This window comes from Pseudomonas sp. LFS074, assembly GCF_047978165.1.
Classification (GTDB): domain Bacteria; phylum Pseudomonadota; class Gammaproteobacteria; order Pseudomonadales; family Pseudomonadaceae; genus Aquipseudomonas; species Aquipseudomonas putida_P.
Genome location: NZ_JBFPFV010000002.1, coordinates 1,144,867 through 1,253,381, shown reverse-complemented (window position 1 = coordinate 1,253,381; position 108,515 = coordinate 1,144,867). Strand labels below are relative to the sequence as shown.

Sequence of the window (108,515 nt, the reverse complement as noted above, 5' to 3'; positions counted from 1 at the left end):
GGACGATATACCGCTTGAGGTGCAGGTCGACATCGATCGCATCGTCGCGCTGTGGTCCGAATGCCGCGTGGTGGCCAAGGACAGCGGCCCGTTCCTGTTCGGCAAGCCGAGCCTGGCCGACGCCTTCTTCGCCCCGGTGGCCGTGCGCCTGCGCACCTACCGCGTAGAGGTGCCGGCAGAGGCGGCAGCCTACATCGAAACCATTTATCAGTGGCCAGCCTTCCAGGCATGGCAGCAGGCCGGCCTGGCGGAGCGTGAAGGGTGAAACGGATACATGTTGTAGCTGCGGTCATTCGTGGTACTGACGGCCGCATTCTGATTGCACGCAGGGCCGATACCCAGCACCAGGGCGGCCTGTGGGAGTTTCCCGGCGGCAAAGTGGAGGAGGGGGAAGGCGTGGAAGCGGCATTGGCCCGTGAGCTGCGCGAGGAGCTGGGCATCGAGGTGACCCGCTCGCGTGCGCTGATCAAGGTCAGCCATGACTACCCGGACAAACAGGTGCTGCTGGACGTGCGCGAGGTCGAAGCGTTCACGGGCGAACCTCATGGCGCGGAAGGGCAGCCGCTGGAATGGGTTGCGCCGCGCGATTTGCCGCAGTACGAATTCCCTGAGGCCAACAAGCCGATCGTTGCAGCCGCACGCCTGCCGGACCAGTACCTGATTACCCCGGATGGCCTGGAAGTGCCGCAGATGCTCAAAGGCATCCAGAGGGCGGTGGCCAACGGTACGCGCTTGATTCAGTTGCGGGCGCCGGACATGTACGACCCCAAGTACCGCGATGTAGCGGTGGATGCCGTCGGGCTGTGCGCAGGCAAGGCTCAGTTGATGCTCAAGGGGCCGCTGGAATGGCTGGGCGATTTCCCGTCGGCGGGTTGGCACCTGACGGCTGCGCAGTTGCGCAAGTACGCCGCCAAAGGCAGGCCGTTCCCCAAGGAGCGCTGGCTGGCGGCGTCCTGCCACAGCGTCGAGGAACTGGCGCTGGCTGAGCAGATGGGCGTGGACTTTGTCACCTTGTCGCCGGTGCAGGCGACCCAGACTCACCCAGAGGCGGTGCCGCTGGGGTGGGATGAGGCGCAGCGATTGATTGCCGGGTTCAGCAAGCCGGTTTACCTGTTGGGCGGGGTAGGGCCGGGCGAGCGCGAGCAGGCCTGGAATGCCGGGGCACAGGGTGTGGCAGGGATCCGCGCGTTCTGGCCTGAAATCTGAGTCAATTGGGCCCCAGTGGGAGCGGGTTCATCGAGGCGTCGAACCGCCGCGAACACCGGCGCAGCCGGTGCCATACACCGCGTTGGATGCTTCGCGGGTAAATCCGCTCCCACAGGGAATCGCGTAAATTTCAGCCTTTCGGTTTCTCAGCAGGCTGCCACAACACCTCAGCCACGCCCTGGCGTCTGCCAATGATCCGCGCTGCCACGAACAGCAGATCGGAAAGCCGATTGATGTACGCCAACCCAACGCCTTGCAGCGGCTCTATGGCATTCAACTGCTGACACCGCCGCTCTGCACTGCGCGCCAGGCTGCGGCACACATGGGCTTGTGCCACCAGCGCCGAACCACTGGGCAAGATGAAGTTCTTCAACGGCCCCAGCTCTTCGTTCCACACATCGATGGCCGCCTCCAGGCGCTCCACCTCTGCCAGGGTCAACGCCTGGTAACTGGGCATCGCCAGCTCACCACCCAGGTCGAACAAGCGGTGCTGACATGGCACCAGCACAGCACTCAGCTCGTCCAGCCCTTGCTCGTCCAGCCCCGCCAGCAGCAGGCCCAACTGGCTGTTCAGGCTGTCCACCTCGCCAATTGCCTCGATCCGCGGGTGGTCCTTGGGTACCCGGCGTCCGTCGCCCAGGCCGGTTTCGCCCTTGTCGCCGGTGCGAGTGTAGATCTTCGACAGGCGGTAGCCCATGTCACTTCTCCGTGTTGGCCGGCGTCGCCGGCTGGCCGAGGGGCAAGCGCAGGGTAAAGCAAGTGCCCTGGCCGGGCGTGGACTGCACTTCCATCTGCCCCTTATGGTTATTGGTGATGATGAAGTACGAGACCGACAGGCCAAGCCCGGTGCCCTGGCCGATTTCCTTGGTGGTGAAGAACGGCTCGAAGGTGCGCTTGCGCACCGCCTCGGGCATGCCGACGCCGTTGTCCTCGACCTGGATCTCCGCCCATGGCGGGTTCAGCCGGGTACGCAGGGTGATGCGCCCGGGCTCACTCGGCTGCGGGCGCTGGTGGATGGCCTGGGCGGCGTTCTTCAGCAAGTTGAGCAGCACTTGTTCCAGCTCGTTGGCCGTGCAGGGTACTGGCCCCAGGTTGGGGTCGAACTGGCGCACGATTGCCTGGCCCTTGAAGTCGAAACCGATGGCCAGGTCGAAGTCATTGCCAGCAATTTCCAGTGCCTGGTCGATCAGTGCCGGCAGCTCGCACGGCACCAGCTGGCGGTTGCTGCGTCGGCTGAAGCTGAGCATGTGGGTTACGATTTTCGCCGCCCGGGCGCCGGCTTGCGCGATGCCGTCGAGCAGTTGCGGCACCTCGCGGCTGTCCAGGTAGCGGTTGACCGTGGCCAGGTCGATGCCCAGCTCTTGGGCCTGTTCCTGGTTGCGCGGCAGGTCGGTCGACAGGCGTCGGCGTATGTTTTGCACGTTGTGCAGGATGGCGCCCAGCGGGTTGTTGATTTCGTGGGCCATGCCGGCAGCCAGGCCACCGACCGAAAGCATTTTCTCCGATTGCACCATCATTTCTTCCAGTGACAGGCGCTGGGTGATGTCGTCGATACGGATGACCACACCGCGCCCGCCGCCGCCGGTCAGCGGGTAGAAGGTCAGGGCGTAATGGCGCAGGTCGTCGTCTTTGGGCCAGGTAACCCGCTCGATCTTCGCCACCCGGTGTTTTTCCACGGTTTCCTTCAGCTGTGGCAGGAACGGCTTGAGCGGTTCAAAGGCAATGAACACTGGCTGGTTCAGTGCTTCGTCCAGCGGCGTGCCGGAAAGCACCGTGGCTTCGTGGTTCCACTGGGTCACGTAAAGCTGTTCGTCGAGGGCGATCAGTGCCGAGGGCATCGAGTCGATGATGCTATTGAGGTAGTTCTGGAAGCCGGTGAGCTTTTTCTCGATCTTGCTGCGCACCTGCACTTCCAGTTCCAGCTTGCGGTTGGTGTGGCGGGTCTCCTCGGCCAGGCCCTGAGCCTGGTCGTAGGCATCCTGGAATTCGTCGCGGGCGCGCTTGAGCTGATGCTCGCGGGCCTCGATGCGCGACAGCATGGTATTGAAAGCCTCGGCCAGGCTGCCGATTTCATCGTCGTTGCCGCGCCGGGCGCGCAAGGCGTAGCTCTCTTCGCGGGTGACCTGGCGGCTGAGTTCTTCCAGCTGGTTGATCGGCTGGGTGATCAGGCGTTTGATCTGCCGGGCGATGACGATCCACAGCAGGATACTGAACACCAGAATGCCCAGGCTGGCGCTGAGGGTGCCGGTGTAGAAGGCCGTGGGCAGTTCGCTGCTGGCCACCAGCAGCAGGTGCGCCGGTGGGTTGGCATCGCGCGGAATGCGGATCAGCTGAGTGCTTCGAAATTCCATCAGGCGCCAGCCGTCGATGTTGCGAAAACGCTTGGGCAGGGCCAGCGGCTCGCCATGCTGCAGTTGTGCAAGCAGGCGACCATCACCCCCGTAGACAGCGGCAGCGCGCAGCGGTGTGTAGCTGTCCAGCTCCTTGAGCAGGGCGCTGGCGGTGTCGGGGGTATCGCCGGCGCGGGCCGCAAGCTGCGGGTTGGCTACCAGCCGGCCTATGGTCTGCAGAGCCTGCGGTGCCATGCTTTCCTGGGTGATCCAGTAGGCGGCGCTGATGAAGGTAAGGTTGGCCACCAGCAGGATGGTTACCAGCAATACCAGCAGGGCCGCCAGCAGCTTCTGCCCGACCGGCAGGTTTTCCAGGCGTTGGCGCAAGGTCATGGGCTAGGCAATGTCCGTATCCGGTTGGAGGGCCGCGTCAGTCGCAGGGCAAGCCACGCGTGCGCAGGTTTTCGACCAGGCGCTGCAGCAGGTGTTCCAGCTGCGGCAGCTGCAGGCCATGCCGGCCTGCGGCCCGGCAGGCATGGCCGAGCAGGTAGTGCAGCTCGGTGCGCCGGCCCGCGCGCACGTCCTGGTACATCGAAGAGTAGTTGGCTGCGGTGGCGAGGATAACCCGCTGCACTTCTTCGTCCAGCTCATCGGCTGCTTTCGGCTGACCACAGCGGCGTAGCAACTGGGCCAGCTCGACGCACAGAGCCTGCACTTCAGCCAAGTGCCCCAGCAGCCCGCCGTTCTGGCAGTCGTGCAGCACAGTCAGCGGGTTGATGGCGCAATTGAGCGCCAGCTTGCGCCACAAGCGGGTGAGAATGTCCACCGTCCACTCAGCGGGAATGCCTGCTTCGTGCAGGTCATCGAACCAGGCAGGGATCGTGGGGTTGCGTGGGTCGCCCAGCCAGTTGAAGCCATGGCCGGCAAAACGCACCTGCCAGTCCCCTTCGCGAAAGGCCCCCTCGGTGCTGGAGACGAAGATGCAGCGCGCGCGTGGCACCAGGTCGGCGACCTCATCCTGGCTGCCAAGGCCATTTTGCAACAGCAGTACCTCGGCGCCCTCGGCAAGCCGCGGTGCTACACCGGCGATCGCCAGCGCCGCATCATAGGCCTTGCAGGCTACCAGCAGGCGGTGGATCGGGCCTTGCGCCTGCGCGGTTTCGGCAGGGATGGCGTAGTGCTGGGGTTGCTCCTGTTCGACCAGGGTCAGGCCGCCGGCCTGCTGATAAGCCTGCAGCCGTTGCCCGTCGCGCAGGATCAGGCGCACTGCCTTGCCCGCGCGTGCCAGGCGGCAGGCCCACAGGCTGCCCAGGCTGCCGGCGCCGAGAATATGCCAGGTGCTGCTCATATGCGTTTCGCAACCCGTTATAATGAGCCCGCATTTTAACCGTCAAACCCAGCGCGCTCCATCTTCAGCCTGAGCGCGCTTTTATTTTGGGAGAACAACCATGCCTTCGTTCGACGTGGTATCGGAACTGGACAAGCACGAAGTGCAGAACGCCGTTGATAACGCCATCAAGGAGCTTGATCGCCGTTACGACCTGAAGGGCAAGGGCTCCTTCGAGTTCAAGGACAAAGATCAGACCGTGATGCTTACCGCCGAGGAAGAGTTCCAGCTCGAAGCGATGCTGGAAATCCTGCGCTTGGCACTGGTCAAACGCAAGATCGACGTGAAATGCCTGGAAACCAAGGACCCGTACCCTTCCGGCAAGGAAAAGAAACAGGAAGCCAAGTTCCGCGAGGGCATCGACAAGGACCTGGCGAAAAAGATCGTTGCCACCATCAAGGATGGCAAGCTGAAAGTACAGGCCGCCATCCAGGGCGAGCAGGTGCGCGTAACCGGCAAGAAGCGCGACGACCTGCAGGAAGCCATTGCCCTGCTGCGCACCAAGGAATTTGACATGCCGCTGCAGTTCAACAACTTCCGCGACTGATGCAGGCGCCGCCCGGAACCCCGATGGCGTAATGATGTCCATGGGGGCCGGGGCTGCGTAAACACGCGCGGCCTGTTTTACCGTGTACTTGCCGCTCGGCATCAGGAGATGAGTATGGATTTGAACGCTGAAGTCGATCAGCTGGTCCGCCAATCGCAAACCTGGATCCCTTTGATCATGGAATACGGCAGCCGTGTGCTGCTGGCACTGCTCACCCTCGCGGTCGGCTGGTGGATCATCAACAAGGTCAGCGCCCGCCTCGGCAAGCTGGTTGGCCTGCGCAACGCCGACCTGGCGCTGCAGGGTTTTATCAGTACCCTGGCGAACATCGTGCTGAAGGTGCTGCTGATGGTCAGCGTGGCCTCGATGATCGGCATCGAGACCACCTCGTTCGTTGCCGCCATCGGTGCCGCAGGCCTGGCCATCGGCTTGGCCTTGCAAGGTAGCCTGGCGAACTTCGCCGGCGGTGTGTTGATTTTGATGTTCCGCCCGTTCCGTATCGGTGATTGGATTGAGGCGCAGGGTGTTTCCGGCACCGTCGACAGCATCCAGATCTTCCACACCGTGCTGCGCACCGGTGACAACAAGACCGTCATCATGCCCAACGGTAGCCTGTCCAACGGCATCATCACCAACACCAACCGCCAGCCGACGCGCAAGGTGGTGTTCGATGTAGGTGTGGACTACGAGGCCGACCTGCAGAAGGCTCGCAATGTGCTGCTGGCGCTGGCAGAGGACCCGCGTGTGCTGCCTGACCCTGCACCGCAGGCGGTAGTGGCGACGTTGGGCGACAGCTCGATTACCGTGTCGCTGCGGTTGTGGACCAAGACGTCCGATTACTGGGACGTGATGTTCATGCTCAACGAGCATGCGCGTGACCGGTTAAAGGCCGAAGGGATCGACATTCCGTTCCCGCAGCGGGTGATTCGTGTGGTGCAGGAGACTGCAGCGCAGTAATTACGCATGAGACCGGGGCCGCAATGCGGCCCTTTTTTTACACTTGTTCACAGCAATATCACCCCATTTCTGGCATATAGCCTGACCCTTCCTGTCACACCCGATACGCCATCATGAAACCACTGCTGTACATCACCCCCTTGCGTGCCTTGCTGTTCGGCCTGACCCTGGCTCTGTTCGAGCTGCTGACCTACCTGGCCAGCGACGCGGTCATGCCGGCCATGCCGGTGGTGGTCGGCGACCTGAACGCCAGCCCCGAATACATTCCCCATGCTCTCAACCTGTACCTGCTGGGGGGCGTGGTACTGCAATGGCTGATCGGCCCGCTGGCCGACCGATATGGCCGGCGCCCGTTGCTGCTGGTCGGTTGCGCGTTCTTCGGTTTGTCCTGCCTGGCCACCTTCTGGGTCCATGATATTGGCCTGTTCAACCTGCTGCGCCTGTTGCAGGGCATAGGCCTGGGCTTTGTGGTCACGGTCAGCTACCCGGCGCTGAACGAGGCCTTCAGCGAGGCTGATGCCGTGCGCATGATGGCCTTGCTGGCCAACATTGCCCTGCTGTCGCCGCTGCTCGGGCCGCTGGTGGGCACCTTGTTGCTGCAGTGGCTGGACTGGCGCTGGCTGTTCGTGGCGTTCGCCATTGGCGCGGTGTTGGTCTGGCTGCTGCTGTATCGCCTGATGCCGGAAACCCTGGGTGTGGAACGCCGAGATGGCTCGCGCCTGGCATTCACACCAATCCACCTGCTGCCACTGCTGGCGGGTTACGGCCAGTTGCTGGCCAACCGTCGCTTCGTTGCCGGCAGCGCTGCCCTTGGGCTGGTCGGCTTGCCACTGATTGGCTGGATCGGCCTGTCGCCGGTGCTGCTGATTCACGATGAGGGTTTAAGCACCCTGGAATACGCGTTGTGGCAGTTGCCGGTATTTGGCGGGCTGATTCTCGGCAACCTGATCATCAACCGTATCGCCGACCGCTACCCGTTGCCGGCTTTGGTGCGTGGCGCGCTTTGGCCGTACCTGGCCGGCCTGAGCCTGATGGTGCTGGTGACCTGGTACTGGCCGAGCGTGACCAGTGTGGTGGCGGGCATGTCGCTGTACGCACTGGGGTTGGGCGTGGCCAACGCGGTGCTGTACCGCATGACGTTGTTCTCCAGCGAGCAAAGCAAGGGCCTGGTTTCGGCCATGCTGGGGATGATCACCATTGCCTTGTTGGGGCTGGGCGGGGCGTTGCTGGCGATGATTGGCGCCGGTGCCAGCTTGCTGCACTTTGCCTTGGCGGCGGGTGTGGCGGGGGCGTTGGCGTTGTGGCCGTTGTGGTTTGTCGTAGGCGGGCGCCCTGGGGAAGGGGCTGTAGCTCAGTAACTTCATTGCCTGTACTGGCCTGCGCGAGTTCACCCGCGAATAGGCCAGTACAGGGGCCATCGATCTATCAGGGCCGCTCGGCCGCCGAGTTTTCCTCTGCCACCGGGGTGCCTCGCCCAGCCTCCTGGCGCCACTGCAGGGCGATCAGAATCAATGTAGGCACGCCCAGCAAGGCAGTAATCAGGAAGAAGTCGTGGTAACCGAACTTCTCCACCATCACCCCCGAATAGCCGCCGATCAGGCGTGGCAACAGCAGCATGATCGAGCTGAGCAGCGCATATTGGGTCGCCGAGAACTTGAGGTTGGTCAGGCTCGACAGGTAGGCGACAAAGGCCGAAGTGGCCATGCCAGAGCTGAAGTTGTCCAGCGAGATGGTCACCACCAGCATTTCCAGGTTCGGGCCCATGTCTGCCAGCATCAGGAACAGGATGTTGGTGCCGGCCGAGGCTACGCCGCCGATGAACAGGATCGGCATGATCCCGAAGCGCACGATCAACAGGCCGCCGACCCCGGCGCCGACCAGGGTCATGATCAGGCCGAAGATCTTGCTGACGCTGGCGATCTGGTCCTTGGTGAAGCCCATGTCGATGTAGAACACGTTGGCCATTACGCCCATCACCGTGTCCGACATGCGATAGGTGGCAATCAGGCCAAGCAGCAGCAGGGCTTGCCAGCGGTAGCGGGCGATGAAGTCGTTGACCGGGGTCAGCACTGGGGCCAGGCCGCGACGGCCGAGGCTCGACAGGCACGCCCAGGTCAGCAGCACGTAAAGGATCAGGCGCAGGAAAGCGCGGTCTTCCAGTAACAGATCGAGCGGCGTGGCGTCACCGGAAATCACGCTGGACCAGCCGGTGTTGAACATCTGGGTGAAGCTGGCCGGTACCGACACCAGGAGGATGATCAACACGAACACCGAGGCCATCTGGTGCACCAGCCCATAGCGTGCTGCCGACAGCTGAGTGCGCATGGGCACTGGCGGTTCGCGCATGACCAGGGTGGTGAACAGGGCGGGCAGCATCATGACCCCGAACATCACGTAGGTGCCGGCCCATGCCTTGTGCAGATAGCTGAAACCGGTGGAGCCGAACCATTCGGCAAAGAACAGCGCGCCGGCCGTGGCCAGCAGGGCAGCTACCCGGTACCCGGCCATGTAGCTGGCAGCGAGCGCAGCCTGACGCTGGTCGTCAGCGATCTCCAAGCGGTAGGCGTCCACAGCGATGTCCTGGGTCGCCGAGGCAAAGGCCACCAGCACGGCCATGGCAATCAGCCATGACAGATGTTGTTGCGGGTCGCACAGGCTCATGCCGACCAAGCCGATCACCACCAGCGCCTGCGATAACAGCAGCCACGAGCGGCGGCGACCCAGGCCACCGAGCAGCGGCAGGCGCCATTGGTCGAGCAGCGGCGACCACACCCACTTGAAGGCGTAGGCCAGGCCGATCAGGCTGGCATAACCAATGGTTTCACGGGCCACGCCGGCTTCGCGCAACCACACCGACAGGGTCGAGAACACCAGCATGTAGGGCAGGCCGGCGGCGAAACCGAGTAGCAAAAGTACCAAGGTTGACGGGCTGGCATAGGCAGCAAGCGCAGCGCGCCAGGTTTTACGGGGCATGGGCCAACATCTGCCTCAAGTTTGCGAAAACAAAGCGCGCACTCTAACCGCTGTGCTCCATTGGGCGCCAGCCATGGCGCGTCATATCCACACGATTGTTGGTTACATTCACACCTTCCGCGCGTAGTCGCGCCCGTTGTTCATCCCCCGATGGGGTGCCCAGTGCCAGGCTCAACCGGCCCCCTGCACCGAGCACCCGGTGCCAGGGCAGGCGTGTGTCCTCGGGCAACTGCCCAAGGGTACGGCCGACCCAACGCGCTGCTCGGCCAAGCCCTGCCAGTTCGGCCAGTTGGCCATAGCTCACCACTTTGCCGGCCGGCACCTGCCCAAGTACTGAATATAGCGCCGTTCGTCGGCCCTCGGCGGAATCAAGCGCGTGCGCATATCCATCAGACATCACGCCCCCCTTGGGCTGTAGATGAAACCGGACCGGTGGTCCGGCAAATGAGAGTTGAACTCAACGGCATGTGCTCGGTCTGTCCTTGCTCTGGCCGGCGGTATCTGGATAATGCCCGGCTTTTTTCGTCGAATCGAACCCGTAGTCCGCTTATGAATACTAGATCGTTGTTGTGCCTGCTAGCTGCCTCCTTGTGCGCCTCCCCGGTGTTCGCCGACACCGTGTGGATGAAAAACGGTGACCGGCTCAGTGGCAAGATCAAAGTTTTCGACGGCGGCAAGCTGCTGCTGGAAACCCCCTATGGCGGGTCGATCGCCCTGGACTGGAAAGAAGTCCAAACCCTGGAAAGCGACCAGGAGATGCTGGTCAAGCAGGACGCCTACAGCGGTGAGAAGGCCAAGTCGCTGAAGGCCGCCGAGCCAGGCAAGGTGACTCTGGCCAATGGCGAGGCGCCGAAAACGGTGGAACTGGCCAGCATCGAGCAGATCATGAAGCCCAAGCCCCTGGTCGAGGACTTCGTATGGAAAGGCAACGTCGACGTAGCGCTGGACTACAAGCGCGCCGAGAACGACACCGACGATTACGACGTAGGCTTCAAGACCACCGCCCGCCATGGCCGCTGGCGGCACAATGCCGAAGGCGAATACAACCGCGAGACCAAGGACGACGTCACCACCACCGACAACTGGAGCGCCGAGTACGCCCTGGACCGCTTCATGACCGAGAAGTGGTTCTGGCAGGGGCGTGCGGAATACAAGCGCGACCGTATCGAAGACCTGGCCCGTCAGCGTACCGTCGGCACCGGCCCGGGTTACCAGTTCTGGGATGACGAACTGGGCGCGTTCTCGCTGGGCTCGCTGATCAACCGCACCGACTTCGAGTACCAGGACGGCTCCAAGGACAACTTCTATTCCGCGGCGGTGAAGTGGGACTACACCCGCTACCTGATCGGCAAGAACGTGCAATTGTTCACCAACGGCGAGTTCGCCAAACCGTTGGGTGGCGTGGCCGACTACTCGCTGGATGCCGAGATTGGCCTGCGCTACAAGGTCACCGAGTGGGCCTCGCTGAACCTCAAGGCGGAGAAGGACATCATCACCGGCACGCGTGAGAGTGACCTGGACAAGACGCGCTATACCGCGGGCTTCGGCGTTACCTGGTAATTTTTTGGGGCCGCTTTGCGGCCCATCGCGACACAGGGCCGCTCCTACAGGGGATGGTGTACGGCCTGCAGGCGGTCGGAAGGACCCCATTGGCACTGGACCTGATAATGCTTATCTTGTCCTCCATCCAGTCCGCCAGGAGCCGCCCTCAAGTGAGTACCAACGCCATCCGCCCCGCCCGGGAACTGCTGCTCAAGGAATACCGTGGCGTGCTCTCGACTCATTCCAAGTCGATGCCCGGCTACCCCTTCGGTTCCGTCGTGCCGTACTGCCTGGACGCCCAGGGCAACCCGCTGATCCTCATCAGCCGCATTGCCCAGCACACCCACAACCTGCAGAAAGACCCGAAATGCTCGCTGCTGGTGGGTGAGCGCGAGGCGGAGGATGTGCAGGCCGTGGGGCGCCTGACCGTGATGGCCGAGGCACACAAGCTGGTCGACGAAGCCGCTATCGAGGCGGCTGCCGAGCGCTACTACCGCTATTTCCCGGAAGCGGCCAACTACCACAAGGCCCACGACTTCGATTTCTGGGTGTTGCAGCCAGTGCGCCACCGCTACATCGGCGGCTTCGGCGCCATCCACTGGCTTGACCAGGTAACCCTGGGCAATCCGTTCGCCGGCAAGGCCGAGGCAAGCATGGTCGAGCACATGAACAGCGATCATGCCAACGCCATCGCCCATTACGTCGAACTGACCGACCTGCCGCAGCATGCGCCGGCGCAGATGGTTGGCGTAGACAGCGAAGGCATGCACCTGCGCATCGGTCAGGCCGTGTATTGGCTGCCATTCCCGAATACTTGCAACACGCCGACACAAGTCCGCGAAGCCTTGGTTTTACTGGCGCGCGCCGACCAGTGGCCGGTTCAGGCGCAAGTCGAGGGTTGAAATCTGGAGCGCAGGCATCCATGTGAGGTCTTATTGGAAGGTTATCTTCCGTCGAGGAACCCTTGATGCGTGCTTTTCTACTGCTGTTTCTGATTTTTCCTGTGCTGGAGCTGTTCGTCTTCGTGAAGGTCAGCGCGGCAATCGGTTTCTTCCCGGCGTTGCTGCTGATCATCGCCGGCTCCGCCCTGGGTGTGCTGGTGATGCGGGTGGCCGGCCTGGCCACCGCACTGCGCGCCCGTGAAAGCCTGCAACGTGGCGAATTGCCCGCCGAGGACATGTTCCAGGGCATGATGCTGGCCGTGGGTGGTGGCCTGCTGCTGCTGCCGGGCTTCATCAGCGATGTGCTGGGCGTGCTGTGCCTGCTGCCGTTCACCCGCCGCCTGGCGGCGCGCAAGATGCGTGAGCGTGCCGAGGCCCAGGCCATGCGTCAGCGTGCGTTCCAGGATGACCCGTTCCAAGCGCAGCCACGAGAGGGTGGCCATCGCCCGAACGTGATCGAAGGCGAGTACGAGCGCCGCGACAAGTAAAACGCCCGGGGCCGCGCAAGCGGCCCCGGTTTTTTTGGTCTGACGAAAAATTTTGTATCTCAAGCCTTGTAATTGATTATGGCGGCCTCATGTATGTGGTCACCGCAAGGTTTCTGGCGGCAACGCCAGACATTACACAGGTGGTTCGCCCATTGCGGGCCACCTCCCGGCAACGCCGGACAGCATCAACCCGCCGGTGTCGATACCGGCCGATGAAAACCACAATTTGGGAGAGATCGACAATGAAGCTTCGTCCTCTGCATGACCGCGTCGTTATCCGTCGCAGCGAAGAAGAATCGAAAACCGCTGGCGGTATCGTCCTGCCGGGTTCGGCCGCTGAAAAACCAAACCGCGGCGAAGTTGTTGCCGTCGGCACCGGTCGCATCCTGGAAAACGGCGAAGTTCGCGCGCTGGCCGTGAAAGTGGGTGACAAAGTGGTTTTCGGCCCTTACTCGGGCAGCAACACCGTGAAAGTCGATGGCGAAGACCTGTTGGTCATGGCCGAGAACGAAATCCTCGCCGTCATCGAAGGCTGATTTCCCCGACTTCCCGTTACTCCAAAGAATTCCAAGGATTAAACGATCATGGCTGCTAAAGACGTAAAATTCGGCGATTCCGCTCGTAAGAAAATGCTGGTTGGTGTCAACGTTCTGGCTGACGCGGTAAAAGCGACCCTGGGCCCGAAAGGCCGTAACGTGGTACTGGCCAAGAGCTTCGGCGCGCCAACCATCACCAAGGACGGCGTTTCCGTCGCCAAAGAAATCGAGCTGAAAGACGCGTTCGAAAACATGGGCGCCCAGCTGGTCAAGGAAGTGGCTTCCAAGGCCAACGACGCTGCCGGTGACGGCACCACCACCGCTACCGTTCTGGCTCAGGCCATCGTCAACGAAGGCCTGAAAGCCGTCGCTGCCGGCATGAACCCGATGGACCTCAAGCGCGGTATCGACAAGGCCACCGCTGCAGTCGTTGCCGAGCTGAAGAACCTGTCCAAGCCATGCGCCGACTCCAAGGCCATCGCCCAGGTAGGCACCATCTCCGCCAACTCTGACGACTCCATCGGCAACATCATTGCCGAAGCCATGGAAAAAGTCGGTAAAGAAGGCGTGATCACCGTTGAAGAAGGCTCGGGCCTGGAAAACGAACTGTCCGTCGTAGAAGGCATGCAGTTCGACCGTGGCTACCTGTCGCCATACTTCGTCAACAAGCCAGACACCATGGTTGCCGAGCTGGAAGGCCCGCTGCTGCTGCTGGTCGACAAGAAAATCTCCAACATCCGTGAGCTGCTGCCAGTTCTGGAAGCCGTTGCCAAGGCCGGCCGCCCACTGCTGATCGTTGCCGAAGACGTCGAAGGCGAAGCGCTGGCTACCCTGGTAGTCAACAACATGCGCGGCATCGTCAAGGTTGCAGCGGTCAAGGCGCCAGGCTTCGGCGACCGCCGCAAGGCCATGCTGCAGGACATCGCCGTCCTGACTGGCGGCCAGGTCATCTCCGAAGAAATCGGTCTGTCCCTGGAAACCGCTACCCTGGAGCACCTGGGTAACGCCAAGCGCGTCATCCTGTCCAAGGAAAACACCACCATCATCGACGGCGCTGGCGCCGACACCGAGATCGAAGCACGCGTCAAGCAGATTCGCGCCCAGATCGAAGAAACTTCTTCGGACTACGACCGTGAGAAGCTGCAAGAGCGTCTGGCCAAGCTGGCTGGCGGTGTTGCCGTGATCAAGGTCGGTGCCGGCACCGAAGTTGAAATGAAAGAGAAGAAAGCCCGCGTTGAAGACGCCCTGCACGCTACCCGTGCAGCCGTTGAAGAAGGCGTGGTGCCTGGCGGTGGTGTTGCTCTGGTTCGTGCCCTGGCCGCGATCGTTGACCTGAAAGGCGAAAACGAAGACCAGAACGTCGGTATCGCCCTGCTGCGCCGTGCTGTTGAAGCCCCGCTGCGCCAGATCACTGCCAACGCCGGCGACGAGCCAAGCGTTGTCGCTGACAAGGTCAAGCAAGGTTCGGGTAACTTCGGTTACAACGCTGCTACCGGTGAATACGGCGACATGATCGAGATGGGTATCCTGGACCCAGCCAAGGTCACCCGTTCGGCCCTGCAAGCTGCTGCTTCGATTGGCGGTCTGATGATCACCACCGAAGCCATGATTGCTGACGCTCCGAGCGAAGCCCCAGCTGGCGGCGGCATGCCAGACATGGGCGGCATGGGTGGCATGGGCGGCATGATGTAAGCCAGCCTTACCCCCTGCACCATCAAAAAGCCCCGGTTCGTGAGAACCGGGGCTTTTTGCTTGGTGTGGGTTATGTGGCGCCTGCGAGATCGAGCGCCGCGCGGGCGGCGCTCGGTTTACGCACCGCATCAAACTCAAGACATGCTCCTCTGTCAGGCGACGCTACGCTCGACGACAGGCTCCTCAGCCACCCCATGCCGATACAGCACAAGGTAATAAGACCCCAACCCTATCAACCAGCAGAACACTGCCGTCCACACGTTGTGCGACAAGAAGTGCGCCCCTTGCATCATTCTGCCCACCGACAGCACCGACCCTGCTATCAAGGCCACCACGAATGCCACCTGTGCCAGACGCGGCTTGCGATCACGCAACATGAAGAACAGGCCGAACAGGCAGAACCCGGTGGCTGCATGCCCACCCGGCCAGCACAGCCCGGCTTTGTCGGTAGCCGGCCGTGGCTCCAGCAGCTTGCTGTAGGTTTCCGTGCCGCCAAACTGTGTGAGGCTCCACGGGCACTGCACCTGGGTGACCTTCTTCAGCGGTGTGACAAACGCCGTGGACAAGCCCAGTGCCAGCACCAGGCAGCCCAATTCGCGGCGCCAGCCGAACAAGCGCTTCCAGAAAAAGCTCGCAGCAAAGGTGAACAGCGATAGCACCCCCAGCAAAATCACCACTTGCTTGACCCGGTCATGCAGGATGTTTTCCAGAAGGTAGCTGTGGCGGCCAATGAACTGCCCGGCAACGGGATCGAAGAACAGGTTGGCCACATCCATGTCGACCGAAGTCAGCTCCAGCAGAATCAAGGCCAGCGCGGTCGCCAGGGGTATCCCCAGGTACAGCCAGTAGTTGATCGGGCGAGGGCGGGTGCGTTGCTGCATGACGGCTCCAGGGCGCGAAAAAGATCGGGCATTGTCGGCTGGCCGCTATCCTGTGTCCGTGAAGGATCAGTGAAAAAACCGTCAAGTGCGGTGAATTTTCCCAGGGGCTGGCACCGTGCAGGCATAGGCCTTAAGCTGCGCCTGCCGCGCACCACAGCGAGAAGCGCCGCACAGGAGAAACCGATGCGCATTCTTTTGGTTGAAGACAACCGCGATATCCTGGCCAACCTGGCCGATTACCTGGGCATGAAGGGTTACACCGTCGACTGTGCCCAGGATGGCCTGTCCGGCCTGCACCTGGCCGCCACCGAACACTACGATTTGATCGTGCTCGACATCATGCTGCCCGGCATCGATGGCTACACCCTGTGCAAGCGCCTGCGCGAAGACGCCCGCCGCGACACGCCGGTGATCATGCTCACCGCCCGTGACCAGCTCGACGACCGCTTGCAAGGCTTCCGCTCAGGTGCCGATGACTACCTGCTCAAGCCGTTTGCCCTGTCGGAGTTGGCGGCGCGCATCGAAGCGGTGCTGCGCCGTGCCCAGGGCGGCGGGCGCCGTACCCTGCAGGTGGCGGACCTCAGCTACGACCTCGACACCCTCGAAGTTACCCGCCAGGGCCGCCTGCTCAAGCTCAACCCGGTCGGCCTCAAGCTGCTGGCGGTGCTGATGCAAAAAAGCCCGCACGTCCTGCGCCGCGAGGTGCTGGAAGAAGCCCTGTGGGGCGACGACTGCCCCGACAGCGACAGCCTGCGCAGCCATGTGCACCAGCTGCGCCAGGTGATCGACAAACCGTTTGAAAAACCGTTGTTGCATACCGTCCATGGCGTCGGCTATCGCCTCGCCGAGGGCCGCGATGGAGTTTAAGCAAAGCCTTGCCCAGCGCATCATCATTGCTTTTGCCTTGATGAGTGCGCTGGTGGCCGGGGCCTTCGCCTTTGGCATCGTCGCCACCGTGCACCTGGTTGAAGAGCGGCTGATTTCCTCGGTACTGGGCGGTGACCTGCAGCGCCTGTTGCGTATGGACAGCGTCAGTGACTGGAGCCACCGGCCGCGTCCCGACCAGCTGTTCTACTTCAGCGGCGGGCGCGACGATTTCGAGCTGCCCAAGGACTTGCGCCACCTCGATCGCGGCTTCCACGAGGTGTTCCGCGACCAACTGTCGTATCACGCCATGGTCGAGATCGTCGATGGCCGCCGCTATGTACTGCTGCAGGATCAGAGCGATTTCGAAGAGCGCGAGCGTGTGCTGTTCGCGGTGGTGGTGGTGGGCTTCGTGCTCAGCCTGGTGCTGGCCGTGATCCTCGGCTGGCTGGTGGCACGTCGGGTAATGGCACCGGTCATCCGTCTGGCGCGCCAGGTGCGTCACCGCGACCAGTTGCTGGGCCTGGCCCCGCCACTGGCACCGGATTACGCGGCGGACGAAGTGGGCCAGCTGGCAGTCGCGTTCGATGACACCCTGGGCCGCCTGCGCGACGCGTTGACCCGCGAACGGCTGTTCACCAGTGACGTCAGCCACGAGCTGCGCACACCGTTGATGGTGCTGGCGACCTCCTGCGAGTTGCTGATGGAAAACCCTAACCTCGATGCTCGCGCGCGCAGCCAGGTGGAACGTGTGGCGCGGGCCACCGAGGAAATGCGCGAATTGGTCAAGACTTTCCTTATGCTGGCCCGGGCGCAGCGCGACGAGGGTGCGGTGGCATCGCAGGCGACCCTGCGCGAAGTGGCCGATGAGCTGATCGGCGTATGGCGCGACACCATCGAACAGAAGGGCCTCACCCTGTACTTCGATGGCCGTGTCAGCGCCAGCCCGGTGCTGTACAACGCCACCTTCCTGCAGTCGGTGATGGGCAACCTGCTGCGTAATGCGGCGCACTACACCGATGGCGGCTACATACGCCTGAGCCTGGAAGCCAACGGCTTCAGTGTAGAGGACAGCGGCGTGGGTATTCCTGAAGAGCAGCGCGAGGCCATGTTCAAACCGTTCGTGCGTGGTGATGAACGGCGTGGCGAGGGCCTGGGCCTGGGCCTGTCGTTGGTGCAGCGAATTTGTGACGACCAGGGCTGGCATGTCACCCTGACATCCACTTTGCCGCATGGTTGCCGCTTTCGGGTAGACCTGAGCAACACAGCCGGCCAAGGCGACCCGGATGCCTTGGCTGAGTAATCTGTTGTAACAGGTCAAATGGGGCTCAACGTTTTTTTCACATTGGCATGACCTGATTCCAACGCTTGCCTACCTAATGTGCTCGCAATGGAGTCAGGAGATACCCAATGCGTAGCCCCATCAAGCTTGAATTTTCCGAGAAGTACGACAAAGACCATGCGCGTGAGTACTTTCTCAAGCACCAGGACGGCCTGGCGCGACGCCTTTCCCACAAGCGAGATGAGCAGCTGGCGCGTCGCGCCCTGGCATTGGCTGGCGAGCCTGGCCTGGTACTGGACCTGCCGTGCGGTGCCGGCCGCTTCTGGCCACTGCTGGCTGAAAAGCCCAACCGGGTGATCATCGGGGCCGACAACTCCGAGGCGATGATCGAGACGGCCTGTGCGGCGCAACCGCCAGAGGTGGTGGCACGGGTACGGCCTTTGCAGACTTCGGCATTTGCTATCGACCTGCCGGACAACTCGGTGGACAGCATTTTTTGTATGCGTCTGTTCCACCACATTGGCGAATCGGCGCACAGAAAGACCATACTTTCGGAATTTCAGCGGGTTAGCCGTGATAGTGTGATCCTGTCCCTGTGGGTGGATGGCAACTTCAAGGCCTGGCGCCGGAAAAAACTCGAGCAGCGCCGCAGCGCCAAGGCCGAACAGGACAATTACCAGAACCGTTTCGTGTTACCGGCCGAAACGGTCGAAGAAGAATTCACGGCCGCCGGCTTCAGAATCCAGGAACGCCTCGACTTCCTGCCGTTCTATGCCATGTGGCGGGTCTACGTATTGCGTAAGGGGTAGTGTTTGATGGCTGTAGCCCAGAGAGGGGAGTCGCGCTTCGATTTTTATTGGCGCCAGCAAGGCGAGTGGGTCGAGGAGCCTAACCAGCGGCGCGGCGGTGAGAGTGGCGTGCAACGCCTCAACGATGCCAATGGCAAGCTGCTGTATGCCAAACGGCAGGTCGGGCATATCTACCGCAGCCTGCTGCACCCTTTCGGCCGGCCTACGGTATTGCGTGAACTGGATGCGTTGAACAGCTTCGAGCAACTGGGCGTGCGTGTACCGCGCATTGTTTTCTGTGGCGCCGAGCGCGATGCCGACCACCAGTGGCGTGCGCTGCTGGTCAGTGAAGCGCTGGACGGCTTTGTCGAGCTCGACACCTGGCATGCCGAAGGTGCCCGCGAGCGGTACCCACAGGTGGTGCATGAGCGCATGCTCAAGGACCTGGCGGACAACCTGGCACGCATGCACCTGGGGCACTGGCAGCACGGCTGCCTGTATGGCAAGCACGTGTTCATCAAGGTAATTGGCGAGGGTGAGCAGGCCCGCGTCGAGGTGGCGCTGTTGGACCTGGAAAAGTGCCGACGGCGCATCAGCTGCCAGCGTGCAGCAGGTAACGACCTGCGCCAGCTGCGCCGCCATTCGTCGATCAATGACGCGGAATGGCAGACGCTGCTCTACTTTTACAAGATGGCGTTTGGCAGCGCTGTCAAAGGGTTAGAGTAATGAAACTAGAAATAGCTCGAGCTTTGTTCCTGGTAGCTGGCCTGGCGGTGACCACCGTGGCGGTGGCAGCCTGGGAAGAGCCGAGGCCGAACGTGTTCAGCAAGGCCGAAATGGCCGACCAGTGCGCATTGCCGCGGGAAGCGAAACCGCAGCAACAGGCACAGGTCGCGCCAGATCAGGACCTGTTGCTGTTCCTGTTCGGCCTGCGTCAGGGGTTGCGGCCATTTGGTTGAGCCCTGCGTTAGCTAGAAATGCCAGAGGCCCCGCCAATGCGGGGCCTCTGGCATTTTTGTATGTGCCTTTCCGGCAGGTGTCAGCAGTGCTGAAAGCTGTTGTCCCTGAGGCAAGCAAGCAGCAAGAAACCGCTAATGGCACTGCTCAAGAATAGAATGCCTAAGGTCATTGGAAGCAGATGTTCGGCTGAAGCAACTAAAGTGCCAGCGAATCCACCTCCAGCAAATAGCAAAGTAGTGTTGAGCGACGCTGCTGCCCCTGCCTGCTGCGGATAACGTGCCAAGGCCTGCGTAGTCGTGACGGGTCGTACCATCGTTGTGCCTGCCGTACATAAGATCATCGGTAACATGAGGCCTATTACCGTTAGGCCTGCTGCCCACTGCCAGATCAGCAGAGTGGCCCCTGCGGTAGCTATAAGCAGGAATCCCGTGAGAATTTGAGCCTGCGCGGTGATGCGATTGTTCAAGAATGTCGCGACTGCACCACCGACGACATATGCCAGCCCGTAGGCGATTAATACAACGGAGAACTGATACGGCGTGAGGCCCAGTTGTTCCATGAGCACCAAGGGTGCAACAACGATGAAGGCAAAATGGCAGGCGAACGCTAAAGTCGCCTGTAGGGAATAGGCAACATATAAGGTGTCACGCAACATGGGGACATAGCTTTGAATGCCTGAGTTATTCTGGCGTAAACCAGGTGTTTCTTGAAGTAGTTCCCATGCAAGTAAGATGACAATGCTGGCTATTGCAATAAATACCGTAAAACTACCTGCCCAGCCGAGTAGCTGTTGAAGAGCCGCACCCGCGACGGGTGAGATTGATATGAACAAACCACTAGCACTCGTCAACAAGATGCGCATGGTGTTACGCTGCTTGCCAGTATATAGGTCTTGCACGAGAGCTTGACCCAGAACCAAGCTTCCACAGCCGACGGCTTGTAACAACCGAAAAGCCATAAAAATTTCATAGTTACTTGAAAGTAGGCAGCCAACAGCCCCGGCAATGGAAACCCCTAAGCCACCAAGCAACAACCGTTTGCGTCCGACTTGATCTGACAGGGGGCCAATCACCAATTGCGCCACTGCAACGCCAAACGCGAAGAAACTAACGGAGTAGGCGATTTGCGTAGCCTCTACTCGAAAGGCTTCTGCAAGTGCAGGGAACGAAGGAAGGATGACATCCAGAGGAAAAACACCTAGAAGGCATAAAAGAACCAAAAGCACTGGGCGAAGAATGGTGTGTGTTGAAGTTTTGGTCTGGCTCATGCTATCAGTCCAGCGGACCTGAACTGTAATGCATAGCGTTCCTCCTTCAATAAGTCGGTACGCATTATTGCTCGAAGCGTCATTTTGGATGTAATAGGCATCCGGATCGTCCAATTTTCATTTATGTTGTCAATAATCACTTTTCCGAAGGATGGATGCTTTTTGAAAATCGATCCTAAAAAATTCTCGTCGGGTTGGCAGAAAGCTTTGAGCGTTTTCAGTAGAGTTGCTACCAAGTAATCCCTCTGTGGGATACATAACTGCTGCCAGAGTCGTGCAAAACAGTCTGAGAAGAAAATGGCATGACGCCCTTCATCATGAAGGTGGTCTATCAGCATATGCGCTACAGGGGCGACGAGAGAGGCACGAGTCAAGCTGTATAGTTCGTAAGTTATCAGTGTTTCAGAAACGAAGGCGATGCAGAATCGGGTAATGCTGCTGAGCGCTGGAGGGCTATTTTTTAATACTTGATCAAGTCGCTTGAGGCGCGCAGAATTTATTCGCTCTAGGCAAAAGTGGTTTGCCACCTGATCTGCAATTTCTCTGGAGAAGAGCGCGTGATAGGCCTCGTCAGCATAAAGTTTTAAAGCGTTTAGATAAATTGTTTCATCGAAATATTCTTTTAATTTACCAGTAACTATGCTTTGAACAGCCTTATTGATGTGACACATCTCAAGCTGGGTTGTATAGTCCATGAAATGGACGAGGTGGTAAGCGTGTAGTATTAGTTTATCTTTTTTCGAAAGCAGCGTTGTCAAGTCATGGGCCAGCGCTGGGCTCAGGGCGCTAGGAAACCAAAGGTCGAGTTCGGACTGCGTAAAATCTTCTACAGAAAAATGATAGGCATAAGGGCGCGAGCGTACAGCGCTCGTGGTGTGCCAGCTTTTGAATACTGTACAGCTACGGTTGGTGGTTTTTTTCATGTCTGTATCCCGCGCCAGCGTCTTACGACATCAGAGCCCTTAAGCAACTGGGTGTCGCATTCCCGTTGCCATAGCCACATGCAACGAAAAAAAGGACTTGTTCACTTGGGTTTTCAAACATGAGTAGGGGTTCGATGTCCGTTTCATTCAATGCGCCAGTGAGCCAGGTGCTCATTCCGCGATCGGTTGCTGCAAGTTGGAATGTTTGTGCAGCATGCCCAACCTCTATCAAAGCCATTCTATAAGCGCGGGAGTGCTCGTATTTCCACCACAGTTTGTCGAATCTGGAACTCAAGAATAATCCAGCGGGTATGTCATTGGCGAAGTGCTGGCCTGATAATAAGTCACCTAGAGCACAAGGCAGCGCGCTTCGCCAGTGCAGTTGATGTCGCCGTGGATCGTAGTAATAAATCCCCGCTTCTAGGCTATCTACGTTATTTACATATACATAGCCTTCTGTAGCGTTTAGCCCGCCTACTGAGGGGGTGGCCCGGCGTCTTGAATATTCATTTCCTTCTTCTTCTACTTCGACGTTATTAACGGATCTGTTTTCAATAAAGCCTAGGGTATGGTGCAAAATTTCGGCAAGATCAACTAGGGAGATCGATATTCGCTGAAAATCTCTAACGGTTGCTCGGTTTTTGAATGTCTTGTCAACTGCAAAGGTACTTCTCGGTGTAGGCAGTGAAATGCCGATTTCGCTGATGCGTTTATTGTTAGGGTGTATAGGCTTGTTTCGTACGGAGTTGCAGTGTTCAAGGTACTGCAGTGCCCACTCCTCCTCGCTTGAAGGAAGTTTTTCTATAGGGATGTCTTTAGTGCCGTAATGGAATATTCTTGAGAGTACATCCCAGCCCCAGTCAGCATGGTCGTCAGCATCGTCCATGAAAACTCTGCAGCGTTTCAGGTCGTCGGTTAGGTTATCATTTAAGTCTTTGTGGTTTTTCTCGTAAATGAGATGGATTAACCGGTCTGCATGGGCTCTTGATAACTCGTACTGTTTGTGATTTTTGAAATCCCAACAAATCAGGGAGTTATTCATGACGATAAAGAAGCAATTTTTACTTATCATGGTCACTCCTTTAACTGAAGGGCAGGCCGGCACTGCTCTTCAGTGTTTATGGATTAAGGTTTATTTGGTTTTTTTGACAAGGTGCGCCATGTTCGCCAGTTTGGTGCATTCCATTTTAATGGTTTTCATATTGTTTTCTCCATTTTGGTGTCGCGTCATTGCGACGTTCTTGATAATAGCGGTAAGTTCAAGAGGTACAAGTCAAAGGGGGTGATGAAATTTCTGATAAAGTTGTAGGAATTTTTACCAGAGCCATTTTCAAGGGCGGTTTTATTTCTCTGCAAGACGTCTAGAGTGCGGGTGCCATAGCATCTCTACTCTGACTTTTACCATGCGAATTAGATGCAGAAATTGCTCTGCTTTTCCACCGACAAGCAACAACATCAGGCTCGAGTCTGGATAATGTGAGAGATTGGGAGCGGTGATTTTGAGACTGTGTTGCGGAGCAACGCTTTTCTATTGGGGATTTTGTATCTGGCCTTTCGGCCTCCTCGCGAGCGAGCCCGCGAAGAGGCCGGATCAGGCGATGGCAGGTTCCTGGGCTTTGGTCTTGTGCGCCAGCAGGGTGTAGATGCAAGGCAGCACGAACAGGGTAAACAGCGTGCCAATCGACATCCCGGTGGCAATCACCGTACCGATGTCAAAACGGCTGACCGCCCCGGCGCCAGTCGCCAGAATCAGCGGCACCATGCCGAACACCATCGCCGCCGTGGTCATCAGCACCGGCCGCAGGCGAATCGCCGCCGCTTCCTCGATGGCCTCGCGCACGCTCAAACCGCGCTCCTCACGCAACTGATTGGCGAACTCGACAATGAGAATGCCGTGCTTGCTGATCAGGCCGATCAAGGTCACCAGGCCGACCTGGGTGTAGATGTTCATGCTCGATATGCCCAGGAACAGCGGCAACAGCGCGCCACAGATCGACAAGGGCACGGTTACCAGAATCACCAACGGGTCGCGGAAGCTTTCGAACTGCGCCGCCAGCACCAGGAAGATGATCGCCAGTGCCAGGCCAAAGGTAACCCACAGCGCGCTGCCTTCCTGAACATACTGGCGGGCCACGCCGGCATAGTCGAAGGCGAAGCCTTCCGGTGCCTCTTCGCGGGCGATGTCCTGCACGGTCTTCAGCGCTTCGCCCAGGCTGACCATGGGCACGCCCTGGATGATGGCCGAGTTCAGTTGCTGGAACTGATTGAGCTGGCGTGGGCGGGCGCGGTCGGTGAGGGTGATCAGGGTCGACAGCGGCAGCAATTGGTTCTGGTCGTTCTTCACGTAGTAGTTGTTCAGCCAGCCCGGGTTGTCGCGGTACGGCCGTTCTACCTGGGCGATCACCTTGTAGCTGCGGCCCTCAAGCGTGAAGCGGTTGATTTCCGCTTCGCCCAGCAAGGTCGCAAGGGTGCCGCCGAGGGTGTCCATCGACACCCCCATCTGCGCCGCCTTGGCCCGGTCGATATCCACCACCACCTCGGGCTTGTCGAAGGCTAGGTCGACGTCGAGGAAGGCGAACTTGCCCGATTCCTGCGCGCGCGCCTTGATGCGCTGGGCCACTTCCAGCAGTGCTGGGTAGTCGCCAGCGGTATTGATCACGAACTGGAACGGCAGGCCCTCGCCAGTGCCCGGCAACGACGGCAGGTTGAAGCCGAAGATCTGCAGGCCGCCGATTTCTTCGAGTTTGGCCTGCACCAGCGGCAGCAACTCCATCTGCGTGCGCTCGCGCTCGTTCCAGGGCTTGAGCAAAAAGCCACCAATGCCGGTCTGCACGCCGTTGAAACCGTTGATCTGGAACGATGAGTAGTATTCGGGGAAAGCCTTGAACAGCGGCGTGAACTGGTCGGTGTAGGCGTTGAGGTAATCGAGGTTGGCCGGTTGCGGCGAGCTGCTCATCATGAAGATCACCCCCTGGTCCTCGTTGGGCGCCAGTTCGTTCTGGGTGAACTTGAGCAGCACCGGGATCAGGCACAGGATGATCACGGCAAACACCAGCACTACCGGCCGGCTGTCGAGGGTGGCGTGCAGCAGCTTCTGGTAGCGCACCTTCAGGCGTTCGAACAGTTGGTCGAGGCGGTGGGCCAGGCCGCTGGGGTTCTGCTCCTGGCGCAGCAGCAGGGCGCACATCATCGGTGACAGGGTGAGGGCAACGATACCGGAAATGATCACCGCCCCAGCCAGGGTCAGGGCGAACTCCTTGAACAGGGCCCCTGTGAGCCCGGTGAGGAAGCCGATCGGTGCGTATACGGCGGCCAAGGTGATGGTCATCGACACCACGGGCATGGCGATCTCGCGGGCACCTTCCAGGGCTGCGTCGAACGGTGACTTCCCTTCCTCCATGTGCCGGTGGATGTTTTCCACCACGACAATGGCATCGTCCACCACCAGACCGATGGCCAGGACCATCGCCAGCAGGGTCAGCAGGTTAAGCGAATAGCCCATCATCTGCATGAAGAACAGCACGCCGATCATCGACAACGGTATGGTCACCACCGGGATCAGTACCGAACGCAGGGCACCGAGGAACAGGAACACCACCACGATGACGATCAGCACCGCTTCGCCGAGGGTTTTGATCACTTCGTCGATGGAGGCCTGGATGAACAGTGTGGCGTCGTAGGCGATCGACACTTTCAGGGCCGAGGGCAGCTGGCTTTGCAGTTCGGGCATGATGCGCCGCACTTCCTTGATCACCTCCAGCGGGTTGGCGGCGGGGGTGGCCTTGATGCCGATGTACACCGACGGGGTGCCATCGAACGAGCTGACCGTGTCGTAGTTTTCCGCGCCCATTTCGACCCGCGCCACATCGCCCAGCAGCACGCGGCTGTCACCGCTGGTCTTGACCGGCAGGGCGGCGAACGCCTCGGCCGACTTCAACTCGGTACTGGCGTTGATACTGGTGACCACGTATTCGCCCTTTACCTCGCCGGCGGCGGAGAGGAAGTTGTAGCGGCGTACGGCGTTGGTCACGTCGGTGGCCGACAGGCCGAAACCGGCCAGTTTGACCGGGTCCAGCCACAGCCGCATGGCGAACACCTGGTTGCCGAGGATTTCCGCCTCGGCCATGCCCGGCAAAGTGGCCAGCTTGGGTTGGATCACCCGCGACAGGTAGTCGGTGATCTGCGGGTTGCTCATTTCCTTGCTGTAGAAGCTGACGTACATCAGCGCCGAGGCATCGGCGGCTTCCTTGCTCAGTACCGGGTCTTCGGAGTCCTGGGGCAGCTTGTTGCGCACTTCGTTGGCCTTGGCCAGCAACTCGGTGAACAGCCTGTCGCTGTCGGCGCCGATCCGCGCGTAGATGGAAATGATCGAGAAGTTCTGCCGGCTCACCGAGGTCATGTAGTCGATGCCTTCGGCGCTGGCCAGGCTTTGTTGCAGCGGCTGGGTGATGTAGCCCTGGATGGTTTCGGCGTTGGCCCCAGGGTAGGCGGTAGTTACCGTGATCAGGGCGTTTTCCATCTGCGGGTACTGGCGGATCTGCAGCTTGTTCCAGGCCTGGAAGCCCAGCAGCAGGATCAGCAGGCTGACCACACTGGCCAGCACCGGGCGGCGGATGAACGGGTCGGTGAACGCCATGCCAGCCTCCTGTCAGTCCTTGGCCGCTGTGCCCGGTGCGGGCTTTAGAGCGTTATCCTGGCCGATGCGTATCGCAGCACCGGGGGTGAGTTTCAGCTGCCCGGCAGTGACCACTTGCTCCCCTGCCTGCAGGCCTTTGCTGACCACCACCACGCCGTCTCGGCGCTCGCCGGTCTGAACGGTGCGCTGTTCGGCCACCCGTTGGGGTTGGCCTTTGTCGTCGTTTTCCGGCTTGCCGTCCTTGTCTTTTTTCGGCGAGGCGACATACACCGAGTTGCCATACAGGGTGTAGGTAATGGCGCTTTCCGGCACCACCACTTGCGGCTGTGGGTTGGGCAGCAGGATCAACAGGCTGGCGAACATGCCCGGCAGCAGTTTGCCGTCGGGGTTGGCCATGGTGGCGCGTACCAGCAGGTTGCGCGTGGCTTCCTCGACCTTGGGGTTGATGGCGCTCAGGCTGGCGGGGAAAGTCTGGCCCGGGTAAGCGGCCACTTGCACCAGCACCTGCTGGCCCAGGCTCAGGCGTGGCAGGGCCTGTTCCGGTACGTTGAAGTCGACGTACAGGCTGGAGGTGTCCTGCAGGGTGGCGATCACTGTGCCGGCGGCCAGGTATTGGCCGATGTCCACCTGGCGGATGCCGATGGTGCCGCTGAACGGGGCGTTGATGCTTTTCTTGATCTTCTGCGCCTTGAGCTGCTCGACCACCGCCTGGTTACGCCGGTATTGGGAGGTAAGGCGATCGAACTCGCCACGGGAGATGGCCGCGTCGCCGACCAGCTGGCTACCACGGCCGAAATCGACCTTGGCCAGGCCCAGGTCGGCCTGGGCGGTGCCGAGCAGGGCGGTTTCCTGGTCGTCATTGAGTTGCAGCAACAGTTGCCCGGCCTTGACCTGCTGGCCCGAGTCGAAATGCAAGGCTTTGACGATGCCTTCCACCTCCAGGCTCAGGTCAACGCCTTGCAGGGCCTTGAGGCTGCCGACGGCGGGCAGGCGCTCTTGCCACTGGCGCTGTTCGGCCACAGCGGCCGCTACGGTGATGGGCGGCTTGGGGGCAGTGAACATCTGGATCTGCTGGTAGATCGAAAAGGCTTTGTAGCCCCCCAGGGCCAGCACGATCAGCAGAACCACGGCCAACATGATGAGCATGCGGCGGCGCAGCATAGGTCCGGTTCCTTGGATGCAGTTGTTATTCGTTTGGACACGAAAACGGGCGATCCTGCCCACGTGGCTGGGAGAATTATTGACTGTTTTTGGGAGGAAGGGGAGTGAAATGCCTGTGCCGGCCTCTTCGCGGGCACGCCCGCTCCCACAGGAACCGCGCAGTCAGTGGGTTGCGCGGTCCCTGTGGGAGCGGGCGTGCCCGCGAAGAGGCCGGTGAGGGCAGCAGAAAAATCAGACGAGATGCAAGTGGTTGTCCCAGAAACCGGACGGCAGGTTCATCGGCTGCCCGACCAGCTCGGCCTTGGTGCAGTCGTAGAACCGGCAACGGCCCTGCCCGGACGTGACGACAAAACCATCTTTCACCGTACCCACCCCTGCGCAATCGGGCATCGGCGCATCCAGCCGCACCGCACCGCTGTCCAGGTCCCAGACGAACAGGCGGTTGGCCCGTGGTGCAGTCAGCGCCACCAGCCGTAGTTCGCTGTGGATGGCAACGCTGGCGGTGTACTGGGCCATGGCCTGCAACTGCCGCTCTGGCACCGGGAAGGCCTTGAACGGCTCGCCTGGGCGCTTGATCGCCAGCAGCTCGGCCGTTTCATCGGCATCGCCCATGAACTGCTGGCAAGCGGCGATGGTGCCGTCGCTGCCCACCGCCAGGTGGCGCACGCTGTTCATCTGCTGGGCCAGGGTTTCCTTGCTCAACAGGGTGCCGTCGCGCTGCATCAGTACCAGGCTTGGCTCCATGGCATTGAGGTTCATCTCCACCCGGCTTTCGGCTTCGGTGCGAATGCCGCCATTGGCCACGATCAGCGTCTCGCCGTCGGGCAGCCAGGCCACCTCGTGCGGGCCGATGCCGTGGGTTGGGATTTCGCCGGTGTGCACCAGCCGCTCGCCCTCGAAACGGTATACCCCAAGCACGCCGCGCCCAGGGTCGGTGGTGTCGTTCTCGGTGGCATACAGCCATTCGCCGCCTTTGTGCACCACGGCGTGGCCATAGAAGTGCCGGTTTGGCTGTGAGGCGAGCGTTTGTAGCAAGCGCCCGTCGCGCAAATCGATCAGGTAGCTTTCGGTACCGGGGCGGCGGGCGACGAACAGGGCGATCGGCTGCTCGGGGTGGTGGATGATGGCATGGCAACGCTGGGCGACCTGGGTGCTGAACACCTGGGTGCCGTCCAGGCGGAAACCGACGGCATAGTGCTTGCCGTCGCCGTCGTCACGCGCCGAGAGCAGCAAGGGTTCGCTGCCTTTGTTGCGGAACAGGCTCCAGCCGCCCAGGGTGAGGGCGCTGAGCAATACGCTACCGAGTTTGAGTGCCTGGCGTCGCAGCATGATCAGTCACCGTCGTTGGCATTGAAGCCCAGCTGGATGTTCAGCGCCTTGGCCAGGTCGCCTTCGTGCAGGCGGTGGACGGCGTTGAGGCTGTCGTAGATCTGGTTGAGGGTTTGCTGGCCAGCGTCGTCGGCCAGCAACTCACCGAGGGTTTTCTGGTTGTCGGCCAGCAGTTTGAGCGAGGTAGCGTAGGCGGCGTCGATCTTGTCCGCCAGCGCTTTCTGATCGCTGGGCAGCAAGCCGCGCAGGCCCTGGTTGTCGACACCGACCCAGACGGTTTCGGCAGCCTTGAGGGTGGCTTCCAGGCTCTTCAGCGAGGAATGGCTGCGCCAGGCTTCGGCCTGCAGCGGCTGCGGGATGCCCTTGCTTTGGCGGCCCATCGGCGCGCCCAGCTTCTTCTTCAGGGTATCCAGGGCGGTGACCTGGGAGCGCAACAGGTCGGCGATGGCCTCGTGGGAGTCAGCGTAGCGCTGGTTGGGGAACTTGGTCATCTGCGAGAGCATGCCGTCGGTGCTGTTCCAGCTCTTGAGGATCTCCTCGGCCAGGACCTTCTGGTGTTCACCGATGGCCACCAACAGTGGGCAGTAACGGGCTTTCTGCTCGGCAGTGGCGATGTCTGGCTTGCTGTCGAACAGGATGTACTCGTAGGCCGACAGGCCACGTACTACCACGCTGGCTTTGCCCAGAGCGGCGGCATCGACGGGCTTGTCGCCGTTGACCAGTTGCTCGACCTGGCGGCCGACCAGGTTCTTCTTGTCGGGCCAGAACTGGACCTGCCAGGCGCGGTTGCCTTCGGCCAGCGGGCCGACCAGCAGCGGTTGCAGCTCGGCCCAGGCTTTTTGCGCGTTGAGGAAGTCGGCGCGGGCTTTATCCAGGGACTCCTTGCCTTCGCAGTAGGCCAGGGCGCTGGCAGCCAGCGTGCGATCGGCTTCGACCCAGCGGCTGTAGGTTGGCAGGATCACCTGCTTGGCGATGGCGGCGGAGGTCACGGCTTGCGGGTCCTGCGGCGAGCAGGCACCAAGGGCGAGTGCGGCGAGGCTGGTGAACAACAGTTTGGGTCGGAACATGCCCGGCTCCTTTGCGCGTTTTAAAGTGAATTCAGGAACGCCAGCAACGCGGCGCGCTGCTCTGCGTTGAATGTGAGCACGAAGTTGCGTGCCGCCTCGGCTTCGCCACCGTGCCAGAGCACGGCTTCTAGCAGGTTGCGGGCGCGCCCGTCGTGCAGGAACTGGCTGTGGCCACTGACCGTTTCACTCAGGCCGATGCCCCACAGGGGCGGGGTACGCCAGTCCTGGCCGTTGGCGGCGAATTCGGTACGCTCGTCGGCCAGGCCAGGGCCCATGTCATGCAGCAGCAGGTCGCTGTAAGGGCGGATGACCTGGTTGGCCAATTCTGGCTCGGTCGCATCGGCGGCAGTGGTGAACTGCGGTGTGTGGCACCCTTGGCAGCCGGCCTGGTAGAACAGGTTCTTGCCCGCCAGCACCTGCGGCGAGCCAACGTCGCGGCGGGCCGGCACCGCCAGGTTGCGGGTGTAGAAGGTGACCAGGCGCAGGATGTTGTCGCTGACTTCTTTCTCGCCATCGGCGCCGTCGCCGTTGGGCGCAGCCAGGCAGTCGGTTTGTGCCGGGGTGCAATCGTCATTGGGCTGCAGGGTGCTGGTAAGGCCCATGTCGCCGGCAAAAGCGTGCACGTTCTGCTGGTTGACGTTGGGCTGCCCGGCTTTCCAGCCGAAGCGGCCGATCACGGTCTTGCCCAGGGCGTCGTCCCACACACGGTTGGCACGCCCGCGGATGCCGTCGCGGTTGCGGTCGTCCGGGTCTTCGTTGGCCAGCAGGTCGGCTTCGGGGATGGCCTCGAGCAGGCCCAGGCCGATCATCGGCGGGGCCACCCGCGCCGAAAAGCGTGTGTCGGGGTGCATGACGCCGTAGCCGAGCTGGGTGATCTGCAGGGCAGGCTTGCGCAGCTCGACCTGATGACCGTCCTTGAACGCTACCGTTTCCTGGGTGTAGCTCACCCGTACCTTGCCTTCTGGCGCCACGCCCGGGATGGCCATGTCCTGCAACTGGGTGCCGTACACCGGCTCCGGCACCACGCCGAGGCGTTCGATCACTTTGGCCAGGTAAGGCTGGTCGGGGATCGACAAGCGCACCAGCATGCCCACCGCGTTGCTGTTGCCAGGCTCCGGCGGGTGACCGCGGCCATCGCGCACATGGCAGTTCTGGCAGGCGTTGGTGTTGAACAGCGGGCCCAACCCGTCGCGGGCAGTGGTGGTGGACGGGGCGATCACCCAGGGGTTGCGGAAGAAACTGTTGCCTACGGCAAAGTCCACGCGCCGCTCGGGCGAGAGGTTGGCCGAAGGCAGGGAATAGGCGTTGCGGTCAGTGCGCTGCACAGTCGCCTTGCCGGCCGACAACGCTTCGCCAGGCTCGGCTTGGGTGAAACGCGGGGCGTCGTCACAGGCGGCGAGGGCAAAGGCCAGCAGCAAGGGGGAGAGTCGGGACAGCGACAAGGACATGCAAAATCCTGGGCGTGGACGAAAAACCGGCGTGCAAGCTTAGCAGGCCAGCGGCTCTTGAATAAGAGCAATTTGCAATTACCTGGGTGAAAGGGATGTGAAATGCCAGCATTTTCATGTGCCTGTTCGCGGTCCGGTTGGCCGCGAACAGGCCATCAGCAAAAAAGGCGACCCGAAGGCCGCCTCTTTCAGTACCGCTACAGCAGGATCAGAATTCGTGATCCGCAGTGTCCGGGTTCAGGTTGGCGATGCCCAGCTTGCCTGCAGCCTGCTCGATCGAACCGGTCTGCTTGACCAGGGCGGCGATGGCGTCACGCACGATCTGGTTGCCGGCCGCGTTGTCGGCAGCGATCAGCTGGTCGTAGTGCTCGCCTTTGAGGGCGTGGTCGACGATTACCTGAATCTTGGCTTCGGTGGCCTCCAGGTCGGCCTTGAGGGCTGCATCGGTAGCCGGGTCGACCTTGGCGACCAACGACGACAGGCTTGGGCCGCTTACCTTGGTGCCGTCCGGGCGGGTGTACTCGCCCAGGTAGACGTTGCGGATGCCCTTGGCGTCGTAGAAGTGCGAGTAGTGGGTGTTGTCGCTGAAGCAGTCCTGCTCGTCTTCCGGCGAGTTGGCTTCCAGCGAAACCTTCATGCGCTCGCCAGCCAGTTCGCCCAGCGACAGGCTGCCCATGCCGAACAGCATCTTGCGCAGGCCGTCGTTGACAGGCTCGGCTTCCAGCTTGGCGCGGTAGTTGTCGGCGACGTTCGGTGCCCAGTTGCCGACCATCTCTTCGAGGTCGCTGACCAGCAGGTCGGTAACCGCTTTCAGGTAGGCACGACGGCGGTCGTTGTGGCCACCGGTAGCGCCCTGGCCTTCCAGGTAGTCGGATGCCGGGCGGTTGCCAGCGCCTGGGCCGGTGCCGTTCAGGTCCTGGCCCCAGAGCAGGAACTCGATGGCGTGGTAGCCGGTGGCGACGTTGGCCTCGGAGCCTGCCAGCTCGTTCAGGCTGGCCAGTTTCTCGGGGGTAATGTCCTTGACGTCGACCTTCTCTTCGCCCACCTGAATCTCGGTGTTGGCGATGATGTTGGCGCCAGCGGCCGGGTTGCCCAGGGCGTGCTCGTAGCTCTTGTCGACGTAGTCGATCAGGCCTTCGTCCAGGGGCCAGGCGTTCACCTGGCCTTCCCAGTCGTCGATGATGGTGTTGCCGAAGCGGAAGGCTTCACTTTGCAGGTACGGTACCCGCGCGGCGAACCAGGCTTCCTTGGCGGCCTTCAGGGTTTCGTCGTTGGGCTTGGCCAGGAACGCGTCGATGGCGGTCTGCAGCGTCTTGGCGGTGCTCAGCGAGTCGCTGTACACGGCGTAGACCATTTCGGTGTAATGCTTGACCACGGCTTTGCCGGCGGCTTCGTCGACGGCCCCTGGCGCAGCAGCGGTGGTGCTGGCGGCAGCAGGTGCCTGGGCTTGCGGCGCGGCGGCTTTTTCGTCCTTGCCTTCGCCGCAACCGGCGAGGGCGATGGCAATGGCCAGCAGACTGGCGGAGGCCAGAGGCATTCGAATCATTATTGGTTTTCCTGCGTCGTGTGGTTGGACCAAGGGGTGGACCGTGCGCCGTGGCACGCGAAACCGCAACATCATGCGAAAGATTTGCATTTGCTGTAAAGGGGCGGGCACGCAATTCATGTAAATCCCGGTCACAGCCTGTAACCGGGCAGGTGGGCTCAGAACATCGAAACCTGGTTGCGTTGCGCCTGCTTGAGGAAGTGGGTCAGCTCGCGGGCCGACAGCGGCTTGCTGTAGTGGTAACCCTGGCCCTCGTGGCAACCCTGGGCAACGATGTAGGTTTCTTGCTCGGCGGTTTCCACGCCTTCGGCGATTACCTGCATGCCCAGGCTCTTGCCCAGCTGGATGATGGCGCGAACGATGGTGGCGTCGTCATCGTCGTCGAGCAGGTCCTGGACGAAGCTCTTGTCGATCTTGATCTTGTCCAGCGGCAGCGACTTCAGGTAACTGAGCGATGAGTAGCCGGTGCCGAAGTCATCGATGGCAATCAGCGCCCCGGAGCGGCGCAGGCTCAGCAGGTGCTGGGCGGCGGTGCTGATGTCTTCCATCAGGCCGGTTTCGGTGACCTCCAGCTCCAGGCTGCGCGGCGGCAGGCGATAGGCCTGCAGCAGGTTGTTGACCACCCGTGGCAGCTCGCTGTGGTGCAACTGCACGGTGGACAGGTTGACTGCCATGCGCAGGTCGCTGAAGCCCTGGTCGTGCCATTCGCGTAATTGCCGGCAAGCCTGGTCCAGCACCCACTCGCCGATGCTGATGATGCTGCCGTTCTGCTCGGCCAGGGGGATGAACTGGTCGGGTGGCACCATGCCCAGCTCCGGGTGCTGCCAACGCAACAGCGCCTCTACGCCGACCACGCGGTGGTCGCGGTAGCTGATCTGTGGCTGATACACCAGGTACAGCTGGTTGCGCGGCAAGGCTTCACGCAGGTCCTTTTCCAGCTCGCGGCGGCGGCGCATCTCGCTGTCGACGCTGGCGATGTAGAACTGGTAGCGGTTGCGCGAACGGGCCTTGGCCAGGGTCATGGTCTGTTCGGCTTTCTGCAGCAGTTTCTCGGTGCTGTCGCCGTCTTCGGGGAACAGGGTGATGCCGATGGTGGCGCGCAGGCGGATCTGCTCGTGGTCGAGGTCGAACGGCACTTCCAGGTCGTCGAGGATGCTTTGCGCCAGTTCGGCCGCTTCGTAGGGTTGCTCGATATTGGCCTGCACCAGGGCGAACTGGTCGCCGCCCAACCGCGCCAGCGCGCCCAGGCGGCCGCTGTGGGCCCGCAGGCGGTCGGCCAGGGCCAGCAGCAGCTGGTCACCGACCTGGTAGCTGAATTGCTCGTTGATGCCCTTGAAATCGTCCAGACCCACGCACAGTACCGCCACGCGATGCTGCAGGCGGCCGCCGTCGACAAGAATCTTGTCCAGTTGCTGCTGCAATTGCTGGCGGTTGGGCAGGCCGGTGAGGAAGTCGTACTGGGCCATGCGCTGCAGGCTGTTTTCCGCCTCGTGGCGCAGGTGGGTGTTGCGCTCGATCGAGGCCAGCAACTGGTTGGCGGTGTTCACCCACAGGCCCAGCTCGTTCTTCTCGTGGCCTTTGAGCAGCGGTAGCTGGTGCTGGCTGGGGCGGTCGGGGTTGATCTGGGTGAGGTGCTCGATGATCTTCGACAGCGGTTTGGTCAGCAGCCAGTGGTACACCAGATACAGCACCAGGCCCATGGCCAGGGCCCGCAGCACGCCGGAAATGAAGATGATCACCGCGTTGATCAGGAAGTCTTCACCGTAGGACGAGGTGTCCAGGGTAATGCTGAGGTCGCCGTAGTATTCGCTGTATGGGCCGCGGCCAACCAGTTGCGTGGTATAGGTGCGTTCCTGGCCGAGGATCAGGTCGGTGAGCCAGCGCATGGACATGTCCTGCAATGGACGTGACTTTTCTGCCAGCATGGTTTCGTTGGGGTGGCCAATGGAGGCCATGCGCACCGATTCGTCCTGGAACAGGCCTTCCATCACCTGCATGCCCATTTCGCGGTCGAGGCTGTACACCGCCTGGGTCGAAGGGTCACGGAACATGTCGAGGATGCGCTGGGCATCATTGTTCACGGCCTGGCGGGTCTTGTAGGTGTCGTAGACGATTTGCGCACAGCTGAGCACGACGCCGACCGCCAGCGCCGACAGCAGCACGACCCTGAGCAACTTGACCGACAAGCTGTTCCGCAATTCCAGCTTCAATGGGGTTTCCTTAATCCATGCGCATGGCATCATTTTGCCATCAACGATGACGATACACTATCGGCCGATCATGAGCAGTGTATCGGTTGCCTGACCCCGCAACTTGAGTGCGCTGTATCAATCTTCCAGAGGTTTGATGTTAGCGCGCTATGCGGGCTGAGCAAGCAAAACCGTGCGTGCCTCTGTGGCTGCGGGTTTACCCGTGAAGGGGGCCGGCACAGGCATAAAAAAACCCGGCACAAGGCCGGGTCTTTTCATTCAGGGCTGAAGACTCAGGCCTTGAAGGTCTTGCCTTCGAACTGCTCGGCAACGAAGGCCCAGTTGACCAGGTTCCAGAACGCCTCGACGTACTTCGGACGCAGGTTGCGGTAGTCGATGTAGTAGGCGTGTTCCCAGACGTCGCAGGTCAGCAGCGGGGTATCGCCGCTGGTCAGCGGGCAGCCGGCGCCGATGGTGCTGGCCAGGGCCAGGGAACCGTCAGCTTTCTTCACCAGCCAGCCCCAGCCGGAACCGAAGGTGCCAACCGAAGTCTTGGTGAATTCTTCCTTGAACTTGTCGAAGGAACCGAAAGCGGCGTTGATGGCGTCTGCCAGGGCACCGGTCGGCTGGCCACCGGCGTTAGGGGCCAGGCAGTTCCAGTAGAAGGTGTGGTTCCAGACCTGAGCGGCGTTGTTGAAGATGCCGCCCGAAGAGGTCTTGACGATCTCTTCCAGGGTCTTGCCTTCGAATTCGGTGCCTGGGACCAGGTTGTTCAGGTTCACGACATAGGTGTTGTGGTGCTTGTCGTGGTGAAACTCCAGGGTTTCCTTGGAGATGTGCGGCTGCAGGGCATCGTGGGCGTACGGCAGCGGCGGCAATTCAAAAGCCATGGTGGATCTCCTGATTCAGGTCTAGTTCGCGGTTTGCGCAGGGCCGATCACGGGCGGCCCTATGAGCGTCGGCGAGTTTGTACTCTTTGCGACGCAAGGGGTCGATCATAGCACCAGCCCCGGCGCATAACCACGCAACAAACATAGGGAATAGAGGTTCCAGAGCGGTTGGCGGTCGCCGACCAGTGGTGGTCGTTTTCAGGCCAGCAGGTGTGTGCCGGGCCTTGCAGGCCTGCGATCAGTTGAAGATCAACTGCGCTGCCACCGCGAACATCATCACCGCCACCATCAGGTCGAGCATGCGCCAGGTCGCCGGCCTTGCCAGCCATGGGGCCAGCCAGGCCGCGCCGATCGCCAGGGTCGAAAACCACAGCAGCGAGGCGCTGGCGGCGCCGGCCACGTAGGCGCCGGGGGCGGTCTGCTGGGCGCCCAGCGAGCCGATCAGCAACACCGTGTCGAGGTACACGTGCGGGTTTAGCAGGGTCACCGCCAGGGCGCTGAGCAGCACGGCACGGCGTGAGCGGGCGCCCTGGCCTTGCTGGTGCTGCAGGCTCTGCTTGGAGCAGGCGCTGCGCAGGGCCTTGGCGCCGTACCAGATCAGAAACACCGCGCCGCCCCAGCGTGCGACCGCCAGCAAGGTCGGGTTGTGCGCCAGCACGGTGGCCAGGCCGAACACCCCGGCTGCCACCAGGAGGGCATCACAGACGATGCACAGTGCCGCCACCGGCAGGTGATGCTCACGGCGCAGGCTTTGGGCAAGTACGAAGGCGTTCTGCGCGCCGATGGCCATGATCAGGCCGAAGGCCACCAGCATGCCGTTGAGGTAGCTTTGCCACATGGCTGGGCTCTCCAAAAAGGTCGTAAAAGATGCTGGTTATTGTGAGGATCGGCACTGTATAAGAAAAACAAATAAAGCTGATCCGTCATTAGGAAAATCGATGTTCGACTACAAGCTCCTGGCCGCCCTCGCGGCGGTGATCGAACAAGGTGGTTTCGAGCGTGCGGCGCAAATACTGGGCTTGTCGCAATCGGCCATCTCCCAGCGCATCAAGCTGCTCGAAGCGCGGGTTGGGCAGCCGGTGCTGGTGCGTGCCACGCCACCCAGCCCGACCGAAGTCGGCCGCCAGTTGCTCAACCACGTGCAGCAGGTGCGCCTGCTTGAACGTGACTTGCAGCGCCAGGTGCCGGCGCTGGATGAAGAGGGCATGCCGGAGCGCCTGCGCATCGCCCTCAACGCCGATAGCCTGGCCACCTGGTGGGCCGGTGCGGTGGGCAATTTCTGTGCGCAACAGAACGTGCTGACCGACCTGGTGGTAGAAGACCAGGAGGTGGGCCTGAAACGCATGCGTGCTGGCGAAGTGGCGGCCTGCCTGTGTGGCAGTGAACGCCCGGTAGCCGGCGCACGCAGCCTGCTACTGGGGGCCATGCGTTACCGGGCGTTGGCCAGCCCCGGGTTCATGGCGCGGCATTTCCCCCACGGCTTCGTCGCCAGCCGCCTGGCCCGCACCCCGGCGATCGTGTACGGCCCGGATGATTTCCTGCAGCATCGCTACCTGGCATCGCTGGGCATCGAGGACGGCTTCCTGCACCACCTGTGCCCGTCATCCGAAGGCTTCCTGCGCATGACCGAAGCCGGGTTGGGGTGGGGCCTGGTGCCAGAACTGCAGGCCCAGGAGCAGCTGGCCAACGGGCAATTGGTGGAAATCTGCCGCGATACCCCTATCGATGTGCCGCTGTACTGGCATCATTGGCGCAATGGCGGGCAATTGCTCGCGCAACTGACCGACCACCTGCGGCACACCGCACGGCATTGGCTGGTGCCCTTGTAGCCACGGCTGGCGTCAGTTGCATCTGAAATCTGGCAAGACGGAGTGTTACATGCGAATTCTGGTCACCGGCGCGAGTGGCTTCATTGGTGGGCGCTTTGCGCGCTTCGCCCTGGAGCAGGGCCTGGACGTGCGCGTCAGCGGCCGCCGTGCCGAAGGGGTGGAGCACCTGGTCAAGCGCGGCGCCCAGTTCATCCCCGGTGACCTGGGCGATGCCGAGTTGGCCCGGCGTTTGTGCCAGGGCGTCGAGGCGGTGGTGCACTGTGCAGGCGCGGTGGGCAACTGGGGGCGTTATCAGGACTTCTACCAGGGTAACGTGGTGGTTACCGAGAATGTGGTCGAGGGCTGCCTGAAAGAGCATGTACGGCGCCTGGTTCATCTGTCCTCGCCGTCGATCTATTTCAATGGCCGTTCACGCCTGGACATCCGTGAAGACCAGGTGCCGCGCCGCTTCCACGACCACTATGGGCAAACCAAACACCTGGCCGAGCAGAAAGTGTTCGGTGCCCAGGAGTTCGGCCTCGAAGTATTGGCGCTGCGCCCGCGCTTCGTCACCGGCGCCGGTGATGCCAGCATTTTCCCGCGGCTGATGCAGATGCAGCGCAAAGGCCGTGTGGCGATCATCGGCAATGGCCTGAACAAGGTCGATTTCACCAGTGTGCACAACCTCAACGAGGCGCTGCTCAGTGCGCTGTTCGCTGATGAACGGGCGCTGGGCCAGGCTTACAACATCAGCAACGGGCAGCCGCTGCCGCTGTGGGACGTGGTCAACTACGTGATGCGCCAGATGCAGTTGCCACAGGTTACCCGCTACCGTTCCTACGGCCTGGCCTACAGCTTCGCCGCGCTGAACGAGGCGGCTTGCATGCTGTGGCCAGGGCGCCCGCAACCGACCTTGTCGCGCCTGGGCATGCAGGTGATGAGCCGTGATTTCACCCTGGATATCAGCCGCGCCCGGCAGTACCTGGACTACCAGCCCAAGGTCAGCCTGTGGACGGCGCTGGATGAATTCTGTGGCTGGTGGAAGCACTTGCCGCCGGGGCATTGAAGCCGCCCGGCGGACAATGGTCATCAACGCGCCGCGCTGGCGGTTTATACTCGTGCCTCTTTGCGACTACCGCGGTTGAATGTATCCATGCGTAACCATGCTCACGATGACTACGATGACGTGCCTACCTTGCGGGCGGGCACGGTTGATGATGACGAACTGATGCCGGCGCACGTGGTGCGCAGCCGCCAGAAGGCCGCCCGTGGGGCCAGCACGGCGCCGTTGTGGGCGTTGTTGTGCGCCTCGTTTATCGCGTTGGCGGGCTTGGGCTGGTGGAGCTTTCAGCAGATCTCGCTGATGGAGCAGCAACTGGTGGCGACCCAGGAGAGCTTTGCCCGCATCAGTGAAGAAGCGGCCGGGCGCCTGCAGGCGATCAGTGGCAAGGTGGAGGCCAGCGAATCCGGTGTGACTACCAGCAGCGAGGCGCTGAAGCTGCAGTTGCGTCAGCTGCAGCAGGGCGTGGCCGGGCAGACCGGTGATCTGGGCAAGCGCCTGGAGCAGGTGCTGGCCGATACCCGTGCACAGCAGAAAGCGGTGACTGAGCTGCAAGGCCAGTTGCAGGCGCAGTTGAAGTTGGTGAATGGTGAGCTGGCGGCGCTGCGTTCGGGGCAGGTTGATGGTGGCAAGCTGGATACCCAGTTCAAGGGTTTGAACGAGCAGGTTGCCGCGCTGAAGGCTGCGCAGGTGGATGGCGGCAAGCTGGACGTGCAACTCAAGAGCCTGGGTAGCGATGTGGCTGCCTTGAAGAAACAAGGCAACCCGAGTGCTGCTATCCAGAGCCTGGAGCAGGACATGTTGGTGCTCAAGAGCCAGATCGATAATCGTCCGGCTGCTTCGTCGGCAGGCGGTGCTTCGGTGCAGGAGTTCGATGCGTTCCGGGCGCAGATGACCCGCAACCTGAATACCTTGCAGAGCCAGATCCAGAACCTGCAGCAGCAGATCAACTCCCGTCCGTAACATGGCAGGGGAGGGCCTTGCCCTCCTTTCGCGGCACAAGGCCGCAAAGCGGCCCCGGCGAAATCAGTTACAACCGCGGATAATCGATATACCCCACCGGCCCCTTGCTATAGAAAGTGTCCGGCCGGGCGTCATTCAACGGCGCATCCGCCGCCAGCCGCGCCGGCAGGTCGGGGTTGGCGATGAACGGCACGCCGAACGCCACCGCATCGGCCTTGCCACTGGCCAGGGCCGCATTGGCACTGGCTTTGTCAAACCGCTCGTTGACGATGTACGGGCCGCCGAACGCTTCTTTGATCAGTTGGCCAATGCTGTCGTCGGCTTCCCGTTCCCGCGAGCAGATGAAGGCGATGCCGCGCTTGCCCAGCTCGCGCGCCACATAAGTGAAGGTTTCGGCGCGGTCGGCGTCGCCCATGTCGTGGGCGTCGGCACGCGGCGCCAGGTGCACGCCCACGCGGTTCGCGCCCCACACTTCAATGGCCGCATCGGTCACTTCCAGCAGCAGGCGCGCGCGGTTTTCCAGTGAGCCGCCGTAACGGTCGGTGCGCTGGTTGGTGCTGCTTTGCAGGAACTGGTCGAGCAGGTAACCGTTGGCACCGTGGATCTCCACACCATCGAAGCCGGCCGCCTTGGCATTTTCCGCGCCGCTGCGGTAGGCCTCGACGATGTCAGTGATTTCTTCGGTTTCCAGCGCACGCGGGGTGGGGTAGTCACTCAGTGGGCGTACCAGGCTGACATGGCCCTTGGCCTGGATCGCGCTGGGAGCCACCGGCAGTTCGCCATTCAGGTAGCTGGGGTGGGAGATGCGGCCCACGTGCCACAGCTGCAGGAAGATACGCCCGCCTGCGCCGTGTACGGCCTTGGTCACATTGTTCCAGCCACGAACTTGTTCATCGTTCCAGATACCGGGGGTATCCGGGTAGCCGACCCCCATGGCGCTGACCGAGGTCGCCTCGCTGAGAATCAGCCCGGCACTGGCACGCTGTACGTAGTACTCGGCCATCAGCGCATTGGGCACGCGCCCTTCATCGGCGCGGCAGCGGGTGAGCGGGGCCATGATGATGCGGTTGGGCAGTTGCAGGTCGCCCAGGGTGATCGGATCGAAAAGCGTGGTCATAGCGGTTACCTGCCTTGTCAAAGTGCTTGGCGCAGTTGTTCGAGGAACGCCTGGATGGTGTCTTCGTCGCGTTTGAAGAAGTGCCATTGGCCAATCTTCTGGCTGCTGATGAGCCCGGCGCGCTGCAAGGTGGCCAGGTGGGCAGAGACGGTCGACTGCGACAGGCCGCAGCGTTGGTCGATCTGCCCGGCGCACACACCGTTTTCGGTGCTGTGGTACTGGTCGGGAAACTGGGTTGCCGGGTCTTTCAGCCAGCTGAGGATTTCTCGCCTGACCGGATGGGCCAGCGCTTTTATGATTTCGTCGAGATCGAGTGGCATGGTTGAGGCTCGTTGTAGCGGCATATCGCGATACGGCGAAATGTAAATCGCTGAATTCCGATATACAAATACGAAGGTGTTCTGAGCTGAGCACGAATCGGTATATCGCGTTATAACGATATACGCGCTGGCGGTGCTAGACTGCGTGCATGAATTACCTCGCACACTTGCACCTGGGCGGCCCGGCGCCGCAACAACTGCTTGGCAGCCTGTATGGCGACTTTGTCAAAGGCTCGCTGGAAGGGCGCTTTCCGCCTGCGCTGGAGGCGGCCATTCGGCTGCATCGGCATATCGACAGCTACACCGATCGGCACCCGTTGGTATTGGCGGCGCTGGCGCGTTTTCCGCGTGAGCGGCGGCGCTTTGCCGGCATTGTCCTGGATGTGTTCTTCGACCATTGCCTGGCGCGACATTGGCGTGATTATGCCGAGCAGCCACTGGCACAGTTCACTGGGGCGTTTTACCGGGTGCTGCTGGCAGAGCCACAACTGCCGGGGCGGCTGGCGCGGATTGCACCGTTCATGGCGGCGGATGACTGGCTGGGGGCCTATGGTGATTTCGCCACATTGGAGCAGGTGTTCAATGGCATTGCTCGGCGCCTGTCACGCCCTGAAGGGATGTCCGGGGTGATGGGCGAGCTGGAGCGGCTGTATGAGCCATTGCTGGCGGACTTCAGGGCGTTTTATCCGCAGTTGCAGGCCTTTGCGGCGGCGGGGCGGTTGTCTGACAGTTAGTTCTGTTTCGGCCTCTTCGCGGGCACGCCCGCGAAGAGGCCGGTAGCGATAGTGCGAAAAATCAGGCAGCCCGTGCCTGCCGCCGTGGCGCCAGCTCAACTTCTTCAACCCCGAACAACGCCAAATGGATCGCCTGCTGTGCCTGCAACGCCAGCACCGCACGTTCCTTGCCCACACTACCAATCGGCTGCAGCAGGTGAATGCACACCTCGGCCCGCGGTTGTGCAAACAAGCGCATCAGGTGCGATACCAGGTCGTCATCACCGATGAACGGCGCAATCGGATCGATCTGGCCATCGCGCAAATACTGGATAGCCACCGGCTGCACCGCCACACCTCGGTCGATGGCTCCGGCCAGCAGGCGGCCATGGAAGGTGCGCAAGGTGCGACCGTTGGTCGTGGTGCCTTCGGGGAAGATCAGCAGCGGTCGAGCCAGGCCCAACTGCCCGGCGATCTGTTCGCGCAGGCGCTGGCTGTCGCCACCGCCCCGACGAATGAAAAGCGTGCCGGCTTTTTCCGCCAGCCAGCCGGCCACCGGCCAGTGGCGCACTTCGGCCTTGGACAGAAACGACAGCGGCATCAGCATGCCCAGCAGAGGGATGTCGGCCCAGGACACATGGTTGCTGACCCACAGCATCGGCCGCTGCGGCAGCTCGCCGATGACTTTTACGTCGAAGGGCAGGGCAGCGACCAAGCGCTTCATGAACAGGCAGGTCCAGCGTTGACGGCGCTCGATCGGCGTCTTGAAGCCCAGTCGCTCGCTCAAGGCAATCATGCTGGCCATCAGCATGCCCAGCGCCAGTACCAGCAGCAGTCGAGTCAGGCGGGCCAACACCCGCAACTTCGGCATCAGACCGCCGCCTTGAAGTGGCGAGCGTAGCGTGGGCACAGTTCGTCGCGCTTGAGCAGGATGAACACGTCAGCCACCTGGAAGTCCTCGTCCCAGCATGGCTCGCCGCAAATCTTCGCGCCCAGGCGCATGTAGGCTTTGAGCAGCGGTGGCATTTCGGCAATGACGTTAGTGGGCAGGGCCAGCTTCGGCAGCGGGTTTTTCGGCTCGGCACGCAGGTGCTCGGTGCACAGGTAACGGTCACGCAGGCGCTGCATCACCGCATGGGCCTGCACGCCGCCGTCCTGCATGGGGATGCTGGCGCAGCCCATCAGGTAGCTGTAGCGACCCTCGTTGAGCACCTCGGCCAGTTCGCCCCAGAGCACGGCGATGGTGCCGCCGTTGCGGTAGTCGGGGGCCACGCAGGTACGGCCCAGTTCAAGGATCGGGCCTTGCAGTTGCAACAGGCCGTGCAGGCTGAATTCTTCTTCGCTGTAGAAACGGCCCAGGCTGCTGGCGGCCTGGTGGTCGAGCAGGCGGGTGGTGGCAACCAGTTCGCCGGTGCTCAGGTCGCGCACACCAATGTGGCGGCAGTGCACGTCGTAGTCGTCCATGTCCAGGCCCTGCTCGGCACCTTTGAGCTTGGCCTTGAATTCTGCGCTGAACACTTTGTAGCGCAGGGCCTGGGCTTCTTGCAGCGCCGCGGCGCCAACCAGGCGTTCGGCTTGCAGACGGCGTTCAGTGCTGTTGTCGCTAGCGTGAGCGATCCGAGTCATTGCGAGTCTCCATAAGCCAGCCATGAAGGGTTGCGGCCGGTCGGCTTTGTTGTGCAAAGTCAGCCTAGGTAGACGTGGTGTCACCCCTGTGAATCTTTGGTGATGCTTGCGTGACACCCCCTGAGCCTTCCCCGAAAGCCCCCAGCAAGGAGCTGTGCCATGGCCTGGTTGCAACGACTCAACGACCCGCTTCGCCACGCGCTGGCAGGCACCCTGGGCGAAACCTACGCCGGGCTGCTCGAGCGCCTCGGACCGGTTGCCCCGTTCGAACTCGCGGCACTGGGCGGGCGCGCGATGGCCACCCCTGGCCTGGCCTTTCTGGTGGGTTACCAGGCCGCTCTGCGGGTGCTTTGGCCCAGTGCGCCGCCCAGCCTTGGCGCCTTGTGTGCCACCGAGCGGCGCAGTGTGCGGCCAGCGGACATGCACACGCGGCTGGACGGCTTGCGGCTGACGGGCAGCAAGGACTTCGTTACCGCAGGCCTGGAGGCGGAGTGGTTGCTGGTGGCGGCGCGTAGCGAAGCGGCTGGCGCGGCGCCGCAACTGAACCTGGCGGTGGTTTATCCCGGTGAGCCGGGGGTGAAGCTGGAGCCACTGCCGACCCTGCCGCTGATGCCGGAAGTGGGCCATGGCCGATTGCTGCTGGAGCAGGCCGCGTGCGAGTTGCTGGCCGGTGACGGCTGGGATGCCTACGTGAAGCCGTTTCGCTCGCTGGAAGACTTGTATGTGCTCACGGCACTGACGGCCTGGTTGTATGGCGTGGGGCAGGAGAGCGCCTGGCCACAGGACTTGCGCCTGCAACTGCTGGGGTTGCTGGCAGGGTGTGCCGAGGGCAGCCGGCAGTGTGCTGACAGCACGGGTTGCCATTTGCTGCTGGGTGGGTTGTTCGCGCAGTTTCAGGCGTTGCGAGGGGCGATCGACGCGGCCTTGGCAGCAGGGCCGGTGCATTGGGCGCAAATCTGGCAGCGTGACCAAGGGGTGATGGCGTTGGCTGCGGCGGCGCGGGAGAAACGGTTGAACAAAGCTTGGGCGGCTGCCGGATTGTCATGAATGGCTGATAGCTTTGGGTGAACTTCTGAATCCTGGGGCCGCGTTGCTGCCCCAACATAAGTGAGCCTGTATGGGGATGCTGAAAGGTCTGCTGCTGCTTTTGTGCATGGCCATGGCGCCCGCCTGGGCTGAAGAGTGGCCTGACCCGGAGTGGCAAAGCGACCCTGCCGCATTCGATTGGCAAGCCGTCGACGCCTACGCCTTCCCCGAACGCGCCCCCTCCGAGCGTAGTGGCATCCGCACCGACGCCTTGCTGATCATCCGCGACGGCCGTATCGTCCACGAGCGCTACACCGCGCCCACCACTGCCGCCACCGCGCACCTGACCTGGTCGGTGAGCAAAAGCGTACTGGCCACGCTACTGGGGGTGGCCCAGGGCGAAGGCCGCTTTCAGCTGCAAGACGCGGTCAGCCGCTTCTATCCACCCATGCGCGCGCATCCGGGCGTGCGTATGGCCGACCTGCTGCACTGGGCCAGTGGCCTTGCCTGGCAGGAAGACTACGAGTACGCCCCGCTGAAATCCTCAGTGGTGGCCATGTTGTATACCCGTGGTCGTGCGGACATGGCGGCCTACACGGCCGCGCGGGGTACGTCGGCCAGCCCTGGGCAGCGATTTCTCTATTCCAGTGGCGACAGCAACCTGCTGGCCGCCGCGCTGCGCGGCATGCTCGATGCGGGCCAGTACCCGGATTACCCCTGGCAGGCACTGTTCACTCCGCTGGGTATCGACAGTGCGGTGTGGGAGCGTGACCGGGCAGGCACTTACGTGGGCTCTTCCTATCTGTACCTCAGTACCCGCGACCTGGCGCGTATCGGCCTGCTGATGCAGCGCGACGGCCGCTGGCAGGGCCGGCAACTGCTGCCCAAGGCCTGGATAGCCTTCAACCGCACACCGTTTGCCCAAGCCGAAGTGCTGAGCGGCGAGGCCAACCCTGGTGGGCACTGGTGGCTCAACCAGCCGCTGACCGACGCCCAACGGCCTTGGCCGAGTGCCCCCGCAGCTACCTTCGCCGCCCTTGGCCACTGGGGCCAGGCGCTGTACGTGCTACCGGAGCAAAAATTGGTGATCGTGCGTTACGCCGATGACCGCGACGGCAGCTATCAGCACGACGAACTGCTGAAGCGGGTGCTGGCGGCATTGGCCGGGGCGGGAGCATGAAGCGGTTAGCGCTGCTGGTGCTGGCGGGGCTGTTGTACTGGGCTTGGCAAGAGCGCCAGGCGCTGGCGGATTTCCCCGACATTCTCTCGGCCTACTCGGCCAAGGAATATTGTTCGTGCCGCTTTGTCATGGGCTTCGATCAGGCGTATTGCCGCGGTTACGTGAAGCAATGGCTGCCGCTGACCCTGCTGGAAGAAAACAGCTGGCAGCGCCAAGTGACCGCAGAGGGTCTGGGGCGGCGCAACCAGGCCGCTTGGCAAGGCGCGCGCGAGGGCTGCCGCTTGCTGCCATGAAGGCAGGCGGGTAAGGTTGGCGGCTTGGTTTCACGAGATCTGTCATGTTCAAGCTGCCCCGTCTGTTACCCGCCTTGCTGCTGGCTTTGTGCCTGCCCGCCCATGCCAATTGGCACCTTGATGGCGAGTCTTCACGCCTGTCGTTCATTACCGGCAAGAACGGCGACACCGCCGAAGTGCATCGCTTTCTGGTGTTGCACGGTACGGTCGACCGCAAGGGTGTGGCGGGGTTGAGCATCGAGATGGACTCGGTGAGCAGCGGCATCCCGCTGCGTGACGAGCAGATGCGCGACAACCTGTTCGAGGTCGAGCGATTCGCCGAGGCCACAGTGAAGGCGCAGATCGACCTGCGGCCGATCAATGACCTGGCCGACGGTGCGCAGATCGAGTTGCGCCTGCCGCTAACGGTTACCCTGCATGGCCAGTCGCACAGCTACAACGCCCTGCTACTGGCCACCCGCCTGGATGCGCGGCGCTTCCAGGTTGTAACCCTCGAGCCGCTGCTGCTGCGTGCCGAGGATTTCGGCTTGCTGCCTGGGCTGGAAAGCCTGCGCAAGTTTGCCAAGTTGAAGTCCATCAACCCATCGGTGCCGGTGAGTGCGGTGCTGATTTTCACCGCTCGCTGACATGGCGGGGCCAGTCTTCCCCTGGCGGGATGGCAACCAGTTCGAATTGCTGATCGACGGCCCCGCGTTCTTTCCACGCATGCTCAATGCGATCGAGCACGCGGAGTTTCAGGTGGACCTGGAACTGTACCTGGTCGAGGCCGGCGCCTGTGCCGAGGCGGTGGTCGAAGCGCTGGAGCAGGCCGCCCGGCGCGGCGTGCGGGTGCGTTGCCTGTTTGACGACTACGGCTCATTGGCTTTCAACAGCGCGCTGCGCCAACGCCTGTCGGACGCCGGCGTGTACCTGCGCTGGTACAACCGCCTGCGCTGGAAGCGTGGCCTGCGCAACCTGTATCGCGACCACCGCAAACTGCTGCTGGTGGACGAGCGTTGGGCAGTGGTGGGGGGCACGGGCGTTACCGACGAATTCTGGACGCCGGGCGAAGCGACCAGCGAATGGCACGAAGTGATGGTGCAGATGCAGGGGCCAGTGGTGAACGACTGGCAGTTGCTGTTCGATCGCCAGTGGCACGCCAACAACCGCCGCACCGCCTGGCGCCCTGCCGAGGGCTTTGGCCTGCCGCGCCTGCCCAAGGTGCCCGCACAAGGGCAAGGCATGGGCCGGGTCGCTTATGCCGACGCCCGCCAGCACCAGGACATCCTGCATGCGCTGGTGAGGGCGCTGAACAGCGGCAAGCAACGGGTGTGGCTGGCCACACCGTACTTCCTGCCGACCTGGAGCGTGCGCCGCTCGTTGCGCCGGGCCGCCAGCAAGGGGCTGGACGTGCGCCTGCTGCTGACCGGCCCCCGCACCGACCATCCCTCGGTGCGCTACGCCGGGCATCGCTACTACCCACGCCTGCTGCGCGCCGGGGTGCGGATTTTCGAGTACCAGCCGTGCTTCCTGCACCTGAAAATGGCGGTGGTGGACGACTGGGTCAGCGTCGGTTCGTGCAACTTCGACCACTGGAACCTGCGCTTCAACCTTGAAGCCAACATCGAGGCGCTGGACCCATCGTTGACGGCGGCGGTGGTGGCCAGCTTCGAGCGCGATTTTGCCCAATGCGAGGAAGTCGACCTTGCCCATTGGCATGCGCGCCCTTTGTGGCGCAGGGTGAAACAACGGATCTGGGGCTGGCTCGATCGGTTGGTGGTCAACTTCCTCGACCGTCGGGACTGACAGCGGCTATCGTGCAGTGACTATTCACAGTTAACCGAAGGAGTGGGCGTGATGACGGCGAAGAAAATTCTCATGCTGGTGGGCGACTACGTTGAAGATTATGAAGCGATGGTGCCGTTTCAGGCCCTGAGCATGGTCGGCCACACAGTGCATGCGGTGTGCCCGGAAAAGCTGGCCGGGCAGACTGTGCGCACCGCGATTCATGACTTCGAGGGTGAGCAGACCTACAGCGAAAAGCCTGGGCACAACTTTGCCCTGAATTATGACTTCGTGCGGGTGCGGCCCGAAAGTTACGACGCATTGCTGATCCCGGGTGGCCGTGCGCCAGAGTACCTGCGCCTGGATGAAAAGGTGCTGGAGCTGGTGCGGGCGTTCGACCAGGCCGGCAAGCCGATTGCGGCGGTGTGCCATGGCGCTCAGCTGCTGGCGGCGGCCGGGGTGCTCGAGGGGCGTGAGTGCAGTGCGTACCCGGCATGTGCGCCGGAAGTGCGATTGGCGGGCGGTACGTTCATCGATATCGCAGTGGACCAGGCGCATGTGGACGGCAACCTGGTCACTGCCCCCGCATGGCCAGCGCATCCGGCGTGGCTGGCGGCCTTCCTCAAAGTGCTGGGTACCCGTATCGCCTGATCGGGCCCCTTCGCAGGCACGCCTGCTCCCGCAGGTTTACCACCGCCCCCGGGAGCAGGCGTGTCAGGCTTAGGCAACCTGCTCAACCCAGTCATTGAGGTTGTAGTAGTTGGTCACCCGGGCAATCTTGCCGCAGTGGATGTAGAAGAAAGCCCCCGCCGGCAGTACATAGGTCTGCCCGTTGGCAGTTGGCAGCCCTTGGTCATCGGCCAAGTATTCGCCATGCACGGTGAACTCCGCTGCCGCGCGGCTGCCATCGGCGTTTTGCATCACCACGATGTCGGCCAGACGTTCGCGGTAGCAGCGGTTCATCTTGTCCATGAACGCAGCAAACCTGGCCTTGCCCATCTGCCGCTCGCCCTGGTTGATGTCGTGGATCACGTCCTCGCTGAGCAGCGCCAGAAAGCCCGGCATGTCGCCGGCGTTGAAGGCGGCGTAGTAAGCATTTACCAGTTCGGTAGCGGTCATGGAACAATACCTGTCGTGTAGGGAAAAGGCGGGTCGTTGCCTCGGATGATAGGGTTTCCCCTCAAGCCCGGCTTAGCCGAGCGCGTCATCCACATCGACAAAACGACCGCCAAGCATGGAAATACGCCTGTTGCACGGCGCCGCTATCGCGCCTTACATCGATGACCTCGCTCGCCTGCGCCTTACCGTGTTCCGCGAGTTTCCCTACCTTTACGACGGCACCCCGGAGTATGAGGCTGACTACCTGTCCAACTACGCCCGCTCCGGGCGCAGCCTGGTAGTGCTGGCGCTGGACGACGGCAAGGTGGTCGGTGCCTCTACCGGCCTGCCGCTGGTGGATGTCGCGGCCGAATTCCAGCAGCCGTTCCTGGCCCAAGGCCGCGACCCCGCCAGTGTGTATTACTTTGGCGAATCGCTGGTGCTGCCCGAATACCGTGGCCAGGGCCTGGGGGTGCGCTTCTTCATCGAACGCGAGTCCTACGCGCACAAACTGGCCGAGTTCGATTACTGCGCGTTCTGCGCGGTGGAGCGGCCAGGCGTGCACCCGCGACGGCCAGCGGACTACAAACCCTTGCACGGCTTCTGGCGCAATCGCGGCTTTCTGCATGACCCGTCGCTACGCACCCGCTATGCCTGGCGCGACTTGGACGAACCGGAAAGCTCCGACAAGTTGATGTCGTTCTGGCTCAAGGCGCTGCCGATATGATTCGTATGGCGGCCTGCCAATACGCCATCGAACTGCATGAGACCTGGGACGCCTACGCCGATCACCTGCAACGCCTGTGTGCCGAGGCGGTAGAGGCGGGCGCTCGCTTGCTGTTGTTACCGGAGTACGCCGGGCTGGTGCTGAGTGGCCAGCTGAGTGCCGAGCAGCGAGGGGACCTGAAGGCTTCGATTGCCGGTATTCAGCCGCTGATCGAACCCTGGAAAGCACTGTGCGAGGGTCTTGCCCGGCGCTGGGGGATCTACCTGCAACCGGGTAGCGTGCCGGTGCTGGACAGCGATGGGCGCTACCGCAACCGTGCCTGGCTGTTCGGCCCCCAGGGTGTGCTGGGCTACCAGGACAAACTGATGATGACCCGGTTCGAGCGCGAACAGTGGGACATCGCTGCAGGCCAGGGGCTGCAGGTGTTCGACACCGAATTGGGTCGGCTGGGGATTCTGCTCTGTTATGACAATGAGTTCCCCATGCTGGCCCGGCGTTTGGCCGAGGCTGGTGCCGACCTGATCCTGGCGCCGAGCTGTACCGATACCGAGGCCGGTTACCACCGGGTACGCATTGGCGCCCAGGCGCGGGCGCTGGAGAACCAGATCGCCGTGTTGCAGAGCCCTACGGTTGGGTTGGCACCCTGGTCACCGGCGTTGGACGAGAATATTGGCCGGGCAGGGTTGTTCGTGCCGCCGGATCACGGGATGCCGGGGGATGGGGTGGTGGCGTTGAGTGAGGCGCTGAGCCCAGATTGCAGCCAGTGGCTGGTGTGTGAGGTGGACCTGGAGGAAGTGCGGCGGGTGAGGCGGGAAGGGCAGGTGTTTACCTGGCGGGACTGGCCGGAGCAGTTTGAAAGAGCCCTGTGATGACAGCAGTGGCCTCTTCGCGGGCAAGCCCGTTCCCACACGTACAGCGCAAGCCAGAAGGCTACGCGTTACCTGTGGGAGCGGGCGCCGCAGTTACATCTGGTTACTTCACTTCGACTGCCAGGCTTTGGGCAATCTTGCTCTGCCACAGGGCAGGGCCAGTGATGTGTACCGACTCACCGTTGCTATCGACGGCGACGGTAACCGGCATGTCCTTGACCTCGAACTCGTAGATCGCTTCCATGCCCAGCTCGGCGAAGGCCAGTACCTTCGACTTGCGGATGGCCTGGGCTACCAGGTAGGCAGCACCGCCAACGGCCATCAGGTACACGGCCTTGTTGTCCTTGATCGCCTCGATGGCGGTCGGGCCACGCTCGGACTTGCCGATCATGCCCAGCAGGCCGGTCTGCTCGAGGATCTGGCGGGTGAACTTGTCCATGCGAGTGGCGGTGGTCGGGCCGGCTGGGCCTACCACTTCGTCACCGACCGGGTCGACCGGGCCTACGTAGTAGATGAAGCGGCCTTTCAGGTCGACTGGCAGTTCTTCGCCACGGTTGAGCATTTCAACCATGCGCTTGTGCGCGGCATCGCGGCCGGTCAGCATCTTGCCGTTGAGCAGGATGGTTTCGCCCGGCTTCCAGCTGGCGACTTCTTCCGGGGTGATGTCGTCGAGGTTGACGCGACGGGCGCTCGGGCCAGCTTCCCAGACGATTTCCGGGTAGGCATCCAGCGACGGCGCTTCCAGTTCTGCCGGGCCGGAGCCATCGAGCACGAAGTGGGCGTGGCGGGTGGCGGCGCAGTTGGGGATCATGCACACCGGCAGGGAGGCGGCGTGGGTCGGGTAGTCCATGATCTTGACGTCGAGCACGGTGGTCAGGCCACCCAGGCCCTGGGCGCCGATGCCCAGCTGGTTGACCTTCTCGAACAGCTCCAGACGGATTTCTTCCAGGCGGTTTTGCGGGCCGCGGGCTTTCAGCTCATGGATGTCGATGGACTCCATCAACACTTCCTTGGCCATTACTGCGGCTTTCTCGGCGGTACCGCCGATGCCGATGCCGAGCATGCCAGGCGGGCACCAGCCAGCGCCCATGGTCGGCACGGTCTTCAGCACCCAGTCGACGATCGAGTCGGACGGGTTGAGCATGGCCATCTTCGACTTGTTCTCCGAGCCGCCGCCCTTGGCTGCGACATCGACCTCGACCTTGTCGCCGGGGACGATGGAGTAGTGGATCACTGCCGGGGTGTTGTCCTTGGTGTTCTTGCGGGCACCGGCCGGGTCGGCCAGGATCGAGGCGCGCAGGACGTTTTCAGGCAGGTTGTAGGCGCGACGCACACCTTCGTTGATCATGTCGTCGACGCTCAGGGTGGCGCCGTCCCAGCGTACGTCCATGCCCACGCGCACGAACACGGTGACGATACCGGTGTCCTGGCAGATCGGGCGGTGGCCGGTGGCGCACATGCGCGAGTTGATCAGGATCTGGGCGATGGAATCGCGTGCAGCAGGCGACTCTTCACGCAGATAGGCCTCGTGCATGGCCTGGATGAAATCGACGGGGTGGTAGTACGAGATGAATTGCAGGGCGTCGGCGACGCTCTGAATCAGGTCGTCTTGCTTGATCACGGTCATGCAGCGCGCTCCTCTTAAAGACGGGAACATTCAAAAAGACGCTCGACATTGCCGACCAGCATGTCGAAGCGCCTTGCAAGGCGCCGGCAGGTCAGGCCGACGGAAAAAGGCGCGGCAGTATAGCGCGCATCCGTGGCGGACACACCTGCGGCCGGTCTGGACCATGGTCGGCAGCGGTCAGGCATCCTTTTTGCTGGCGTGCTCTGCTTGGCTTACAGTGAGCCTGGGATAGCAGGAGAAGTACCGAACATGCCCGAAATTTGCGTGGGCGAGCACCGTTGGGCGGTGCCGACTGGCAGCAACCTGCTCGATGCCCTGAACGAGGCCGGGTTGAATGTGCCCTACAGCTGCCGCGCCGGCAGTTGCCATGCCTGCCTGGTGCACTGCCTGGCGGGGCAACCGTTGGATGCCTTGCCCGAGGCGCTGGCGCTTGACAAGCATGCCCAGGGCTGGCGCCTGGCCTGTCAGTGCCGTGTGGTCGAGGACCTGCGCCTGGTGCTGTTCGACCCTCGGCACGACGGTGTGCCGGCCAAGGTCAGTGCGCTGGACTGGTTCGGCGATGTGCTGCGTTTGCGCCTGCAGCCACAGCGTGCGTTGCGCTATCAGGCGGGTCAGCATGTGGTGCTGTGGCTGGACGAGGTTGCACGGCCTTATTCCCTGGCCAGCCTGCCAGGTGAAGATGATCAACTTGAGTTTCATATCGACTGCCAGCGCCCTGGTGCCTTTTGTGACAAGGCGCGCGGTCTACGGGTTGGCGATGAAATGCGTCTGGGTGAATTGAGAGGGGGGGCTTTGCATTACGACCCGGACTGGCAGGAGCGGCCGCTGTGGTTGTTGGCAGCGGGCACCGGGTTGGCGCCATTCTGGGGCATCTTGCGCGAGGCGCTACGCCAGGGGCATCGGGGGGAAATTCGGCTGTTGCATGTGGCACGGGATCGGGCGGGGCACTATTTGGCGGAGCCATTGCAGCAGTTGCCAGGGGTGAAAGTCGAGTTGGTGCTGGCGGAACAGATGGATGATGCGCTGGCCGGGTTGCGGCTGGCGTCACGGCAGACGGTGGCGCTGGTGTGCGGGGCGCCGGGGAGTGTGGAGCGTTTTGCCCGGCGGCTGTTCATTGCCGGGGTGCCACGGGGGCAGGTGTTTGCTGATGTGTTTGTCGAGCATGCCTGAATAGCAGGGGGCCGCAAAGCGGCCCCCTTTGTAGCAGCAGATCAACCGACCAGCGGGTCACCGACATGCAGGATCTTCATGCCGTTGGTGCCACCGATGGTGTGGTAGCTGTCACCCTTGGTCAGGATCACCCAGTCACCTTGCTGCACCAGGCCACGCTTGAGCAGCTCGTCCACGGCTGCCTGGCTCACCTTGTCGGCCGGCAGCGAAGCCGGGTCGAAGGCAATCGGGTACACGCCACGGAACATGTTGGCGCGCGCCTGGGTAGCGCGGTGCGGCGACAGGGCGAAGATCGGCACGTGCGAACGCAGGCGCGACATGATCAGCGGGGTGTAGCCGCTTTCGGTCAGGGCGATGATCGCCTTCACGCCCGGGAAGTGGTTGGCGGTGTACATGGCCGCCAGGGCGATGCTTTCGTCGCAGCGCTCGAAGGTGGTGTGCAGGCGGTGGCTGGACTTCTGGCTGGTCGGGTGCTTTTCGGCACCCAGGCAGATGCGGGCCATGGCCTGGACGGCTTCGATCGGGTAGGAACCAGCGGCGCTTTCGGCCGACAGCATCACCGCGTCGGTGTTGTCCAGCACGGCGTTGGCCACGTCGGACACTTCGGCACGGGTCGGCATCGGGTTCTGGATCATCGACTCCATCATCTGGGTCGCCACGATCACCGCCTTGTTGTTGCGGCGGGCGTGCTGGATGATCTTCTTCTGGATGGCGATCAGCTCGGCGTCGCCGATTTCCACGCCCAGGTCGCCACGGGCAACCATCACTGCGTCGGAGGCGGCGATCAGCTTGTCGAGGGTCTCGTCGTCGGCAACCGCTTCGGCGCGTTCGATCTTGGCCACCAGCCAGGCGCTGCCGCCGGACTCGTCACGCAGCTTGCGCGCGTATTCCATGTCGCTGGCGTCACGTGGGAAGGATACGGCCAGGTAGTCCAGGTCCATTTCCGCGGCCAGCTTGATGTCGGCCTTGTCTTTTTCGGTCAGGGCCGGTGCGGTCAGGCCGCCACCTTTACGGTTGATGCCTTTGTGGTCCGACAGCGGGCCACCGATGATCACCACGCAGTGCAGGGCGTCTGCAGTGGCGGTTTCGACGCGCATGACCACGCGACCATCGTCGAGCAGCAGCTCGTCACCAACGCCGCAGTCCTTGACCAGGTCGGGGTAGTCGATACCGACGATGTCCTGGTTGCCTTCGGTCAGCGGGTGGGCGGTGGAGAAGGTGAACTTGTCACCGATCTTCAATTCGATGCGCTTGTTGGCGAACTTGGCGATGCGGATCTTCGGACCCTGCAGGTCGCCCAGCAATGCAACATGGCGGCCGTTCTTGGCGGCGATGTCACGGATCAGGCGCGCGCGGGCCTTGTGCTCGTCCGGCGTGCCGTGGGAGAAGTTCAGGCGTGCCACGTCCAGGCCGGCAAGGATCAGCTGTTCGATCACTTCCGGCGAGTTGCTGGCGGGGCCAAGGGTGGCGACGATTTTGGTACGGCGGATGCTCATGCACAAACTCCTATAGTGAAGCGCAGCGAAAGGCTACTCCTGAATCTCGCTGTAGTCATTGTTCCGTTGCACTACCTGCGACCAAGGCAGGGTGGCATTTGAACGGGCAGGGTATCCTTGCAAAAGGGTGTGAAGATTTGCAGGCAAACGCCGATACACTGGCATCAAAGGAGATCCCCATGCGAGCCCTGATCGTTTTAGCCCTGGCCGTCAGCGCCGTCGGCTGCACCCGCTGGTCGATGGACCACCACCTGAACAATGCCTACCGCGCCTACGACCGGGGCGATTGTGCACGCGTCATGCTCGAGTTGTCGCAGGTTGACCGCACCAGCCGTGCACGGCCGTTCATCCACCCCGAGGTGTCGTTGCTGCGCGGCCAGTGCCTGGAGCGCCAGGCGTTGTACGTGGATGCTGCGCAGACTTACCAGTACTTGATCCAGCAGTACCCGGGCAACGAGTACGCCTATCGTGCCCAGGCGCGCCTGCAGACGCTGGAAAAACTCGGCCATGTGCGCGGCGTTGAAGCGGCCGTGGCCAGCCCGGTGACGACCGCACCTTGGCGCTAACACCAAGGTGTGGTTTATTTCACGAGATTTGCTGCGCGCGCTGCGCTAATCTGTAACTCAGCTGTTACAACAACCGCCAGTACCTTGTATTCCTGGCATCAGGTACGGAATACACTCGCGATCATGTTCAACAAGCGCCACATCGAACGTCATCAACTGCCTTGCGTCCTCAAGGTGTTCAACCGTTTTACCGGTCAGGAACTCGGTCAGCTGGGCAATGCCTCCGAAGATGGCTTGATGGTCATCAGCCAGCTACCCGTGCTGGTCGGGCCTGATTACGAGCTGCAACTGCGCATGCCACTGGCTGGCGGCGGGCACCAGTTCGTCAACCTCACCGCCAGTTGCCTGTGGTGCCGCGAGGACCAGACGCCGGGGCACTACGATTCGGGCTTCATGCTGCTGCAGTCTCCACGCGAGTACGATGATTTCGTGCGCTCGCTGCGCGAGTATTTCAGTTTCCGCCCCGCCAACGCTCGCGTCTGAACCTTGGCTTTCTAGAATCGCGCTAGAATCGGGTCGACCTCGATACAGGACGACCCCGTGAGCTCCAGCATTTTCTGGCACGACTACGAAACCACTGGCATCAACCCGCGCTGCGATCGGCCGCTGCAGGTGGCTGGTGTGCGCACTGACTTCGACCTCAACGAAATCGACGAGCCGATCAGCCTTTATTGCCGGCCCTCGGACGATATCCTGCCGCACCCGGCGGCCTGCCTGGTAACCGGCATCACCCCGCAGTTGCTGGCTGAGCAGGGCCTGTGCGAAGCCGAGTTCATGACCCAGGTGCACGCACAACTGGCGCAGCCGGGCACCTGTGGCGCGGGCTACAACACGCTGCGCTTCGACGATGAAGTGACCCGCTACAGTTTGTACCGCAATTTTTTCGACCCCTATGCCCGTGAGTGGCAGGGCGGTAACAGCCGCTGGGACCTGATCGACATCGTGCGCACCGCCTATGCCCTGCGCCCGGATGGCATCCAATGGCCGCAGCAGGACGGGCGCACCAGCCTGCGCCTGGAACTGCTGAGCAAGGCCAATGGCATTGACCACGGGCATGCCCACGAAGCGCTTTCCGACGTGCGGGCAACCATTGCCCTGGCCCGCCTGATTCGGCAGAAACAGCCCAAGTTGTATGACTGGCTGTTCCAGTTGCGCAGCAAGCATAAAGTGATGGAGCAAATTCGTTTGTTGCAGCCCCTGGTGCATATATCCGGGCGTTTTTCTGCGGCGCGTAATTACCTGGGTGTCGTATTGCCACTGGCCTGGCACCCGCGTAATCGCAATGCGCTGATTGTCTGCGACCTGCACCATGAAACCCTACCGTTACTACGGGAAAGTGCTGAAGTTCTGCGTCAGCGCTTGTACACCCGTCATGATGAATTGGCCGAAGGTGAATTACCGGTACCGCTCAAATTGGTGCAGATCAATCGCTGCCCGGTACTGGCGCCGCTGTCGGTATTGCGCCCGGCCGATCAACAACGGTTGGGTCTGGACTTGACGTTGTTACAATCGCGCGGTGAACAGTTGGCCAATCAACAGGCGCAATGGCAAGACAAGCTGGAACACATCTATGGCAAGGATGAGTTCGCCCCGAGTGAAGACCCGGAACAGCAGTTGTATGAGGGATTTATCGGTGACCGCGACCGGCGTTTATGCGAGCAAGTTCGTGCGCTGGAACCGGCGCAGTTGAGCCGTGGCCACTGGATGTTCGATGACCCGCGTTTGCCGGAGCTGTTGTTCCGTTATCGGGCTCGTAACTTCCCTGAAACCTTGACCAGCGAAGAGCGGCAACGGTGGTACGGCTTCTGCCAGCAACGCCTGAGCGACCCGCAGTGGGGCGCACCCAATACCCTGGGCGACTTTGAACAGGCGCGCCAGCAAGCCTGGCAGGGGGCCGACGAGGCGGGCCGGCGAGTGCTCGAGGCCTGGCAAGTGCATGCCCGTCAATTGCAGGCACAATTTGCAATTGGCTGATGGTAGGTAAACAAAAACGCCGGCAATGTGCCGGCGTTTTTGTTGTGTGAAGCAAACGGTGTATGCGGACTATCAGTCCAGCAGGGTTGCCCAGCTTTCAACCACATCGCCGCCCCAAGTGGCTTTCCACTCTTTCAGGGTTTTGTGGTTGCCGCCTTTGGTTTCGATCACTTCACCGTTGTGCGGGTTTTTGTATTGCTTGACCTTACGTGCACGCTTGGTGGCGGTAGTCTTGACCGCGCCACGCGGTGCTTTGCTCAGTTTCGACTCTGGGTCGAGCAGGGCAATCACGTCGCGCAGCGACTTGGAGTACTCGCCCATCAGTGTGCGCAGTTTGCCTTCGAACTCCAGTTCTTTCTTCAGCTTGTCATCCTGCGACAGGTTGGCCAGGCGGGCCTGAAGTTCCTTGATGGCTTCTTCGGTAGCGCGGTACTCGTTGATCAGGGACATGGAGTGTTCCTTAATGCGTGTTCAGAAATGTGTGGGGCAATAATAGACAGGCGATACTCGCAAGTAAACATAAGATTGGACCATTAACTGTTAATTAAGCTGTGACAACATTTCTCAACGTGAACAAAATTTTACATAAAGCCCATGTCTGCCAGACGCTGCCCGTGCATCGATTTGGGCCTGCATATGCCATCGTGGCTGCGATCAATACTGCGCTTTTGCTGGCGTGCCGCTAGAATGGGCGCCTTTGCGAAGTTCTGGAGTCTCATTCATGCGCACCTATCGTCTGGTGATCGCCTGCCCCGACCGTGTAGGCATCGTGGCGAAAGTCAGTAATTTCCTGGCCTTGTACAATGGCTGGATCAACGAAGCCAGCCACCACTCCGATGAGCAGAGCGGTTGGTTCTTCATGCGCCATGAAATCCGCGCTGAATCTCTGCCGTTCGGTATCGAAGCTTTCCGTGAGGCGTTTGCGCCAATCGCCGAAGAGTTCTCCATGGCCTGGCGCATTACCGACTCGGCGCAGAAAAAACGCGTGGTACTGATGGCCAGCCGTGAGTCTCACTGCCTGGCAGACTTGCTGCACCGCTGGCACACCGATGAGCTGGACTGCGAGATCCCTTGCGTGATCTCCAACCATAATGATTTGCGCAGCATGGTCGAGTGGCACGGTATTCCGTTCTTCCATGTGCCGGTCGATCCCAAGGACAAGGCCCCGGCCTTCGCCGAGGTGTCGCGTCTGGTGCAGGAGCACGCCGCCGACGTGGTGGTACTGGCCCGCTATATGCAAATCCTGCCGCCGCAACTGTGCCGGGACTATGCAGAGAAGGTCATCAACATCCACCACAGCTTCCTGCCTTCGTTCGTCGGCGCCAAGCCGTACCACCAGGCCGCCCTGCGTGGCGTGAAGCTGATCGGTGCGACTTGCCACTACGTCACCGAAGAGCTGGACGCCGGCCCGATCATCGAGCAGGACGTGGTGCGTGTCAGCCATGCCGACAGCATCGAGGACATGGTCCGCTTTGGCCGTGATGTGGAGAAGATGGTGCTGGCCCGTGGCCTGCGCTATCACCTGGAAGACCGCGTGCTGGTGCATGGCAACAAGACTGTCGTGTTTGACTGAAACAGCAGGTTGCCTGTGGGATTTTTGGGCCGCAAAGCGGCCCCAAAAATCTTGAAAGGATCGCTAATGGCCAAGCAGCGCAATGCCCCAACCGCTTCACCCCCACCCACCCTTGGCGAAGGGTGCCTGGCCCGTTACGACCCCGAAGCCCTGGACGAAACCGACGGCACCGACTTCCCAGGCGCCGCCGAACTCTGGCAACAGCTCAACCCGCCTGCCGCCGCCAGCGCTCCAGCAAAGGACGCGCCAGCAGGCACACGAACACAGGCCCGCCTGCCAGCAGATAAAAGTAGTAAGTAACCCCTCGCCATATCAGGATCGCCGCCGCTGCGGTCGAGCTGCCCACCAAGGGTGTCAGCAAGGTGGCCGAAGTCAGCTCGGCGGCCCCGGCCCCGCCAGGCAGCAGGCTGAACTGGCCGGCACTGAGCGACAGCATCTGCACCAGGAAGCTGGGGATCCACGCCAGCTCTACCCCCAGCCCCCGCAACACCAGGAACAGCACGCTGTAGCGCAGCCCCCAGTGGACGCAGGTGAGGGTGAACACCAGGCTCAAGGTGCGCTTGGGCAGGCGCCAGGTCTGTGCCAGGGCAGCGATGAAGTGCAGCAGTTTGCGCGCCCAGCGGCGTTTGCGCGGCGGCCCCATGCCCAGGCGCTGCAACAGCCTGCCGTTCATGCGCATTACCGTGCGTCGGTAGCGCAACAGCGCGACCACACCGGCCAGCGTTGTGCACAGCAGTAATGCACTGCCAAGCAGCATGCTTTCCTGGCTGCGGCCCAGGCTGTGGAACAGTGCGTAGCCGGCGATCGTCAGCATCGCGCAGAAGAAGAACACCAGGTCGTTCAGCTGGTCCATGGCGAATACCGCAGCGCTGCGCGCCGGGCCGATGCGATTGCGCGCCAGCAGGGCCATCAGGGTCAACGGGCCGCCACTGCCGCCGGGGGTGGTGCAGATGGCGAACTCGGTGGCCATCACCACGCCCAGGCTGCGTGCAGGGCTCAACTGCTTTGCCTGCTCGCCGAGCAACAAGCGCAGGCGCAATGCGTTGATGAGCCAGCACGACAAAATCATGCCAAGCAATAACAGCATCAGTTGTGGGTCGAACCGGCTTAGCCTTGGCAGCAGCTCGCTACCACCCAGCAGCACGGGCACCAGCGCTGCACCCAGCAATGCCAGCGCCAGCCAGGCCCAGCGGTTCATGCTGGCACCTGGCGCTCCAGCCAGGCAGATTTGGTCAGCGGCTCGCGGCCGTCCTTCAACAGGCTTTCGAGTGTTCGCAGCCAATAGTCACGGGATGAGCGGTGGCGCATGTCCACAGGGTGCAGCCCGAGGCGCAATGTGCTCGCGTCCTGCCAGCGTTGACATTGCCAGTTGCACACTGCGCGGGACAAAGTACGACGCCATGCGCTCCGGGCACTCCAGACCAGGCCTGGCGCATCGATGGCTGTGAAGTCCGGCAAACGGTAAAGGTGTTGCGGTGTGCTGGTGTACTTCAGCGGCAGGCGGCGCAAGGCTTGCCGAGTGCCCTGGCTCATGAGCCAGGCGGGTGCGACAAAGCCTGCTACGGGCCAGCCTTGGTCCTCGAACAGCGCCAGGCCATCCTGCAGCCGGGTAAGCGCGGCGTGCTCATCGAGGCTATAGAACTCACCTTCATGCGTGTAGATGCGCCGCATGAAGTAGTCGATGGGGCTGCGCGGTGCCGGCCCTTCGTCGGCATGGGCGTAACCGTGCAGCGCCAGCTCGTCGCCGTTGGCCAGGCGTTCGTCCAGCACGCGGCAGAACGAGGGTGCCTGGTGCAGCGGATTACGCCGATGGAAGTCAGGGACCACCAGCCATGTCATGGGCACGTTGCCCAGCGCATCCACGGCGTGTACGAACGGCGCATAGTCCGGCCAGGTTTCTGGGGCCACATCATGCAATACCAGCAGGAGGCTGCGTTGCCTGGAGGAGGGCTCAAGCATGGGCACGCACCTGCGGCTGATGGCCGAGCACGGCTTGGTAGTGCTGTAGCAGGCCCGCCACCACCTTATCCCATGAATAATGTTGCTCTACATGACGACGGGCCTGCATGCCGAGCTTGCGGACCCCCGCCTCGAACGCCTCGCGCACTGCCATCGCCATCGCCCGACCCTCGTTGGGCGTGCACAGGCGGCCACACTGCTCGTTGATGATTTCAGTGAACGCACCTGCGCGTACGGCCACCACGGGTGTGGCGCTGGCCATGGCTTCGAGGATGACCAGGCCGAAGGTTTCCTGGTCGCCAGCATGCACCAGCAGGTCGGCACTGGCCATCAGCCGGGCCACCTCTGCAGCGGGGCAGAAGTGGTCGATGACGCTGACGTTGTGAGGCACGCTGGCCGGCATGTTCGAGCCCACCAGCAGCAGGTGGTAGGGGTGGCCGAGTTGCTGCATGCAGTCGAGCAGCACCGGCAGGTTCTTTTCCCGCGAGCCGCGGCCGGCGTAGATCAACAGGCGGCTGGTGTCGGCTATGCCCAGTTCGGCGCGCAGGTGCGGGTCGCGCTGGGCGGGATGGAACGTGGCAAGGTCAACGCCCAGCGGCTGCACGTGTACATCGCGCACGCCCAGGCGGCGCAATTTGTCGGCCATGACCTGGCTGGGCGCCAGTACCCGGTCGAAATTGCCGTACAGCTTGCTGACATAGGCTTCGACATTGGGCGTGAACCAGTTGCCCATGCGGTTGCTCACCAGCAACGGCAAGTCGGAATGGTAGAAACCGATTACCGGCACGTCGAGTTGGCGCCGGGCCTCCAGCGCGGCCCATGCGGTGAGGTAGGGGTCGCCGACTTCTATCAGGTCGGGTTTGAGCGTGCGCAGCGTATTGCACCATGGGGCCAGGCGTACAGGAAAACGATAGCCCTTGCCAAACGGCAAGGGTGGAGCGGGAACCTGGTAGATGCCATCGGCTTGGTGGGCGCTGGCGCCGGGGATCAACAGGCTGTGGCGTACGCCGTGGATGGCGTCGAGACGGTGATGTTTGGCATCAAGATAGGTACGTACGCCACCGCTGGCCGGGGCGTAGAACATGGTGATGTCGGCGATATGCACGATCAGCATCCCTCCGGGATCGTCTTCGGGTCTGTCATCCGGCGGTGGCTTGCCGGCGATGACGCGCCTAAAGGTTGACCTGTGTGAAGGATAGTTTGTTCGATCGGGGTTGGGTGGGGCAGGCTCGTCGAGTGGTGTTGGTTGTTTCGCGGGCTCGCCCGCCCCCACAGGTAGGGCGCAACCCTTCGGGGTTGTGCTGTCCTTGTGGGGGAGGGCGGTGCGGTCTGTATTTAGATGCGGAAGCTGCCCACCAGGTGCTTCAGGCGGCCAGCCTGCTGCTCAAGGTCGGAGCACGCGCGCAGGGTCGCCTGCAGGTTTTCCACGCCTTCCTGGTTGAGCATGTTGATCTCGTTGATGTCCATGTTGATCGCCTCGACCACGGCGGTCTGTTCTTCGGTGGCAGTGGCCACCGATTGGTTCATGCCATCGATCTCGCCAATGCGCACGGTCACGCTGTCCAGCCGCTCACCGGCCTGGTTGGCGATCTGCATGCTGTCCTGGCTGTGGCGCTGGCTCTGGTCCATGGTGTCGACCGACTCGCGGGCACCGACCTGCAGCTCTTCGATCATGGTCTGCACCTGCTGCGCCGATTCCTGGGTGCGGTGCGCCAGGTTGCGCACTTCGTCGGCAACCACGGCAAAACCACGCCCGGCTTCACCCGCGCGGGCTGCTTCGATGGCGGCGTTCAGCGCCAGCAGGTTGGTCTGCTGGGAGATGCTGGTGATCACTTCGAGGATCTGGCCGATATTCACGGTCTTGCTGTTCAGCGTTTCGATGTGCTCGCTGGACGTGACGATCAGGTCGGACAGGCGGTTCATCGCAGCAATGTTGCGCTCGACCACTTGCTGGCCCTCTTCGGCCAGCAGGCGCGCGGAACTGGCGTGCTGCGAGGCTTGAGCAGCATTGCCGGCAATTTCCTGAGCGGCGGCGCCCAACTCGTTGATGGCGGCGGCGACACTGTTGGTGCGGTTGGACTGCTCGTCGGAGTTGGTCATCGATGAATTCGAAGCACTGATGACCCGCAGGGCCACTTCGTTGACCTGCTCGGTGGCCGAAGACACTTCGCGGATGCTGCTGTGAATACGCTCGACGAACCGGTTGAAGGCGTTGCCGAGGATGCCGAATTCGTCGTGGTTGTGGATGCGCAGGCGCTTGGTCAGGTCGCCTTCACCTTCGGCAATGTCTTCCATGGCGCGCGTCATGGTGTGCAGCGGCTGCATCAACACGCGAATCAGCAAACCGAGCAGGCCGATGATGATCACCACCGCCACTACCGTGGCGATCACCGCCGAGGTGCGGAAGGTGCTGAGCATCGAGAAGGCCTTGTCCTTGTCCACCGACAAACCGATGTACCAGTTGGCCGACGGCAAGCCGGTGATCGGGGTGAAGGTCAGCAGGCGGGCCTGGCCATCGCTCTGCACTTCGGTCAGCTCGCCTGTCAGTTTTGGCGTGTGCTGCGGGAACAGGTCTGACAGTGACTTCATCACCAGGTCTTTGTCCGGGTGCACCAGGATCTTGCCCTGGTCGTTGACCAGGAAGGCATAGCCCATGCCGCCGAAGTTCAGCGAGTTGATGATCTGCACCAGGCCGTCCAGGGCCAGGTCGCCACCAACCACGCCAACGCTGCTGGAGACCTTGCTGAGGATACCGATGACCATCTTGTTGGTGGTCATGTCGATGTACGGTTCGGTCAGGGTTGCGCCGCTGGCGCTCATGCCGTCCTTGTACCAGGGACGGGTACGTGGGTCATAGCCGTCGGGCATCTTCGCGTCGGGGCGCACGCTGAAACCGCCGTCGACCTTGCCCAGGTACACGGTAAGGAAGCTGGATATCAGCGCATTCTGGCCCATCAGGGTTTCGGCGTTGGTCGGGTCCTGGGCAATGTTCTGTGCCAGGTTCTCCACCAGTTTGATGCGGCCTTCGAACAGGTTGCGGATGTTGGTCGAAGTGGAGGTGCCCATTTCAGCCAGATAGTTTTCCAGGTCCTCGCGGATCGCATTACGCTGGAGGTAATCGTTGTAGAGGGTGAAAAGGCTGAAGGCAAGTATCACGATCAGTGATGCTGCCAAAAGAATCTTGTGGCTGAAACGAAGGCTTTTGTTCATGGCGTAATCGGTTCCGCTAAGGTTTTATATCAGGCGTTCGCACGAGTGGAGCGGTAGGCAGTGCAACATCCAGAAAAGTCCCTTTTCGGTTGTTCCTCTCTATTAAGGCGAATATCACCCACAGGTATCGGCCGAATTAAGCTAAAGCTTGAGCAGAGGATTAAAGAGATGTCGGAATTTTCGACCATCGTTGTAGGTGCTGGCCCGGATGGCCAGCCAGTCGGGCAAGCAATGCGCCTGGCCAACCGCCACGGTCTGGTGGCGGGCGCAACCGGTACAGGCAAGACCGTGACCCTGCAGCACCTGGCGGAAGTGTTCAGCGACGCCGGGGTGGCGGTGTTCGCTGCTGATGTCAAAGGTGACCTCTGCGGCCTGGGCGCAGCCGGTGCACCCCAGGGCAAGGTGGCCGAGCGCATCGCCGGCATGCCGTGGCTGGGGCATACGCCTCGGGCTTACCCGGTGAGCTTGTGGGACATTGCCGGGCAGTCCGGCCACCCGCTGCGCACCACCCTCAGTGAAATGGGGCCGCTGCTGCTGGGCAACTTGCTGGAGCTGACCGACAGCCAGCAGGCGGCGCTGTATGCAGCCTTCAAGGTGGCTGACCGCGAAGGCCTGCTGCTGCTGGACCTCAAGGACCTCAAGGCTCTGCTTGCGCACCTGAAAGACAACCCGCAACTGCTCGGCGAAGACAGTGCGCTGATGACCACGGCCTCCACTCAGGCCTTGCTGCGCCGGCTCGCAACCCTTGAGCAACAGGGAGCGGAGGCGCTGTTTGGTGAGCCGGCATTGCAGTTGGAGGACTTGCTGCGCCCGGACCCGGATGGCCGTGGCCACATCCACTTGCTCGATGCCAGCCGGCTGGTGCACGAAGCACCCAAAGTGTATGCGACGTTCCTGTTGTGGCTGCTGGCCGAGTTGTTCGAGCAGTTGCCCGAGCGCGGCGATGCCGACAAGCCGGTGCTGGCACTGTTCTTCGATGAGGCGCACTTGCTGTTCAACGGCACGCCCAAGGCATTGCAGGACCGTCTTGAGCAAGTGGTGCGGCTCATCCGCTCCAAGGGCGTGGGGGTGTATTTCGTCACCCAGTCGCCAGGAGACTTGCCCGACGCGGTGCTGGCCCAGCTAGGTTTGCGCATACAACATGGTCTGCGGGCGTTTACTGCCAAGGAGCAGAAGGCGCTGCGGGCTGTGGCCGATGGCTTCCGCCCCAATCCTGCGTTCGACACCCTGGCGGTGTTGACTGAGTTGGGGATTGGCGAGGCGCTGGTGGGCACGCTGGAAGAAAAGGGCACGCCGGCCATGGTGCAGCGGGTACTGGTTGCACCGCCGCAGTCACGTATAGGGCCGCTGAGTGCAGTTGAGCGCAGTGCGTTGGTTGCGGCCTCGCCGTTGGCGGGGCGCTATGATAAGCCTGTGGACCGTGAGTCGGCCTATGAGATGCTGACCCAGCGCAAGGGCGAGGCGGTGGAACCGGCGCCGCAACCGAAGGCGGATGAGGAGAGCTTTTCCGACAAGGCCGGTGAGTTCTTGCAGAGTGCGGCGGGGCAGGCGATCAAGTCGGCGGTACGCCAGGCGGCCAACCAGTTGGGGCGGCAGTTGGTACGCGGGTTGATGGGGTCGTTGCTCGGCGGCAAGAAAAAGTGATGACCTGCACCTGGCAGGCGACCTGCTCCTACTAAGTGCAGGAAAATAGCCATAGAAAAGGCGCCCTTGGGCGCCTTTTTCTATTGCGGTGTCCGTCAGCCAATGGCTTTGGACGCCAGCCAGAACAGGCCGGCCGCCAAGCCCATCGAGGCAGGCAGGGTCAGGATCCAGGCCAGCAGGATGGTCTTCACGGTGCCGCCTTGCAGGCCACTTTTGTTGGCGACCATGGTGCCGGCCACACCGGACGACAGCACATGGGTGGTCGATACCGGCAGGGCGAACACGTTGGCCATGCCGATGGCGCAGGCTGCGGTGATCTGTGCCGACATACCTTGGGCGTATGTCATGCCCTGTTTGCCGATCTTCTCGCCAACGGTCAACACCACACGCTTCCAGCCAACCATGGTGCCAAGGCCCAGGGCCAGGGCGACGGCCACGATTACCCAGAATGGGGCGTATTCGGTGGTGGCGGTGAGGTCTTTGCGCAGTTTCTCAAGGTCGGCCTTTTCACGGGCTTCCAGGCCTGGCAGTTTGCCAACCTTCTTCGCCGTGTCATCCAGGCACAGCAGGTAGCGACGCACTTCGACGCGCTTCTCGGCGTCCAGGCTGTGGTAGTCGGTCACGCCTTGCAACGAGGACTGCAGTGCGGCGATGGTCGGTTCGGTCTGCTGTGGGTTGCAGCTGAACTGCTCCGGCAGGTCGCTGGCCTTGGCCTTGCCCAGTGCCAGGAATTCGCCCAGGGTCGCGGCATTGCGCTGGTAGAACTGGCTCATGTGCAGGGTAGCGTCGCGGGTACGCTCGATCTGGTACGTGGTGCTGTTCAGGTCGAGGACGAACTTGGCCGGGACGATACCGATCAGTACCAGCATGATCAGGCCGATGCCTTTCTGGCCGTCGTTGGAGCCGTGCACGAAGCTTACACCCATGGCGGAAACCACCAGGACCAGGCGGTTCCAGAACGGCGGGTGCTTCTTGTCGTCGAGCTTGCGGCGCTGCTCGGGGGTTTTGTGCATCTTCGACAGCGGGCGCCACCATTTCAGGCCGATCAGCACCAGGGCGGCAACGGCGAAGCCGGCCATGGGCGAGACCACCAGCGACATGGCGATGTCGATCGCCTTTTGCCAGTTGACGCCGTCGCCCAGCGGGATGTCGTTGATCAGGGCGTTGGCCAAGCCGACACCGAGAATGGAGCCGATCAGCGTGTGCGAGCTGGAGGCCGGGATGCCGAAGTACCAAGTGCCCAGGTTCCAGGTGATGGCCGCAGCCAGCAGCGAGAAGACCATGGCCAGGCCGTGTCCGGTGTTCACATTGATCAGCAGCTCTACCGGCAGCAGGTGCACGATGGCATAGGCCACCCCAACACCACCGAGCAGAACGCCAAGGAAGTTGAACACGCCGGAGAAGAACACGGCGAGGTGCGGCGGCATGGCTTTGGTATAGATGACAGTAGCTACCGCGTTGGCGGTGTCATGAAAGCCATTGATGAACTCGAAGGCGAGTACGAAGGTCAAGGCGAGCAGCAGGCTCACCAACACCCAGGCATCCAGTCCGCTGAATAAATCGATCATGAAGGTTGTCTGGCGGGTCATAGGGGGGCGGGATTATGCCAGAAAACCTTGGCAATCGATGCACCTGCTGCAGACCGATGGCAATCTTCATGGCGCACGCGAGCCGTGCTTGACGGGGACTATGGGTAGGTGAAAATCGGCTAAAAAGCACAAACGCTGGCGAAAAAAGACATAAAAGCGAAGAAAAATCCGCTTCGCCATTATTCAAACGGCCGTATGAAATTTGTGTAATTCCATTTCATCATCAGCCGGACAGTAAAAATCGACCGCGCCCGGGCTGGCCGGGCGACGACGCGCGGGCGTGGCTCCGAGCCTCAGGGATTGTCGCTGCGCAGTTCCTTTTCCATGCGTTCCAGTTCCTGGCTGAAGGACTGGTCACGCACGCTGGCACGTTTGCGCCAAGGTTTGCGTTCTGGATCCGGTTGTGCGGCGTAAGTGGTGACTTCGCCACCGTAAACATCCTTGTAACGTTCAGCCTGGCGCTCGAGTTCTGCGCGCAGTTCATCTTTCGTCACATGCAGTACCTGAATGAAGAGTAATGACTGTTTTTATGCATGGTGCACATGCACATGCCTTGCTGGCCGCAACGGCTTGATACAGCGGAAGGTTCCATTACCACGGTAGCGTGGGGGCCTGCGTAATCGATTATAGCAATCGATAATTTGCCGAACATCGTTATTTACCAAACCTGACATCAGCTGATGCAAGTACTGGGATGTGTTCGGAATCAGTTTGGACCTTTCGTACAAGTTTGAAAGGCATCACCGATAAAAGTTCGCTGCATTGCCGGAGCGCGGCTGTAATGAAAAACGGCCTCGCCGGAAGGCGAGGCCGTTGCCTGGGGACTTCTACGGTGGGTACCTGACCAGTCTCTCCAAAGAAGCCACAAGTGGCATGAGAAAGGTATAAGCAAAAGTGTCGGCGGTCAATTGCGATTATCGGCCGTTTGTTCGATAATCGCACGAACCGGCGTTTTTTTTGAGGTGTGCGATGAGTGACGAAACCCTGGGCAACGATTCCGGCAATCCGGAGGCAGCACGACCTGCTTCGGCTGCCATGGCGCCGCCGATCGTGGCCTCCCCGGCCAAGCGCATCCAGGCCTTTACCGGCGATCCGGACTTCATGACCTCCCTGGCGCGTGGCCTGGCCGTGATCCAGGCGTTCCAGGAGCGCAAACGCCACCTGACCATCGCCCAGATCAGCCACCGCACCGAAATCCCCCGCGCAGCGGTGCGCCGTTGCCTGCACACGTTGATCAAGCTCGGTTACGCCACCACAGACGGGCGTACCTATTCGCTGCTGCCCAAAGTGCTTACCCTGGGGCATGCGTACCTGTCGTCGACGCCGCTGGCGATTTCTGCCCAACCCTACCTGGACCGCATCAGCGATCAGTTGCATGAGGCGGCCAACATGGCCACCCTCGAAGGTGACGACATCCTTTATATAGCGCGTTCGGCCACGGTGGAGCGGCTGATTTCGGTCGACCTGTCGGTGGGCGGTCGCTTGCCGGCGTATTGCACGTCGATGGGGCGCATTCTGCTGGCGGCCATGGACGACACCAGCCTGCGTGAGTACCTGGACCGTGCCGACCTGAAGGCGCGCACCAGTCGGACGCTGAATGACCCAGAGTCATTGTTTGCCTGCATCCAGCAGGTACGCGCCCAAGGGTGGTGCGTGGTGGACCAGGAGCTGGAGCAGGGGTTGCGCTCGATTGCAGTGCCGGTTTACGACGCTTCGGGGCAAGTGTTGGCGGCATTGAACGTGAGCACCCATGTTGGCCGGGTGACGCGCAGCGAGCTGGAGCAGCGGTTCTTGCCGATTCTGCTGGCGGCCAGCCGCGACCTTTGCCATCAGTTGTTCGGGTGAGGCCGCAGGGGCCGCAAAGCGGCCCCAAAATAGAACAGGCAAAACCGTTTCTTGTGCGATAAACGCACAGTGTCGTTCAGGGTGAATTGCTTCACCTACGCCCGCTGATTAATGTTTCTCGCAGCGGTCGGCTTGCCGACCGAACAAGAAAAACATAAGAGGCACTTACCCATGAATACTGTCACCTCGCTGCTGCGGCCGCACCCGCACGCAGTACCGTTGTATCCAGGCTGACGCAGACCCTATTTCCAATCATCGCCCTCTTGCACCGGTTATTCGCGTGCAGTGGCCTTGCTGTGCCCCACATTCTGGATAACAACAATGAACCAAGCACAAACCAACGTCGGCAAAAGCCTCGACGTTCAGTCGTTCATCAATCAGCAGCCGCTGTCCCGCTATCAGTGGCGGGTCGTGCTGTTGTGCTTCCTGATCGTTTTTCTCGATGGCCTGGACACCGCCGCCATGGGTTTCATTGCCCCGGCCCTGTCGCAGGAGTGGGGGATCGATCGCGCCAGCCTCGGCCCGGTGATGAGTGCCGCATTGATCGGGATGGTGTTCGGCGCCTTGGGCTCCGGGCCGCTGGCTGACCGTTTCGGCCGCAAAGGCGTGCTGGTGGGTGCTGTGCTGGTGTTCGGTGGCTTCAGCCTGGCCTCGGCCTATGCCACCAACGTCGACCAACTGCTGGTGTTGCGCTTCCTGACAGGGCTGGGCCTGGGGGCAGGTATGCCCAATGCCACCACGTTGCTGTCCGAATACACCCCTGAACGCCTCAAGTCGTTGCTGGTGACCAGCATGTTCTGCGGTTTCAACCTGGGCATGGCGGGTGGTGGCTTCATCTCCGCCAAGCTGATCCCGGCCTACGGCTGGCACAGCCTGCTGGTGATCGGTGGCGTGTTGCCGTTGCTGCTGGCACTGGTGTTGATGCTCTGGCTGCCGGAGTCGGCGCGGTTCCTGGTAGTACGCAACCGAGGCACCGACAAGGTGCGCAAGACTTTGTCGCCGATTGCGCCGCACGTAGTGGCCGAGGCCGGCAGCTTCAGCGTGCCGGAACAAAAGGCGGTGGCTGCACGCAACGTGTTTGCGGTGATCTTCTCTGGCACCTATGGGCTGGGCACCGTGCTGCTGTGGCTGACCTATTTCATGGGCCTGGTGATCGTCTACCTGCTGACCAGTTGGCTACCCACCCTGATGCGTGACAGCGGCGCGAGCATGGAACAGGCCGCGTTCATCGGCGCGCTGTTCCAGTTCGGTGGCGTGCTCAGTGCAGTTGGCGTGGGTTGGGCCATGGACCGTTTCAACCCACACAAGGTGATCGGCATTTTCTACCTGCTGGCCGGGGTGTTCGCCTACGCCGTGGGGCAGAGCCTGGGCAACATCACCTTGCTGGCCACGCTGGTGCTGATCGCCGGCATGTGCGTGAACGGTGCACAGTCGGCGATGCCATCTTTGGCGGCACGCTTCTACCCCACCCAGGGCCGGGCCACCGGTGTATCGTGGATGCTGGGTATCGGCCGCTTTGGCGCCATTCTGGGGGCCTGGAGCGGCGCGACGCTGCTGGGCCTGGGCTGGAACTTCGAGCAAGTGCTGACCGCACTGTTGGTGCCGGCGGCGCTGGCGGCCGTGGGTGTGATCGTGAAGGGCCTGGTGAGTCACGCGGACGCGACGTGATAAGCGGTGGGCCGCTATGCGGCCCATTCGCAGCAACGGCTCGATGCTTAGGCAAGCAACAAATGGTTCGATAATCGCACATATAGTCGATTATCGAATTGAAAGCTACCTGCCAGTCTCCTTAATCTGGGGCCACCGAAGCACCCTGACCAGGAGCCTCCAAATGCCACGTGCAGACCATTACCGAACCCACCCAAGTCGAGCTGTCCACCCTGTGTGACCTCGAAGCCCGTACCGCCGCAGCCCATGGCCAAGTGGCAGGAGAAAGCCTGATGCACGACGTATTCATCTGTGACGCCATCCGCACCCCGATCGGCCGCTTCGGCGGCGCCCTGGCCAGCGTGCGGGCCGATGACCTGGCCGCCGTGCCGCTGAAGGCGCTGATCGAGCGCAACCCCGGCGTGCAGTGGGACCAGGTGGACGAGGTGTTCTTCGGCTGCGCCAACCAGGCCGGTGAAGACAACCGCAACGTGGCACGCATGGCGCTGCTGCTGGCCGGCCTGCCGGACAGCATCCCCGGCGTCACCCTGAACCGCCTGTGCGCATCGGGCATGGATGCCATCGGCACCGCCTTCCGCGCCATTGCCAGTGGCGAAATGGAGCTGGTGATTGCCGGTGGTGTCGAGTCGATGTCGCGCGCCCCGTTCGTCATGGGCAAAGCCGAAAGCGGTTATTCGCGCAACATGAAGCTGGAAGACACCACCATCGGCTGGCGCTTCATCAACCCACTGATGAAGCACCAGTACGGCGTGGATTCCATGCCGGAGACCGCCGACAACGTGGCCGACGACTATCAGGTTTCGCGTGCTGACCAGGACGCTTTCGCCCTGCGCAGCCAGCAGAAAGCTGCAGCCGCCCAAGCGGCGGGCTACTTCGCCGAAGAGATCGTGCCGGTGCGCATTGCGCACAAGAAGGGCGAAACCATCGTTGAGCGTGACGAGCACCTGCGCCCGGAAACCACGCTGGAAGCGCTGACCAAGCTCAAGCCGGTCAATGGCCCTGACAAGACGGTCACCGCTGGCAACGCCTCGGGTGTGAACGATGGTGCGGCGGCGCTGATCCTGGCGTCGGCCGCAGCGGTGCAGAAACACGGCCTGACCCCACGTGCCCGCGTGTTGGGCATGGCCAGTGGCGGCGTTGCGCCACGTGTCATGGGCATTGGCCCGGTGCCGGCGGTGCGCAAGTTGACCGAGCGCCTGGGTGTGGCGGTCAGTGATTTCGATGTGATCGAGCTTAACGAAGCGTTTGCCAGCCAAGGCCTGGCGGTGTTGCGTGAGCTGGGTGTGGCCGACGACGCGCCGCAGGTGAACCCTAACGGCGGCGCGATCGCCCTGGGTCACCCGCTGGGCATGAGCGGTGCGCGCCTGGTGCTGACTGCACTGCATCAGTTGGAGAGGAGTGGTGGGCGCAAGGGCCTGGCAACCATGTGTGTGGGTGTCGGTCAGGGCCTGGCACTGGCCATCGAGCGGGTTTGACCTGTACCGGCCTCTTCGCGGGCAAGCCCGCTCCCACAGGTGGAACCACGCCTCCTACTGTGGGAGCGGGCTTGCCCGCGAAGAGGCCGGACCTGTTAGACACAAGGCCAATTGCCAGCCTGATAGCGGAACGAGTGTGTTACCAGGTATGTCTAGACTTACCTAGGACCCTCCAGGAGTAAAACCGTCATGACCTCAACCTATTACACCGGCGAAGAACGCAGCAAGCGCATCTTCGCCATTGTCGGTGCCTCATCAGGCAACCTGGTGGAATGGTTCGACTTCTACGTCTACGCCTTTTGCGCGATCTACTTCGCCCCGGCCTTCTTCCCCTCCGATGACCCTACCGTGCAGCTGTTGAACACGGCAGGCGTGTTCGCTGCAGGCTTTTTGATGCGCCCCATCGGTGGCTGGATCTTCGGCCGTCTCGCTGACCGCCACGGTCGCAAGAATTCCTTGATGATCTCGGTGCTGATGATGTGTTTCGGCTCCTTGATGATCGCTTGCCTGCCTACCTATGCCAGCATCGGCACCTGGGCCCCGGCGCTGCTGTTGCTGGCCCGCCTGATCCAGGGCCTGTCGGTGGGTGGCGAATACGGCACCACCGCCACCTACATGAGTGAAGTGGCCCTGCGCGGCCAGCGCGGTTTCTTTGCTTCGTTCCAGTACGTCACCCTGATTGGCGGCCAGTTGCTGGCGGTGCTGGTGGTGGTGATCCTGCAACAACTGCTGACTGAAGATGAACTGCGGGCCTGGGGCTGGCGCATCCCATTCGTGGTGGGCGCCATCGCCGCGCTGATCTCGCTGATGCTGCGCCGCTCGCTGCACGAGACCAGCAGCGCCGAAACCCGTAATGACAAGGATGCAGGTTCGATTGGTGGCCTGTTCCGCAACCACGCAGCGGCGTTCATCACGGTGCTGGGTTACACCGCTGGCGGCTCGTTGATCTTCTACACCTTCACCACCTACATGCAGAAGTACCTGGTCAACACTGCAGGCATGACGGCGAAAAACGCCAGCTACGTGATGACCGGTGCGCTGTTCCTGTTCATGGTGCTGCAGCCGTTCTTCGGCATGTTGTCGGACCGCATCGGTCGGCGCAACTCGATGCTGCTGTTCGGCGCTTTGGGTACCCTGTTCACCGTGCCATTGCTGATGGCGCTGAAAACCGTGACCAGCCCGTTCATGGCCTTCGTTCTGATCAGCCTGGCCTTGTGTATCGTCAGTTTCTACACCTCCATCAGCGGCCTGGTGAAGGCCGAGATGTTCCCGCCGCAAGTACGCGCGCTGGGTGTGGGCCTGGCCTATGCGGTGGCCAACGCGGCATTCGGCGGTTCGGCCGAGTACGTGGCCTTGGGCCTGAAAACCCTGGGCATGGAAAACACCTTCTACTGGTACGTGACGGCGATGATGGCGATTGCCTTCCTGTTCAGCCTGCGCCTGCCGAAGCAGGCGGCGTACCTGCACCATGATGATTAAGGACGCTGCATGAGCAACCAACTGTTCGACGCCTACTTCACCGCGCCGGCCATGCGCGAGGTTTTTTCCGACCGTGGCCGGCTGCAGGGCATGCTCGATTTCGAAGCCGCGCTGGCCCATGCCGAGGCCGCTGCCGGGCTGGTCCCGCACAGCGCTGTGGCGGCCATCGAGGCAGCGTGCCAGGCCGAGCGCTATGACGTTGGCGCGCTGGCCAATGCCATCGCCACCGCTGGTAACTCGGCGATCCCGCTGGTGAAGGCGTTGGGCAAGGTGATTGCCACGGGCGTGCCTGAAGCCGAGCGCTATGTGCACCTGGGGGCTACCAGCCAGGACGCGATGGACACCGGTCTTGTGTTGCAGTTGCGCGATGCCCTCGATTTGATCGAAGCCGACCTTGGCAAACTGGCCGACACCCTGTCGCAGCAGGCCTTGAAGCATGCCGATACGCCATTGGTGGGCCGCACCTGGCTGCAGCACGCCACCCCTGTGACCCTGGGCATGAAACTGGCCGGTGTGTTGGGCGCCTTGACCCGCCACCGTCAGCGCCTGCGGGAACTTCGTCCGCGCCTGCTGGTGCTGCAGTTCGGCGGTGCCTCGGGCAGCCTGGCGGCACTGGGCAGCAAGGCGATGCCGGTGGCTGAAGCGCTGGCCGAGCAACTCAAGCTGACCCTGCCCGAGCAACCCTGGCACACCCAGCGCGACCGCCTGGTGGAATTTGCCTCGGTACTGGGCCTGGTTGCCGGCAGCCTGGGCAAGTTCGGCCGCGATATCAGCCTGCTGATGCAAACCGAGGCGGGGGAGGTGTTCGAACCTTCCGCACCAGGCAAGGGCGGTTCTTCGACCATGCCGCACAAGCGCAACCCGGTCGGTGCCGCGGTGTTGATCGGTGCTGCCACTCGCGTGCCGGGCCTGCTGTCGACGCTGTTCGCCGCCATGCCCCAGGAGCACGAGCGCAGCCTCGGCCTGTGGCACGCCGAATGGGAAACCCTGCCGGATATCTGCTGCCTGGTCTCTGGCGCCCTGCGCCAGGCCCAGGTGATTGCCGAGGGCATGGAGGTGGATGCCGTGCGCATGCGCCACAACCTCGATCTGACCCAAGGCCTGGTGCTGGCCGAAGCGGTGAGCATCGTCCTCGCCCAACGCCTGGGCCGTGACCGTGCTCACCACCTGTTGGAACAATGCTGCCAGCGCGCGGTGGCTGAACAGCGCCACCTGCGTGCTGTGCTGGGTGACGAGCCGCAGGTCAGCGCCGAGCTGTCTGGCGAAGAACTCGATCGCCTGCTCGACCCTGCCCATTACCTGGGCCAGGCCCGCGTCTGGGTGGCGCGCGCCGTATCCGAACATCAACATTTCACTGCCTGAAGGAGACTGCTGTGGCGCATTTGCAACTGGCCGATGGCGTTTTGAACTACCACATCGATGGCCCGGACAACGCCCCGGTGCTGGTATTGTCCAACTCGCTGGGTACCGACCTGGGCATGTGGGACACCCAGATTCCGCTGTGGAGCCAGCACTTCCGTGTGCTGCGCTACGACACCCGTGGCCATGGCGCATCGCTGGTCACCGAAGGCCCTTACAGCATCGAACAGCTGGGCCTTGACGTGCTGGCCCTGCTCGATGGCCTGGACATCCAGAAAGCGCACTTTGTCGGCCTGTCGATGGGGGGGCTGATCGGCCAGTGGCTGGGCATCAACGCCGGCGAGCGCCTGCACAGCCTGATCCTGTGCAACACCGCCGCCAAGATCGCCAATGACGAGGTGTGGAACACCCGTATCGACACCGTGCTCAAAGGTGGCCAGCAGGCCATGGTCGATCTGCGCGATGGTTCCATCGCCCGTTGGTTCACCCCAGGCTTTGCCCAGGCCCAGCCAGAGCAAGCCCAGCGCATTTGCCAGATGCTGGCGCAAACCAGCCCGCAGGGCTATGCCGGTAACTGCGCAGCAGTGCGTGACGCCGATTACCGTGAGCAACTGGGCCGCATCCAGGTGCCTGCACTGATCGTTGCCGGCACCGAAGACGTGGTCACCACCCCTGAACATGGCCGCTTCATGCAGGCCGGTATCCAAGGTGCCGAGTACGTCGACTTCCCGGCAGCGCACCTGTCCAACGTCGAAATTGGCGAGGCGTTCAGCCGCCGCGTGCTCGACTTCCTGCTGGCTCACTGAGGGCAACGCCATGGATGAAAAACAGCGTTACGACGCCGGCATGCAAGTGCGCCGTGCGGTGCTTGGCGATGCCCATGTGGACCGCAGCCTGGAGAAGCTCAACGACTTCAACGGCGAATTCCAGGAAATGATCACCCGCCACGCCTGGGGTGATATCTGGACCCGCCCAGGCCTGCCGCGCCATACCCGTAGCCTGATCACCATCGCCATGCTGATCGGCATGAACCGCAACGACGAGCTGAAGCTGCACCTGCGGGCGGCGGCCAACAACGGCGTGACCCGCGACGAGATCAAGGAAGTGCTGATGCAGAGCGCGATTTACTGCGGCATTCCGGCAGCCAATGCCACCTTCCACATGGCTGAGTCGGTGTGGGACGAGCTGGGTGTAGAGTCGCGTAGCTGAGTGCTACGCGGTCGCTCCTACACAGACCGCATCACAACAGGGCCTGCGTTGTTTTCTACGGCCTGTTTCAGGGCCGGGCACAGGCCCAGCATGAACGCGGCTTCTGCCACCACGAACAGCGGCCCGATGATCAAGCCGCTGACATCGTCGACGAAGGCCGGTTTGCGGCCTTCATAGTAGTGGCCGACGAACTGGATGATCCAACCCACCACGAATGCCCCTAGCCCGGCGCTGAGCCACAGTGCAGTCGTTTGCACTGCCAGCACCTGGCCGACCCACAGACATAGCCCCAGCAATGCACCCATCACCAGGCCGAAGCGCAGGTCCAGGCGCAGGTAGAACCATACCGATGCCGCCGCTGCCAGCAGGGCAGGGGAAAGCCACATGCCGGCAAATTCCCAGCCTGGGCGTGAAAGCAGGATGGTGACCGCCAGCACGATCATAGGGATACCGATGAAGTGAGTGATGATGTTGCGTGGGTCGCGGTGGTAGCTGGCGTACTGGCTCAGGTGGTCGACGAGGGTTTTCATTGTTATGCCTCCCTGGTTTGCCTGATCGGGGTGTATTGCCTGTACCCGCGAAGAGGCCGGTACAGGCAACCGATATAGCTCAGGATAGCCTGCGGCTACCACCATCATCAGCTCAGCGAATGGCAGCAGCCCGTACAGGCGTATCCAGCCCCACCAGTGTCTCGATCATCGCCCGCGCCGCTGGCGACAGACGGTAGCCACTGCGGCTGACCACGCCACAGCGAACGCTCAACACTTCCAGCGCCGGCGGCAGGTTGCGCCAGTGCAGGCGCACCAGGCTTCCGTTGGCCAGGTCATCGGCCACGGCCTCTTCACTGGCAGTGCCGATAGCATCGCTGGCCTGCACCACGCTGCGCAGTATGGCCAGGTGCTCGGTTTGCAGGTGCGGCGTGAAGTCGCTTCGCCCACTGAGGTTGGCCAGGCGTTTGCGTACACCGGGGTCAAGCAAAGCGCTGGCCAGCGGGTAGCTGAACAGGTCGTTGGTCGACAGGCTGTCCTTGGCCAGCAACGGGTGGCCAGGGCGGCAGAAGAAAAGGCCGGGGCGGGGTGACAAGGCTTCGGTGTGGAAGTTGGGGTCGGCTTCGAACGGGCGGATATCGTCGACGAAAAACTCGATCTGTTCACGGCGCAGGGCCTGACCCAGACGTTCGGTATTGTCCACCAGCAGCGAGGTGCGGATGCCTGGGTGGCGTTCGATGAAGTGGCGCAAGGCATCGGGCACCAGGCGCACGGCCAGCGCCGGGCCACTGCCGAAGTGCAGTTCGCCGGCGTCGAGCTTGGTCATTTGCAGCACTTCGTTGCTCAACTGCGCAGCCCCCTGTACCAGGCGCCGGGCATGTTGCAGCACCACAAGGCCTTCTGGGGTGGGCGGCAGGGCTTTGCTGGCGCGGTCGACCAGTGGGCAGCCGAACGTGTGTTCCAGGCCCTGGATGGCGCGGCTGAAGGCGGGTTGGGTGATGCCCATGGCCTCGGCGGCCCGAACGAAACTGCGGTATTCGGTGAGGGCAATGAAGTAGCGCAGCTGGCGGAGGTCCATGTCACGGCTCTGGGGCGGGGATCAGGGCTCTATTCAAGCGGTTACAGCTTATATCGTCAAAGAAGCTTTAAGGATTTGTTTATTTCTTTTGGTTATTTTGTTGTATCTCCGGCCTCTTCGCGAGTTCCTCGCGAAGAGGCCAGCAGATTCAAAGCAGATTCAGCGGGTAACTCACGATCAGGCGGTTCTCATCGAACGCATTGGTGCTGAAGTCCCGGCGCATGGTGGAGTTGCGCCATTTCACCGACAGGTCCTTGAAGCTGCCCGACTGCACCACATAGGCCAGCTCGGTTTCCCGTGCCCATTCCTTGCCATCGTCCACGTTGCCAACGGTCACGTTGTCACCCTTGATGTAGCGGTTCATCAGGGTCAGGCCGGGTACGCCGACGGTGGCGAAGTTGAAGTCATGGCGAACCTGCCAGGAGCGCTCCTTGGCATTGTCGAAGCTCGAGTTGTAGCTGTCGTTGGCCAGGGTGCCGCCACTGGTGCCATTGACCCGCATCCAGGCATCGTCGCCGCTCACCTTCTGCAGCCCGACATAGAAGGTATGGCCTTGGTAGCGTGCCGAAAGCAGGGCGGAAGCGGTGCGGTTGTCCAGCTTGCCGGCACGTTCGCCGCCGTCTTCCTTGCCGATGAAGTAGCCGAGGTTGGCGCCCAGGGTCCAGTCGCCCAGCGGCTGGCTGTGCGTCAGGTTGAGGTACTGCTGGCGGTAGATGTCCTTGAGCTGGGCGTCCCACAGGCCAATCATGGTGCGCTTGTCGTTGAAGGTGTACTCACCGCCGCCGAAGTTGAATCGGTCGGAGGTGAACGCGGCTTTGCCGTTCAGCGACATGTCTTCCATGCTGGCGTCATTGCGCGGGCTGTTGCCGCGGAACTGGCCGGCGTACAGGGTCAGGCCGGCGATTTCCTTGGAGGTCAGCTGGCCACCGCGGAAGGTTTGCGGCAGCGAACGGCCATCGTCCGAGCGCAGGATCGGTAGTACCGGCATCCATTCACCGACTTTCAGTTCGGTTTCGGACAGCTTGGCTTTCAGTGCTACACCCAACCGGCCAAAGTCATCGGCAGGGCGGCCGTCGTCATGCACGGGCAGCAGGTGAGTGTTGGTGGTGCCTTTGCCACCGTCGAGCTTGACCGAATACAGGCCCAGGACGTCCACGCCGAAACCGACGGTGCCCTGGGTAAACCCGGAACGGGCGTCGAGGATAAAGCTTTGCGTCCATTCCTCGGCCTTGCCCTGCGGATGGGCCGGGTCGACGAAGTTGCGGTTGATGTAGAAGTTGCGCAGGTTGAGGGTGGCCTTGGCGTCCTCCATGAATCCACCTTCGTTGGCGGCGAACACGGGGAGGGCGCAGGACATGGCTAACAAGCCGGGCAGCAGCTGGCGTGCGGGTTGCAAAGTGCTCATCTGTCGTGGATCTCTTGTTTTTATGGGGCGAGCCGGTGCACTGCTGGATCGAGCCGGCAGGTGCGGGTCTTTAGTGATGAACTTGGGCAACGTTGCGTGGGGGGATGGTGCGGGGTTGGGCGGGGGTGAGGCAATTCGCCGCAAACGGAACGGGGCGATAATCGAACGGAATGTTCCGGTTGGTTAATTCTTTCTGTACCGACGAATAAAAAGCCCACCGTGAAGGTGGGCTTGACGTTGCTGCGAACTCAATCAGCCTTTCGGTGCATCCACCGACGCCTGCTGGTTGGCCTGCCCGGTCTGCTCGTACCAGCCACCGCCGAGCGCCTTGTACAGGTTGACCTCGCTGGTCAGCTGCGAAAGACGGTCGCCGATCAGTGCCTGTTGGGCGCTGAACAGGTTGCGCTGGGCGTCGAGGAAGGTCAGGTTGCTGTCGATCCCGATGCGATAACGGCGTTCGGCCAGGCGGTAGTAATCCTGGTTCGCCTGCACCAGGTCGCGCTGGGCCTGCAGCTGCTCTTCGAAGGTCTTGCGCGCCGCCAGGCCATCGGAGACTTCCTGGAAGGCGGTCTGGATGGTTTTTTCGTACTTGGCGACGTTGATGTCCTTCTGGATCTTCGAATAATCCAGGCTGGCCTTCAGGCTGCCGGCGTTGAAGATCGGCAGGTTGATCTGCGGCTGGAACAGCCAGGTGCCCTGGCCACCTGCGAACAGGTGGCCCATGTCGGGGCTCAGGCTGCCCGCGTTGGCGGTCAGGCTGATGCTCGGGAAGAACGCTGCGCGGGCCGCGCCAATGTTGGCATTGGCGGCCTTGAGCAGGTGCTCGGCTTCCTGGATGTCCGGGCGGCGCTGGAGGATATCCGACGGCAGGCCGGCCGGCACTTCGGCCAACTGGTCGGCATTGAGCTCCAGCGGCTTGGCCAGGTCGGCTGGAATGCCGGTGCCCAGCAGCACGGTCAGGCTGTTGACGTCCTGGGCGACCAGGCGCTGATACTGCGAGTACTTGACCCGGGCGCCTTCCACGGCGGTGCGTGCCTGGCTGACGTCGAGTGCAGAAGCGACGCCGACTTCATTGCTGCGACGGGTGAGGTTGTAGCTTTCCTCGTAGGTCTTCAGCGTTTCTTCGGTCAGCTTGAACAGGGCCTGGTCGGCCTGCCAGGTGTAGTAGGCATTGGCCACGCTGGCCACCAGGGCGATTTGCGTGGAACGACGCGCCTGCTCGCTGGACAGATAGGTTTCCAAGGCTTGCTCGGTCAGGCTGCGCACGCGGCCGAACAGGTCCAGCTCGTAGGCGCTGACACCCAGGGTTGCCGAATACTGGCTGGTGATGCCAGATTCACCGGTTTGCGACATGTTCGCCGGGACGCGCTGGCGGCTGCCGCTGCCGGTGGCCGAAACCGCCGGGAACAGGTCGGCACGCTGAATGCGGTACTGCGCGCGGTAGGCGTCCAGGTTCAGCGCCGCGACGCGCAGGTCGCGGTTGTTCACCAGCGAGGTCTGGATCAGCTGTTGCAGCGCCGGATCGTGGAAGAACTGGCGCCAGCCCTGTTCGGCGGCGGCAACATCCGCCGATTGCGTTGGCGAGTACGCAGGGCCTTGCGGCCACTGCGCAGCCACCGGCGCTTCCGGGGTCTGGTAGTCAGGGATCAGCGAGCAGCCGCCAAGAATGAAAGCGGTTACCGCCAGGGACAACAAAGACTTGGTCATTGCCCAGCCTCATAACGTGGAGTTTCAGGGGTGACGTCTTTTTCCGGCTCTTTGCTGCCGAACAGCGACGACACTGCGACGAAGAACAGCGGTACCCAGAAGATAGCCAGTACGGTCGCACTGATCATGCCGCCGATCACACCCGTACCGATGGCGTGCTGGCTGCCGGCGCCGGCGCCGCTGGCGATGGTCAACGGTACCACGCCAAGGATGAACGCCAGCGAGGTCATGATGATCGGGCGCAGACGCATGCGGCACGCCTCGATCGCCGCGTCGTACAGGCTGCGGCCTTGCTCGTGCAGTTCCTTGGCGAACTCGACGATCAGAATGGCGTTTTTCGCCGCCAGGCCGATGGTGGTCAACAGGCCGACCAGGAAGTACACGTCGTTGGACAAGCCGCGCAGACTGGTGGCGATCAGTGCACCGATGATACCCAGCGGTACTACCAGTACCACGGCGATCGGGATCGACCAGCTTTCGTACAGGGCTGCCAGGCACAGGAACACGAACAGTACCGAGAGGGCGAACAGCGCCGGCATCTGCGAACCGGAGAGCTTTTCCTCGTAGGACATGCCGGTCCAGGAGAAGCCTACACCGCTTGGCAGTTCGCCAGCGATACGCTCGACCTCGGCCATGGCTTCACCGGTACTGTAGCCCGGCGCCGGCGCACCGAGGATTTCCATCGCCTCGACGCCGTTGTAACGCGACAGTTTCGGCGAGCCGTAGGTCCATTCGCCTTTGGCGAAGGAGGAGAACGGCACCATCTCGCCTTTGCCGTTGCGCACGTACCACTTCTGCAGGTCTTCAGGGCTCATTCGGGCGTTGGGTTCGCCCTGGATGTACACCTTCTTGACTCGGCCACGGTCGATGAAGTCGTTGACGTAGCTGGCACCCAGGGCAATCGACAGGGTGTTGTTGATGTCGGCAATGGTCACGCCCAGGGCGCTGGCACGCTCGTCATCGATGGTCAACTGATACTGCGGTTCATCGTTCAGGCCGTTAGGGCGCACAGCGCTGAGGATCTTGCTCTGCGCGGCCTTGGCCAGGAACTGGTTGCGCGCTTCCATCAACTTCTCGTGGCCGACACCACCGCGGTCCTGCAGGAACACGTCGAAACCGGTGGCGTTACCCAGTTCGAGTACCGCAGGTGGGGCGAAGGCGAACACCATTGCATCACGGAAGGTGAAGAAGTGCTGCTGGGCACGCTGGGCCAGGGCGAACACGCTGTTCTCCTTGGAACGTTCATCCCAGGGTTTGAGCATGATGAATGCCATGCCCGAACTCTGCCCGCGACCGGCAAAGTTGAAGCCGTTGACGGTGAACACGGACGCTACGGTGTCGGCTTCATCCTTCAACAGATACTCACGCATCTGGTCGACCACCACCTGGGTGCGCTCGGCACTGGAGCCTGCCGGGGTTTGCACCTGGGCGAACAGCACGCCCTGGTCTTCCTCGGGCAGGAACGCGGTTGGGATGCGAGCGAACAGCCAGATCATGCCGACCACGATCAGCGCATAGGCCAGCAGGAACGGCACCTTGTTGCGCAGGATAGTGCCCACGCTGCGCTCGTAGCCGTTCACGCTGCGGTCGAAGTTGCGGTTGAACCAACCGAAGAAGCCGCCTTTGGCAGTGTGGTGCTCGCCCTTCTTCAGCGGCTTGAGCATGGTGGCGCAAAGCGCCGGGGTGAAGATAAGCGCAACCAGCACCGACAGGCCCATGGCCGAGACGATGGTGATGGAGAACTGCCGGTAGATCACACCCGTGGAACCGCCGAAGAACGCCATCGGCAGCAGTACGGCCGACAGTACCAGGGCGATACCCACCAGGGCACCCTGGATCTGTTCCATCGAACGCTTGGTGGCTTCCTTGGGCGGCAAGCCTTCCTCGGACATCACCCGCTCGACGTTTTCCACCACGACGATGGCGTCGTCCACCAGCAAACCGATGGCCAGGACCATGGCGAACATGGTCAGGGTGTTGATGCTGAAGCCCGCGGCGGCAAGGATGCCGAAGGTACCCAGTAACACCACCGGTACGGTCATGGTGGTGATGATGGTGGCGCGGAAGTTCTGCAGGAACAGGTACATCACCAGGAACACCAGGACCACGGCTTCGATCAGGGTGTGGATCACGCCGCTGATCGATTCGGTGACCACCGGAGTGGTGTCATACGGGAATACCGCTTTCACCCCAGGCGGGAAGAACGGTTCCAGGCCTTTGATGGTCTCGCGCAGTGCCTTGGCGGTGTCCAGGGCGTTGGCGCCGGTAGCCAGTTTTACTGCCAGGCCGGAAGCCGGCTTGCCGTTGAACTGAGCGCTGACCGCGTAGTTTTCACCCCCCAGACCTACCTGGGCGACATCACCCAGACGCACCTGCGAACCGTCGTTGTTGACCTTGAGCAGGATCTTCTCGAACTGCTCGGCGGTTTGCAGGCGGGTCTTGCCGATGATGGTGGCGTTCAGCTGGGTGCCCGGCATGGCCGGCAGGCCGCCGAGCTGGCCGGAGGACACCTGCACGTTCTGCGCGGCCACGGCGGTCTTGACGTCGACCGGGGTCAGCTGGAATTTGTTCAGCTTGGCCGGATCGAGCCAGATACGCATGGCGTACTGTGCACCGAACACCTGGAAGTCACCCACACCCGCTGTACGCGAGATCGGGTCCTGCATGTTGGAGACGATGTAGTTGGCCAAGTCATCCTTGGTCATGCTGCCGTCTTCGGACACCAGGCCGATCACCAGCAGGAAGTTCTTCACAGCCTTGGTGACGCGGATACCTTGCTGCTGCACTTCTTGTGGCAGCAGTGGGGTGGCCAGGTTCAGCTTGTTCTGTACCTGAACCTGGGCGGTGTCGGGGTTGGTGCCCTGTTCGAAGGTGGCGGTAATGGTCATGCTGCCGTCGGAGTTACTTTCCGACGACACATAACGCAGGTTGTCGATACCGTTGAGCTGCTGCTCGATCACCTGCACCACGGTGTCCTGCACGGTTTGCGCCGAGGCGCCCGGGTAGGTCACGGCGATGGCGATGGCCGGCGGTGCGATGCTGGGGTACTGGTTGATCGGCAACTTCAGGATCGACAAGGCCCCGACCAGCATGATCACCAAGGCGATCACCCAGGCGAAGATCGGGCGATCGATAAAGAACTTCGACATGGTTTACTCCGCTTTGGCGTCTGCTTTTGCCGCGTTGGCCTGATCAGGGCTGGCCGGCTTCTGGACGTTGGTGGCTTCGCTGACCTTCACCTCGACACCTGGGCGCACGTACTGCAGCCCTTCGGTAATCAGGCGGTCACCTGGGTTGAGGCCTTCTTCGATCAGCCAGTCGCTGCCCAGGGTACGGTTGGCCTTCAACTGACGCAGTTCGACCTTGTTTTCCTGGTTGACCACCAGTGCGGTCGGCGCGCCTTTCAGGTCGCGGGTCACGCCTTGTTGCGGCGCCAGGATGGCGTTGGCGTTGACCCCGGCCTTCAGCCGCGCATGCACGAACATGCCTGGCAGCAGGGTGTGGTCAGGGTTGGGGAACAGGGCGCGCAGGGTGACCGAGCCGGTGGTTTCGTCGACCGCGACTTCGGAGAACTCCAGGCGACCTTCCTGCTTGAACAGGCTGCCGTCTTCCAGCACCAGCTGAACCGAGGCGGCGTTGTCGCCGGCCTTCTGCAACTGGCCGCTCTCCAGGTCACGGCGCAGCTTGAGCAGCTCGGCGGTGGACTGGGTAACGTCGACGTAGATCGGGTCGAGTTGCTGGATGGTGGCCATGGCGTTGGTCTGGCCGTTGCTCACCAGTGCACCTTCGGTGAACGAAGAACGACCGATACGGCCGCTGATCGGTGCCAGAACCTTGGTGTAGCGCAGGTCGATCTGGGCGCTCTTGAGCGAAGCCTCGGCCTGCAATCGTTTGGCATTGGCGTCGTCGTATTCCTGTTTGGAGACGGCTTGCTCGTCAATCAGCTGCTTGTAGCGCTCGGCCAGCGAGCGGGTAGCCTGCAGGTTGGCCTGGGCATTGGCCAGGGTGGCTTCGTACACGGCAGGGTCGATCTGGTACAGCTGCTGGCCTTCCTTGACGTCGCTGCCTTCCTTGAACAGGCGCTTGAGGATGATGCCGTTGACCTGCGGGCGCACCTCGGCAACGCGGTAGGCAGTGGTACGCCCCGGCAATTCCGAGGTCAGGGTGAAGGCTTGGGGCTGGATGGTCACGACGCCGACCTGAGGAGCCTGCGCCGCTGGCGCTGCTTCTTCTTTCTTGCAGCCACTGAGCAGGGTTGCCAGGGCGACGGCGGAAACCAGAGCGGTAACGGCTGGCTTGAATTGCATGAGGATCCTCGGGTCGCAGGAGCAGGGAGACGCTCAAGAGTAATGGAAGAGACTTGATCTGGAAAAATTGCTATCCGGTGGATAAATAGCTTGCTAAGGAATATACTTACATTCATGGTTGTTTGTAAATACCGCTGGGTTGTACTTGGGTACTGCCACAGCCCTTGATTAGCTCATCCGTGAGGCCCCCTGCAGAGGTGCCACCGGAGCGTTCCCCGCACGCGCTGCGCGTTCGGGCCAGATGAGGTTGTACTGCCATGGTCCGTCGAACCAAAGAAGAAGCCCAGGAAACCCGCGCCCAGATCATCGAGGCGGCGGAAAAGGCCTTCTACAAGCGCGGGGTTGCGCGAACCACACTGGCTGACATCGCCGAACTCGCGGGTGTGACGCGCGGGGCTATCTACTGGCACTTCAACAACAAGGCCGAGTTGGTGCAGGCGTTGCTCGACAGCCTGCACGAGACCCATGACCATTTGGCGCGGGCGAGCGAAAGCGAGGACGAACTCGATCCGCTTGGCTGCATGCGCAAGCTGCTGTTGCAAGTGTTCAACGAGCTGGTGCTCGATGCCCGAACCCGGCGTATCAATGAAATCCTGCATCACAAGTGCGAGTTCACCGATGACATGTGTGAAATTCGCCAGCAGCGCCAGGGTGCGGTGCTGGATTGCCACAAGGGCATCACCCTGGCGTTGGCCAATGCCGTACGCCGGGGCCAGTTGCCTGGCGAGCTGGATGTCGAGCGCGCGGCGGTGGCCATGTTCGCCTATGTCGATGGCCTGATCGGGCGCTGGCTGCTGCTGCCTGACAGTGTCGATCTGTTGGGTGATGTCGAAAAATGGGTCGACACCGGGCTGGATATGCTGCGCTTGAGCCCGGCGTTGCGCAAATGACACTTTGTTAAGGATTGTGAGGGAGTGTTTCCCCTTTGTGTTAAGAGGGGATTAACAGCGTGGCCGCCTTGCGGCCCCTGGGATATTAGTACCCGCGCAGTTGTCTGTCAGGCAACGCCAATGCGGCAAAAAGCCCCAGTACCGCAATCAGCGCGCTGCCCATCAGCAACTGCCGGAATGTCTCCAGCAAGCGTCCCTGTGTCACCAGGTCCACTTCACCGGCCTTCAGGCTCCCCAGCAACGGGTTACCCAGCAATTCGAAACCACCTTGGTGCAGCAGTGCCAGCAACAGGCTGGACATGCACGCCACGCCCATGGCCCCGCCCAGCGAGCGGAACAGGTTGGTGGTGCTGGTGGCCACGCCAATGTCCTTGCTGGCCACCGCGCTTTGCGTGCCCACCAGCGAGGTCGGAAACTGCAGCCCGCAAGCAATGCCGGTCAGCAGCATGAACAGTGCACTGAGCAACGTTGACTGCGGCGGCGTCAGTGCCATGGCGAAAATGGCCACTGGCATCAGCAGCGCACCGGCCAGGATCTGCGGCTTGTAGCGCCCGGTCCGGCTGGTCATGCGCCCGCCTGTGAAGGCCCCCATGGGCAACCCCATGGCCAGTGGCAGCAGGTGCAGGGCAGCGCTGTCGGCACCGGCGCCAGTGATGCCCTGGTAGCGCAAGGGCATGAGCATGGTCAGGGAAATCGACTGGAAGCTGGCGAAGAAGATCACCCCCCAGCAAAGTACCGCCACCCGGTTGCCGAACAGCCCGAGCGGCAGCAGCGGCTCTGGGCAGCGGCGTTCGTGGGCGATGAACAACGCCAGGCCGAGTAGGGCGCAGGCGAACAGCGCCAGCACGGCCGAGTCGGCCCAGGCCTGGCCCTGGCCGACCAAGGTGATCCCCAGCAGCAGGCTGCCAAGGCCGAGGATCAACAGCACGGCGCCAAGGTAGTCGACCTGGGCCTCGCGACGCTGCACCGGCATGCCGGCGAGGGCGCGGCGTATGGCCCACAAGGCGACCAGCCCCAGCGGCAGGTTGATCCAGAATACCCAGCGCCACGACAAGTACTCGGTCAGCCAGCCGCCCAGCACTGGCCCAGCGACGCTGGCCACGGCGTACATGCTGCTGAAATAGCCCTGGTAGCGGCCGCGTTCACGCGGCGGTACGAAGTCGCCGATGATCGCCTGGCTCACCGAGACCATACCGCCCGCGCCAATGCCCTGGAGTACCCGGGCCAGCACCAACTGCTGCATGTCCTGGGCCATGGCACAGGCAATCGAGGCCAGGGTGAACAAGCTGATCCCGGTGAGGATCATCCGGCGCCGGCCGTAAAGGTCGCCCAGCTTGCCGTAGATTGGTACGGCCACGGTCATTGCCACCATGTACCCGGAGATCACCCAGGCCAGCAGGCCGACGTCGTTGAACTGGGCCGAGATGGCCGGCAGCGAGACGGCGACGATGGTCTGGTCCAGTGCGCCGAGGAAGATGGCCAGCATCAGGGCGGTGAGCACGTTGCGCAGGGTGGTGGGGGGCAGGGCAGCAGTCACGGGAATACCTTGTCTTGTCTATGCAAGCCTCTTTGTGGGCAAGCCCACTCCCATAGAGGCCCACGAATTGTAACCTGAGTTAGGTAGCTTCCTATGTACTATCTGCATCCCCTATGCCGAATCGGCATTGGCGCATTCATCCAGTGCTGCATGGCCGCGTGATATCGTTGGTATGCCACAGGGGCTGAAATCCGGGGCTTGCACCAGGTTGGTGCAACATTCTGCCGCAGGTTTTTCAGGCCGCTGTCTCCCACACCTTTTATTCCTCTGCCTGCATGTCGAGCATGACCGCCCAGATGGCGACGGTTGGAACAGGTCAGGTAGACCCGATTACAGGGGTCGGTAGTTACCGTTCAAATTTCAACTTAATTGCGGAGTGATCATGCCCAAGGCTTCCCATCAAGATCTGCGTTTTGCCTTCCGCGAGCTGCTCGCTTCAGGTTCCTGTTTCCACACGGCATCGGTGTTCGACCCGATGTCGGCACGCATTGCCGCAGACCTGGGCTTCGAGGTCGGTATCCTCGGTGGTTCCGTTGCATCCTTGCAGGTGCTGGCCGCACCGGACTTCGCCCTGATCACCCTCAGCGAGTTCGTCGAGCAGGCCACCCGTATCGGTCGGGTCGCGCAACTGCCGGTGCTGGCCGACGCTGACCACGGCTATGGCAATGCGCTGAACGTGATGCGCACGGTGATCGAACTGGAGCGCGCCGGTGTGGCCGCACTGACCATCGAAGACACGCTGCTGCCAGCCCAGTTCGGGCGCAAGTCCACCGACCTGATCCCGGTCGAAGAGGGCGTTGGCAAGATCCGTGCGGCCCTGGAGGCGCGGGTCGATTCGTCGCTGTCGATCATTGCCCGTACCAACGCTGGGGTACTCAGCACCGAAGAAATCATTGTGCGTACCCAGAGCTACCAGAAGGCCGGTGCCGATGCTATCTGCATGGTGGGGGTTAAGGACTTCGAACAGCTCGAGCAGATTGCCGAGCACTTGACTGTGCCGCTGATGCTGGTCACCTATGGCAACCCGAACCTGCGCGACGACGAGCGCCTGGCGCGCTTGGGCGTGCGCATTGTGGTCGATGGTCACGCGGCCTACTTTGCCGCGATCAAGGCCACCTACGATTGCTTGCGGCTGCAGCGTGGCCAGCAAAACAAGTCGGAAAACCTCAGTGCCACCGAACTCTCGCACACCTACACCCAGCCTGAAGATTACATCCGCTGGGCCAAGGAATACATGAGCGTCGAAGAGTGACCGGCAGGGCGCCGTCGACTCAACGGACGGCGCTCAAGGTTGCGGTGTGGGGCACGCAATGTGCCCGCTCGCAGCTGTTGGCGGCGCTAGGCTGGCTGCGCAGCAGCTCGACGCGCCAGCAGGCCGAGCCATACAGCCCTGCGACTGCGGTCAGGGCCATGACAACGGCGACTCTTCTTGATTTGATACCCATGGTGCTCACCTCCCATTACAGCGATAGGGGTGTACAGCATTAGTATAGATCCTGGTCCCACTCCGGCTCGTCCTTGAACCGCAGCACTAGAAAATCCAGCATGCTCCGCAAGGTTGCCGGCATGTGTTTGCGCGACGTGTACACCGCATTCAGGTTCAATTCACGCGGCCTCGCCTCGGGCAGCAGGCGCATCAGTTCGCCTCGGCGCAGGGCCTCGGCTGCCTGATAGGTCGGCAGCATGGCGATACCCGCGCCAGCCAGTGCTGCCTTCTGCAGGGTCATCGCCTCGTTGGCGCTGATGTTCCCCGCCACCGGCACGGCGACGTGCTGCCCGGCCACCTCGAAATGCCACAGGCTGTGGCCGAAGTAGGCGTGGGTCAGGCAGTTGTGTCGGCTCAGTTCCTCGACCCGTTGTGGCGTGCCGTGCTCGTGCAGGTAGGCCGGTGCCGCGCACACCACCGAGCGGCACACGCTCAGGCGCCGGGCGATCAGGTTGGGGTCCAGGTCGTTGCTGGTACGAATGGCCAGGTCGATGCGCTCGTCCACCAGGTTGACGGTGCGGTCGAGCATTTGCAGTTCCACCTTCACTCCAGGGTAACGCTGCACGTAGGCTGCTACGGCGTCTACCAACTGTGCTTGGCCGAATGAGGTACTGACGCTGATACGCAGTGCACCCTTTGGTGCGTCTTCCGGCTGCTGCACGGCGGCCTGCAGGTCGCCGGCCAGTTCCAGCAGTTGCCGGCAGCGGGGCAGGGTTTCCTGGCCGGCGGCCGTGAGGCTGAGCTTGCGCGTGGTGCGCTGCATCAGCCGCGCGCCAACCCAGTCCTCCAGCTCGGCCAGATAGCGCGATACTACCGGTCGCGACAATTGCAGATGATCCGCTGCCGCCGACTGGCTGCCCAGGTCGACGACGGTTACGAATACGCGCATGGCGTTCAGACGGTCCATGATTTGCCCGATTTCAGAAACAAACTATGTTCGAGCATCGCATTTTTTGTGACGGATTGGGCAACTAAGCTGTTGGGCATTGTTCAGCTGAAGGCGTTGCTCATGTCCCTGTTCTCTCCTTTGCGTGGCCTGCTGCTGGCCTGCGTTGCCCTGGCCGGCCCGGTGCTGGCTGCCGAGCCCTTGCAGTTGGAGGTCTACAACCCCGGGCACGAAGCGATATTCCCGGTCAGCTCGGTGATCGTCAGTGGTCAACATGACGCCGTGCTGGTCGATGCCCAGTTCGGCAAAGCCCAGGCCGAGCAGTTGGTGCAGCGCTTGCGAGCCGGTGGCAAGCACCTGACCAGCATCTACATCAGCCATGGCGACCCGGATTACTATTTCGGCCTGGATACCCTGACCCAGGCTTTCCCCGACGCCAAGGTGCTGGCTTCAGCCGCGACCGTTGCGCATATTCGCCAGACCATGGGCGCCAAGCTGGCGTACTGGGGGCCGCAGATGGGGGCGGACAAGCCCGCGCGGCTGGTGCTGCCGCAAGTGCTCGAAGGCAACCGCCTGATGCTGGAAGGGCAGGCCTTGGACGTGGTTGGCCTTGACGGCCCACAGCCAGACCGCAGCTTTGTCTGGATCCCGTCGATCAAGGCGGTGGTCGGTGGGGTAGTGGTGTCCGAGCATATTCATGTGTGGATGGCCGATACCCAAACAGCCAAGTCGCATGCCGATTGGCTCGCCACCCTGGCGCGGATCGAAGCGCTGGCGCCGCGCACAGTCGTCCCGGGCCATTATCTGGGGGACAGCAGCCGTTCATTGCAAGCTGTGCGTTTCACTGCGAACTACATTCGTGATTTCGATGCCGAAACCGTCAAAGCAAAAGATGCTGGCGTCTTGATCGAGGCCATGAAGCATCGTTACCCAGGCCTGGCCGATGAAAGCTCCCTGGAGCTTGGGGCCAAGGTCGCCAAGGGCGAGATGAAGTGGTAATTCCGTTCAACTGATGGAGAGTTTCCCATGAGCAAGATTGCAATCATCGGTGCCACTGGCCGCGCTGGCAGCCAGTTGCTGGAAGAGGCCCTGCGCCGTGGCCATAGTGTGCTGGCCATTGCCCGCGACCCTTCCCGTTTGCAGGGGCGTGACGGGGTGACCGTCAAAGCGCTGGATGCCAAGGATAGCGCGGCCCTGCAAGCGGCTGTCGAGGGTGTGGACGCGGTGTTGAGCGCGGCGCATTTTTCGACCATCGAGCCGCACGCGATCATCGAGCCAGTCAAGCGCGCCGGGGTCAAGCGGTTGCTGGTGGTGGGGGGGGCCGGCAGCCTGTTGTTGCCGTCGGGGCACCGGGTGATCGACAGCCCGGACTTCCCGGAAGCCTACAAGGCCGAGGCCACTGCCGGGGTGCGTTTTCTGGAGGCGTTGCAGCGCGAGCCAAACCTGGACTGGACCTTTCTCTCGCCGTCGGCGGAGTTCGTTGAAGGTGAGCGTAGCGGGCGCTACACGTTGGGTAAGGATCACCTGCTGATCGGTGCGGACGGCAAGAGCTGGATCACCTTTGCCGATTATGCGATTGCCATGCTCGACGAGCTGGAAAAGCCTGCGCATTCACGGCAGCGCTTCACAGTCGGTTACTGAGTCGCCTGCTTCGTGGGCACGCACGCTCCCACAGGTATTGCACAAATTCCAAGCCCTGTGCTGTACCTGTAGGAGCGTGCGTGCCCGTGTATGGGCCCTCACTGGCTAGCCTGGCGCTGCAGCCAATCCAGCAACTCCGTTAAACCCGGTGGCAAGCTTCTGGCCTGGCTTACCAGGTAATAACCTTTACCCGTCAGCACCTTCAGCGCAAACGGCATGCACAGCCGCCCCCCGCGCAAGTCATCGCCAATCAGCGACCAATCACCGATAGCCACGCCAGTCCCCTGCGAGGCCATGGCCATTGCCATGTCCAGCGTCTCGAAATGCTGCTTGGGCCCATGACTGGCCAGCGTCACACCTGCTGCCTGCAACCACAACCGCCAATCATGCTCATCTCGTGACGGGTGCAGCAGCATATGCCGCGCCAGGTCTTCCACCTGCTGCAAGGGCAGCGGCCCTTGAAGCAGTGACGGTGCGCATACCGGTGTCAGTTGCTCATCGAACAACTTGCGCACGTGCAGCCCGTGGTTCGGTGCATCGCCATAGACCACCGCGGCGTCAAAGCCCTCGCGGCGAAAATCCACCCCATGCTGCACGGTGGTGGTGAGTTCGACCGGTATGTCCGGGCGCAGGGCTTGCCATTCCATCAGGCGTGGCAGTAGCCAGCGCATCACGCAGGTCGGCGCCTTGAGCTGCAAGGTCGTGCTGTGCTCGCCCACCTCGCGCACGCCTTGATCGATCAGCGCGAACACCTGCTGCACCCGAGGCAGCCAGTCCTGGCCTTCACGGGTCAGGCTCAAACCGCGGGCCTCGCGCTTGAACAGCGCATAACCCAGGTGCTCTTCGAGGGCTGCGATCTGCCGGCTGACGGCGCCCTGGGTGATGTGCAACTGTTGCCCTGCACGGGTGAAATTGCAGTGCTGGGCAGTGACCAGAAAGGTGTACAGGGCAGGCAGAGGCGGGAGGCGTTTCATTGCAGTAAGCCATGATCACAGGACATGGCTAGTATGTGTTTTTTTACATTGTGGGGATAGCCGTGGCTTGGGTCCAATAAGGGCATAACCCAACAAGATTCATGGTGAACCCCAATGGCAACCTGCGGTGAAGTACTGGTCAAACTCCTTGAAGGCTATGGCGTGGACCATGTCTTCGGTATTCCCGGTGTACATACCGTGGAGCTCTACCGTGGCCTGGCGGGTTCGTCCATTCGCCACATCACCCCGCGTCACGAGCAGGGGGCCGGGTTCATGGCTGACGGCTATGCGCGCACCCGTGGCAAACCCGGGGTGTGCTTCATCATCACCGGCCCTGGCATGACCAACATCACCACGGCCATGGGCCAGGCCTATGCCGATTCGATTCCGATGCTGGTAATTTCCAGCGTGCAGACCCGCGACCACTTGGGCGGTGGCCGTGGCAAGCTGCATGAGCTGCCCAACCAGGCCGCGCTGGTAGCGGGTGTGGCTGCGTTTTCCCACACCTTGATGAGTGCCGCAGACTTGCCGCAGGTGCTGGCCCGAGCATTTGCCGTGTTCGACAGTGCCCGGCCGCGCCCGGTGCACATCGAGATACCGCTCGATGTACTGGTCGAACCGGCTGACTTCCTATTGCCGGGCCGCCCGGTACGTGGCAGCCGGGCAGGGGCGGCTCCGCAGGCGGTGGCGCAGATGGCTGAACGCCTGGCCAGTGCGCGTCGGCCGCTGATCCTTGCCGGTGGCGGGGCATTGGCTGCGGGGGCTGCGCTGGCACGCCTGGCTGAACACCTTCAGGCCCCGGTGGCGCTGACCATCAATGCCAAAGGCTTGCTGCCGGCCAGCCACCCGTTGCAGATCGGTTCGACCCAGTCGCTGCCGGCCACACGTGAGTTGGTGGCCGAGGCCGACGTGGTGCTGGCGATTGGCACCGAACTTGCCGAAACCGATTACGACGTGACCTTCAAGGGCGGTTTCGAGATCCCGGGCAGCCTGCTGCGCATCGATATCGACCCGGACCAGACGGTGCGCAACTACCTGCCGGAGCTGGCGCTGGTCGCCGATGCCGAGCTGGCCGCCGAAGCGTTGTTCGGTGCCTTGCAGGCCCAGCCGCAACCGGTGCACGAAAGCACTTGGGGTGTGGCCCGCGTGGCCAAGCTGCGCCAGGCTCTGGCAGCAGATTGGGACCAGCCGACCTTGAGCCAGACGCGTTTGCTGAACGCCATTCTCGAACGCCTGCCCAATGCCATTCTGGTGGGCGATTCCACCCAACCGGTGTACACCGGCAACCTGACCCTGGACATGCATCAGCCACGTCGCTGGTTCAATGCCTCGACCGGTTACGGCACCCTGGGTTATGCACTGCCTGCGGCCATGGGCGCCTGGTTGGGCAGTGCCGAACAGGCCGACCAACGTGCGCCAGCGGTGTGCTTGATTGGTGATGGCGGCTTGCAGTTCACCCTGCCGGAGCTGGCCAGTGCGGTGGAGGCGCAGGTGCCGCTGGTCGTGCTGTTGTGGAATAACCAGGGGTACGAGGAGATCAAGAAGTACATGGTCAACCGGGCGATCGAGCCGGTAGGCGTGGATATCCATACCCCGGACTTCATCGGTGTGGCGCGGGCGTTGGGCGCGGCGGCGGAGCATGTGACGGATGTGGTGCAGCTACAGGCAGCACTGGGGCTGGCGTTGGAGCGCAAGGGGCCGACCTTGATCCAGGTTGACCAGAACCAGTGGCAAGAAACAGTGCTGCGATGATGTAGCGCTTAACCTGTTACGGCCACTTCGCGGGGTTACCCGCGAAGTGGCCAGTACAGGATCAGCCCGACTTTAGCCAGCAGTAGCCCGCAACCTGGCCACATCCCGAATCGGTGGCGCGCCGTAAAGCCGGCTGTATTCACGGCTGAACTGCGACGGGCTTTCATACCCCACCCTATAGGCCGCCACCGCCGCCTCGAGCCCGTCGTTCAGCATGAGCCGCCGGGCCTCCTGCAGGCGCAACTGCTTCTGATACTGCAACGGGCTCATCGACGTCACGGCCTTGAAGCGGTGGTGCAAGGTCGAGGTGCTGAGGTTGACCTCACGGGCCAGGTCCTCGATACGCAGCGGCTGCTGGTAGTTGTTGTTAAGCCAGGTTATGGCTTGGCAAACCCGGTGGGTCTGGCTGTTGGCCAACGCGATTTCATACAGCCGGCAACCCTGCGGCCCACGCAGCAAACGGTAGAGAATCTCGCGGCGGAACAGCGGTGCCAACATCGCGATATCACGCGGTGTGTCCAGCAGGCGGATCAGCCGTAGCAGGGCGTCAAGCAACGCCGCATCAGTCCTTTCCACGTACAAGCCACGGCCCGAAGGTCTATTGGGTACCAGCATCGGTCCGCTCTCGGCGATCAGCTGGCTGATTTCGGCCGGGTCCAGGTCCATGCGCAGGCCCAGGCTGGGGTTCTGCGGGCTGGCATCGAGCTTCACGCCGCTTAGCGGCAAGGTCACCGAGACCACCATGTAATGCAGTGGGTCGTAGGCGTACTGCTCGTCGCCGAGAAACAGGCTTTTGCTGCCTTGGGCAAGGATGCACAGGGCGGGTTGCGCAAGGGTCGGCACCGAGCGCACGTTCTCGGTGTAGCGCACCAGGTACAGGTCATCGATGGCCGAGGCCGGGCCGTGGGGCTCGCCGGCGTGGCGGGTAATCAATTCGGCCAGTTCCAGGCGCTGCAGTTCCAGGGTGGGGTCGGTGGACGTGGCGGTGGTCATGATGGCTTTCCTCTACTGACCGACGCAGCATAGGTTTGGGCACAGACGGGCGCTAGTCGAAAGCTGCACGTCGATTGCCTGATCCTGCAGCGCTGCAGGATCAGGCAATCGACGTGCAGTATTGGCCTAACGCGCCGCGCGGGTGAGCCCCTAACCTTGGCAGCCTGGCTTTTCCGTCCGCCCGCTTCAAGGAGATTGTGCAATGACCCTAAAACAACCGGTCACCCATCTTGCTTTCATTCGTGCCAGCAGCGGGCGTTCTGCAGAGCTGGGCGCGCGCCTGCGTGACCTGCTCGAGCCCTCGCTGCGTGCACCGGGTTGCCTGAGTTTCACCGTGCAGCGTTCGCAGGCTGATGCTGACCTGTGGCTGCTCAGTGGTAGCTGGCAGGACCAGCAGGCGATGAGTGGCTACTTTGCTTCGCCGACGCTGGAGGTGTTTGGTGAGCTGGTGCAGGCACGTGTGGTCAGTAGCCTGGACTTGCATACCTTCGATTGAGGGTGGATGAGGTAAAGTGACGCACTTGTTCAACCAAGCGGATAGCGACATGGCACGTAGGGAATTTACTCATTTCGAAGCGGTTTCGGCGATGGTGCCGGTGGAGGGGGGTGGCTACAACGCGGCCATCGCGGTCAAGGCCCTGGGCATGGGCGGTGCACCACGCTTTCACAAGGTGCTCGACGGGCAGGTGTTCAAGGGCGCCGTGGCCGCCGACGAAGCGGCCACCGCCGAGCTGCAACGCCTGCAGGGCGTCAGCGAAGAGGGCGAGCTGGTCTGGTGATCAGGCTGGCGGCCGGGCCATCTTGAACAGATTGCCCAGTTCGAAATAGTCCGCCGGGCCACCGCCACGCAGGATCGGCTCGGCGGCAGCGGTATCGTAGATGCCGTTGTTCAACAGGTGCTCGGCAATGTGCACCGCCACGACTTCCCCGAGGATCAGCCAGCTAGGCACCAATGCCTGGTCGGCCCGCTTGAGCTGGACGATCTGGCTGACCTTGCACTCGAAGGCTACCGGGGTTTCGCCCACGCGCGGCACCTTGACGATGCTCGACGGTGCGGCAGTGAGGCCGCTCAGTTCAAATTCGCTCACATCGGCAGCAACTGGCGCGCAGCTCAGGTTCATTTGCTCGGCCAGTGGGCGGGTGGCCAGGTTCCAGACGAATTCACCGGTCTGCTCGATGTTGTTCAGGCTGTCTTTGCGCCCGACGCTGCAGAAACCGATGATCGGCGGGATGTAGTTGAAGGCGTTGAAGAAGCTGTATGGCGCCAGGTTCAGGCGACCGTCGCGGTCTTGAGAGGAGATCCAGCCGATAGGGCGGGGACCGACGATGGCATTGAACGGGTCGTGGGGCAGGCCGTGGCCTTTGGCGGGTTCGTAGTAATACATCTGTGCTGGGCTTGCTGGCCCTACCTCCTGGTGGACAAGGTGCCTAGTGTGCCAAGCCTGAGCTCGCCTGCAAATGATCAAGCCCGGCTAAAGCCGGGCTGGGTGCTCGCATCAGGGATCAGCTGATGCGGTGGGCGTTGGTGCGGTCGAAGCCATCTTCGGCGAAGCGTTGGCCACCGGTGCGGTCGAAGCCGTCTTCGGCGAAGCGTTGGCCGCCGGTGCGGTCGAAGCCATCTTCGGCGAAGCGTTGGCCGCCGGTGCGGTCGAAGCCGTCTTCGGCGAAGCGTTGGCCGCCGGTGCGGTCAAAGCCGTCTTCAACGTAATTAGCGGATTGAGTCTGGGCTGCGGCGAAGGTGTGGGCGTTGGTGCGATCGAAGCCATCTTCGGCAAAGGCGCCCGTTGCGAGAACCGAGAGGGCCAGGGTGAGGATCAGTTTGTTTTTCATGGTCGTTGCTCCAGGGGTTCGTGAGTTGTTTGTTTCTATGGGTTAAATGCTACGCCTATTAATTCGATTAAAAAGCGCAAAAAATAGCGGTTAAAAATCTAATAAATAGATATATATGGGTGCGCATACCGTCAATCAGGCAGCAGCCTGGCCCAAGGTACGTCGGTGCTTGCACCAACGTTCTGCCAGCCATTCACACCGCCATCGACAGCGGTACACCCTGCAGCCATTCCGGGTGGTAGCGCAACAGCATCTCCAGGCCGCGCTCCTGGTAGGCCGGGAAGCTGATCGCGACCAGCGTCTCGCCCTTGACCTTCTGCGGCGGGCCGAGGCGCTGGAGGATCACGCCGTTGCGAACGAAATAGCGCTCCATGGCCGTGGTGGTCACCGCCACCACCGAACTGGCCCCCAGGTACCAGCCGCATTGCAGGCTGGACCAGAATATCTTCATCGCCAGCTGCGGATCGTCCGCCGCGCTGGCGGCGTAGCGCGAAAGCTCCCAGACCGACGGATCGCTCGGCGGGGTTTCGCTGCACAGGTAGGCGAAGACGTCCTTGAGCAGGTAGGCGTCGGTCGTCGGCAGCAGGCGGGCGCAACCGCAGATGCCCTGGCGGCCCATGGCGACGATGTAGCGGGTTTGCGGATGGTCGAACTGGTCGAATTCCTGGTCGCGGACCCTGGAGGTGGAGACCACGTCCCAGCCCAGCTTCTCGATGAAGACTTGATGCCGGTAGCGTCCCAGCTCGGCGATCATGGCGGCGGAAAGCCCTTCCAGCGATTCAGAGAGCAATTCGATCATTGCAGCTTGATGAGGTGGAATTAATAGGGCGTTAAGAAGGAAAAATCTGAAGCAGATGGCCGATGAACGTATTTTTCATCTATCACCAACCGATTTTTCAGACGCTGCTCAGCACCATCGCCGCACCTAAAACTGGAGCGGCACAACAATGAACAAACTCCCGCAAATCACCTTGGCCTTCTGGGTCATGAAGATCTGCGCTACCACCCTGGGTGAAACAGCAGGCGACTTGCTGTCGATGACCCTGAACATCGGCTATGCACTTAGCTCGCTGCTGCTGATCAGCGTGTTTCTGCTGACGTTGCTGGGCCAGTTGTACTCGCGCCGCTATCACCCGATGCTGTACTGGTTGGTTATTCTCTCCACCAGTACCGCTGGCACCACCATGTCCGATTTCATGGACCGTACCCTGGGGCTGGGTTATGCCACGGGTTCGGCGCTGCTCATCGGCATCCTGTTACTGACCTTCCTGGTCTGGCGTCTGAGTGGCAACCCGCTGGATGTCACCCGTATCAAGAACCGCACGGGCGAGCTGTTCTACTGGGTGGCAATCCTGTTTTCCAACACCCTCGGCACCGCGCTGGGCGATTACCTGGCCGATGACTCGGGGCTGGGCTTTGCCGGTGGCGCACTGTTGATTGGCAGTGCCATTGCATTGGTGGTGGTGGCTCGATATTGGACCCGCATCCCAGGCGTTGTGTTGTTCTGGGTCGCGTTCGTGCTCACCCGGCCGTTTGGCGCCACCTTGGGTGACTTCCTGACCAAGCCGCATGAGAAGGGCGGCCTGGACTTTGGCACGGTCGGCTCTTCGGCAGTGCTGGGCGGGGTGCTGCTGGTGCTGGTGCTGATGGCCAACTGGTACCAGCGCCGTGAACCGCGTCAGGCGTTGGAGGTGTCTTGAATCGGCTCATCAGGGGCTTTGGAGGTATGGCTTGATGTTTGCGGTGTTGCTGAAATCGAGCGCCGCGCGCGGCGCTCGATCTCGAAGGCGATAAACCTGTTTTGACAAGCACTTGGCAGCCGAGATCCTTTATCAGAGCGGGCATAAAAAAGGGGCGCCCCATACAATGGTGCGCCCCTTTCAGTATTACCAGGCCTGCGTCAATCAGTAGTAATTCGCGAGTGTTGCTTGGTGTCCTTCATGGTTGCGTAAACCAGCAGCGAGCAAGCGATGCAGGCGGTAACGTACCAGTAGAAGCCGCTTTCCATGCCGACGCTCTTGAACCACAGGGCCACGTACTCAGCGGTACCGCCGAAGATCGACACGGTCAGCGCATATGGCAGGCCTACGCCCAGTGCGCGAATTTCAGTTGGGAACAGCTCGGCCTTGACCACGGCGTTGATCGAGGTGTAGCCGCTGACGATGATCAAAGCAGCCATGATCAGGAAGAACGCGCCCCACCAGGTTTGGATGGTGTGCAGGGTGCTGAGGATCGGTACGGTGAACAGGGTGCCGAGCACACCGAAGGCGATCAGGATCGGACGTCGGCCGATCTTGTCGGACAGCCCGCCGATCACCGGCTGCAGGCACATGAACAGGAACAGCGTGGCGGCCGAGATGGTGGTCGAGTCGCTGATGCTCATGCCCACGGTGTTGACCAGGTACTTCTGCATGTAGGTGGTGTAGGTGTAGAAGGCCAGGGTGCCGCCCATGGTCAGGCCGACCACTGTCATCAGCTCCTTGGGGTGACGCAGCAGGGTGCGCATCAGGCTTTCCTTGGCCTTTTCCTTCTTGGTGAACGATGCGGTTTCTTCCATGCCGCGACGCAGGTACAGGGCCACTACGGCGCACAGCGCACCGATCACGAACGGCACGCGCCAGCCCCAGGCATACAGCTGCTCGGTGGTCAGGGTCTGCTGCAGGACGATCAATACCGCCAGGGCGATGAGCTGGCCGGAGATCAGGGTCACGTACTGGAAGCTGGAGAAGAAGCCACGGCGTTCCTTGCTGGCCATTTCGCTGAGGTAGGTGGCCGAGGTGCCGTATTCACCACCTACCGACAGGCCCTGCAGCAGGCGTGCGATGACCAGCAGGATAGGCGCGGCGACGCCGATGGTTTCGTAACCCGGGGTCAGGGCGATGACCAACGAGCCTGCGCACATCAGCAGTACCGAAGCCATGAGCGCGGCCTTGCGGCCCTTGCGGTCGGCGTACAGGCCCATCAGCCAGCCGCCGATCGGGCGCATCAGAAAGCCCACGGCGAAGATCGCGGCGGTGTTGAGCAGTTGTGCGGTGGAGTCGCCGGCCGGGAAGAAGGCCTTGGCGAAGTACAGCGAGAACGCGGCGTAGACGTACCAGTCGTACCATTCGACCATGTTGCCGATGGACCCGCTGAAAATCGACTTCAGGCGGCTGGCGGTGGTTTTTTCTGCGGCAGGCGCGGTGGCCGCCCCGGCGGGCAGGGAGGTGGCGTTATCCATCAGGGATACCTTCTCGTTGTTTTTGTGGAGCGCGCCGTGGCGCAGCTTGCACAGGTGATTGCAGAAGGTGTGCCAAATGGGTGCAGGCTGATTCATTTGAGGGCGTAGTCTGCCCAGACCCCGCATGTTAGTGGCCTTGTAGGAGCGGCCTTGCGTCGCGATGGGCTGCAAAGCAGCCCCAAGATCGCCGAGAAGTAAGCGGATGTTTGCTTATTAGTCATTACCAATAAGCGGATTTCCGCTCATTCCCGCCCGACAAAATCCTCACGTACCAACCCATGCCGCTGCATCTTCTCGTTCAGTGTGCGCCGTGGCAGCTGCAACGCCTCCATCACTGCATTGATCGCCCCACCATGCTGGCGCAACGCCGCGCGTAGGCATTGCGCCTCGAACGCTTCCATTTGCTCGCCCAGCGATTGCCCGGCAGGCGCCACCTCGATGTTCGGCGAACCCAAACCCAATGCATGCCGCTCCGCCGCATTGGCCAGTTCACGCACATTGCCCGGCCAGTCATGCGACAGCAGTTGCGCCAGCTGTGCTCCCGACGGCGGCGGCGCGGCACGCCCAAGCTTTTCGCTTGCCGCACGGGCAAAGTGGTCGAACAGCAGCGCGATGTCCTCACGCCGTTCACGCAATGGTGCCAGGCGCAGCTCGGCCACGTTCAAGCGGTAGGCCAGGTCTTCGCGAAAGCGCCCGGCACGGGCTTCGTCGAGCAGGTCGGGCTTGGTCGCGGCAATGATTCGCAAGTCGACGCTGATGCTCTGGTTGGCCCCCAGGCGCTCCACCTTCTGTTCCTGAATCACCCGTAGCAGCTTGGCCTGCTGCGCCAGTGGCATGCTCTCGATTTCGTCAAGGAACACCGTGCCACCGTTGGCGTACTCCAGCTTGCCGATGCGCTTGCCCTGGGCGCCGGTAAAGGCGCCGCTCTCGTGACCGAACAGCTCGGCCTCGAACAGCGACTCTGGGATTGCTGCACAGTTGAGGGCAACGAACGGCTTGTCGGCGCGCGGGCCAAAATCGTGCAGGCAGCGGGCGACACGCTCCTTGCCACTGCCGGTTTCACCACGAATCAGCACATTGACCGGCAGGCTGGCCAGCTCCAGCACTTGCCGGCGCAGTTGCTGCAGGCCTTGGGACATGCCAAGCAGCGTCCCCTCCAGGCGTGACTTGAGGTCGGCCTGCTCGTGCAACCGGCGGTTCTCCAGCACCAGCTGGCGCTTCTCCAGGGCTCGGCGCAGGCTGCCCAGCAAGTGTTGCGGGGTAAAGGGTTTTTCAAGGAAGTCATAGGCCCCGTTGCGCATGGCTTCTACCGCCATGGGCACATCACCGTGGCCGGTGAGCAAAATCACGGGCAGGTCGGGGTCATCCGCCTGCAGGCGTTCGAGCAATTGCAGGCCATCCATGCCCGGCATGCGGACATCGCTGATGATCACCCCGGGAAAGTGCCGCGGCAGGTGTGCCAGGCACTCTTCGGCGCGGGCGAACAACTGCACGCTGAAGCCGGATAGGCTCAGCCATTGCTCGACAGCCGTGCGGATACTGGCTTCATCATCGACGACGATCACCGAATTCAACATACAGGCTCCAGGTCACGGGGCAGGGTAAGGCTCAGGCGCGCGCCGCCGGGCAGGTTTTCGGCCTGTAGCTGGCCACCGGCCTCGTGCACGATGCCATAGGAAATGGCCAGGCCCAGCCCCAGCCCTTCACCCACTGGCTTGGTGGTGAAGAATGGGTCGAAGACCTTGGCCAGGTCGGCTTCGGCAATGCCGCCACCGGAGTCGAGCACGCTAAGGCGCCACAGCTCGCCGTCGGGCTCGATGCGGATTTCCAGGCGTTTGTAGCGCTTGTCGGCCATGGCGTCGAGGGCATTGCGCAGCAGGTTGATCAGTACCTGCTCCAGGCGGATGGCATCGCCACGTACCCAGGCCGGGCGTGCCAGGTACAGGGCCACCTCTACTTCTTCGCTGCGAATGCGCGCTTCGAGCAGGTGCAAGGCCTGGTCGACCACGGTGGCCAGGTCGAGGCGCTCGCGCAGGCCCACCGGGCTGTTGCGGGCGAAGGTTTTCAGGTGGCTGGTAAGCGCTGCCATGCGTGTGAGCATTTGTTCCAGCGGCTCCAGCGCCTGCCGCGCTTCGTCATGGCGGCCATGGTCAAGCAGCAGGCGCAGGGTTTCCAGCTGCATGCGTTGGGTGGTCAGCGGTTGGTTTATTTCGTGGGCCATGGCCGCCGACATCTGCCCGAGCGCGGCCAGTTTGGCGGATTGCACCAGGCCTTCCTGGGCGGTACGCAGCTCGCGCGTGCGCTCCTCGACCTGGCGCTTGAGCTCTTGTCGGCTGCGCTGGCGCAGGCGGGCCAGGCGCAGGCGCTGGCTGACGAACAGCGCAGCGAACACCAGGCTCAGCCAGACGGCGGCGGCGCCGAGGGCGGCATTGCGGCCATCGGCGGCGACCTGCGGTTTGCGCAGCAGGTGCAACGTCCAGTTTTCGCCTTCCAGCGGCAGGCTCTCCCACAAGTACTCGGCGCTGCCCTCCGGGCCTTGCACGCGGCTAAGGGTGCTGTTGGCGGCAAAGCGCGTCAGCACCTGATGTTGCAGCGGCACCAACGGTTGCTTGTCGTACTGGCGGGTTTCGGCCAGTTCGGCCCGGTCGGCGCCACTGAGCGGCTGCAGCTCGCGGTAGCGCCAGCCGTCCTGGTTGGCAATGAAGGTAATGCCGCGGGCGTCGCTGACCAGCAGGGTATCGCTGCCCTGGCGCCATTCGCGTTCCAGCTCGGGGAACTCCAGCTTCACCACCATGGCGCCGAGGAAGCGGCCATGCTCATCGTTGACCGCGCTGGCGAGGAAGTAACCCGGCACGCCACTGGTCACCCCCACGGCGTAGAAGCGGCCGCTGCCTTGGCTGCGGGTTTGCTTGAAATAGGGCCGGAAGCCGTAGTTGGAACCCACGTAGCTGCTGGGCAGCCGCCAGTTGCTGGCGGCAATGGCCAGGCCGGTGCGGTCGAGCAGTTCGAGGGTGGAGGAATTGGCGGCGCCGTTGATGCGTTCGAGCTTGTGGTTCAGGGCGTCCTGTACGTGTTCGGTGACCGGACCGCGCAACGCGGCGATCAGCTCGGGGTCCAGCGCCAACACGGCGGGCAGGGCGCGGTAGCGGTCGATCAGGGTGTGCAGGGCGTTGGCGTACAGGCCCAACTGCTGGCTGGCACGCTGGGCGTCGTCTTCCATGGCCTGGCGCTTGGCCTGGTGCATGGCCCAGCCGGCACTGAGGGCGGTACCCAGCACGATCAGCAGGGTGATCAGCCCCAGACGCAGGGCGCGAAAGGAAAAGGGCATGGGGGCGGATCCGGATGATTGGGATGTCGGGGCCGGCCCTTTCGCGGGGAAGCCCGCGAAAGGGCCGGTACAGGCGACCTTTCAGTTACAGCAGCTCGAAACTCTGTTGCTGCACCGCCTGGGAATCCAGCCCGACCTGGACATTGAATTCCCCGGGCTCGGCAACCCGCTGTAGCTGGCCATTGTAGAACTTCAGGTCGTCCTCGCTGATGCTGAAGGTCAATGTGCGCGTCTCGCCAGGCTTGAGCATAAGCTTCTGGAAGTTTTTCAGCTCCTTCACCGGGCGGCTCATCGAGGCGGACACATCCTGCAGGTACAGCTGCACCACCGTCTCGCCTGCCACCTTGCCGGTGTTCTTGACCGTTACCTTGGCTTCCAGCGTATCGCCGCGCTTGAGGTCTTTGCTCGACAGCGCCAGGCCCGACAACTCGAAGCTGCTGTAGCTCAGGCCATAGCCGAACGGGTACAGCGGCCCGTTGGGCTCTTCGAAGTACTGCGAGGTGTAGTTGCCCGGCTTGCCCGGCGTGAATGGCCGGCCGATACGGGTGTGGTTGTAGTACATCGGGATTTGCCCGACCGAGCGCGGGAAGGTGATGGCCAGCTTGCCAGAGGGGTTGTAATCGCCAAACAGTACGTCGGCGATGGCATTGCCGCCTTCGGTGCCGGCGAACCAGGTTTCGAGGATCGCGTCGGCCTGCTCGCGTTCCCAGCTGATCGACAGCGGGCGGCCGTTCATCAGCACCAGCACCAGTGGTTTACCGGTTGCCTTGAGGGCCTTGATCAGCTCGCGCTGGCTGGCCGGGATTTCCAGGGTGGTACGGCTCGACGACTCGTGGGACATGCCGCGCGACTCGCCGACCACTGCCACGATCACATCGGACTGCTTGGCCGCTTTGACCGCTTCATCGATCAGCACCGCAGGCGGACGTGGGTCGTCGACGATTTCCGGGGCATCGAAGTTGAGGAAGTTCAGGTAATCGAGGATCGCCTTGTCGCCTGTGACGTTGGAGCCTTTGGCATAGACCAGCTTGGCCTTGCCCTCCATGGCACGGCGCAAGCCTTCGCGAACGGTTACCGAGTGCACGGGTTTTCCGTCGGCGGCCCAGCTGCCCATCATGTCGATCGGGGCATCGGCCAGCGGGCCGACCAAGGCAATGGTGCCGGCTTTTTTCAGTGGCAGGGTCTGGTTGCGGTTTTCCAGCAGCACCAGGCTGCGGCGGGCCACGTCACGCGCGGCTTCGCGGTGCAGGCGGTCGTTGCCGTAGTAGTCTTTCAGGTCGGTTTCGGCCTTGCCGATACGCACGTACGGGTCTTTGAACAGGCCCATGTCGTACTTGGCACCCAGCACTTCACGCACCGCCTGGTCCAGCTCGCGCTGGGTCACTTCGCCAGACTTCAGCAAGCCCGGCAGTTCTTCGCCGTACAGGGTGTCGTTCATGCTCATGTCGATGCCGGCCTTGATCGCCAGCTTGGCGGCTTCACGGCCGTCGCGGGCGACGCCGTGGCGGATCAACTCCTGGATTGCACCGTGGTCGCTGATGGTCACGCCCTTGAAGCCCCACTCCTTGCGCAGCAGGTCGTTCATCAGCCAGGTGTTGGAGGTGGCCGGCACGCCATTGATTGAGTTCAGCGCCACCATTACCCCGCCGGCACCCGCATCGAGTGCGGCGCGATAGGGCGGCAGGTAGTCGTTGTACATTTTCGGCAGGCTCATATCGACTGTGTTGTAGTCGCGCCCGCCTTCCACCGCGCCATACAGGGCGAAGTGCTTGACGATGGCCATGATGCTGTCGGGGTTGGCCGGGCTGCTGCCCTGGAACGAGCGCACCATCACCTGGCCGATTTTCGAGGTCAGGTAGGTGTCTTCGCCGAAGCCTTCACTGGTGCGGCCCCAGCGCGGGTCACGGGCGATATCGACCATCGGTGCGAAGGTCATGTCCAAGGCGTCGGCCGAGGCTTCGATAGCGGCGGTGCGACCGACCTTGGCAACCGCGTCCATGTCCCAGGTGGCAGCCATGCCCAGGCCGATCGGGAAGATGGTGCGTTCGCCGTGGATGGTGTCGTAGGCGAAGAACATCGGGATCTTCAGGCGACTGCGCATGGCGGCGTCTTGCATCGGCCTGTTTTCCGGGGCGGTGCGTGAGTTGAAAGTGCCACCGATGCGGCCGGCGGCGATTTCCTCGCGAATCTTGTCGTGGGGCATTTCTGGACCGATGCTGATCAGGCGCAACTGGCCGATTTTCTCGGCTTCGGTCATCTGGCTGATCAGATGGTCGATGAATGCCTGCTTGTCCTGCAGGGGCGGGGCGGTGGGGGCGGCGAGGGCCGCCTGACTGGCAAGGCCCATGGCCAGGCCCAGCAAAGACAGTTTCATCATCAATTCCGTTGTGGGGCCTCTGCCGTATCCACGGTGATACGTGCGCGACCGAAGTTTTCAGGCGGCTATTGTTGTACGATTTGCAGGCATTTCTTCCAGCGGCGGATTATGCCTGAATATGTCGCTAGCGGATGAAGCCCCGAATGCCGGGACAACAACTATAAGAACGCTCAAGAGACCGACGGCATGACCCCTTTCGATGAATACCATCAGCGGCAGATTGCCGAAGCCATTGCCCGTGCCGAACGGCGTACCGATGCCGAACTGGTGACGGTGCTGGCCCGCCGTGCCGACGACTACGCCTATTGGCCTTTGTTCTGGGCCGCCGTACTGGCGCTGGCCGTGCCTGGGCTGTTGCACTGGCTGCTGGGCTGGCCTGGCGTGCGAGGCTTGCTGGTGGCCAATGTGTTGCTGTTCGTCGGCCTGTGCCTGCTGCTGCGCAACCCACGCCTGGCCGGCTGGCTGATCCCTCGGGGCCTGCGCCGCTGGCGTGCCTCGCGCCTGGCCCGGCAGCAGTTTCGCGAGCAGAACCTGCAGCGCACTGCAGGCGCCACGGGCGTGCTGATCTTTGTCAGCGAAGCGGAGCGGCATGTGGAGATTTTGGTCGACCGTGGTATCGAACATTACCTGGATACCACCGCCCGCGCGGCCATCGTGGCCCGCTTTGCCGAGCAGGTGCGCCAGGGCCGGACCTTGCAGGGCTTTGTCGAGTGCATCGAGGCCTGCGGCGAGTTATTGAGCGAGCACGTGCCGCCAACCCATGCCCGTAACGAGTTGCCCAACCGCCTGGTGATTCTCGATTGAGTCGGAAGCCGGCAGCATAGGGTGTAGAATGCGCTTCCCGCTATTCGAGGCACCGTTTCTCCATGTCCGCCAGTACTTCCGCCCCCTGTGCGCCAGATGCGCGCACCCAGTTTCTCGACCTGCTGAACGCCGCCTTGCACGGCAACACCCTGGTCAAGCTGGTGCTGGCGCGCCATGTCGGTGCCGACCAGACCTTGCAACGGATCATTGCCAAGCCGCTGCAGGTCAAGGGCCAGCCATGCCTGTCGCTGGTCTACCGCCACCAGACACGCGACATCACCCGCAACCTGCCGCTGGAGCAGGCCCAGGTGCTGGTCGCCGAGCTGCTGCCGGACAGCTTTCGCAATGCCCACCTGTTCGACGCTGACGGCGAAGTGCAGCTGACATTCAGCAAGAAGGGCAAACCGATGCTTCAGCGTCACGGTGCACAAGCACCGCGCGAGGCCGTCGCAGGCAGCGGCCACGACCGCGAGAAAAAGCGCTACCTGGAGCTGTCGCGGCCGTTCCTGCGCGACCTTGGCGTGACCGACGCACAAGGCGCATTGATCCCGTCCATGTCGCGCAAGTGGAAGCAGATCAACAAGTTCATCGAGGTCTTCGACCACGCCCTGGCCAGCGCGCCGGTGCCGGCGCAGCAGGCGCTGCGGGTCGCCGACTTCGGTTCGGGCAAGGGTTACCTGACCTTCGCCATGCATGACTACCTGCGCAACAGCCTGGGCCGCGATGCACAGGTGACTGGCGTGGAGTTGCGCCAGGACATGGTCGACCTGTGCAACGCCGCCGCCTCGCGCCTTGAGCACCCAGGGCTGGAGTTCCAGTGCGGTGACGTGCGCAGCGTCGTGCCTGCGGCCATCGAGGTGATGATCGCCCTGCATGCCTGCGACATCGCCACCGACTACGCCATTCACACCGGCATCCGCTGCAACGCTGCGATCATCATGTGTTCGCCGTGCTGCCACAAACAGATCCGTCCGCAACTGCACAGCCCAGGGTTGCTGCAACCGATGCTGCAGTACGGCCTGCACTTGGGCCAGCAGGCCGAAATGCTCACCGACAGCCTGCGCGCGCTGTACCTGGAAGCCTGCGGCTATGAAACCAAGGTGTTCGAGTTCATCTCGCTGGAGCACACCAACAAGAACAAGATGATTCTTGCGGTGAAGCGGCGGCAGGCGGTGGACAACGGCGCGCTGCTGGAGAAGATCGCCCAGCTCAAGGCGTTCTACGGGGTGCAGGAGCATTGCCTGGAGACGTTGTTGCGGGCGGATGGGTTGCTCTGACGGCCACCCACCTGCAGGTCTGTGGAGGACGTGTCAGCGTCGAGCAGAGGGTGGCTCGATCGCCAATGTCGCCTGCCCCAGCGGATGCGTACTGGCATCAAAGAAGTGCAGCGTGGTACTCACCAAGTCGGCGAACCGATCCACGAAATGCTGCTTCTGGTTGATCACCGAAGCCTCGCTCAACGGCCGGATAGCAATCGAAAGCTGCTTCGGCCGAGCCAGGCGAATGGCGTCGAGCAGGTGCTGGTCACTGCTGTCCAGATGCTGCCCGAACAGGCATAGCCCCTGGCTTTCCCGT

General features: G+C 62.2%; 100 protein-coding genes and 2 pseudogenes (1 of these 102 running past the window's edge). 50 read left to right on the top strand and 52 right to left on the bottom strand.

What is annotated here, in order from left to right:
- Positions 1–265: glutathione S-transferase C-terminal domain-containing protein (locus ACNQP3_RS23940; RefSeq protein WP_416470521.1), on the top strand; the 265-nt coding region annotated here is incomplete at its 5' end.
- Positions 262–1,206: a Nudix family hydrolase gene (locus ACNQP3_RS23935; RefSeq protein ID WP_012274048.1), complete on the top strand. Its 945-nt coding sequence runs from the start codon at positions 262–264 to the stop codon at positions 1,204–1,206. The genes ACNQP3_RS23940 and ACNQP3_RS23935, both read left to right, overlap by 4 nt.
- 130 nt (positions 1,207–1,336) lie before the next feature.
- Here ACNQP3_RS23935 and ACNQP3_RS23930 read toward each other — a convergent pair whose 3' ends face one another.
- From ACNQP3_RS23930 to ACNQP3_RS23920, 3 genes are read right to left on the bottom strand one after another with little or no spacing between them, the layout of a single operon-like run.
- Positions 1,337–1,903 (bottom strand): cob(I)yrinic acid a,c-diamide adenosyltransferase, encoded by a 567-nt coding sequence (locus ACNQP3_RS23930; protein ID WP_012274047.1) that lies wholly within the window; start codon positions 1,901–1,903, stop codon positions 1,337–1,339.
- Between the two features lies 1 nt (position 1,904).
- Positions 1,905–3,929: an ATP-binding protein gene (locus ACNQP3_RS23925; RefSeq protein ID WP_012274046.1), complete on the bottom strand. Its 2,025-nt coding sequence runs from the start codon at positions 3,927–3,929 to the stop codon at positions 1,905–1,907.
- A 37-nt stretch (positions 3,930–3,966) separates the two neighbouring features.
- Positions 3,967–4,884 carry a putative 2-dehydropantoate 2-reductase gene (locus ACNQP3_RS23920; RefSeq protein ID WP_012274045.1) on the bottom strand — a complete coding sequence of 306 codons (918 nt, stop codon included), beginning with the start codon at positions 4,882–4,884 and terminating at the stop codon, positions 3,967–3,969.
- Between the two features lie 100 nt (positions 4,885–4,984).
- Here ACNQP3_RS23920 and ACNQP3_RS23915 point away from each other — a divergent pair, with 100 nt between their 5' ends.
- The 3 genes from ACNQP3_RS23915 (at position 4,985) to ACNQP3_RS23905 (ending at position 7,785) form a co-directional block, all read left to right on the top strand.
- A complete protein-coding gene (locus ACNQP3_RS23915) occupies positions 4,985–5,470 on the top strand; it encodes a YajQ family cyclic di-GMP-binding protein (protein ID WP_012274044.1) in 486 nt (161 codons plus the stop codon).
- A gap of 114 nt (positions 5,471–5,584) precedes the next feature.
- Positions 5,585–6,427: a mechanosensitive ion channel family protein gene (locus ACNQP3_RS23910; RefSeq protein WP_012274043.1), complete on the top strand. Its 843-nt coding sequence runs from the start codon at positions 5,585–5,587 to the stop codon at positions 6,425–6,427.
- A gap of 113 nt (positions 6,428–6,540) precedes the next feature.
- Positions 6,541–7,785 carry an MFS transporter gene (locus ACNQP3_RS23905; RefSeq protein ID WP_060493230.1) on the top strand — a complete coding sequence of 415 codons (1,245 nt, stop codon included), beginning with the start codon at positions 6,541–6,543 and terminating at the stop codon, positions 7,783–7,785.
- Positions 7,786–7,852: 67 nt separating this feature from the next.
- Here ACNQP3_RS23905 and ACNQP3_RS23900 read toward each other — a convergent pair whose 3' ends face one another.
- Both ACNQP3_RS23900 and ACNQP3_RS23895 read right to left on the bottom strand, forming a co-directional pair.
- Positions 7,853–9,400, bottom strand: a complete 1,548-nt coding sequence (locus ACNQP3_RS23900; protein ID WP_012274041.1) for an AmpG family muropeptide MFS transporter — start codon at positions 9,398–9,400, stop codon at positions 7,853–7,855.
- A gap of 43 nt (positions 9,401–9,443) precedes the next feature.
- A complete protein-coding gene (locus tag ACNQP3_RS23895; RefSeq protein ID WP_012274040.1) occupies positions 9,444–9,797 on the bottom strand; it encodes an MGMT family protein in 354 nt (117 codons plus the stop codon).
- A 152-nt stretch (positions 9,798–9,949) separates the two neighbouring features.
- Here ACNQP3_RS23895 and ACNQP3_RS23890 point away from each other — a divergent pair, with 152 nt between their 5' ends.
- The 5 genes from ACNQP3_RS23890 to groL all read left to right on the top strand — a co-directional run bounded on the left by ACNQP3_RS23890 (position 9,950) and on the right by groL (position 14,599).
- Positions 9,950–10,960 carry a DUF481 domain-containing protein gene (locus ACNQP3_RS23890; protein WP_012274039.1) on the top strand — a complete coding sequence of 337 codons (1,011 nt, stop codon included), beginning with the start codon at positions 9,950–9,952 and terminating at the stop codon, positions 10,958–10,960.
- Positions 10,961–11,112: 152 nt separating this feature from the next.
- A complete protein-coding gene (locus ACNQP3_RS23885) occupies positions 11,113–11,844 on the top strand; it encodes a HugZ family protein (RefSeq protein ID WP_060493229.1) in 732 nt (243 codons plus the stop codon).
- 65 nt (positions 11,845–11,909) lie between these two features.
- Positions 11,910–12,371 (top strand): FxsA family protein, encoded by a 462-nt coding sequence (locus ACNQP3_RS23880; protein WP_012274037.1) that lies wholly within the window; start codon positions 11,910–11,912, stop codon positions 12,369–12,371.
- A gap of 242 nt (positions 12,372–12,613) precedes the next feature.
- Positions 12,614–12,907 carry a co-chaperone GroES gene (locus ACNQP3_RS23875; RefSeq protein ID WP_012274036.1) on the top strand — a complete coding sequence of 98 codons (294 nt, stop codon included), beginning with the start codon at positions 12,614–12,616 and terminating at the stop codon, positions 12,905–12,907.
- 48 nt (positions 12,908–12,955) lie between these two features.
- Positions 12,956–14,599: a chaperonin GroEL gene (gene groL / locus ACNQP3_RS23870; RefSeq protein WP_012274035.1), complete on the top strand. Its 1,644-nt coding sequence runs from the start codon at positions 12,956–12,958 to the stop codon at positions 14,597–14,599.
- Positions 14,600–14,751: 152 nt separating this feature from the next.
- On the opposite strand, the gene ACNQP3_RS23865 is transcribed toward groL, so the two are convergent.
- Complete coding sequence (locus ACNQP3_RS23865) at positions 14,752–15,480, bottom strand: phosphatase PAP2 family protein (RefSeq protein ID WP_012274034.1); 729 nt, start codon at positions 15,478–15,480, stop codon at positions 14,752–14,754.
- 183 nt (positions 15,481–15,663) lie between these two features.
- Between ACNQP3_RS23865 and colR the strand changes: the two genes are divergently transcribed.
- From colR to ACNQP3_RS23840, 5 genes are all read left to right on the top strand, one after another.
- Positions 15,664–16,347, top strand: a complete 684-nt coding sequence (gene colR / locus ACNQP3_RS23860; protein ID WP_003255215.1) for a two-component system response regulator ColR — start codon at positions 15,664–15,666, stop codon at positions 16,345–16,347.
- The gene (locus tag ACNQP3_RS23855; protein WP_012274033.1) at positions 16,337–17,647 is read left to right on the top strand and encodes a sensor histidine kinase; all 1,311 of its coding nucleotides are present in this window, start codon (positions 16,337–16,339) and stop codon (positions 17,645–17,647) included. The genes colR and ACNQP3_RS23855 overlap by 11 nt, the downstream gene beginning before the upstream one ends.
- 107 nt (positions 17,648–17,754) lie before the next feature.
- A complete protein-coding gene (locus ACNQP3_RS23850) occupies positions 17,755–18,435 on the top strand; it encodes a class I SAM-dependent methyltransferase (RefSeq protein WP_012274032.1) in 681 nt (226 codons plus the stop codon).
- A 6-nt stretch (positions 18,436–18,441) separates the two neighbouring features.
- Complete coding sequence (locus ACNQP3_RS23845; RefSeq protein WP_012274031.1) at positions 18,442–19,140, top strand: lipopolysaccharide kinase InaA family protein; 699 nt, start codon at positions 18,442–18,444, stop codon at positions 19,138–19,140.
- Positions 19,140–19,373 (top strand): hypothetical protein, encoded by a 234-nt coding sequence (locus ACNQP3_RS23840; protein ID WP_012274030.1) that lies wholly within the window; start codon positions 19,140–19,142, stop codon positions 19,371–19,373. The genes ACNQP3_RS23845 and ACNQP3_RS23840 overlap by 1 nt, the downstream gene beginning before the upstream one ends.
- Before the next feature lie 80 nt (positions 19,374–19,453).
- Here the strand turns inward: ACNQP3_RS23840 and ACNQP3_RS23835 are convergent, their stop codons facing one another.
- The 12 genes from ACNQP3_RS23835 to ACNQP3_RS23780 all read right to left on the bottom strand — a co-directional run bounded on the left by ACNQP3_RS23835 (position 19,454) and on the right by ACNQP3_RS23780 (position 36,668).
- The gene (locus ACNQP3_RS23835; RefSeq protein WP_264316524.1) at positions 19,454–20,641 is read right to left on the bottom strand and encodes a Bcr/CflA family efflux MFS transporter; all 1,188 of its coding nucleotides are present in this window, start codon (positions 20,639–20,641) and stop codon (positions 19,454–19,456) included.
- Positions 20,638–21,564 carry a diiron oxygenase gene (locus ACNQP3_RS23830; RefSeq protein WP_264316523.1) on the bottom strand — a complete coding sequence of 309 codons (927 nt, stop codon included), beginning with the start codon at positions 21,562–21,564 and terminating at the stop codon, positions 20,638–20,640. Before ACNQP3_RS23830 ends, ACNQP3_RS23835 begins: the two co-directional genes overlap by 4 nt.
- Before the next feature lie 22 nt (positions 21,565–21,586).
- Positions 21,587–22,636 carry a SagB/ThcOx family dehydrogenase gene (locus tag ACNQP3_RS23825; RefSeq protein ID WP_264316522.1) on the bottom strand — a complete coding sequence of 350 codons (1,050 nt, stop codon included), beginning with the start codon at positions 22,634–22,636 and terminating at the stop codon, positions 21,587–21,589.
- Between the two features lie 519 nt (positions 22,637–23,155).
- Entirely contained in the window at positions 23,156–26,200 is a 3,045-nt protein-coding gene (locus ACNQP3_RS23820; RefSeq protein ID WP_060493223.1) for a multidrug efflux RND transporter permease subunit, read from the bottom strand.
- A 12-nt stretch (positions 26,201–26,212) separates the two neighbouring features.
- The gene (locus ACNQP3_RS23815) at positions 26,213–27,361 is read right to left on the bottom strand and encodes an efflux RND transporter periplasmic adaptor subunit (RefSeq protein WP_060493222.1); all 1,149 of its coding nucleotides are present in this window, start codon (positions 27,359–27,361) and stop codon (positions 26,213–26,215) included.
- Positions 27,362–27,592: 231 nt separating this feature from the next.
- Positions 27,593–28,690, bottom strand: coding sequence for a DUF1513 domain-containing protein (locus ACNQP3_RS23810; protein ID WP_060494284.1), 1,098 nt, complete (start codon positions 28,688–28,690; stop codon positions 27,593–27,595).
- Between the two features lie 2 nt (positions 28,691–28,692).
- Positions 28,693–29,757, bottom strand: a complete 1,065-nt coding sequence (locus ACNQP3_RS23805; protein WP_012274027.1) for an imelysin family protein — start codon at positions 29,755–29,757, stop codon at positions 28,693–28,695.
- Positions 29,758–29,777: 20 nt separating this feature from the next.
- Positions 29,778–31,205, bottom strand: coding sequence for a di-heme oxidoredictase family protein (locus ACNQP3_RS23800; RefSeq protein WP_060494283.1), 1,428 nt, complete (start codon positions 31,203–31,205; stop codon positions 29,778–29,780).
- 208 nt (positions 31,206–31,413) lie between these two features.
- On the bottom strand, positions 31,414–32,751 hold the full coding sequence (locus tag ACNQP3_RS23795; protein ID WP_012274025.1) for an imelysin family protein: 1,338 nt from the start codon (positions 32,749–32,751) through the stop codon (positions 31,414–31,416).
- A 158-nt stretch (positions 32,752–32,909) separates the two neighbouring features.
- Entirely contained in the window at positions 32,910–34,961 is a 2,052-nt protein-coding gene (locus tag ACNQP3_RS23790) for a putative bifunctional diguanylate cyclase/phosphodiesterase (RefSeq protein ID WP_060494282.1), read from the bottom strand.
- 272 nt (positions 34,962–35,233) lie between these two features.
- On the bottom strand, positions 35,234–35,830 hold the full coding sequence (locus ACNQP3_RS23785) for a superoxide dismutase (protein ID WP_012274023.1): 597 nt from the start codon (positions 35,828–35,830) through the stop codon (positions 35,234–35,236).
- 238 nt (positions 35,831–36,068) lie between these two features.
- Positions 36,069–36,668 (bottom strand): LysE/ArgO family amino acid transporter, encoded by a 600-nt coding sequence (locus ACNQP3_RS23780; protein WP_012274022.1) that lies wholly within the window; start codon positions 36,666–36,668, stop codon positions 36,069–36,071.
- Between the two features lie 100 nt (positions 36,669–36,768).
- Here ACNQP3_RS23780 and ACNQP3_RS23775 point away from each other — a divergent pair, with 100 nt between their 5' ends.
- The 3 genes from ACNQP3_RS23775 to ACNQP3_RS23765 all read left to right on the top strand — a co-directional run bounded on the left by ACNQP3_RS23775 (position 36,769) and on the right by ACNQP3_RS23765 (position 39,661).
- The gene (locus ACNQP3_RS23775; RefSeq protein WP_060514013.1) at positions 36,769–37,659 is read left to right on the top strand and encodes a LysR family transcriptional regulator ArgP; all 891 of its coding nucleotides are present in this window, start codon (positions 36,769–36,771) and stop codon (positions 37,657–37,659) included.
- 49 nt (positions 37,660–37,708) lie between these two features.
- Positions 37,709–38,704: an NAD-dependent epimerase/dehydratase family protein gene (locus ACNQP3_RS23770; RefSeq protein ID WP_060494280.1), complete on the top strand. Its 996-nt coding sequence runs from the start codon at positions 37,709–37,711 to the stop codon at positions 38,702–38,704.
- Between the two features lie 87 nt (positions 38,705–38,791).
- Positions 38,792–39,661: a hypothetical protein gene (locus ACNQP3_RS23765; protein WP_012274019.1), complete on the top strand. Its 870-nt coding sequence runs from the start codon at positions 38,792–38,794 to the stop codon at positions 39,659–39,661.
- A gap of 67 nt (positions 39,662–39,728) precedes the next feature.
- On the opposite strand, the gene ACNQP3_RS23760 is transcribed toward ACNQP3_RS23765, so the two are convergent.
- Both ACNQP3_RS23760 and ACNQP3_RS23755 read right to left on the bottom strand, forming a co-directional pair.
- A complete protein-coding gene (locus ACNQP3_RS23760) occupies positions 39,729–40,778 on the bottom strand; it encodes an alkene reductase (protein WP_012274018.1) in 1,050 nt (349 codons plus the stop codon).
- Between the two features lie 17 nt (positions 40,779–40,795).
- On the bottom strand, positions 40,796–41,098 hold the full coding sequence (locus tag ACNQP3_RS23755) for an ArsR/SmtB family transcription factor (RefSeq protein WP_012274017.1): 303 nt from the start codon (positions 41,096–41,098) through the stop codon (positions 40,796–40,798).
- A gap of 149 nt (positions 41,099–41,247) precedes the next feature.
- On the opposite strand from ACNQP3_RS23755, the gene ACNQP3_RS23750 reads away from it, so the two are divergent.
- Entirely contained in the window at positions 41,248–41,832 is a 585-nt protein-coding gene (locus ACNQP3_RS23750) for an ACP phosphodiesterase (RefSeq protein WP_012274016.1), read from the top strand.
- 61 nt (positions 41,833–41,893) lie between these two features.
- On the opposite strand, the gene ACNQP3_RS23745 is transcribed toward ACNQP3_RS23750, so the two are convergent.
- Positions 41,894–42,682, bottom strand: a complete 789-nt coding sequence (locus ACNQP3_RS23745; RefSeq protein ID WP_179027350.1) for a lysophospholipid acyltransferase family protein — start codon at positions 42,680–42,682, stop codon at positions 41,894–41,896.
- Positions 42,682–43,437 (bottom strand): L-ornithine N(alpha)-acyltransferase, encoded by a 756-nt coding sequence (gene olsB / locus ACNQP3_RS23740; RefSeq protein WP_012274014.1) that lies wholly within the window; start codon positions 43,435–43,437, stop codon positions 42,682–42,684. Before olsB ends, ACNQP3_RS23745 begins: the two co-directional genes overlap by 1 nt.
- A gap of 159 nt (positions 43,438–43,596) precedes the next feature.
- Between olsB and ACNQP3_RS23735 the strand changes: the two genes are divergently transcribed.
- The 6 genes from ACNQP3_RS23735 to ACNQP3_RS23710 all read left to right on the top strand — a co-directional run bounded on the left by ACNQP3_RS23735 (position 43,597) and on the right by ACNQP3_RS23710 (position 48,351).
- Complete coding sequence (locus tag ACNQP3_RS23735) at positions 43,597–44,484, top strand: hypothetical protein (RefSeq protein WP_012274013.1); 888 nt, start codon at positions 43,597–43,599, stop codon at positions 44,482–44,484.
- Positions 44,485–44,560: 76 nt separating this feature from the next.
- Positions 44,561–45,643, top strand: a complete 1,083-nt coding sequence (locus ACNQP3_RS23730) for a serine hydrolase domain-containing protein (protein WP_069942758.1) — start codon at positions 44,561–44,563, stop codon at positions 45,641–45,643.
- Positions 45,640–45,936, top strand: coding sequence for a hypothetical protein (locus ACNQP3_RS23725; RefSeq protein WP_060494279.1), 297 nt, complete (start codon positions 45,640–45,642; stop codon positions 45,934–45,936). Before ACNQP3_RS23730 ends, ACNQP3_RS23725 begins: the two co-directional genes overlap by 4 nt.
- Positions 45,937–45,980: 44 nt before the next feature.
- Entirely contained in the window at positions 45,981–46,562 is a 582-nt protein-coding gene (locus ACNQP3_RS23720) for a YceI family protein (RefSeq protein ID WP_012274010.1), read from the top strand.
- A gap of 1 nt (position 46,563) precedes the next feature.
- The gene (locus ACNQP3_RS23715; protein WP_012274009.1) at positions 46,564–47,721 is read left to right on the top strand and encodes a phospholipase D-like domain-containing protein; all 1,158 of its coding nucleotides are present in this window, start codon (positions 46,564–46,566) and stop codon (positions 47,719–47,721) included.
- A 48-nt stretch (positions 47,722–47,769) separates the two neighbouring features.
- Positions 47,770–48,351, top strand: coding sequence for a DJ-1/PfpI family protein (locus tag ACNQP3_RS23710; RefSeq protein WP_171577218.1), 582 nt, complete (start codon positions 47,770–47,772; stop codon positions 48,349–48,351).
- A gap of 69 nt (positions 48,352–48,420) precedes the next feature.
- Here the strand turns inward: ACNQP3_RS23710 and ACNQP3_RS23705 are convergent, their stop codons facing one another.
- Complete coding sequence (locus tag ACNQP3_RS23705) at positions 48,421–48,819, bottom strand: nuclear transport factor 2 family protein (protein ID WP_012274007.1); 399 nt, start codon at positions 48,817–48,819, stop codon at positions 48,421–48,423.
- 115 nt (positions 48,820–48,934) lie between these two features.
- Between ACNQP3_RS23705 and ACNQP3_RS23700 the strand changes: the two genes are divergently transcribed.
- Together ACNQP3_RS23700 and ACNQP3_RS23695 are read left to right on the top strand one after the other, a co-directional pair.
- On the top strand, positions 48,935–49,525 hold the full coding sequence (locus tag ACNQP3_RS23700; RefSeq protein WP_012274006.1) for a GNAT family N-acetyltransferase: 591 nt from the start codon (positions 48,935–48,937) through the stop codon (positions 49,523–49,525).
- Positions 49,522–50,394 carry a carbon-nitrogen hydrolase family protein gene (locus tag ACNQP3_RS23695; protein ID WP_264316521.1) on the top strand — a complete coding sequence of 291 codons (873 nt, stop codon included), beginning with the start codon at positions 49,522–49,524 and terminating at the stop codon, positions 50,392–50,394. Before ACNQP3_RS23700 ends, ACNQP3_RS23695 begins: the two co-directional genes overlap by 4 nt.
- 103 nt (positions 50,395–50,497) lie before the next feature.
- Here ACNQP3_RS23695 and ACNQP3_RS23690 read toward each other — a convergent pair whose 3' ends face one another.
- Positions 50,498–52,021 (bottom strand): fumarate hydratase, encoded by a 1,524-nt coding sequence (locus ACNQP3_RS23690; protein WP_012274004.1) that lies wholly within the window; start codon positions 52,019–52,021, stop codon positions 50,498–50,500.
- A gap of 249 nt (positions 52,022–52,270) precedes the next feature.
- Here ACNQP3_RS23690 and ACNQP3_RS23685 point away from each other — a divergent pair, with 249 nt between their 5' ends.
- Entirely contained in the window at positions 52,271–53,191 is a 921-nt protein-coding gene (locus ACNQP3_RS23685) for an iron-sulfur-binding ferredoxin reductase (RefSeq protein WP_264316520.1), read from the top strand.
- Between the two features lie 41 nt (positions 53,192–53,232).
- Here ACNQP3_RS23685 and pyk read toward each other — a convergent pair whose 3' ends face one another.
- Entirely contained in the window at positions 53,233–54,687 is a 1,455-nt protein-coding gene (gene pyk, locus ACNQP3_RS23680; protein ID WP_012274002.1) for a pyruvate kinase, read from the bottom strand.
- Positions 54,688–54,866: 179 nt separating this feature from the next.
- Between pyk and ACNQP3_RS23675 the strand changes: the two genes are divergently transcribed.
- From ACNQP3_RS23675 to sbcB, 3 genes are all read left to right on the top strand, one after another.
- Positions 54,867–55,253 (top strand): hypothetical protein, encoded by a 387-nt coding sequence (locus tag ACNQP3_RS23675; RefSeq protein ID WP_012274001.1) that lies wholly within the window; start codon positions 54,867–54,869, stop codon positions 55,251–55,253.
- Between the two features lie 123 nt (positions 55,254–55,376).
- A complete protein-coding gene (locus ACNQP3_RS23670; RefSeq protein WP_012274000.1) occupies positions 55,377–55,736 on the top strand; it encodes a PilZ domain-containing protein in 360 nt (119 codons plus the stop codon).
- A 57-nt stretch (positions 55,737–55,793) separates the two neighbouring features.
- A complete protein-coding gene (gene sbcB / locus ACNQP3_RS23665) occupies positions 55,794–57,227 on the top strand; it encodes an exodeoxyribonuclease I (protein WP_264316519.1) in 1,434 nt (477 codons plus the stop codon).
- Positions 57,228–57,299: 72 nt separating this feature from the next.
- Here the strand turns inward: sbcB and mvaT are convergent, their stop codons facing one another.
- The gene (gene mvaT / locus ACNQP3_RS23660) at positions 57,300–57,677 is read right to left on the bottom strand and encodes a histone-like nucleoid-structuring protein MvaT (protein WP_012273998.1); all 378 of its coding nucleotides are present in this window, start codon (positions 57,675–57,677) and stop codon (positions 57,300–57,302) included.
- A gap of 271 nt (positions 57,678–57,948) precedes the next feature.
- Between mvaT and purU the strand changes: the two genes are divergently transcribed.
- A complete protein-coding gene (gene purU, locus ACNQP3_RS23655; RefSeq protein WP_012273997.1) occupies positions 57,949–58,800 on the top strand; it encodes a formyltetrahydrofolate deformylase in 852 nt (283 codons plus the stop codon).
- Between the two features lie 205 nt (positions 58,801–59,005).
- Here purU and ACNQP3_RS23650 read toward each other — a convergent pair whose 3' ends face one another.
- From ACNQP3_RS23650 to ACNQP3_RS23630, 5 genes and pseudogenes are all read right to left on the bottom strand, one after another.
- Entirely contained in the window at positions 59,006–59,998 is a 993-nt protein-coding gene (locus tag ACNQP3_RS23650) for a lysylphosphatidylglycerol synthase transmembrane domain-containing protein (protein WP_264316518.1), read from the bottom strand.
- Positions 59,995–60,759 carry a DUF2334 domain-containing protein gene (locus tag ACNQP3_RS23645; protein ID WP_060494705.1) on the bottom strand — a complete coding sequence of 255 codons (765 nt, stop codon included), beginning with the start codon at positions 60,757–60,759 and terminating at the stop codon, positions 59,995–59,997. The genes ACNQP3_RS23650 and ACNQP3_RS23645 overlap by 4 nt, the downstream gene beginning before the upstream one ends.
- A complete protein-coding gene (locus ACNQP3_RS23640; RefSeq protein WP_012273994.1) occupies positions 60,752–61,873 on the bottom strand; it encodes a glycosyltransferase family 4 protein in 1,122 nt (373 codons plus the stop codon). Before ACNQP3_RS23640 ends, ACNQP3_RS23645 begins: the two co-directional genes overlap by 8 nt.
- A gap of 221 nt (positions 61,874–62,094) precedes the next feature.
- Positions 62,095–62,691: pseudogene (locus tag ACNQP3_RS23635) on the bottom strand (methyl-accepting chemotaxis protein); the annotation flags it as partial.
- A 261-nt stretch (positions 62,692–62,952) separates the two neighbouring features.
- Positions 62,953–63,969 (bottom strand): annotated as a pseudogene (locus ACNQP3_RS23630) (cache domain-containing protein); the annotation flags it as partial.
- A gap of 168 nt (positions 63,970–64,137) precedes the next feature.
- Between ACNQP3_RS23630 and ACNQP3_RS23625 the strand changes: the two are divergent.
- Positions 64,138–65,613 carry a DUF853 domain-containing protein gene (locus tag ACNQP3_RS23625; protein WP_264316517.1) on the top strand — a complete coding sequence of 492 codons (1,476 nt, stop codon included), beginning with the start codon at positions 64,138–64,140 and terminating at the stop codon, positions 65,611–65,613.
- Positions 65,614–65,708: 95 nt separating this feature from the next.
- Here the strand turns inward: ACNQP3_RS23625 and ACNQP3_RS23620 are convergent, their stop codons facing one another.
- Together ACNQP3_RS23620 and ACNQP3_RS23615 are read right to left on the bottom strand one after the other, a co-directional pair.
- Entirely contained in the window at positions 65,709–67,181 is a 1,473-nt protein-coding gene (locus ACNQP3_RS23620) for an inorganic phosphate transporter (RefSeq protein ID WP_041166780.1), read from the bottom strand.
- A gap of 314 nt (positions 67,182–67,495) precedes the next feature.
- On the bottom strand, positions 67,496–67,696 hold the full coding sequence (locus ACNQP3_RS23615) for a hypothetical protein (protein WP_012273990.1): 201 nt from the start codon (positions 67,694–67,696) through the stop codon (positions 67,496–67,498).
- A 475-nt stretch (positions 67,697–68,171) separates the two neighbouring features.
- On the opposite strand from ACNQP3_RS23615, the gene pcaR reads away from it, so the two are divergent.
- The 7 genes from pcaR to pcaC all read left to right on the top strand — a co-directional run bounded on the left by pcaR (position 68,172) and on the right by pcaC (position 76,237).
- Positions 68,172–69,047 carry a pca regulon transcriptional regulator PcaR gene (gene pcaR, locus ACNQP3_RS23610; protein WP_012273989.1) on the top strand — a complete coding sequence of 292 codons (876 nt, stop codon included), beginning with the start codon at positions 68,172–68,174 and terminating at the stop codon, positions 69,045–69,047.
- A gap of 321 nt (positions 69,048–69,368) precedes the next feature.
- Positions 69,369–70,715: an MFS transporter gene (locus ACNQP3_RS23605; protein ID WP_012273988.1), complete on the top strand. Its 1,347-nt coding sequence runs from the start codon at positions 69,369–69,371 to the stop codon at positions 70,713–70,715.
- Positions 70,716–70,984: 269 nt separating this feature from the next.
- A complete protein-coding gene (gene pcaF, locus ACNQP3_RS23600) occupies positions 70,985–72,190 on the top strand; it encodes a 3-oxoadipyl-CoA thiolase (protein ID WP_264317309.1) in 1,206 nt (401 codons plus the stop codon).
- A gap of 189 nt (positions 72,191–72,379) precedes the next feature.
- A complete protein-coding gene (locus tag ACNQP3_RS23595) occupies positions 72,380–73,669 on the top strand; it encodes an MFS family transporter (protein ID WP_012273986.1) in 1,290 nt (429 codons plus the stop codon).
- 9 nt (positions 73,670–73,678) lie between these two features.
- Complete coding sequence (locus tag ACNQP3_RS23590) at positions 73,679–75,031, top strand: 3-carboxy-cis,cis-muconate cycloisomerase (protein WP_060494381.1); 1,353 nt, start codon at positions 73,679–73,681, stop codon at positions 75,029–75,031.
- 11 nt (positions 75,032–75,042) lie between these two features.
- Positions 75,043–75,834 carry a 3-oxoadipate enol-lactonase gene (gene pcaD / locus ACNQP3_RS23585; protein ID WP_060514021.1) on the top strand — a complete coding sequence of 264 codons (792 nt, stop codon included), beginning with the start codon at positions 75,043–75,045 and terminating at the stop codon, positions 75,832–75,834.
- 10 nt (positions 75,835–75,844) lie between these two features.
- A complete protein-coding gene (gene pcaC / locus ACNQP3_RS23580; RefSeq protein WP_012273983.1) occupies positions 75,845–76,237 on the top strand; it encodes a 4-carboxymuconolactone decarboxylase in 393 nt (130 codons plus the stop codon).
- Positions 76,238–76,254: 17 nt separating this feature from the next.
- Here pcaC and ACNQP3_RS23575 read toward each other — a convergent pair whose 3' ends face one another.
- The 6 genes from ACNQP3_RS23575 to ttgA all read right to left on the bottom strand — a co-directional run bounded on the left by ACNQP3_RS23575 (position 76,255) and on the right by ttgA (position 85,222).
- The gene (locus tag ACNQP3_RS23575; protein ID WP_012273982.1) at positions 76,255–76,767 is read right to left on the bottom strand and encodes a DUF962 domain-containing protein; all 513 of its coding nucleotides are present in this window, start codon (positions 76,765–76,767) and stop codon (positions 76,255–76,257) included.
- 112 nt (positions 76,768–76,879) lie between these two features.
- On the bottom strand, positions 76,880–77,803 hold the full coding sequence (locus ACNQP3_RS23570; RefSeq protein WP_060514022.1) for a LysR family transcriptional regulator: 924 nt from the start codon (positions 77,801–77,803) through the stop codon (positions 76,880–76,882).
- A gap of 148 nt (positions 77,804–77,951) precedes the next feature.
- Positions 77,952–79,208 carry an OprD family porin gene (locus ACNQP3_RS23565; RefSeq protein ID WP_012273980.1) on the bottom strand — a complete coding sequence of 419 codons (1,257 nt, stop codon included), beginning with the start codon at positions 79,206–79,208 and terminating at the stop codon, positions 77,952–77,954.
- 252 nt (positions 79,209–79,460) lie between these two features.
- Positions 79,461–80,915, bottom strand: a complete 1,455-nt coding sequence (locus ACNQP3_RS23560; protein WP_012273979.1) for an AdeC/AdeK/OprM family multidrug efflux complex outer membrane factor — start codon at positions 80,913–80,915, stop codon at positions 79,461–79,463.
- On the bottom strand, positions 80,912–84,064 hold the full coding sequence (gene ttgB / locus ACNQP3_RS23555) for a multidrug efflux RND transporter permease subunit TtgB (RefSeq protein ID WP_012273978.1): 3,153 nt from the start codon (positions 84,062–84,064) through the stop codon (positions 80,912–80,914). The genes ACNQP3_RS23560 and ttgB overlap by 4 nt, the downstream gene beginning before the upstream one ends.
- Before the next feature lie 3 nt (positions 84,065–84,067).
- A complete protein-coding gene (ttgA, locus tag ACNQP3_RS23550) occupies positions 84,068–85,222 on the bottom strand; it encodes a toluene efflux RND transporter periplasmic adaptor subunit TtgA (RefSeq protein ID WP_012273977.1) in 1,155 nt (384 codons plus the stop codon).
- 257 nt (positions 85,223–85,479) lie between these two features.
- Between ttgA and ttgR the strand changes: the two genes are divergently transcribed.
- Positions 85,480–86,112: an efflux transport transcriptional regulator TtgR gene (ttgR, locus tag ACNQP3_RS23545; protein WP_012273976.1), complete on the top strand. Its 633-nt coding sequence runs from the start codon at positions 85,480–85,482 to the stop codon at positions 86,110–86,112.
- 85 nt (positions 86,113–86,197) lie between these two features.
- On the opposite strand, the gene ACNQP3_RS23540 is transcribed toward ttgR, so the two are convergent.
- Positions 86,198–87,649 carry an MDR family MFS transporter gene (locus tag ACNQP3_RS23540; RefSeq protein WP_264316516.1) on the bottom strand — a complete coding sequence of 484 codons (1,452 nt, stop codon included), beginning with the start codon at positions 87,647–87,649 and terminating at the stop codon, positions 86,198–86,200.
- Between the two features lie 382 nt (positions 87,650–88,031).
- On the opposite strand from ACNQP3_RS23540, the gene ACNQP3_RS23535 reads away from it, so the two are divergent.
- Positions 88,032–88,901: an isocitrate lyase/PEP mutase family protein gene (locus ACNQP3_RS23535; RefSeq protein WP_012273974.1), complete on the top strand. Its 870-nt coding sequence runs from the start codon at positions 88,032–88,034 to the stop codon at positions 88,899–88,901.
- Between the two features lie 19 nt (positions 88,902–88,920).
- Here ACNQP3_RS23535 and ACNQP3_RS23530 read toward each other — a convergent pair whose 3' ends face one another.
- Entirely contained in the window at positions 88,921–89,061 is a 141-nt protein-coding gene (locus ACNQP3_RS23530; protein WP_012273973.1) for a hypothetical protein, read from the bottom strand.
- 72 nt (positions 89,062–89,133) lie between these two features.
- Complete coding sequence (locus ACNQP3_RS23525; protein ID WP_060494237.1) at positions 89,134–90,042, bottom strand: LysR family transcriptional regulator; 909 nt, start codon at positions 90,040–90,042, stop codon at positions 89,134–89,136.
- A gap of 102 nt (positions 90,043–90,144) precedes the next feature.
- Between ACNQP3_RS23525 and ACNQP3_RS23520 the strand changes: the two genes are divergently transcribed.
- Together ACNQP3_RS23520 and ACNQP3_RS23515 are read left to right on the top strand one after the other, a co-directional pair.
- Positions 90,145–91,020, top strand: coding sequence for an MBL fold metallo-hydrolase (locus ACNQP3_RS23520; protein ID WP_264316515.1), 876 nt, complete (start codon positions 90,145–90,147; stop codon positions 91,018–91,020).
- 27 nt (positions 91,021–91,047) lie between these two features.
- On the top strand, positions 91,048–91,662 hold the full coding sequence (locus ACNQP3_RS23515) for an NAD(P)-dependent oxidoreductase (protein WP_012273970.1): 615 nt from the start codon (positions 91,048–91,050) through the stop codon (positions 91,660–91,662).
- 98 nt (positions 91,663–91,760) lie between these two features.
- Here the strand turns inward: ACNQP3_RS23515 and ACNQP3_RS23510 are convergent, their stop codons facing one another.
- Positions 91,761–92,636: a LysR substrate-binding domain-containing protein gene (locus ACNQP3_RS23510; protein ID WP_060514026.1), complete on the bottom strand. Its 876-nt coding sequence runs from the start codon at positions 92,634–92,636 to the stop codon at positions 91,761–91,763.
- Between the two features lie 114 nt (positions 92,637–92,750).
- Here ACNQP3_RS23510 and ACNQP3_RS23505 point away from each other — a divergent pair, with 114 nt between their 5' ends.
- A complete protein-coding gene (locus tag ACNQP3_RS23505; RefSeq protein ID WP_264316514.1) occupies positions 92,751–94,388 on the top strand; it encodes a 5-guanidino-2-oxopentanoate decarboxylase in 1,638 nt (545 codons plus the stop codon).
- A gap of 72 nt (positions 94,389–94,460) precedes the next feature.
- Here ACNQP3_RS23505 and ACNQP3_RS23500 read toward each other — a convergent pair whose 3' ends face one another.
- Complete coding sequence (locus tag ACNQP3_RS23500; RefSeq protein ID WP_060514028.1) at positions 94,461–95,381, bottom strand: AraC family transcriptional regulator; 921 nt, start codon at positions 95,379–95,381, stop codon at positions 94,461–94,463.
- A gap of 202 nt (positions 95,382–95,583) precedes the next feature.
- Between ACNQP3_RS23500 and ACNQP3_RS23495 the strand changes: the two genes are divergently transcribed.
- Together ACNQP3_RS23495 and ACNQP3_RS23490 are read left to right on the top strand one after the other, a co-directional pair.
- Complete coding sequence (locus ACNQP3_RS23495) at positions 95,584–95,877, top strand: putative quinol monooxygenase (protein WP_012273966.1); 294 nt, start codon at positions 95,584–95,586, stop codon at positions 95,875–95,877.
- 16 nt (positions 95,878–95,893) lie between these two features.
- Positions 95,894–96,160, top strand: coding sequence for a hypothetical protein (locus tag ACNQP3_RS23490; protein ID WP_012273965.1), 267 nt, complete (start codon positions 95,894–95,896; stop codon positions 96,158–96,160).
- Here the strand turns inward: ACNQP3_RS23490 and ACNQP3_RS23485 are convergent, their stop codons facing one another.
- From ACNQP3_RS23485 to rhlI, 3 genes are all read right to left on the bottom strand, one after another.
- Positions 96,161–96,766: a flavin reductase family protein gene (locus tag ACNQP3_RS23485; RefSeq protein ID WP_012273964.1), complete on the bottom strand. Its 606-nt coding sequence runs from the start codon at positions 96,764–96,766 to the stop codon at positions 96,161–96,163.
- A gap of 118 nt (positions 96,767–96,884) precedes the next feature.
- Positions 96,885–97,211 (bottom strand): hypothetical protein, encoded by a 327-nt coding sequence (locus ACNQP3_RS23480; RefSeq protein WP_264316513.1) that lies wholly within the window; start codon positions 97,209–97,211, stop codon positions 96,885–96,887.
- A gap of 193 nt (positions 97,212–97,404) precedes the next feature.
- Positions 97,405–98,010, bottom strand: coding sequence for an acyl-homoserine-lactone synthase (rhlI, locus tag ACNQP3_RS23475; RefSeq protein ID WP_003138177.1), 606 nt, complete (start codon positions 98,008–98,010; stop codon positions 97,405–97,407).
- Between the two features lie 148 nt (positions 98,011–98,158).
- Here rhlI and ACNQP3_RS23470 point away from each other — a divergent pair, with 148 nt between their 5' ends.
- Positions 98,159–98,911 (top strand): membrane protein, encoded by a 753-nt coding sequence (locus ACNQP3_RS23470; RefSeq protein WP_012273962.1) that lies wholly within the window; start codon positions 98,159–98,161, stop codon positions 98,909–98,911.
- Positions 98,912–99,111: 200 nt separating this feature from the next.
- Here the strand turns inward: ACNQP3_RS23470 and ACNQP3_RS23465 are convergent, their stop codons facing one another.
- The 4 genes from ACNQP3_RS23465 to bglX all read right to left on the bottom strand — a co-directional run bounded on the left by ACNQP3_RS23465 (position 99,112) and on the right by bglX (position 106,136).
- Positions 99,112–100,431: an MFS transporter gene (locus ACNQP3_RS23465; protein ID WP_012273961.1), complete on the bottom strand. Its 1,320-nt coding sequence runs from the start codon at positions 100,429–100,431 to the stop codon at positions 99,112–99,114.
- A 242-nt stretch (positions 100,432–100,673) separates the two neighbouring features.
- Positions 100,674–102,008, bottom strand: a complete 1,335-nt coding sequence (locus ACNQP3_RS23460; RefSeq protein WP_012273960.1) for a sigma-54-dependent transcriptional regulator — start codon at positions 102,006–102,008, stop codon at positions 100,674–100,676.
- On the bottom strand, positions 102,002–103,759 hold the full coding sequence (locus ACNQP3_RS23455) for a sensor histidine kinase (RefSeq protein WP_012273959.1): 1,758 nt from the start codon (positions 103,757–103,759) through the stop codon (positions 102,002–102,004). Before ACNQP3_RS23455 ends, ACNQP3_RS23460 begins: the two co-directional genes overlap by 7 nt.
- Before the next feature lie 85 nt (positions 103,760–103,844).
- Entirely contained in the window at positions 103,845–106,136 is a 2,292-nt protein-coding gene (gene bglX / locus ACNQP3_RS23450; protein ID WP_012273958.1) for a beta-glucosidase BglX, read from the bottom strand.
- 186 nt (positions 106,137–106,322) lie between these two features.
- On the opposite strand from bglX, the gene ACNQP3_RS23445 reads away from it, so the two are divergent.
- Together ACNQP3_RS23445 and ACNQP3_RS23440 are read left to right on the top strand one after the other, a co-directional pair.
- Entirely contained in the window at positions 106,323–106,940 is a 618-nt protein-coding gene (locus tag ACNQP3_RS23445) for a TPM domain-containing protein (protein WP_012273957.1), read from the top strand.
- A gap of 62 nt (positions 106,941–107,002) precedes the next feature.
- Positions 107,003–108,217: a class I SAM-dependent methyltransferase gene (locus ACNQP3_RS23440; RefSeq protein ID WP_012273956.1), complete on the top strand. Its 1,215-nt coding sequence runs from the start codon at positions 107,003–107,005 to the stop codon at positions 108,215–108,217.
- A 33-nt stretch (positions 108,218–108,250) separates the two neighbouring features.
- On the opposite strand, the gene ACNQP3_RS23435 is transcribed toward ACNQP3_RS23440, so the two are convergent.
- On the bottom strand, positions 108,251–108,515 hold the end of the coding sequence (locus ACNQP3_RS23435) for a DUF4917 family protein (protein WP_264316512.1). The gene runs 746 nt beyond the window's last position; the window shows 265 of its 1,011 coding nt (coding positions 747–1,011); its start codon lies beyond the right edge, outside the window — the gene reads right to left on this strand; its stop codon occupies positions 108,251–108,253.

Excerpts from the sequence above, each read along its gene's own strand:
- ACNQP3_RS23875 (WP_012274036.1), top strand. The coding sequence starts at position 12,614 with ATGAAGCTTCGTCCTCTGCATGACCGCGTCGTTATCCGTCGCAGCGAA.
- ACNQP3_RS23460 (WP_012273960.1), bottom strand. The coding sequence starts at position 102,008 with ATGTTGAATTCGGTGATCGTCGTCGATGATGAAGCCAGTATCCGCACG.
- ttgR (WP_012273976.1), top strand. The coding sequence starts at position 85,480 with ATGGTCCGTCGAACCAAAGAAGAAGCCCAGGAAACCCGCGCCCAGATC.
- ACNQP3_RS23835 (WP_264316524.1), bottom strand. The coding sequence starts at position 20,641 with ATGAGCCAGACCAAAACTTCAACACACACCATTCTTCGCCCAGTGCTT.
- ACNQP3_RS23520 (WP_264316515.1), top strand. The coding sequence starts at position 90,145 with ATGTCCCTGTTCTCTCCTTTGCGTGGCCTGCTGCTGGCCTGCGTTGCC.
- ACNQP3_RS23825 (WP_264316522.1), bottom strand. The coding sequence starts at position 22,636 with ATGATAAGTAAAAATTGCTTCTTTATCGTCATGAATAACTCCCTGATT.
- ACNQP3_RS23775 (WP_060514013.1), top strand. The coding sequence starts at position 36,769 with ATGTTCGACTACAAGCTCCTGGCCGCCCTCGCGGCGGTGATCGAACAA.
- ACNQP3_RS23690 (WP_012274004.1), bottom strand. The coding sequence starts at position 52,021 with ATGACCGTGATCAAGCAAGACGACCTGATTCAGAGCGTCGCCGACGCC.
- ttgB (WP_012273978.1), bottom strand. The coding sequence starts at position 84,064 with ATGTCGAAGTTCTTTATCGATCGCCCGATCTTCGCCTGGGTGATCGCC.
- ACNQP3_RS23915 (WP_012274044.1), top strand. The coding sequence starts at position 4,985 with ATGCCTTCGTTCGACGTGGTATCGGAACTGGACAAGCACGAAGTGCAG.
- ACNQP3_RS23760 (WP_012274018.1), bottom strand. The coding sequence starts at position 40,778 with ATGACCACGCTTTTCGATCCGATCACCCTGGGCGACCTGCAACTGCCC.
- ACNQP3_RS23620 (WP_041166780.1), bottom strand. The coding sequence starts at position 67,181 with ATGATCGATTTATTCAGCGGACTGGATGCCTGGGTGTTGGTGAGCCTG.
- ACNQP3_RS23495 (WP_012273966.1), top strand. The coding sequence starts at position 95,584 with ATGACCCTAAAACAACCGGTCACCCATCTTGCTTTCATTCGTGCCAGC.
- ACNQP3_RS23730 (WP_069942758.1), top strand. The coding sequence starts at position 44,561 with ATGCTGAAAGGTCTGCTGCTGCTTTTGTGCATGGCCATGGCGCCCGCC.
- ACNQP3_RS23815 (WP_060493222.1), bottom strand. The coding sequence starts at position 27,361 with ATGCTGCGCCGCCGCATGCTCATCATGTTGGCCGTGGTTCTGCTGATC.
- ACNQP3_RS23895 (WP_012274040.1), bottom strand. The coding sequence starts at position 9,797 with ATGTCTGATGGATATGCGCACGCGCTTGATTCCGCCGAGGGCCGACGA.
- ACNQP3_RS23535 (WP_012273974.1), top strand. The coding sequence starts at position 88,032 with ATGCCCAAGGCTTCCCATCAAGATCTGCGTTTTGCCTTCCGCGAGCTG.
- colR (WP_003255215.1), top strand. The coding sequence starts at position 15,664 with ATGCGCATTCTTTTGGTTGAAGACAACCGCGATATCCTGGCCAACCTG.
- ACNQP3_RS23595 (WP_012273986.1), top strand. The coding sequence starts at position 72,380 with ATGACCTCAACCTATTACACCGGCGAAGAACGCAGCAAGCGCATCTTC.
- ACNQP3_RS23465 (WP_012273961.1), bottom strand. The coding sequence starts at position 100,431 with ATGGATAACGCCACCTCCCTGCCCGCCGGGGCGGCCACCGCGCCTGCC.
- ACNQP3_RS23500 (WP_060514028.1), bottom strand. The coding sequence starts at position 95,381 with ATGACCACCGCCACGTCCACCGACCCCACCCTGGAACTGCAGCGCCTG.
- ACNQP3_RS23530 (WP_012273973.1), bottom strand. The coding sequence starts at position 89,061 with ATGGCCCTGACCGCAGTCGCAGGGCTGTATGGCTCGGCCTGCTGGCGC.
- ACNQP3_RS23575 (WP_012273982.1), bottom strand. The coding sequence starts at position 76,767 with ATGAAAACCCTCGTCGACCACCTGAGCCAGTACGCCAGCTACCACCGC.
- ACNQP3_RS23645 (WP_060494705.1), bottom strand. The coding sequence starts at position 60,759 with ATGCTTGAGCCCTCCTCCAGGCAACGCAGCCTCCTGCTGGTATTGCAT.
- ACNQP3_RS23910 (WP_012274043.1), top strand. The coding sequence starts at position 5,585 with ATGGATTTGAACGCTGAAGTCGATCAGCTGGTCCGCCAATCGCAAACC.
- mvaT (WP_012273998.1), bottom strand. The coding sequence starts at position 57,677 with ATGTCCCTGATCAACGAGTACCGCGCTACCGAAGAAGCCATCAAGGAA.
- ACNQP3_RS23800 (WP_060494283.1), bottom strand. The coding sequence starts at position 31,205 with ATGTCCTTGTCGCTGTCCCGACTCTCCCCCTTGCTGCTGGCCTTTGCC.
- ACNQP3_RS23900 (WP_012274041.1), bottom strand. The coding sequence starts at position 9,400 with ATGCCCCGTAAAACCTGGCGCGCTGCGCTTGCTGCCTATGCCAGCCCG.
- ACNQP3_RS23515 (WP_012273970.1), top strand. The coding sequence starts at position 91,048 with ATGAGCAAGATTGCAATCATCGGTGCCACTGGCCGCGCTGGCAGCCAG.
- ACNQP3_RS23590 (WP_060494381.1), top strand. The coding sequence starts at position 73,679 with ATGAGCAACCAACTGTTCGACGCCTACTTCACCGCGCCGGCCATGCGC.
- ACNQP3_RS23685 (WP_264316520.1), top strand. The coding sequence starts at position 52,271 with ATGCCCGAAATTTGCGTGGGCGAGCACCGTTGGGCGGTGCCGACTGGC.
- ttgA (WP_012273977.1), bottom strand. The coding sequence starts at position 85,222 with ATGCAATTCAAGCCAGCCGTTACCGCTCTGGTTTCCGCCGTCGCCCTG.
- ACNQP3_RS23470 (WP_012273962.1), top strand. The coding sequence starts at position 98,159 with ATGAACAAACTCCCGCAAATCACCTTGGCCTTCTGGGTCATGAAGATC.
- ACNQP3_RS23830 (WP_264316523.1), bottom strand. The coding sequence starts at position 21,564 with ATGAAAAAAACCACCAACCGTAGCTGTACAGTATTCAAAAGCTGGCAC.
- ACNQP3_RS23745 (WP_179027350.1), bottom strand. The coding sequence starts at position 42,682 with ATGCCGAAGTTGCGGGTGTTGGCCCGCCTGACTCGACTGCTGCTGGTA.
- ACNQP3_RS23570 (WP_060514022.1), bottom strand. The coding sequence starts at position 77,803 with ATGGACCTCCGCCAGCTGCGCTACTTCATTGCCCTCACCGAATACCGC.
- ACNQP3_RS23850 (WP_012274032.1), top strand. The coding sequence starts at position 17,755 with ATGCGTAGCCCCATCAAGCTTGAATTTTCCGAGAAGTACGACAAAGAC.
- pcaR (WP_012273989.1), top strand. The coding sequence starts at position 68,172 with ATGAGTGACGAAACCCTGGGCAACGATTCCGGCAATCCGGAGGCAGCA.
- pcaC (WP_012273983.1), top strand. The coding sequence starts at position 75,845 with ATGGATGAAAAACAGCGTTACGACGCCGGCATGCAAGTGCGCCGTGCG.
- ACNQP3_RS23890 (WP_012274039.1), top strand. The coding sequence starts at position 9,950 with ATGAATACTAGATCGTTGTTGTGCCTGCTAGCTGCCTCCTTGTGCGCC.
- ACNQP3_RS23705 (WP_012274007.1), bottom strand. The coding sequence starts at position 48,819 with ATGACCGCTACCGAACTGGTAAATGCTTACTACGCCGCCTTCAACGCC.
- ACNQP3_RS23780 (WP_012274022.1), bottom strand. The coding sequence starts at position 36,668 with ATGTGGCAAAGCTACCTCAACGGCATGCTGGTGGCCTTCGGCCTGATC.
- ACNQP3_RS23625 (WP_264316517.1), top strand. The coding sequence starts at position 64,138 with ATGTCGGAATTTTCGACCATCGTTGTAGGTGCTGGCCCGGATGGCCAG.
- ACNQP3_RS23510 (WP_060514026.1), bottom strand. The coding sequence starts at position 92,636 with ATGAAACGCCTCCCGCCTCTGCCTGCCCTGTACACCTTTCTGGTCACT.
- ACNQP3_RS23640 (WP_012273994.1), bottom strand. The coding sequence starts at position 61,873 with ATGCTGATCGTGCATATCGCCGACATCACCATGTTCTACGCCCCGGCC.
- ACNQP3_RS23855 (WP_012274033.1), top strand. The coding sequence starts at position 16,337 with ATGGAGTTTAAGCAAAGCCTTGCCCAGCGCATCATCATTGCTTTTGCC.
- bglX (WP_012273958.1), bottom strand. The coding sequence starts at position 106,136 with ATGATGAAACTGTCTTTGCTGGGCCTGGCCATGGGCCTTGCCAGTCAG.
- ACNQP3_RS23925 (WP_012274046.1), bottom strand. The coding sequence starts at position 3,929 with ATGACCTTGCGCCAACGCCTGGAAAACCTGCCGGTCGGGCAGAAGCTG.
- ACNQP3_RS23930 (WP_012274047.1), bottom strand. The coding sequence starts at position 1,903 with ATGGGCTACCGCCTGTCGAAGATCTACACTCGCACCGGCGACAAGGGC.
- ACNQP3_RS23880 (WP_012274037.1), top strand. The coding sequence starts at position 11,910 with ATGCGTGCTTTTCTACTGCTGTTTCTGATTTTTCCTGTGCTGGAGCTG.
- ACNQP3_RS23445 (WP_012273957.1), top strand. The coding sequence starts at position 106,323 with ATGACCCCTTTCGATGAATACCATCAGCGGCAGATTGCCGAAGCCATT.
- purU (WP_012273997.1), top strand. The coding sequence starts at position 57,949 with ATGCGCACCTATCGTCTGGTGATCGCCTGCCCCGACCGTGTAGGCATC.
- ACNQP3_RS23715 (WP_012274009.1), top strand. The coding sequence starts at position 46,564 with ATGGCGGGGCCAGTCTTCCCCTGGCGGGATGGCAACCAGTTCGAATTG.
- ACNQP3_RS23865 (WP_012274034.1), bottom strand. The coding sequence starts at position 15,480 with ATGCAGCAACGCACCCGCCCTCGCCCGATCAACTACTGGCTGTACCTG.
- ACNQP3_RS23650 (WP_264316518.1), bottom strand. The coding sequence starts at position 59,998 with ATGAACCGCTGGGCCTGGCTGGCGCTGGCATTGCTGGGTGCAGCGCTG.
- ACNQP3_RS23480 (WP_264316513.1), bottom strand. The coding sequence starts at position 97,211 with ATGAAAAACAAACTGATCCTCACCCTGGCCCTCTCGGTTCTCGCAACG.
- ACNQP3_RS23770 (WP_060494280.1), top strand. The coding sequence starts at position 37,709 with ATGCGAATTCTGGTCACCGGCGCGAGTGGCTTCATTGGTGGGCGCTTT.
- ACNQP3_RS23845 (WP_012274031.1), top strand. The coding sequence starts at position 18,442 with ATGGCTGTAGCCCAGAGAGGGGAGTCGCGCTTCGATTTTTATTGGCGC.
- ACNQP3_RS23735 (WP_012274013.1), top strand. The coding sequence starts at position 43,597 with ATGGCCTGGTTGCAACGACTCAACGACCCGCTTCGCCACGCGCTGGCA.
- ACNQP3_RS23560 (WP_012273979.1), bottom strand. The coding sequence starts at position 80,915 with ATGACCAAGTCTTTGTTGTCCCTGGCGGTAACCGCTTTCATTCTTGGC.
- groL (WP_012274035.1), top strand. The coding sequence starts at position 12,956 with ATGGCTGCTAAAGACGTAAAATTCGGCGATTCCGCTCGTAAGAAAATG.
- rhlI (WP_003138177.1), bottom strand. The coding sequence starts at position 98,010 with ATGATCGAATTGCTCTCTGAATCGCTGGAAGGGCTTTCCGCCGCCATG.
- ACNQP3_RS23505 (WP_264316514.1), top strand. The coding sequence starts at position 92,751 with ATGGCAACCTGCGGTGAAGTACTGGTCAAACTCCTTGAAGGCTATGGC.
- ACNQP3_RS23440 (WP_012273956.1), top strand. The coding sequence starts at position 107,003 with ATGTCCGCCAGTACTTCCGCCCCCTGTGCGCCAGATGCGCGCACCCAG.
- pyk (WP_012274002.1), bottom strand. The coding sequence starts at position 54,687 with ATGAGCATCCGCCGTACCAAAATCGTCGCCACCCTTGGCCCCGCCAGC.
- olsB (WP_012274014.1), bottom strand. The coding sequence starts at position 43,437 with ATGACTCGGATCGCTCACGCTAGCGACAACAGCACTGAACGCCGTCTG.
- ACNQP3_RS23765 (WP_012274019.1), top strand. The coding sequence starts at position 38,792 with ATGCGTAACCATGCTCACGATGACTACGATGACGTGCCTACCTTGCGG.
- ACNQP3_RS23820 (WP_060493223.1), bottom strand. The coding sequence starts at position 26,200 with ATGGCGTTCACCGACCCGTTCATCCGCCGCCCGGTGCTGGCCAGTGTG.
- ACNQP3_RS23670 (WP_012274000.1), top strand. The coding sequence starts at position 55,377 with ATGTTCAACAAGCGCCACATCGAACGTCATCAACTGCCTTGCGTCCTC.
- ACNQP3_RS23755 (WP_012274017.1), bottom strand. The coding sequence starts at position 41,098 with ATGCCACTCGATCTCGACGAAATCATAAAAGCGCTGGCCCATCCGGTC.
- ACNQP3_RS23725 (WP_060494279.1), top strand. The coding sequence starts at position 45,640 with ATGAAGCGGTTAGCGCTGCTGGTGCTGGCGGGGCTGTTGTACTGGGCT.
- ACNQP3_RS23810 (WP_060494284.1), bottom strand. The coding sequence starts at position 28,690 with ATGCTGCGACGCCAGGCACTCAAACTCGGTAGCGTATTGCTCAGCGCC.
- ACNQP3_RS23565 (WP_012273980.1), bottom strand. The coding sequence starts at position 79,208 with ATGAGCACTTTGCAACCCGCACGCCAGCTGCTGCCCGGCTTGTTAGCC.
- ACNQP3_RS23485 (WP_012273964.1), bottom strand. The coding sequence starts at position 96,766 with ATGTATTACTACGAACCCGCCAAAGGCCACGGCCTGCCCCACGACCCG.
- ACNQP3_RS23455 (WP_012273959.1), bottom strand. The coding sequence starts at position 103,759 with ATGCCCTTTTCCTTTCGCGCCCTGCGTCTGGGGCTGATCACCCTGCTG.
- ACNQP3_RS23675 (WP_012274001.1), top strand. The coding sequence starts at position 54,867 with ATGCGAGCCCTGATCGTTTTAGCCCTGGCCGTCAGCGCCGTCGGCTGC.
- ACNQP3_RS23805 (WP_012274027.1), bottom strand. The coding sequence starts at position 29,757 with ATGTTCCGACCCAAACTGTTGTTCACCAGCCTCGCCGCACTCGCCCTT.
- ACNQP3_RS23695 (WP_264316521.1), top strand. The coding sequence starts at position 49,522 with ATGATTCGTATGGCGGCCTGCCAATACGCCATCGAACTGCATGAGACC.
- ACNQP3_RS23605 (WP_012273988.1), top strand. The coding sequence starts at position 69,369 with ATGAACCAAGCACAAACCAACGTCGGCAAAAGCCTCGACGTTCAGTCG.
- ACNQP3_RS23750 (WP_012274016.1), top strand. The coding sequence starts at position 41,248 with ATGAATTACCTCGCACACTTGCACCTGGGCGGCCCGGCGCCGCAACAA.
- ACNQP3_RS23905 (WP_060493230.1), top strand. The coding sequence starts at position 6,541 with ATGAAACCACTGCTGTACATCACCCCCTTGCGTGCCTTGCTGTTCGGC.
- ACNQP3_RS23720 (WP_012274010.1), top strand. The coding sequence starts at position 45,981 with ATGTTCAAGCTGCCCCGTCTGTTACCCGCCTTGCTGCTGGCTTTGTGC.
- ACNQP3_RS23795 (WP_012274025.1), bottom strand. The coding sequence starts at position 32,751 with ATGATTCGAATGCCTCTGGCCTCCGCCAGTCTGCTGGCCATTGCCATC.
- ACNQP3_RS23920 (WP_012274045.1), bottom strand. The coding sequence starts at position 4,884 with ATGAGCAGCACCTGGCATATTCTCGGCGCCGGCAGCCTGGGCAGCCTG.
- ACNQP3_RS23785 (WP_012274023.1), bottom strand. The coding sequence starts at position 35,830 with ATGGCTTTTGAATTGCCGCCGCTGCCGTACGCCCACGATGCCCTGCAG.
- ACNQP3_RS23840 (WP_012274030.1), top strand. The coding sequence starts at position 19,140 with ATGAAACTAGAAATAGCTCGAGCTTTGTTCCTGGTAGCTGGCCTGGCG.
- ACNQP3_RS23700 (WP_012274006.1), top strand. The coding sequence starts at position 48,935 with ATGGAAATACGCCTGTTGCACGGCGCCGCTATCGCGCCTTACATCGAT.
- ACNQP3_RS23525 (WP_060494237.1), bottom strand. The coding sequence starts at position 90,042 with ATGGACCGTCTGAACGCCATGCGCGTATTCGTAACCGTCGTCGACCTG.